We start from the raw sequence: 113,383 nt of genomic DNA, 5'->3' as shown, positions 1-113,383 counted from the left end.
GGCCGACCCCGAGCACGCGCTGCGGCTGCTGGCGAAATCGCTGGACGCCGCTTCGGTCCACCTGTCCGTCCTGCACCGGGGAGAACGCTGATGCCCCTGATCCACGAACCGGTCGGCGCCGGCCTCACCCGCGTCTGGGAGGTCGGCGACGTGCGGTTCCACGCGCGCACGCCGTACCAGGAAGTGCTCATCGGCGAGACCGCGCAGGGGATTTCGCTGTTCTGCGACGGCGAACGGCAGAGCACCGAGGCGAGCCAGCTCGTGTACCACGAGGCGCTGATGGTGCCGGCGCTCCTGCTGGCCGAGCGGGTGCGGCGGGTGCTGATCATCGGGTCGAGCGAGGGGGTCGCCTCCGAGCTGGCGGTGTCCGCGGGTGCCACGCGCGTCGACCACGTCGACATCGACGAGCAGGCCGTGCGGGCCTGCGCCGAGCACCTGCCCTACGGATACACGACCGCCGACCTCGCCCGCGGTGACGGGCCGGTCCGGGTGTCCTATGCGGACGGCTGGGAGTTCCTGGCCGCGGCCGAGGCCCGCGGCGATTCCTACGACGTCGTCGTGATCGACCTGCCGGACGAGAACACCGACCCCGACGCGCAGCACAACCGCTTGTACGGCACGGACTTCCTCGGCCGGTGCGCCCGGCTGCTCGCTCCCGGCGGGGTGGTCACCTGCCAGGCGGGCTGCCCGACGCTGTGGCGCAACGAGACGCTGCTCGCGTCGTGGCGGCGGTTCCGCGAAGTGTTTCCGACGGTGCTGTACTTCGGTTCCGACGAGCACGAGTGGGCGTTCCTGACCGGCCGCGCGGACGTGGTCGGTGACCCGGGCGCGCTGGTGGCGCGGCGGTTCGCGGAGCGGGGGAGCGGCGCGGCCACGCTGGACGCCGAAGCGCTGCTCGCCGGGACGACCCCGCCGTATTCGCTCCGGCACGCCAGTGGTCCGGACCAGCCGTGACCGTTGTTTGTCCGACATAAGCAAGTAATGAAGCCGGAAAATGCGGGAAATGGATTTCCCGCACTCCGAGTTGCCGTGTTACTCCGTTCAGTGGCCGTCGAAAAGGTTGCGATCGCGCTACGATCCGTTCCGCGCGCGATCATCGAGATCAAAAGGCACCGTGGCCCATTTGGAGGAGCGTCATGCTCGGTATGTTGGTCGTAGCCGGAATGGTTCTGTCCGCCCTCGCCGCACCCGTCGATTCCCCGGCGACGTCGGCTCCGACCGAAAAGATCACGCTCGACGTCAAGACCATCAACGGGTCGGGCTGCCCGGCGGGCACGGCCACGGCGACCGCCGACGTCGCATCCGACAACTCGTCGTTCACGGTGCACTACACGAACTTCACCGCCAAGGCCGGCGGTGGCGCGTCCGCGCTCGACGCCAGGAAGAACTGCCAGATCAACGTGCTCGTCCATGTACCGCAAGGGTTCACGTACGCGATCGCCGAGGCGGAGTACCGCGGTTTCGCCCACATCGAGAGCGGGGCGAGCGCGCTCGAGCAGGCCAACTACTACTTCACCGGCACCTCGCCGACTGCCCGGGTCCGCCACACCTACCCGGGCCCGTTCCACGGCGTGTGGCGGGCGACGGACACCACCGACGTGGCGGCGCTCGTGTTCGCCCCGTGCGGTGAGGACCGCAACCTGAACATCAATGCGGAACTGCGTGCGGACGCGGGCGGTTCCGCGGGAACGAGTTACATCGAAATGGATTCCGAACACGCGAGCGTGGACACGATTTACCACTTCGCGTGGAAGACCTGCTGAATTGTCGCGAAATGGCCCGCCCACCGGAAATTCCTCCGGTGGGCGGGCCCCTCGCGCTAGACGTGGGTGACCAGGAGTGTCACTCCCGCTTCGCCGCCGCAGTCGACGAACACCGGTCCGACGCCGTTGCCGATGTGCTGCGACACCGTCGCCTTGGCGACGAAGTGGTCCGGTCCGGCGTCGAGGATGCGGATGTTCTCCAGCGCGGGGTGCTCCGGGAAGCCGCCGAGGACGGACTTCAACCCGGTGCCCCCGCCGCAGTCGCCGGTGATGGTCACTTCCTGGCCGCGGTGCGTCGTCGGGTTCGGGGTCACCTCGACGGTGGCCCGCGCGCCCTGGGGCGGCTGTGTGGTCATGGTCCCCTCCGTGGTCCCCTGGTCCGCCGACGCGCCGCCGGCGATCCCGATGCTCACCGCCGTGACGAGTCCGGCCGCGGCGGCCAGTCCGGTCACGGTGCGGGTGGTCTTGCTGCGCATGGTGTGCTCCTCCCTTGATCCGGGGTCGGCCGGATCTGCTTCGTCAGTCGCCCCGGGGCGGGCACGGGGTTCTCGACGCAGAGGAGTGAGACGTGGATCACATCAGAAGGAGGTGTCTACAAAGGACGGACGCTAGTCGAGCGCGCCCGAAGCCGGCAGTTCGGCCGGCTCGCCCTTCGCGGACGGCGCCAGGGTGCATCGTCGCTCGAACCGCTCCATCAGCACGGTAGCGATCAGGAGGGCCACTGGGGTGCTCACCGCGATCCACATGGAAGAAGACCTACCCAGGCGAGCCGGGGCTGAATCGCCGCGCCGGCCGCGGCGGCGGCCTGTCGCGGCCACGGGAACGCCGGAAGTCCGCCTGGCCTGGGCGGGTCCGCTCAGGTAACCGGTTGGTCTCGATCCGGCGCGGACAGCCGGGCGATCACCTGCAGCAGGCCGGCCCGGAACGCGTCGTCCGCGCCGAGCTCCCCGAGCACCGCGGGCTCGGCCCGCACCGCCTGTTCGTGGACCGCCCGGCCCTGGGGGGTCAGCCGGGTGACGTGCCGCCGGGCGTCCGCGGGATCCGGCGTCCGCGTGACGAACCCGGCCTTGCCCAGCCGGTCGAGGGTGCGGCTGATCGTCTGGTCCGTCACCTGGCAGCGCTGGGCCAGCGTCCGCTGGGGGAGCGGCCCGTCGCGCAACGTGTGCAGCGCGATCAGCCCCGCGTGGGTGAGCCCCATGCCCTCGAGCACCGCCGTCCAGCGGTGTTCGACCAGGCGGGCCGCCACGGCGAGCAGCCGGCCCGTCGGCCACGTGCTCAGGTCGGGTTCGGGGGTTGTGCTCACCGTCACTCCGGGTCCGTCGTGCAGAATGTTCAGCTTGCTGAACAATTGGGCGTGTTCGCCCTCGAAAGGACCTTAGCGACCATGAACGACAAGCCGCGCCGTCTCCGCTGGCTGATCCCTGCCCTCCTGGTGGTCGCCTGGCTCGGGCTGGGCGGGTTCGGCGGCCCGTTCGCTGGGAAGCTCAGCGAGGTCGCGAAGAACGACAACGCCGCCTTCCTGCCGCGCTCGGCCGAGGCCACCGAGGTCTCCGACGAGCAGAAGGCCTTCACCCCGCGCCAGGTGCTGCCCGCGACAGTCGTCGCCGAGCGCACCACCGGCCTGACCGCGGACGATCGGCGGTTCCTCGACGCCAAGGCCGCCGAGCTGGGCACGGTGCCCGGCGTCGTGGGCCCGCTCGGGAAGCCCGACAAGGCGCCGCGGGACGACCAGGCCGTGCAGCTGGCCGTGCCGATCCTCGCCGACGGCAACCCCGCCGACGTCGTCAAGGAGGTCCGCGCGAAGCTCACGGGCGCGCCTCCGGGGCTCACCGTGCTGGTCACCGGGCCCGCCGGGCAGATCGCGGACCTGGTGACGGCCTTCGGCGGCATCGACGGCATCCTGCTGCTGGTCGCCGGCGGTGTCGTCGCGCTGATCCTCGTCGCCGTCTACCGCAGCCCGCTGCTGCCGCTGCTCGTGCTGCTGTCGGCGGTGTTCGCGCTCGGGCTCGCCAGCCTCGTCGTCTACCTGCTGGCGAAGAACGACGTCCTCGCCCTCAACGGCCAGAGCCAGGGCATCCTCTCGATCCTCGTGTTCGGCGCGGCGACGGACTACGCCCTGTTGACCGTCGCGCGGTTCCGGGAACAGCTGCGCGACACACCGAACCGGTTCGACGCGCTGAAGCTCGCGTGGCGCGCGACGCTCGAACCGATCGCCGCGTCGGCCGGCACCGTGATCCTCGGCGTGCTGTGCCTGCTGTTCAGCGACCTGAACTCGAACAAGGGCCTCGGCCCGGTCGCGGCGATCGGCATCGGCGCCGCGCTGCTGGCCTCCACCACGTTCCTGCCCGCCGTGCTCGCCCTGTGCGGCCGCGGCGCGTTCTGGCCGTTCAAGCCCGCACTGGGTTCGCCGCACCCCGAGACGTCCGGCGTCTGGGGCCGCGTGGCCGGCCTGGTCGGCCGCCGCCCGCGGGCGGTCTGGGTGGTGACGGCGCTCGTCCTCGGCGTCGGTGTGGCGTTCCTGCCGCAGCTCAAGGCGTCCGGCACCGCGCAGTCCGACGTCTTCCTCACCCAGGTCGAATCCGGGACGGGGCAGGACATCCTGGGCAGGCACTTCCCAGGCGGCCTCGGCGCGCCCGCCATCACGATCGCCGACGCCGGCGCGGTGCCCGCGGTCCTGGCGGCGGCCAAGCTGGACGGTGTCGCGCAGTCCGTGGCGCTGCCCAAGCAGGTGAACGGCCGGGTCCAGATCCTGTCGGTGCTGAACGACCCGGCCGACTCCGAGGCGGCGGTGGCGACGGTCGGGCGGCTGCGCGAGGCCGTGCACGCGGTCCCCGGCGCGAACGCGAAGGTCGGCGGCCCGACGGCGATCCAGCTCGACACGCAGCAGACCTCCGAGCACGACCGGGCGCTGATCATCCCGATCGTGCTGCTGGTCATCTTCCTGGTGCTGGCGCTGCTGCTGCGGTCGTTGCTCGCGCCGTTGCTGCTGATCGCGACGGTGGTGCTTTCGTTCGCCGCGACGATGGGCGTGTCGGCCGTGGTCTTCAACCACGTTCTGGACTTCCCGGGCGCGGACCCGGTGGTGCCGCTGTTCGGGTTCGTCTTCCTGGTGGCGCTGGGCATCGACTACAACATCTTCCTGATGACCCGGGTCCGCGAAGAGGCGCTGACCCGCGGGACGCGCGACGGCACGCTGCGCGGGCTGTCGCTGACCGGCGGGGTGATCACCTCGGCGGGAGTCGTGCTCGCGGCGACGTTCTCCGCGCTCGCGGTGATCCCGATCCTGTTCCTCGCCCAGATCGCGTTCATCGTCGCGTTCGGCGTCCTGCTGGACACGTTCCTCGTGCGGTCGCTGCTGGTGCCCGCGCTGACGGTCGACGTCGGGCGCCGGGTCTGGTGGCCGTCGAAGCTGGCGAAGGCTGCGAAATCACCCGCTTGAAGTCCGGGCACTGGACGGGCGGCACGTGGTCGCAGCCGGCCGCACGGCGGGGAGGTGACGGTCTCCAGCGCCCACGACCCGGGGGAGCTGGACGGCCTACGAGTCGCGGCGGGCGCGTGAGTCCGCGGCTTCGCCGGTGAGGTAGGCCGTCGTCCCGGTCAGGGCCAGCAGCCGGTCGAGCGCGCGCGGCCGGTTGTCCAAGTGCAGGCGGGCACCCGCGCCGGTGACCGCGCGGTGGACCAGCAGCAGGGTCGACAGCCCGGAAGAGTCGCAGAAGGCGACCTCGGCGCAGTCGAGCCGCACGTCCCGCACCCCGGGGTGGTCGGCCAGCCGGTCGGTGACCAGCTGCAGCAGCGTCCCGGCCGTCGCGAACTCCAGCGTGCCGTCGATCGTGACGCGGGCCGTTTCGCCGTCCGGGGCGGTCCACGCGCAGGTCAGACTCATGCGGACAACCCCGATCCGGCGGCCGGGGCCGCCACGTGCGTGCGTGCCGCGCGGAGCAGGCCGGTGGCCCGCGGGAAGTCGCGCAGCTCCGCCTCGAGCAGCTCGAGGGCGGGAACGAGCGAGGCGGCCGGGACGCCGCGCGCGGTGAGGATGCCGGCGGTCCAGCTCAGGAAGCCGGTGAACAGCTCCTCGTCGCCGACGTACAGCGACGCCCCCAGGAAATCGACGATGTGCGCGATGTCCTCGGCCGTGTGCTGCCGCTGCAGCTCGGTGTAGCCGCGCACGGCCGGGACGCGCTCCTCCAGCCCGGCCAGCACCGCCTTGACCAGCCTGCTCGAACTGCGCGTGACCAGCGTGTACTCCTGGTCGGCCAGGTGCGGCAGGTCGTCGATCGGCTGGTGCCCGATGTGCGGGCGGGGGAGCGGGTCGGTCAGCCGGTCGGCCGCCGAACGCGCGTCCGGCGCCCAGGCCTCGGCGCCGAGGAGCCGGGCGTACCGGCCGTCGGGCCCGAACGCCGCGCCGCCGGCGATGACCGGGGTCGCGGCGGCCTGGCATGCGGTGATCGTGGCGTGCGCGGTCGGCAGCCGGGTCGCGATCGACCCGGACAGCGCGACCGCGTCCGGCCCGGTGCGGTGCAGGTGGGCGACCAGGTGCGGGGCGGGCACCTGCGCGCCGAGGTAGTCGACGCGGAAGCCGCGCAGCCGCAGCACTTCGGCGAGCAGCCGGGCCGGCATCGCGTGCCACTCGCCGTCGACGCAGGCGACGGTCACGCGGCCCAGGTGCGGTTCCGGCCGCTTCAGCACGTACCCGAAGGTCGCGATGACGCGGTCGTTGATCGCGGTCGCGGCGTGCTCCTGCGCGACGGTGAGGCGGTTGGCCGCCCACTCCTGCCCGACCCGGCGCTGGACCGCGCCGATCACGTCGAGCAGCAGGCTCTCCGGGTCGGCGCCGTCGGCGAGCGCCTGGACCACGACGTCGCCGGCGGCGTACTCGTCGCCGGTCGTGACGGCGGCCCAGAGCCGCTCGGCGCGCTCGGCCACCCCGGGCGTGCGGATCGGGGTGCTCACGCCGTGTACCTCCCGCGACCGTGGCCGCCGACCGCGGTCAGGTGCTGGCCGCGCGGCGCGGTGATCGCCAGCACCGCCATGTCGTCGTGGGTGCCGCGGCCGATCCACTGCGACGCGAGCATCTGGATCCGCTCGACGACGGCGTCGGCGGGCATGTTCGCGCATTCGGTGAGGGACTGCCGGAGCCGGTCCTCGCCGAACATCGCGTCGCCGAGCGGGCCGCCGCGCGCTTCGACGATCCCGTCGGTGTAGAGCAGGCACGTCTCACCGGGGTCGAGCGTGACGTCCGTGCCGGACGACTCGATCTCGGGCAGCACGCCGATCAGGCTCCCGTGGGTCTCGGCCTCCTCCACGCGGCCGTCGGCCCGGACGATCAGGGGCGGCGGGTGGCCCGCGCTCGTGACGCGCAGCCGGACGCCGGCCCCTTCGCGGCGGGCGGAGGCCAGCACGAGGGTGACGAACCGGGCGTCGCGCCGGTCGGCCAGAGTGCGGTTCAGCAGGGTGAGCAGCGCCCCGTGGTCGCCCGCCATCGGCAGCAGCGCGCGCAGCGTGGTGCGGATCTTCCCGGTCAGGACCGCGGCGTCGAGGCCCTTGCCGCAGACGTCGCCGAGCACGGCCAGCGACTCGCCACCGGTGTCGATCGCCGAGTGCACGTCGTAGAAGTCGCCGCCGATGCGCTCGCCGTCGCGCGCCGGGCGGTAGCGGCCGGCGAACTCGACGCCACCGAGCTGTTCGAGCGTCGGCGGAAGCAGCTCGCGCATCAGCGTGTCGGTGATCGACGCCTGCAGCGCGAACACGCGCGCCGCCGACATCGCCGCACCCGCTCGTGCCGCGAACAGCCGGGCGAAGAGCTCTTCGGAGTCGGTGAACGACGCCCGGTCGCCACGGCGCAGCAGCACCAGCGCACCGGCCGGGACGCCGTGGCCGGGCAGCGGCGTGACGACGACCGAGCCGACCGGGCCGAAGTCCGCCGGCAGCACCCAGCCGGGTGCGGCGTCGGGGTCGAGCCAGCGCGAGGGCACCGGCGGGAAGCCCTGCAGCGCCTCGCCGAGGCCGGGCAGCTCGTCGGGGTCGATCTCCAGCCGGGACCGGGTCGGTTCGCCGTCGCGCACGCAGGTGACGGCGGGGTAGCTCCCGCCGGCGGCGGGCGCCAGGACCAGGGCGGCGTCGGCGAGGTGCTGCGCGGCGAGCCGGGCCGCGACCTCCATGCAGCGGTCGAGGTTGAGCGAGCCGAGCAGCGCGGCGGAGGCGTCGCTGAGGAACGCGGTGCGCTCCTGCTCGCGGACCAGGGCGTCCCGGGCCACGCGGGCGTCGGTCTCGTCGACCAGCCACCACGTGACGGCCTCGCCGTGCGGGATCGGGTGGGCCGCGAAGGACCGCTCGCCGACGTCACCGCGGACGATCTCGTCGCCGCCGCCGTCGTGCGCGGCGACCAGCCAGTCCGGTGCGGTCCCGGCGAGCCGGCACCCGGGCTCGGCACCCGGGAAGAGCGCGCGGGCGGCTTCGTTGAGGGCGAGGACGACCCCGGCGGTGTCGGCGCTGAGGGCCGCCATCGGGGCGGCTGCCCAGCCTCGGTCGCCGGTGTCCGGGGCGGTCGGCGTGCTGCGCGCCGGGTCAGCCACGGGCACCCGCGGGGTCGTCGGTGGCCAGCTCGGCCCACAGGGTCTTGCCGCTGGGCCGGCGCAGCTGGCCCCAGGCCGCGGCGCAGCGCTCCACCAGCAGCAGCCCCCGGCCGCCCTGGTCGGACGGCGTCCGGCGGCGCGCGGACTCGCCGCCGCCGTCGTCGACCTCGATCCGCAGCTTCGCGGCGCCGGGCAGCAGGCGCACGTGGTACGGGGCGCGGCCGTGGCGCAGCGCGTTCGACGTGAGCTCGTCGACCACCATGACCGCGGTGCTGACCACGTTCGCCGGGAACTCCCGCAGGACGGTGCGGACCCAGTGCCGGACTTTCGCCAGCTCGGTGAGCTCGGCGGTGATGCCGAGCTCGTGCCGGATCGTTCTCAGGTTCACGTCCGCCTCCCTGTCCGTGCCGGGCTCCGGGGAGAAGCCCTCCCCTTCTTCATGCCCGGATCCGGGCCCGCCGACACGGGTATCGGAGGTGGTCATGCTTCTTCGCCCCAGGAAGCGCGGACCGCGTCGACGCTCGAGTGAACCGGCATTACGTCGCCGAGGCGGAGCAGCTCGATCGGCCGGACCACGGCGGGGGCGGTCGTCACGACGGCCAGCCGGCCGCCCGCTTCGCGCAACCGGGTGCCCAGCCGCAGCAGGACCTGCAGGCAGCTGGAGTCGCAGTACTCGACCCCGGACATGTCCAGCACGACGTCCGCGGCGCCGGGCTCGGCCGGCAGCGCTTCGGCGAGCTTCACCGAAACCGCGAAGTCGAACTCGCCGCGGAGGGTGAAGATCCGCAGGTCGCCGCCCTCGGCGACGTCGAGCGACCAGCCCTCGCCGGAGTACCGCTGCCGCGGCCGCGTTGCGTCGGTCGTCATGCGGGCTCCAGGATGGGGAAGGGGGACGCGGGCTGGCGGCTCAACCTGCTCCCGTCGCAATCTACCAGCGCCGCCGATCCCGGGCAGCCCGGTGTCGCCTCACCGTCCTTTAAGGACTTCCTCGCGCCGGGCCGGTTCGGGGGCCGGGCCGGGCTCCGGAGCGGCGGGCACGATGGCGACGTTGACCGTGCGGGTGAGCCGTTCGTAGGGCGCCCGGTGCTCGCTGTCGAGCAGTACCGCCAGCGGCGTCCACACGCCCACGACGAACACCGACGCGGCCAGCGCGACCGGCAGGAGCAGCCGCTCGGGGTGGTTGCCGAGGTCCCAGTGGTCCAGGTCCAGCACCAGCCAGCCCAGCCACAGCGGCGAAAGCAGGACGCCGTTGCGCACCAGCAGCGCGATCGGCCCGGCCCGGCGGCGCCCGCGCCGCACCACGCGCAGCAGCATCGCCCGCTTCCCGGGCGTCGAGCCGGTCACCGCGGGCAGCACCACGAACCACACGAGGGCGAGGATCACCACCGGCGTGTCGCGGTGGTTCAGGTCCTCGCCGAACAGCGTCAGCAGGCCGAACAGGAAGCCGAGCAGCGCGGCGAACCCGAGCAGGTCGGTGGCCAGCGCGAAGAGCCGCCGGGTGAAGGTGACCTTCGCGGCATAGCGGCGCCGGTCGTGCTCGGGCCGCGGCGACGGCAGCAGCTTGCCGAGCGGACCGGCCACGAGCCAGCCGGCGACGACACCGGCGGTGTTGAGGATCAGGTCGTCGACGCTGAAGAGCCGGTACGGGCACGGGTAGACGAACCACAGCCCGGTCAGCTGCGTCAGCTCGAAGAACAGCGAGACGCCGAAGCCGATCAGCGTCGCGGGCACCAGCCGCATCCGCTGCGCGTAGCGGACGTAGAACCCGAGCGGCGCCAGCATCACGACGTTGAGCGCGGTGGTCCAGACCGCCGGGTTGTGCAGCAGCGCACCGGGGCTCCAGTGCCCGCGAGCGCGCTGGGACACGACCTCGACGAAGTAGAAAGGCCGCAACTGCGGAGAACTCGCGTAGGTGTGGCCCGCGCAGTACGCCGGGTCGGCGGGCAGCGGCAGCACCGTCTGCGTCGCGATCGCCAGCAGGTAGAAGAGGAAGGCGTAGAAGACGAACGTCGGCCACCCGCCCGCGCGGCCGCGCCGGCGGTAGCTGACGAACGCGGCGGGCAGCATGACGGCCAGCACGAGGAACGGGAAGAGGACGAGGGCCGTCCGGACGGGGACGAGGTAGGTGGCGACCACGGAGCCGGTGGTACCCAGCCGGGCGGGGAGCGAAGCGTGCTTCCCCCGGACGGCTGGCCGGGCTCACCGGCCGGGCCCGCCGCCGCACCGGAACCGGTGCGGCGGCGACGGCCGGACGGGGCTCACTGCGGGGGCGCGTCCTGCTGCCCGCCGCCCTGGTTGTGCAGGTAGTCCTTCACCTTCTCCGAGCCCTGGTCGATCTTGTCGGCGTGCTCGCCGAACCGCTGCTTGGCGGCGTCGGCGGCCTTGTCCACACCCTGGTCGGCCTGGTCCGGGTGCTTGCCGAGCGCTTCCTTGGCCTTGTCGAACAGGTTCATCGGTGCCTCCGTTCGGAATCCGATCTTCGGACACCCCGAGGAGAACACCGGCGCAGGCGGCCCGCAACCGAACGGCCGTACCCACTCACCTGTCCTGGGTATTACCGGCTCTTTCCCGGGTGAAAGCCGCCCGCCCGGGTTTGGCGCCGGCGAGTTCGGGTAGCGGCGGGGGCGCCCGCTTGAACCGCGCGGGACCGCGGCCCGTATACCGGGTGAGGATCGCCGGTCCCGCCGCACGGGCCGGGCGGTCACCGCCGCGAACCACGTGAGGCCCGCATGTTCGGAAAACCCGTACCCGCCGCACCGCCGCTGCCCGACTTCGGGCTACCCCGGATCGGGCGGCGGCACGCGGTCGCCGGCGTGGTCGTGACCGCGCTCGCCGCGCTGCTGGTGCTGTTCGCTCTGCTCTCCCCGGACGACCTGACGTCCTTCTCCGCCGAAGCGCTGGTGCGGGTGCCGGTCGAGGGGATCGTGATCGCCGCGTTCGTGCTGGTCCTGCCGCCGCGGCCGCGGCGCGTCGTCGCGGTGCTCACCGGGCTGGCGCTCGGGCTGCTCGTCGTGCTGAAGGCGCTGGACACGGGCTTCTACGCGACGCTGGAGAAGCCGTTCGACCCGGTCTACGACTGGAGCTTCTTCAGCGCCGGGGTCGAGTTCCTGGCCGGTCAGATCGGCGAGGCGGGGGCGATCGCCGCGCTGGCCGGCGCCGGCGTGCTCGCGATCGCCGTCGTGGTGTTCATGGTGCTGGCGACGCTGCGGCTGAGCCGGATCGCCGCCGGGCGCCGGACCGGCGCGTCGCGTGGGGTGGCCGTGCTCGGGGTCGTCTGGATCCTCTGCTCGCTGTTCGGCGTCGAGGTCGCGCCGGGGCAGCCGGTCGCCGCGCAGAGCGCCGTCGCCCTGGCCTACGGCGACCTGCGCCAGGTCGGTGCCGACCTGCGCGAGCAGCGGCCGTTCGGCGAGGTCGCCGCCGAGGACGCGTTCCGCGCCACCCCCGGTGACCAGCTCCTCGCCGGGTTGCGCGGCAAGAACGTCGTGCTCACCTTCGTCGAGAGCTACGGCCGGATCGCGCTCGACGACCCCGCCATCGGCACGAAGATCGGCGCGACGCTCGACGCGGGCACGGCCGAACTGCGCGCGGCGGGCATCGGCGCCAGGAGCGCGTTCCTGTCGTCCTCGACGTTCGGCGGCGGGAGCTGGCTGGCCCACTCGACGGTGCAGTCGGGCATGTGGATCGACAACCAGCAGCGCTACAACCAGCTGCTCGACAGCGACCGGCTGACCCTCGGCGGCGCGTTCCAGCGCGCCGGCTGGAAGACCGTGTGGGACGTCCCGGCGCACACGAAGGACTGGCCGGAGGGCCAGAAGTTCTACCACCCGGACGCCTACTACGACGCCCACCACGTCGGCTACCGCGGGCCCGGCTACGCCTACGCCACCATGCCCGACCAGTTCACGCTCGCGACGCTGCAGCGCACCGAGCTGGCGAACACGGCGCACCGGCCGGTGATGGCCGAGGTCGACCTGGTCTCCAGCCACGCGCCGTGGTCGCCGCGGCCCTGGCTGGTGGACTGGAACCAGGTCGGCGACGGCTCGGTCTTCGCGCCGCAGCCGGCGGCCGGCGAGGCGCCGGAGTCGGTCTGGAAGGACCCGGCGAAGATCCGCGACGCCTACCGCGACGCCACCGACTACTCGCTCAAGACGCTGATCTCGTTCATGCGGCACTACGGCGACGAGAACACGGTCCTGGTGTTCCTCGGCGACCACCAGCCGCCGGTCGTCACCCCGCAGGGCGCGGTGCACGACGTCCCGATCACGATCGTCGCCAAGGACCCCAAGGTGCTGGACCGGATCTCCGGCTGGGGCTGGACCGACGGCCTGCACCCGGCGGCGCGGGCGCCGGTCTGGAAGATGGACTCCTTCCGCGACCGCTTCCTGACCGCGTTCGTCCGCTGATCGTCCACTGAGGACACTCCGGCCGGCGGCTTCCGGAGAGGCGCCCGGTGCGCCTATCCTGGAGCCGCCGGGCGGGGGAGCCCGGCCGATCCACGGTCACGGGAGGGAAAGTGGATCAGCAGGGGGAGTCTCGTTTCGCCTACCGCGGTGCGCCGGCCGGGGTCGTGCCCTACTACCTGGCGGTCGAGGCCACCGCCGTCGCACTGCTGGTCCTGGCCGTGCCCGCGACGAAACCGGCCTCGCGGGAGTGGTTCTTCTTCGCGGTCCTGCTCGCTTCCGCGGTCGCGCAGACCGAGCTGTCGGCGAAGGCCGAGCGGATGCGCCGGTTCCTCGCGCGGAACCCGCACGTCAGCGTCTCGTCGGTGTGGTACTTCGCCGCGGCGCTCGTGATGCCGGCCGTCCTGGCCGCCGTCCTCGCGGTGCTCGTCTACGGGCACCTCTGGCTGCGCACGGCGGGCGGGGTGCCCGGCAGCAGGTTGTACCGGGCGACCTGCTCGGCCGCGACCCACGTGGTCACCGTCTTCGCGGCCGCCTCCGTCGCCGCGGTGGCCGGGCCGGTCGCGGCCGGCGTCGCGTTCGTGCTGGTCAACACGCTGCTCGTGATGATCGGGTTCAAGCTCCACGAGCCGGCCCGCCCGTTCCTGTCCTTCGCGGGATCGCTGTCGGAGAACCTCCTGGACGCGGCGACGCTGTGCCTCGGCGCGGTGGCGGCGGCGCTGCTGCCGACCCGGCCGTGGCTGGTCCCGTCGCTGGTGCTGCCGGTCGTGCTGCTGCACCGCGGCGAGCTCGGGCGGCGGCTGGAGCTGCGTGCCCGCGACCCCAAGACCGGGCTGCTGACGATCGCGGAGTGGCGGACGCGGGCCGAAGCCGAGCTGAGCCGGGCGGCGCGCGCCGGCGGCGACTGCGGGATCCTGATGCTCGACCTCGACCACTTCAAGCGCGTCAACGACACGTACGGGCACCTGGCGGGCGACGAAGTCCTGCGGGCGGTCGCCGGCGCCGTGCGGGACGAGGTGCGGGTCTACGACGCGGTCGGCCGGTTCGGCGGGGAGGAGTTCGTCGTGCTGCTGCCGGGCATCGGGCGGGTCCACTCCGTCGCGGTCGCCGAACGGATCCGCGACGCGGTGGCGGCGCTGGCCGTGGTGGCCGCGGACGGGACGCGGATCGCCGGGCTTTCGGTGTCGATCGGGGTGGCGGTCCACCCGGACGCGGGCCGCGGCGTGGACGAGGTGCTCGGCGCCGCGGACAAGGCGGTCTACGCGGCGAAGAACGCCGGCCGCGATCGGGTTTGCGTCAGCCGTTGAGGAATCGCGGCCTCGTCCGCCATCCGTCCAGGGGCGCGGGCTAGCCCGGATGGAGCAGCGCGGTGACTTTCCGCTGCGCGCGTTTTCACTGGCCCGATGAATTGCCGGTAATTCTTCCGCGCTTCTACGCTGCCTAACGTCGGGTCTCTCCGCGCTGAGGAGTGTTCATGCGAAGGAAATTGGCGGTTCTCGGGGTCGCTTTGTTTTCGCTGTTCGGGTTGTCGGTCGTGCCCGCGGCCGCGGCCGGCGGCGACTTCGCGCCACCCGGCTGTTTCGGTGAGCGCTACGGAACCCTCTTCGGGCAGGGCGTTTCGGTCAGCTGCTTCCCCGGTGAGGGCTACGGGTACCGCGTGATCGCGCACTGCGCCAACGGCAGCGCGTTCTGGTTCGTGGCCGGGGAATTCGTGCCGTACGGATTCGGCCCGGCGGTCGCGGAATGCTCGGGCGCGCTGCTGGTCCCGGCGCGGGTGGTGACCTACCAGGTCGACGAAATCTGATTTCCGCGACCACCGTCCGGCCACCCATTCCGGGGTGGCCGGACGGTGTCGTGTCGGCGTTTCAGGAGGAGCGGCGGTCGTCCGTCGCGTCGCGGTCCCGGTCTATTCCGGTTTCGCGCCCGCGACCGCAGCGGGAACGCGTGGCCGGAACCCGCCCGCGTGCCCGGTCCGGATCTGCGCCGCCTCGGCGTCGACGGGAAAGCCCGAGGCACGATCATGCACGTCTGCTGCCCCGCAGACTCTGGTTCCCGCCGCCGCTCGCCGCCGCGTGCTGTACTTGGTCCAGACCTTCGTCGGCGCGGACGGGTGACACCGGCCCGCGCTTCCTTCGCGCGCGGAAAACCGCTGCGGCGCAATGCATCCACGGCTTGAGTCTGCAATGGACAGACGTTCGCCTCCGCTAATTCCGGACAGAAGACCGGACATTTCTGGACCGTCACCGCGACCGGCCGCACACTCGGCGCACGGTGTGTTTCTTTCCCCCTGCCCGAAGGAGACCTCATGCGTCGAAGAATCGCCCTCGCCCTGGGCGGCGCCGCCGTCCTGACCGCGTCCCTCGCTTCGTCGTCCTTCAGCCCGGCCGTCGCGTCGCCCGGGTTGATCGCCGCCATGCAGCGGGACTTCGGCCTGACCGCCGCCCAGGCCGAAGCCCGGCTCGGCCAGGAAATGACCGCCGCGCGGGTGATGCCGGCCGCCCAGCGGGCCGCCGGTGCCGCCTTCGGCGGTGCGTGGTTCGATCCCGCGCTCGGCAAGCTCGTCGTCGGCGTGACCGACCCGGCCGCGGCACAAGCCGTCCGCCGGGCCGGTGCCGAAGCCGCGCCGGCGAAGGTCAGCGCGGCCGAGCTCGACGCGACGAAGGCCGCGATCGACGCCTCCGCCAAGGCGAACCCCGCCCCGGCGGCCGTCAGCGGCTGGCGCACCGACCCGCGCGCCGGCAGCGTCGTCGTCACCCTCCGGCCGGGCGCGCACGGCGCCGACGTGGATTCCTTCCTCGCGAAAGCCCGCGAGGCCGGCCCGGTGACCGTCGCGACCGCACCGGCCGCCCAGCCGTTCTCGGCCGGGACCGTCGGCGGCGACCCGTACTACATCAACGGCAACACCCGCTGCTCGATCGGCTTCTCGGTGCAGGGCGGCTTCGTCAGCGCCGGGCACTGCGGCGGCGTCGGCAGCTCGGTGGTCGGCTGGGACGGCTCGGCCATGGGCAGCTTCGCCGGCTCGTCCTTCCCCGGCAACGACTACTCGTTCATCCGCATCGGCAACGGCTGGTGGACCGCCCCGGTGGTGCTCGGCTGGGGCACGGTGAGCGACGCGCTCGTCCGCGGCTCCTGGGTCGCGCCGGTCGGCACGTCGGTGTGCCGCTCGGGCTCGACGACGCACTGGCACTGCGGTGTCGTCGAAGGCCTCAACGAGACGGTCAACTACTCGCAGGGCGCGGTCTACCAGATGACCCGCACCACCGTCTGCGCCGAGCCGGGCGACTCGGGCGGCTCGTTCATCACGGGCGACCAGGCCCAGGGCGTGACCTCCGGCGGCTGGGGCAACTGCAGCTCCGGCGGTGAGACGTGGTTCCAGCCGGTGAACGAGATCCTGCAGACCTACGGCCTGTCGCTGGTCACGGCGTAGCCGGAAACTCTGCCGGCGGCGGTGCGATGAATCCGGCGGCCGCCGCCGGTAGGTACCGGTGAGGCCGCGCCACCAGGGCGCGGCGGAGACCACCGGGAGCAGTCATGAGCGTGATCGTCGCCGAGTTCCTCACCCTGGACGGCGTCGTCGAGGACCCCGACGGCTCGGGCGGCACGGCCACCGGCGGCTGGGCCTTCCGGCACGGCCCGGAGGCCGTGGCGGGGGACAAGTTCCGCCTCGGCACCCTCCTCGACACCGGTACCCTGCTGCTCGGCCGGAAGACGTGGGAGCTCTTCTCGAAGCTCTGGCCCAGCCGCACGGACGAGTTCTCGGTCCGGCTCAACAACGCCGCGAAGCTGGTCGCCTCGACCACCCTCACCGACTTGTCCGCCTGGCAGAACTCCACGCTCCTGCAAGGAGATCTCGTCACCGAGGTCGCGCGGCACGGGGGCGACGTGATCGTCATCGGCTCGGTCGGCGTCGCGCAGACCCTCGCCCGGCACGGCCTGGTCGACGAGTACCGCGTGCTCGTCTTCCCGAGCGTCGTCGGTGCGGGCCGGCGGCTGTTCGAATCCCCCGCGGACCTCGACCTGGTGTCCACCGACCGGGTCGGGGCCGCGGTCCTCAGCACCTACCGGCCGCGCTAGGTCCGCAGGAGGCTCGCGAGCCAGCCGCCGAGGACCTGCTGGACCTCGGCGCGGGTGCGCGCGGGGTCGTCCGCCGCGGCGATCATCCTCGCCGCCTCCATCACCGCGCTGAGCACCAGCTGGGCCAGGGCCCGGACGGGCGTTTCCACGATCAGCCCGTCCGCCCTGGCCTGCTCCAGCACGGTGACGATCAGGCCGAGGCCGTACTCCGCCTCGATCTCGCGCCACACGTCCCAGCCGAGCACGGCGGGCGCGTCGGTGAGCGAAATGCGGCGGACCTCTTCGCGCAGGCACGCGTCGAGGAAGACACCGAGGCCCTGCAGCATGCCGGTCAGCGGGTCCGCGCCGCCGTCGAACGCGGCCCGGACCTCTTCGGTCAGTTCGCGTTCCAGTTCTTCGACGACGGCGCGGAACAGGCCCTGCTTGTCGGCGTAGTGGTGGTACAGCGCGCCGCGGGTGACGCCCGCGGCGCGGGTGATCTCGTCCGCCGGGACGGCCTGGTAGCCGCGGGCGGCGAACAGTTCGCGCGCGGCCGCGACCAGGGCGGCCTTCGTGCCGGCGGAACGGTCCTGCTGGGTACGTCGCACCCGCCTAATCTGCCATGACGCCCGCGAACTCGACGATGTGCCCGGCGAGCGCGGCGGGCTGGTCCTCGGACACGAACGTGTAGGCGTCCGCGATTTCGACGAGCTTCGCGTCCGGCAGCAGGGCCGCGAGCCGGTGGGCCAGGCGGATGGGGAACAGCTTGTCTTCGGTGGCCCACGCGAGCAGCATCGGCCGGTCGAACGTCCGCAAAGCTTCGGCGGCGGCGAGGGTGTGGCGCGGGTGCACGTCCCGCAGCAGCTTGCGCAGGTCCCGGCGCACCCCGGCCGACTTCCGCAGCTTCCCGAGGTAGGCCTGCGCGACGGCGTCCGGCAGCGGCCGCTTGGTCACCCAGCCGAAGAGGACCGGCAGCGGGTGGAGCGCCTTGATCCGCAGCAGCTGCCCGAGCACCGCCATCGAGCCGGGGATCCGGGCGAGCGGCGGGAGCGCTTTGAAGAGGGGCGGGAAGAAGTACTCGAAGCAGTCGGACGGCGTGAGCACGACCCGTCCGACCCGGTCCGGGCGCCGGCTGAGCATGATCTGCGTCAGCGCGCCGCCGGTGTCGTTCGCGACGAGCGTGACGTCCCGCAGATCGAGCGCGTCGAGGAAGTCCGCGATGAGGTCGGCGGCACCGATGGGGGAGAGGTCGGCGTCGGCGCGCATCGGCAGGTCGTGCGAGCCGAGCGGCAGATCCGGGGCCAGACAGCGGAACCCGGCCGCGGCGACGTCGGGGACGACCTTCCGCCACAGTTCGGCGTTCGTCAGCACGCCGTGGACGAAGACCACCGGGGCGCCTTCGCCCCGCTCGAAGTACCGCACCTCGCCGGCCGGCAGCCGGACCCGGCGCTCCTGACCCAGGGATTCGCTGCGTGTCGTCATGCGAGCCAGAGTACATACATGGTGTATGTATGTAAACGAGCGCGCGAAGGACGCAGGTGGAGGTGCTGGAAAAGGGGGCGGCCGGAAGCGGGCGGCCGCGGCCGGGGTGGTGGTAGCGGTGATGCCCCCGGACTTGGCTTCGGGGAAAGGTCGGTTCCGGGGGCATCACCGCCCGCGGGACAGCTGACACGGTGTCCTGCGGTGGACTCACCCTACGAACCGCCGGCCGGCCTGACCAGGGCCTCGATGCGGTGTCGAAGGTTTGTCGCCCGGTCGGTCACCGGGCCTACCGAGAGTTGAGCGGTGCGTCCGGTGCGGGTTCGTCCGGTGGCCGGTCGCCGTGGCGGTGGACGATCTTCCACTCGCCTTCCTCTCGGCGGTACACGTGCGTCACGCGCAGGGTGTAGGTCGTCGGTTTCCCGTTGAGCGACACGGTGTTGTGCTCGTAGCCGATCGTGTAGGCGAGGTCTCCGCTCGCCCCGGCCGCGACGACTTCGAAGCGGTACTCGCGGGAGTCGGAGAACTGTGCGGCGACGCGGCGGAAGGCGTCGCTCACGTCGGCCCAGCCGGTGCGGATCGGCAGCCAGGCGCCGAAAAGGCTCACCGGGTCGGCCTTCGACCACAGGGCCGTGCGGGGCCCGGCGTCGCCGTTGTGGATGGCCTGTTCGGCGGCGGTCTGCCGGGGCAGCACCTCGGCCAGGAACTCTTCGGTGGGTGATGGCATGATGACTCCAATACAGTCAGGCTGTTTTCAATACAGTGAGGATGTATCGGATGGGCGAGCAGGTCAAGCGCCGGTACGACTCGAGCCGGCGCCAGGAGCAGGCGCGGGAGAACCGGCGGCGCATCCTGGCCGCCGCGCACACCCTGTTCGTCACGAAGGGTTACGGCCGCACGACCATCGCCGACGTCGCCGCCGAGGCGGGCGTCGCGCCGGAAACCGTTTACTCGGCCTTCAAGAACAAGCCGGCGCTGCTGCACCGGACGTGGGACGTGACCGTCGGCGGGGACGACGAAGACGTGCCGATGCTCGAACGCCCGGAGCTGCGCGCCCTGTTCGCCGAGCCCGACCTGCGCACCCGGCTCACCGCGTTCGCGGTCGTGAACACCGCGACCATGCGCCGGACCGCGCGGCTGCACCTCGCCGTGCGCGGTGCGGCGGCGAGCGACTCCGCGGCGGCGGCGATGCTCGCCGAGATCGACCGGCAGCGGCTGGAGAGCATGGGCGGGCACGCGCGCGAAGCCGCGGCCACCGGGCAGCTGGCCGTCACCGAGCAGGAGTGCCGGGACGTGCTGTTTTCCACGACGGACGGGACGTTGTGGCACCAGCTCGTCGAGCGGCTCGGGTGGTCCGACGAGCGGTACGCGGCCTGGCTCGGCCGGCTCTGGGTGGCGTCCTTCGTGCTACCCTTCGGTTGAAACTTCAACCGAGTTGTGTGCGCGGGGGCCGTCGATGTCGATCTTTCGCCTGAACCACGCGGTGCTGTACGTCCGGAACCTCGCCGAAAGCGTGGCGTTCTACCGGGACGTGCTGGGCTTCGACTACGTCGAGGACGGCGACATCCACCGCGGCGCGGCCTTCCTGCGGGCACCCGGCTCGACCAACGACCACGACCTCGGCCTGTTCGAGCTCGGTGCACACGCCGCGGACTCGGGCGCGGGGCAGACGTCGGTGGGGCTGTACCACCTGGCGTGGGAGGTCGACACGCTCGGAGACCTCGAGCGGCTCGCCGGCCGCCTCCGGGAGGCGGGCGCGCTGGTCGGCTCGTCCGACCACGGCACCACGAAGTCGTTGTACGCCAAGGATCCCAGCGGGCTCGAGTTCGAGGTCGTCTGGATCATCCCGCGCGACCTGCTGACCGAAGCGGACCGCGCGAAGAGCGGGCCGCTCGACCTCGCGCGGGAACTGGCGAAGTACGGTCCCGACGCGCGCAGCGGCGTCGGGATCTCGCGCTCCTAGGCGGTGACCCGGGCCCGGGCCGGCTCCGCCGTGTTCCGGTGCAGGACCGGCAGGTTGCCCAGGGCGAAGCGGCCCGGGCCGACGAACGCCACGACCAGCAGGCCCCAGCAGAACAGGGCCGCGGCCTCGCCGCCGTTCTGGATCGGGAGCAGGCCGGTCGGCAGGTGCACCGTGAAGTACGCGAAGGCCATCGAGCCGGAGCCGAGCACCGCGGCGGCGCGGGAGCCGAGGCCGAGGCAGATCAGGGCGCCGCAGACGAGCTGGATGAGGGCGGCCCACCAGCCCGGCCACGCCCCGACGGCCGCGGGTGCCTTCGCGCCGAGCACGCCGAAGAGCGTTTTCACGCCGTGGCAGGCGAACAGGAAGCCGATCACGATCCGGTAGAGCCCGATGACGTGGTCGCGGGCCGGGTCCAAGCGGTGCATGGGCGCCTCCGGGGGCGGCATCGAGCCGGCCGGTGGTGCGGTCCGGCCGGTGCGGATTCGGTGGAATCACATATACCGCCCGTGAGAAGGTCACACACCCCCCGAAAGTTGCTTAACCGGTTTTCCGAATGAAATGCGGAACCGGGGTTGACTCAGTGGTCTGGACCTCTTAATTTGCCTTGTGGAGTAACCGGAAACCGCCATACGGGTGATCTTCGGTTAGTGGTCCAGACCAGTTGGTCGAGTGGTCCGCGTTTCGCGTTTGTTTCCGATTCTTTTCGATTAGCCGCTCGTGCCGAAGGTGATCGTCCCGGTGCCCTCGTAGTCCCCTTTGGCCCCTGGAGGCCCGAGCCCTGCTGAATCGCACCCAGCGTCGCGGCTGCTCTGCAATCGCCTCGATCGCGTCGTAGGTGGCGAACCACGTGCCGAACGGTGTCGTGGGCGTTGTGACCGAAACCGCACGAACATGTTCGTCTCGAACGTGCTCGTAACGAACATGTTCGCTACAGTGGAGCCATGCCCCCGGAAAGCACCTACAACCGCCGTGAGCGTCCGGCGAAACCGGCGTTGACCCGTGAAGGGATCGTGGCGACGGCCGTCGCGGTGATGCGCGCCGAAGGCGTCGAGCGCGTCACCATGCGCCGGCTCGCCCAGGAGCTCGACACCGGCGCCGCCTCGCTCTACGTGTACGTCAAGGACACCGAAGAACTGCACGCCGCGGTGCTCGACGAACTGCTCGCCGAGGTCCGCCTCGACGGCTCGGGGGACTGGCGCGAGCGCCTCTGGGCGGTGCTCGACTCCTACCGTTCGGTGCTGTTCGCGCACCCGAGCCTCGCCCGCGTCGCGCTGGTGACCCGGCTGAGCGGGCCGCACTACCTGGCGCTCGTCGAAGCCGTGCTCGCCCTGCTCGACGAAGGGGGCATGGCCCCGGGGCAGGCCGCCTGGGCGGTCGACGTGCTGCTGCTGACCGCCACGGCGACCGCCGTCGAGCACGGCAGCCGGCGGGAGAAGCCGGGTGCCGCGCGCGAGCACGAGGTCATGGTCGAGTCCGTGGCCACCGCCTCGCCCGGCACCCACCCCCACATCGCCGCGCTGGCCGCCGACCTGGTGTCCGGACCCGGCCCCGCCCGCGCGCGGTGGGCGTTCGACGCGCTGCTCAACGGCGCGCTCGCCACCCCGCGCCCCGAACCCGGGGAGACCCGATGACCCGGATCGCCATCGTCGGCGGTGGCCTCGGCGGCCTCACGCTGGCCCGTGTCCTGCACACCCGCGGGATCGCGTCGACCGTGTACGAGCTCGACGCGTCCCCGGCCGCCCGCGACCAGGGCGGCACCCTCGACCTGCACGAAGAATCCGGGCAGCGCGCGCTCGCCGAAGCCGGCCTGACGCGGCAGTTCCGGGCCATCGCGCGGGAAGAGGGCGAGGCGCTGCGCATCCTGGACCGCCACGGCGTCGTCCGCTTCGAAGAGGCGGCCGACGCCTCCGGCGGCACGAGGCCCGAGGTCGATCGCGGCGCGCTCAAGCGGATCCTCGTCGAGTCGCTGCCCGGCGACGTCGTCCGGTGGGGCACCAAGGTCACCGCGGTGGCGGCCGGCCGGCTGAGGCTGGCCACGGGCGAAGTCGTCGAAGCCGATCTGATCGCCGGCGCGGATGGGGCCTGGTCGAAGGTCCGGCCGCTGCTGTCGGCCGCGGTGCCGGTCTACTCGGGACTGTCGTTCGTCGAAACCCATCTGTCCGATGTGGACACCCGGAACCCGGCCGCGGCCGCGCTCGTCGGCCCGGGCTCGATGTTCGCGCTGGCCGACGGGCTGGGCCTGATCGCCCAGCGCAACGGCGGCGGCCGGATCCGCGTGTACGCCGCGGTCAAGAACGACGACCCGGCCGCGGTCGCGGACCTGGCCGATCGCCGACGTCTTCTCGACGTCTTCGCGGCCTTCGCTCCCGAACTCCGGGCCCTCGTCGAAGACAGCGACGACCCGCTGATCCCGCGCCCGATCCACGCGCTGCCGGTCGGCCACCGGTGGGAGCGCGTGCCGGGGGTGACCCTGCTCGGCGACGCCGCGCACGTGATGTCACCGTTCGCGGGCGAGGGTGCGAACCTCGCCATGCTCGACGCCGCCGAGCTGGCCCTCGCGCTCGCCGCGCATGACGACGTCGAAAGCGCTCTCTCGGCGTACGAGAACGCGCTGTTCCCGCGGGCGGAAGCAGCCGCCAGCGACTCCGCCGGCAACCTCGAAGCCTGCTTCCGGCCGGACGCGCCCGCCGCGATGGTCGACCAGATGCTCGGCCACTCCGGAAAGGACATGCCATGACCCGGACCCTGCGTCCCCACCCCGGACTGGACATCCCCCTCGTCGACACCGGCCGCGGCGGCCGCACGGTGCTGGTCCTGCACGGCGGTGGCGGCCCGCGAGGCGTCGAACCGATCGTCGAGCACTTCGCGCCCCGCGCCCGGGTGCTGGCGCCGACGCACCCGGGCTGGGCGGGCACGCCGCGTCCGGACTGGTTCTCCGGCATCGACGACCTCGCCGTCACCTACCTCGACCTGCTGGACGACGAAGACGCCCGCGACGTCCTGGTGATCGCCAGCTCGTTCGGCGGCTGGGTCGCGTCCGAAATGGCCGTTCGCGACCGCGGACGGCGGATCGGCGAGCTGGTCGTGCTCGACGGCATCGGCCCGGACGTCGAAGGCCACGCGATCAGCCTGCCGCAGCCGCCGCCCGGCGCGCCCGGGCCGGACCCCGCCGACCTGGCGGCGCTGCGGGCCTACGCCGGGCCGCGGATCGCCGACCCGAAGCTGCTGCGCCGGCTCGCCCGGGTGCGGATCCCGGCGCTGCTGATCTGGGGCGAGGACGACGTCGTGGTGCCGCCGGAGTTCGGCGAGGCCTACGCGGCCGCGTTCGCCGACGCGCGGTTCGCGGTCGTGGCGGGCGCGGGGCACGTCCCGCACGTTCAGGCCCCGGCCGAAACGTTCGGCTTGATCGACGAGTTCCTCGGCCGAGCTTGATCGTCGACCCCGTAGAGTGGCTCCATGGTGGACGAAGAAGCCGTCTCGGAGCACATCCGCCAGATCGCCGCCACCCTCGCGGACCGGGCGGTCGAGCTGGCCGGGGAGCTGGTCCAGCTGTACGCGACCGACCTGCCGCAGCTGGTCAACGACGACGAGCGCATGGTGAGCCTGCTGTCGGCGAGCGTCTACCAGAACATCGAGACGGCCCTGCAGATCTTCCAGCACGGGATCGACCCCGCCAACGTCGAGCCGCCGGCCGCGGCCGTGGAGTACGCGCGCCGGCTGGCCCAGCGCGGCACCCCGGTGTTCGACCTGATCCTCGCGTACGACCTCGGCCAGGCCGCGATGCTCGACTTCGGCTTCCAGGAGTGCATCCGGCACGTGGACGACGCGGCTCTGCTCGGGGCGATGATGCGGCGGCTGCTCAAGGTCGCCTACGAGTTCATCACCCGGGTGGTGCGCCAGCTGGTGAGCGTCTACCAGGACGAACGCGACAAGTGGCTGCTCAACCGGAGCGCCGCGCGGGCGGCCAAGGTGCTGGACCTGCTGAGCGAGAACGGCGGCCCGGCCGACGTCGACGCGGCGGAGGCGGTCATCGGCTACCGGCTGCGCGGCACGCACGTCGGGATGGTCGTCTGGCACGCCTCCGAAGCCCACGACGTGCTGTCGCACCTGGAGTCGGTCACCGGGGCGGTGCTCGAGCGGGCCGGCGGGCAGGGGCGGCCGCTGTTCGTGCCCCGCGACGAAGCCGGCGCCTGGGCGTGGCTGCCGGTCGCGTCGATCGACCGCGAGCACCTCGACGCGGTGCTCGCGGAGGCCGACCCGGGCGTGCGCGTGACGGTCGGCGATCCCGGCACCGGCGTCGCCGGCTTCCGCGACACCCACCAGCAGGCCCGCCGGGTGCACGCGCTGGCGCTGGCCGCCGGCGAGCACTGCGACCGCGTGCTGACCTTCCGGGAGGTCGGCACGGTGGCGCTGATGACGACCGACCTCAACGCGGCCCGGCTGTGGGTCGCGAGCACGCTCGGGCCGCTGAGCGCCGACGACGAGAACTGCGGGCGGCTGCGCGACACCCTGCGCGTGTTCCTCGCGGCGGGCGGGAGCTACACGACGGCGGCGAGTGAGCTGACCATGCACAAGAACTCGGTGCAGTACCGCGTCCGCAAGGCGCAGGAACTGCTGCCGCGCGAGCTCGCCGACAGCCGCCTGGACGTCGAGCTCGCGCTGAACCTGAGCCACCGCCTGGGCGCGGCCGTGCTGTCACCGGCCTGACTTTGGTATGCCGGACCACCGGTCACGAAGATCGTTGGTGCGCGGGCACGAAGCCGGGATGAGCCGTTCGGCCTACCTTTCCGGCTATGGGTGAAAACGGTGGGATGCTCGCGCTGGTGCGGCTACGCCGAGGCGTCGTCGGCGAGAGCAGACGCGTCTGTCACCTGATCCCCGTTCCGGCCGCGGGCGCGGTGCCCGACCGGTTGACCGCGTTGTGCGGCGAAGCGATCTTCCCCGGCGACGCCGAGGTGCTCGCCGGCCTGCGCGGGATGCCGTGCCACCGCTGCCTGATGCAGAGTGCGCCCGCGGGGCCGGGCCTGCTGGCCAACGCCGGCTGAGCCGCCGGGTCCGCGTGGCAAGCTGACGCGGTGATCGACGACGAGTCCCGGCCGGTGGTGGTCCTGCTGGCCCACCCCCGGCCCGGGAGCTTCAACCACGCCCTCGCCGAACGGGTCCGCGAAACGCTGATCGGCGCCGGCCGGCTGGTGCGCTTCCACGACCTGTACGCCGAGGGGTTCGACCCGGTGCTCACGGCCGGAGAGGCCTACACCAGCGGAACCCGCGCGGAGGAGTTCCTCGCCGCAGAGCCTGACCCGTTGGTGCGCCGCCACCGCGAAGAACTGCGGGACGCGGGCGGGCTCGTCGCGATCCACCCGAACTGGTGGGGCAAGCCGCCGGCCATCCTCGGCGGCTGGCTCGACCGGATCCTCGTCCCCGGGGTGGCGTATCGCCTCGACGACGCCGGCGGCGCGCCGGAGTCGCTGCTCTCGCTGCGCGGGCTGCTCGTGGTGAACACCTCCGACACCACCGAGGAGCGCGAGCGGACGCTCTTCGGCGACCCCCTCGACGCGATCTGGCGGCGTTGCCTCGCGCCCTACCTCGGCGAGCCGGCCGTGCGGCGGCTCGTCCTGCGCGTGGTCGCCGACGCGGACGAGCGGCGGCGCGCCGGGTGGCTCGACGACGTCGAAGCCGAGGTCCGGCGGCTGTTCGGTGGTCACTGACCGCTTCCGGTCACTTCCGGTGAAGACCTTGAGGCGGTTTCGCGCGGCGTGCGATTCTCGGGCCGACCCGGCACCGGACTTCCGAGGGGGAACCGTGACCATGCTCGAGCGGATGGCCGAAGAACGCCGTCGCCATCAGGGAAACGCGCCCGAAGCGCCGGCCGGGCAGCAGTGGGGCACCTGCGTCAGCGTCCGGGAATCCGGCGACCGGCGCCGCAGGATCGCGCGGGTGCTGCTCGCGAGCGGCCTGGTCGTCACCGCCTACCTCCCGCTGGACGTCGTCGCACCCGCGATCGACGCGCCGGTGCTGGTGCAGACCAAGGCGATCGGGGACTCGAAGCCGCCGACCGTCGCCATCGTCGCGTACTGATCGTCGTGCGCACCGTCTCCCTGGTCACCCTGGGCTGCGCGCGCAACGAAGCCGACTCCGAGGAGCTCGCCGCCCGGCGACACGGTCCTCGCCGCGTCGGGCCAGGGCGCGAAAGTCGTCGCGGTCGGCTGCCTGGCCGAGCGCTACGGCCGCGAACTCGCCGACGCGCTCCCGGAGGCCGACGCCGTCCTGTCGTTCGACGACTACCCGGAGATCGGCGACCGCATCGAGGACGTGCTCCACGCCCGGAGCCGGCCCGCGCACACCCCGCGCGACCGGCGGACGCTGCTGCCGATCACCCCGGTCCGGCGACCCGCGGCCGCCGTGGCCCACGTGCCAGGGCACGGTCCGGCGAGCGGCCCGCGGGTGCTGCGGCACCGGCTCGGCGGCGGGCCGGTGGCGCCGCTGAAACTGGCGTCGGGCTGCGACCGGCGGTGCACGTTCTGCGCGATCCCGGCCTTCCGCGGCGCGTTCGTCTCGCGGCCGCCCGCCGAGGTCCTCGCCGAAGCCGAGTGGCTGGCCGGCCACGGCGTCCGGGAGCTCGTGCTGGTCAGCGAGAACTCGACGTCGTACGGCAAGGACCTCGGCGACCTGCAGGCGCTGGAGAAGCTGCTGCCGAAGCTCGCCGGCATCGCCGACCGCGTCCGCGTCAGCTACCTGCAGCCCGCCGAGCTGCGCCCGACGTTGCTCGAAGCGATCGCCGGGACACCGGGGGTCGCGCCGTACTTCGACCTGTCGTTCCAGCACGCGAGCGGGCCGGTGCTGCGCCGGATGCGCCGGTTCGGCGACCGCGAGCGGTTCCTGGGACTGCTCGAGCGGATCCGGGCCGTGGCGCCGGACGCGGGGGTGCGCTCGAACTTCATCGCCGGATTCCCCGGGGAGACCGAAGCGGACTTCGCCGAGCTGAAGCGGTTCCTGGAGCAGGCCCGGCTGGACGCGGCCGGGGTGTTCGCCTACTCGGACGAGGACGGCACCGAGGCCGCGAGCCTGCCGGACAAGGTGCCGGCCGAGGTGCTCGCCGAGCGCGTCGAGCAGCTGTCGGGGCTGGCCGACGAGGTGGTTTCCGGCCGCGCGGCGGAGCGGACCGGCAGCGTCGTCGAGGTGCTCGTCGGAACCGGCCGGCACGGCTGGGCCGCGCACCAGGGCCCCGAGGTCGACGGGCACGTGACGTTCACCGGGCCGGCCCCGGAACCGGGCTCGTTCGTCCGGGCGGAGGTCGTCGCCACCCACGGCGTCGACCTGCGGGCCCGCGTCCTCACCGAAGAGCGCTGAACGCGAGTTTCGCCGCCGCGGCGATCAACCGGTCGTCGTGGTCGGCGTGCTCGGTCTTCTTGTCCGACATCACCACCAGCACGATCGGCGCGCGCCCGGGCGGCCAGACGACCGCGATGTCGTTGCGCGTCGCGTATTCGCCGGTGCCCGTCTTGTCGGCGACCGTCCAGCCCGCGGGCGTGCCGGCCCGGATCACCGCCGCCCCGGTCAGGTTGGCCTTCATCATGTCCGTCAGGAGCTGCCGCTTCTCCGGCGGCAGCGCGTCCCCGAGCGTGAACGCGCGCAGGGTCGTGGCCATCGCGCGGGGCGTGCTGGTGTCCCGGACGTCGCCGGGTGCGAGGTCGTTGAGGCCGGGTTCGATCCGGTCGACGTGCGTGGTCGTGTCGCCGATGGCGCGCAAGGCCGCGGCGAGTCCCTGCGGACCGCCCAGCTCGTGGAACAGCAGGTTCGCCGCGGTGTTGTCGCTGTAGCGCAGAGCCGCGTCGATCGCGTCGCGCAGCGGAATGCCGGTCTCGACGTGGTTCTCGGTGACCGGCGAGTTCTCCTGGAGGTCGGCCCGGGTGTACTTCAGCACCTTCGCCAGCCCGTCGAGGCTCGTGCGCTGGAGCACGGCGGCGGACGAGAACGCCTTGTGCGTCGAGGCGTAGCCGAAGCGTTCGTCGGCGCGGTGGACGAGTTCGCGGCCGGAGCCGGTGTCCACCGCGTAGACGCCGAGGCGCGCGTCGAACTCCCGCTCGAGCGGCGCGAAGTCCGCCTGCGGGGCGGCGGCGGTCGGTGGCGGTGGCGGCGTCGCCGCCGGAGCCGGTGCGGGCGCTTCGGCGGCGCAGGCGGTGAGCGAGACGAGGACCAGCGCGGCGAGCGCGGTCCGTCGGAGGTGCGGCAACGGCACGGGAAACCCTTTCCGATCTTGGAGGACCTCCGCAGTTTCACCGGCTCCGCCCATGCTGTCCAAGACGGAAACGCGCGGTTCGATGCCGGATTCGCATAGAGTGCGGTCGTGGACCTGGTCGGCGGCTGCAGGGCGTTCGTGAGCGTGAGCGAGGCGGGGAGTTTCACCGCGGGCGCGGCGGTCGCGCGCATCCCGCAGCCGGTCGCGAGCCGCCGGATCGCCGCGCTCGAACGGCACTTCGGCGAGCGGCTCTTCGACCGCTCGACCCGCCGGGCGCGGCTGACGCCGTTCGGCCGGGACGTCCTGCCGTCGGCGAGACGGCTGGTGCAGCTGGCCGACAGCCTCGAACACGACGCCCGGCGAGCGCGGCTGCGGCCGGTGCGCGTGGCCGTCCCGGACACCTGCGGGGTGCGCGAGCTGGCGGAGCTCGCCGCCGAGGCCCGGGCAATGGAGGTCCACCTCGAGTTCCGCGTCGCGCCACCGGGGGAGCGGGCCGAGCTCGTCCGCACCCAGGAGGTCCGGGCGGCGCTCGTCGCCGTCCCGGCCGACGAGGGCGAGTGGTCCGTGCCGCTGGGCTTGGCCGGTGTGGCCGCCCCCGAGGCGCGGGTCGTGCACCTGGAGACGCTGCGGGCCGGTCGGTCCGGTGGCCCGCGCCGGCACGTCCGGATCCAGCCGGAGGACGACGTCCCGCACGTGCGCGACCCGCTGCTGCGGGCGCGCGACGCCGTGGGGCTGCGGCCCGCCCAGGTCGAGGTGGCCGGCTCGCTGACCGCGGCGGCCGCGGCGGTGTTCGGCTCGGCGGACCTCCTGCTGTGCTCGCGGGCGCAGGCCGCGGAGCTGGGACTGCACTGGCGGCCGGTCGGCGAGGTCGCGCCGGCGCGCGGGTTCGCCGTGGCGGCCGCGTCGGGCGAGGACGCCGACCGGCTGCGCGGTGACCTGGCCACCGCCGTCGGACGGTGCCTGGGAGCCGGAGCGTGACCGCGGAAGCGCTGGTCCGGCGGCTGCGGGCGGAGCTGGACGACGGCGGGCTGCGGGGGTCGTTCCTGGTCCGCGACCTGCGGTCCGGGCACGAGCTGGGCATCGACCCGGACCGGGTGTACCCGATCGCGTCCCTGGTCAAGGTCCCGCTGGCGGCGGCGACCCTGGAGCGCGTCCGCCGGGGCGAGCTGGACGGCGCGACGCAGCTGGAGGTCGCGCCCGGCGGCGTCACCACGCCCGGGCCGATCGGGCTGACCCGGTTCCGCCACCCGGCCCGGATCGCCGTCGACGACCTGCTGTACCTGAGCACGGCGCTGAGCGACGGCGTGGCGGCCGACGTCCTGTTCGGCCTGACCCCGCCGGCGGAGATCACGCGGATCCTGGCCGGGTGGGGGCTGTCCGGGATCGCCGTGCGCCACCTGATGGCGGACCTCGTCGACACCCCGGCCGAGCGGTTCGACGCGGGCGAAGCGGACCTGGCGCACACGCTGGCGATCGGGGCGGGCACGGCGGGCCGGGGCCACCGGCTGGCCCAGCTGGACGTGACGCGCGCGAACGCGGCGACGGCGCGGGCGGTGCTCGACCTGCTGCAGGCGCTGTGGACGCCGTCGCGGATCGACCCGGGGGTGGCGGCGGGCGTACGGGAGCTGATGGCGCACAACGTGATCCGCCACCGGCTGACGCCGGACTTCGCCTCGGACGCGGCGCGCTGGTCGTCGAAGACGGGGACGCTGCTGAACCTGCGCCACGAGGCGGGGGTGGTCGAGCACGCGGACGGGCGGGTGTTCGGCGTGGTGGCGCTGACGGAGTCGCGGGTGCCCGCGGTCCTCCAGCCGGAGGCCGACGTCCTGATGGCCCGGGTCGCCCGGGAGCTGCGCGACCACCTGCGCGGGGCGTGAAAATCGGGTTGGGGCGCGGGGAGCGGCGGACTTAGGCTCCGCCGGTGTCCTTCACCAGACCCGAGCCGCCGTACTACGCGGTGATCATCAGCAGCAAGCTCGACGCCGCCCACCTCGACGGCTACGCGGAAATGGACGCCCGGATGGGCGAGCTCGGCCGGGTGCAGCCGGGGTACCTGGGGCGCGAGTCCCGGACCGGCGCCGACGGCCGCGAGCTGACGGTCCTGTACTACCGCGACGCCGAGTCGATTTCCCGGTGGCAGCGCCATCCGGAGCACCTGGAGGCGCAGCGGCGCGGCCGGGAGCAGTGGTACGCGGACTACCACATCGAGGTGGCCAAAGTGGAGCGCGCGTACGGCTTCGAGCGGCCGGAGTAGCGGCCGCCCGAAGCGGTACTTCCGGTCAGGCGACGGCAGTGCCCTCAAGTTCGGCCGGGGATCGCCGGCCGCGTCCCGCCAGGCATGGCGGGCGCGACCCCGGCGGCGCGGGTGCGGGCACTGGGCCAGGCGGCCGCCGAGCAACCGGCAGCCGGACGCACCTCACGCCCACCCGCCCAACTAGCGGCTCCTCGGCCGACCTCACACCGAAGCAGCCACCCCGAAGTCCACTTCCGCGGTTTTCACCGTCCCCGCGGTCCGCCCCGGAGCCGTCTGGAACCCCCAGTACAGATTGGTGTGCGCGATCACGTCGCCCGGCGCGGGAGCCCCATAAGCCGACAGGTCCTCCGTGGTGTGCGCGTCCGCGACCAAGGTGGCGTCGTACCCCCGGGTGAACGCCCCGTGCAGCGTCGACCGGATGCAGGCGTCCGTCTGCGCCCCCGCCACCACCAACCGCCCGATGCCCCGCGAAGCCAGCACCGACTCCAGGTCCGTGTCCTCGAACGAGTCGCCGTACTCCTTGTGCACCAACGGTTCCGTCTCGCGCCGCACCAGCTCCGGCACGTACTCCCACACCTCGCTGCCACGCGGCAGTTCGTCGCTCGTGTGCTGCACCCACACCACCGGAACCCCGTCCGCGCGGGCCTTCTCCACCAGCGCGACGAGGTTGGCGAGGACCGCCGCGCGGTCGTGGGCCTCCTTCATCACGCCGTTCTGGACGTCGACCACGAGCAGGGCGGTGTTCGGGCGATCCGGCAAAGTTGTCATGCGGGCCACCTTAACCACGGGCACCGACAGTTTCCGCGAACTAGCATGACCCGCCATGGACTACGGGATGCTGCTGCTCGGGATCGTCCTGCTCGTCGTGGTCGTCGGGTTGGGCTCCTCGGCCACCGAACGCAGGCTCAGCCGCCGGCTCGACCGGATGGAACGGAAGCTGGACGCCATCGTCGCCCAGCTCGGCGTGACCGTCGAAGAGCCCGGGCTCGCCGAGGTCACCGCGCTGCTGCGGGAGGGCAAGAAGATCCAGGCCATCAAGGTCTACCGCGAGAACACCGGCGCGGACCTCAAGGAAGCCCGCGACGCCGTGGAGCGGCTCGCCTAAGGTGCTCCGCCGATGTGCTTGGCCGACACCGCCTCCCACACGGCGTCGAAGTTCTCGTACCGGTCGCCTTCGGCCAGGCCGCCGAGCGAGCCGAGCACGGAGTCGCCACCACCGGCCGCGGCCGCGCGGCGCAGGAGCTCGTCGCGGCCACACGGGTATTCGGTCTCGGCCAGGTGCTTCTCGAGGCTGGAACGGTCCGGTGCAGGCATGATCCCCGCGTACCCGCCCCGGACGGCCCGAAACTCAGCCCACGACGATCGTGTGGTCCCCGCGCGCCACGAGTTCCCCGACCACCGGGTGCCCCGGCAGCTCCCCGGCCACCAGCAGCCCGCCGGACGTCTGCGCGTCGGCCAGCAGCAGTGCCTCGTCCTCCGGTATCCGGGACAGGTCCACGTGCGGGCGCACCCAATCGAGGTTCCGGCGCGTGCCGCCGCTGACGTACCCGTCGCGCAGGGCCTCGCGCGCCCCGTCGAGGTACGGCACGGCCGCCGGGTCGAGCCGGGCCGTCACCCCGCTCGCCCGCGCCAGCTTGTGCAGGTGGCCGAGCAGCCCGAAGCCGGTGACGTCGGTGGCGCAGACCGCCCCGGCGGCGAGCGCGGCGCGGGCCGCGGCGTCGTTCAACGTCGTCATGACGTCGATCGCCTGCGCGAACCGTTCGCCGGTCGCTTTGTGCCGCGAGTTCAGCACGCCGACACCGAGCGGCTTGGTCAGCGTCAGCGGCACGCCCGCGCGGCCGGCGTCGTTGCGCAGCAGCCGCGAAGGATCCGCGACGCCGGTGACGGCCAGCCCGTATTTCGGCTCCGGGTCGTCGATGCTGTGCCCGCCGGCCAGGTGGCAGCCGGCCTTGCCGCAGACGTCGAGCCCGCCGCGCAGCACCTCGGCCGCGAGCTCGAACGGCAGCGTCTCCCGCGGCCAGCCGAGCAGGTTCACCGCCACCACGGGCGTGCCGCCCATGGCGTAGACGTCGGAAAGCGCGTTGGCCGCGGCGATCCGCCCCCAGTCGTAGGCGTCGTCGACGACCGGGGTGAAGAAGTCGGTGGTCGCGATCAGCGCGGTCGACCCGGAGATCCGGACCGCGGCCGCGTCGTCGCCGGTGTCGAGGCCGACGAGCAGCTCGCCGGCGGGGTCGGCGGGCGAACTCCCGGTCAGGCCGCGGACGGCCTCCTCGAGCTCGCCGGGCGGGATCTTGCACGCACAGCCGCCGCCGTGCGCGTACTGCGTCAGCCGGTGTTCCACCGCTTCATCGTGCCCGCCGGGCGTGGAGTTGGCAGGATGGTCGCCATGGTGCAGGGAGGCGTATCCGGCCTGGTGACCGGCACGGTCTTCAAAACCGTTGAGCGGCAGGTCCTGCCGCTGGCGGGTTCGATTCCCGTCCGCCTCCGCCATGCCTGACCCGCGCCGCGCGATCCCGCGGACCGACGCCGTCCTCGCCGAACCCCGGGTCGCGAAGGCGGCCGGGACGCTCGGGCGCGACCTGGTCAAGTCGGTGGTCACCGAGGTCCAGACGGCCGCCCGAAGCGGTGCGGTCGCCCCGGGCGACGTCGTCGACGTCGTCCTCGCGCGGCTCCCGGCGAACGCGGCGTCGCTGCGGCCGGTGGTCAACGCGACCGGCGTCGTCGTGCACACGAACCTCGGCCGTGCCCCGCTGTCCCCGGCCGCGCTGGACGCGCTCGCGGCGGCCGGCGGCGCCACCGACGTCGAGTTCGACCTGGCGACCGGCGAGCGGGCCCGGCGCGGGCGCGGTGCCCTCGCGGCGCTCGCCGCGGCCGTCCCGGACGCCGGCGCGGTGCACGTCGTCAACAACAACGCGGCCGCCCTGCTGCTCTGCGCGCTCGCCCTGGCCCCGGGCCGCGAGATCGTCGTCAGCCGGGGCGAGCTGGTCGAGATCGGGGACGGTTTCCGCATCCCCGACCTGCTGGCCTCGACGGGTGCCCGGCTGCGCGAGGTCGGCACCACCAACCGGACCACCGCGGGCGACTACGCCGAAGCGATCGGCCCGGACACCGGGTTCGTCCTCAAGGTGCACCCCTCGAACTACCGCGTCACCGGCTTCACGGCGGAGGCGGCGCTGCCGGAGCTGGCCGGGCTCGGTGCCCCCGTCGTCGCCGACATCGGGTCCGGGCTGCTGACCCCGCATCCGCTGCTGCCGGACGAACCGGACGCGGCGAGTGCGCTGCGCGCGGGTGCCACGGTCGTCACGGCCAGCGGCGACAAGCTCCTCGGCGGCCCGCAGGCCGGCCTCCTGCTGGGGGACGCCGACGTCGTCGAACGGCTCCGGCGGCACCCCGCCGCGCGGGCCCTGCGCGTCGACAAGCTCACCTTGGCCGCCCTCGAAGCCACGCTGCGCGGGCCGGAAACTCCGGTGCGGGAAGCGCTCGAGGTGTCCGTCGACCGCCTCCGGCACCGGGCGGAACTCCTGGTCCGGGCGTGGGAAGGCGTCGACGCCCGGGTGGTTTCGTCGGTCGCGGCCGTCGGCGGCGGGGGAGCGCCGGGGGTCGAACTGCCCAGCGTCGCGGTGAGCCTGCCCGCCCGGTACGCCGTCGCCCTGCGCACCGGCGAGCCCGCGGTCGTCGGCCGCGTCGAACGGGACCGGTGCCTGCTCGACCTGCGGACCGTGCGGCCGGAAGAGGACGCGAAGCTGCGGGAAGCCGTCCGCCGATGCGGGTGATCGTCACCGCCGGGCACGTCGACCACGGCAAGTCGACGCTGGTGCGGCGGCTGACCGGGATGGAGCCGGACCGGTGGGCCGAAGAACGCCGCCGCGGGCTCACCATCGACCTCGGCTTCGCCTGGACGCGGATCGGTGCCGAGGACGTCGCGTTCGTCGACGTGCCGGGGCACGAACGGTTCGTGCCGAACATGCTCGCGGGCGCCGGGCCGGCGCCGGCGGTGCTGTTCGTCGTCGCGGCCGACGAGGGGTGGATGCCGCAGTCGGCCGAGCACCTCGCCGCCCTCGACGCCTTCGGCGTCCGCCGCGGCCTGCTCGTCGTCACCAAGGCCGACCGGGCCGACCCGGCGGCGGCGACCGCGGCGGCACTGGACGAGATCGCCGCGACGTCGTTGGGCACGGTCCCCAGCGTCGCGGTCAGCGGGACGACCGGCGCCGGGTTCGACGAGCTGCGCGCGGCGATCGGGACTCTGGCCGGCGGGCTGCCGACACCCGATCCGGCAGCCGACGTCCGGCTGTGGATCGACCGCGCGTTCACCGTTCCGGGAGCGGGCACGGTCGTCACGGGCACCCTCGGGGCGGGCACGATCGCCGTGGGCGACGAGCTGCTGCTCGGGGCCGGGCGGGTCAAGGTCCGCGGCCTGCAGGCCCTCGGGAAATCCCACGACCGGGTGGCGGCGGTGGCTCGTGTGGCGGTGAACCTGCGCGGCACCGCGAAGACGGACGTCGGACGCGGCGACGTCCTGCTCACGCCGGGCCGGTGGCTCGCGACGGCCGAGTTCGACGTGCGGCTGCGCGGCGCGGACGTCCACCGGAACCTGGTGCTGCACTTCGGCACGGCGGCGGTGCCGGTGCGGGTCCGTCCACTGGGGACGGACACCGCGCGGCTCACGGCGGCGGCCGCGCTGCCGTTGCGCGTGGGCGACCGCGGGCTGCTGCGCGACCCCGGCGAGCACCGGATCGCCGCCGGGTTCGACGTGCTCGACGTCCGGCCGCCGTCCCTGGCCCGCCGGGGCGCGGCCCGCGCGCGCGGTCAGGAGCTCGAGGATCCGGACCTGGCCGGGAGCTACCTGCGCCGGACCGGTTTCGTGCCGGCGGGGGAGTTCGCGGCGATGGGCTTGGCGGAGACGGGCGAGAGGATGGGGGACTGGTGCGCCGACCCGGCGCGCGTCGCCGGGCTGCGCGCCGAGGCCGTCGCGATCGTCCGGAGCTGGGACGCGCTGGCCGCGGGGATGCCGGTCGAGGCGTTGCGGCAGCGGCTCGGTCTCCCCGCGCCGGGCTTGCTCGGCCCGCTGCTGGCGGGCACGGGGTTCGAGGTCGCGGGCGGACTCGTCCGGCGGCCGGGCGCGGGGCTCGCCCCGGCCGTCGAGAAGGCCGTGGAAGCGGTGGCGAAACGGCTCGCCGAACACCCGTTCCGCGCGCCGGAGGCGGACGAGCTGCGCGCGCTGGGCCTGGGCCGCCGCGAGCTGGCGGCGGCGGTCCGCCTCGGCAGGCTGACGGCGGTCGCCGAGGGCGTGGTGCTCGGCCCGGACGCCGAGGAGCGGGCGGCGGTGGAGCTGCGCGGGCTGGCTCAGCCGTTCACGGTGTCGGAGGCGCGGCGGGCGTTGGACAGCACGCGTCGGGTGATGGTGCCGCTGCTGGAGCGCCTCGATGCGGCGGGTGTCACGGAACCACTGGGCGACGGAACCCGGACGGTGCGCGGTTAGCACTGCGCCTCGCGGGTATCGCTATTACCGTGGCAGCCATGGGTGTGCGTCGGTGGATCGAAGGCTGGCCGGTGTACCGGCAGCTGACCGGTCCCGACCCGACCGCCCGCGCCGCGGCGGCCAAATCGGACGGTTCGGAAAAATGGCACGCCCGCACCGAAGACGCCGACAAGGTGGTCAAGTCCGTCTGCCCGTTCTGCGCCGTCGGCTGCGGCCAGAACGTCTACGTGAAGGACGGCCGCGTCACGCAGATCGAGGGTGATCCCGACTCGCCCATCTCGCGCGGCAGGCTCTGCCCGAAGGGTTCGGCCAGCAAGCAGCTCGTGACCAGCCCGAGCCGCGTCACCGAGGTCCTCTACCGCCGCCCGTACGGTACCGACTGGGAGCGCCTGCCCCTCGACACGGCGATGGACATGATCGCCGACCGGGTCCTGAAGACCCGCGACGAGACGTGGCAGGACTCCGACGACCACGGTCTCAAGCTCAACCGCACGCTCGGCTTCGCCAGCCTGGGCGGCGCGACGCTGGACAACGAAGAGAACTACCTGATGAAGAAGCTCTACACCGCGCTCGGCGCGATCCAGATCGAAAACCAGGCGCGTATTTGACACTCCGCCACGGTTCCCGGTCTGGGGACCTCCTTCGGTCGTGGGGGCGCCACGACGTTCCAGCAGGACCTCGCCAACGCCGACTGCATCGTCATCCAGGGCTCGAACATGGCCGAGTGTCACCCGGTCGGGTTCCAGTGGGTGATGGAGGCGAAGGCCCGCGGCGCGAAGATCATCCACGTCGATCCGCGGTTCACGCGCACCAGCGCGGTCTCCCACGTCCACGCGGCGGTGCGCGCCGGGACGGACATCGCCTTCCTCGGCGGCCTGATCAACCACGTCCTGAGCACCGGGAAGGACTTCCGCGAGTACGTGCTGGCCTACACGAACGCGGCCGCCATCCTGCGTGAGGACTTCGAAGACACCGAAGACCTCGACGGCGTCTTCTCGGGCTACGACCCGGAGCGCCGCCAGTACGACATGGAGACGTGGGCGTACGAAGGCGCGCCGACCGTGCCCGCGGCCGGTTCGACCGACCCCGAGCAGCCCGGCGAGCCCGGTTCGGAGCACCACCACGGCGGCGAAGGGCACCAGAAGACCGCCCGGGCCGACACCTACGGCAGCGGCGGCGCGGCCGTGGGGGCCAAGCCGAAGACCGACGAGACGCTGCAGCACCCGCGGTGCGTCTACCAGGTGCTCAAGCGCCACTTCGCCCGCTACACGCCGGAAATGGTCGCCGACGTCTGCGGCCTGCCCGTCGAGCAGTTCCGGGAGATCGCCGAGGCGGTCACCGCGAACTCCGGCCGCGACCGGACGACGGCGTGGGTGTACTCGGTCGGCTGGACGCACCACACGGTCGGCGCGCAGTACATCCGCACGGCGTCGATCCTGCAGACCCTGCTCGGCAACATCGGCCGCCCCGGCGGCGGCATCCTCGCGCTGCGGGGCCACGCCAGCATCCAGGGCTCCACCGACATCCCGACGCTGTTCAACCTGCTGCCGGGCTACATCCCGATGCCGCACGCGCACCAGCACCAGAGCCTCGACGACTTCGTCGCGGCGGACGCGGGCAAGACCGGGTTCTGGGGCAACATGCGCTCCTACGCCGTCAGCCTGCTCAAGTCCTATTGGGGCGATTCGGCCCAGCCGCACAACGACTTCCGCTTCGACTACCTGCCGCGCCTGACCGGCGACCACGGCACGTACGCGACCGTGCAGAAGCAGATCGAGGGGGAGTGCAAGGGCTACTTCCTGGTGGGCGAGAACCCGGCGGTCGGCTCGGCCAACGGCAAGTTCCAGCGGCTCGGCCTGGCCAACCTCGACTGGCTCGTCGTCCGCGACCTGCAGCTGATCGAAAGCGCGACGTTCTGGAAGGACGGCCCCGAGATCGAGACCGGCGAGCTGAGGTCCGACGAGATCGGCACCGAGGTCTTCTTCCTGCCCGCCGCCGCGCACACCGAGAAGGACGGCAGCTTCACCAACACCCAGCGCCTGCTGCAGTGGCACCACAAGGCCGTCGAACCGCCCGGCGACGCCCGCAGCGACCTGTGGTTCTACTACCACCTGGGCCGGCTCATCAGGGAACGCGTCGGCGCCGACCCGCGCGACGCGCCGATCCGCGACCTCACCTGGAGCTACCCGGTCGAGGGCCCGACCGACGACCCGAGCGCGGAGTCCGTGCTCGCCGAGATCAACGGCCACGGCCCGGACGGCCCGCTTTCGGCGTACACCGAACTGAAGGACGACGGCTCGACCGCGTGCGGCTGCTGGATCTACTGCGGCGTCCGCGCCGGCGGGAAGAACCAGGCCGCCAACCGGCAGCCGGGCAGCGAGCAGGACTGGGTCGCGAAGGGCTGGGCGTGGGCGTGGCCGGCGAACCGGCGGATCCTCTACAACCGCGCGTCGGCGGACCCGGACGGCAAACCCTGGAGCGAACGGAAGAAGCTGCTCAGCTGGGACGCCGAGCAGGGCAAGTGGGTCGGTCCGGACGTCCCGGACTTCGAACCCACCAAGGCACCGGACCACGTGCCGCCCGAGGGGGCGAAGGCGCAGGACGCGCTGGGCGGGCGCGACCCGTTCATCATGCAGACCGACGGGAAGGCCTGGCTCTACGTCCCGGCCGGCCTGGCCGACGGCCCGCTGCCCGCGCACTACGAGCCGTTCGAAAGCCCGGTGGACAACGCGCTCTACGGGCAGCAGGAGTCGCCGACGCGGCAGACCCTGGAAAGCCCGGCCAACCCCTACAACCCCGCGCGGAGCGAGGTCTACCCGTACGTGTTCACCACTTACCGGCTCACCGAGCACCACACCGCGGGCGGGATGAGCCGGACGTTGCCCTACCTTTCGGAGCTTCAGCCGGAGTTCTTCTGCGAAGTCTCGCCGGCGCTCGCGGCGGAACGCGGTCTGGAAAACGGCGGCTGGGCGACGATCGTCTCGGCGCGGACGGCGATCGAGGCCCGCGTGCTCGTGACCGACCGCGTGAAGCCGCTGAAGGTCCGCGGCCGGACCATCCACCAGGTCGGCCTGCCCTACCACTGGGGCCCGAACGGCCTCTCGCGCGGCGACGCGGCGAACGACCTGCTGTCGATCGTGCTGGACCCGAACGTGCACATCCAGGAGTCGAAGGCGGCGACCTGTGACATCCGGCCGGGCCGCCGCCCGCGCGGCGCCGCGCTGCCGGCCATGGTCGAGGAGTACCGGAGGCGAGCCGATGGCTGAGTACGGCACCCAGCCCCGGATGGGGTTCTTCACCGACACGTCGGTGTGCATCGGCTGCAAGGCCTGCGAAGTGGCGTGCAAGGAGTGGAACGGCGTACCCGACCGCGGCGAGCTGGACCTGCTCGGCTCGTCCTACGACAACACCGGCGCGCTGGGCTCGAACACGTGGCGGCACGTCGCGTTCGTCGAGCAGCCGAAAGAGTCCACAGTGGACCTCGGGATGCCGGACGTCGGTGCGCCGGCTCAGGACGAGCCGGGCGTGCGCTGGCTGATGTCGAGCGACGTCTGCAAGCACTGCACGCACGCGGCCTGCCTCGACGTCTGCCCGACCGGCTCGTTGTTCCGCACCGAGTTCGGCACCGTCGTCGTGCAGCAGGACATCTGCAACGGCTGCGGCTACTGCGTGCCGGCGTGCCCGTACGGCGTCATCGAAAAGCGCGAGTCGGACGGCCGCGCGTTCAAGTGCACCCTCTGCTACGACCGGCTCGGCGCGGGGATGGAACCGGCGTGCGCCAAGGCGTGCCCGACCGACTCGATCCAGTTCGGCGAGCTGGACGAACTCCGCGAACGGGCCGACGAGCGGGTGCGCGACCTGCACGGCTCCGGAGTGCCGGAGGCCCGGCTCTACGGCCGTGATCCCGAAGACGGCGTCGGCGGCGACGGCGCGTTCTTCCTGCTGCTGGACGAACCGGAGGTCTACGGGCTGCCACCGGATCCGGTCGTCACGACCCGGGACCTGCCGGCGATGTGGAAGCGGGCCGCCGTCACGGCGGCCGGGGTGGCCGCGGCCGTGGCGATGTCGTTCCTGGGACGGCGCCGGTGAGCCCGCGCCGCGAACGGGCGATGGTCGAGCCCGCGGAGTTCAAGTCCTACTACGGCCGGCCGATCCTCAAGGAACCGGCGTGGAAGCAGCCGGACGTGCCGCTGTACCTGTTCCTGGGCGGCGCGGCGGGCGCGTCGGCGACGATGGCGGCGCTGGCCGACGTCACCGGGCGGCCGGGCCTCGCCCGCGTGGGCCGGCTCGTGGCGTCCGGCGGGTCGGTCGCGAGCGTCGTGGCGCTGATCCACGACCTGGGCAGGCCGACGCGGTTCCTGCACATGCTGCGGGTGCTGAAGCCGACGTCGCCGCTTTCGGTCGGGTCGTGGATCCTGTCGCCGTTCTCCGGGCTGGCCGCGGTGGCGGCGGCGTCCGAGGTGACCGGGAAGCTGCCGCTGGTCGGCAGGCTGGCGGGAGCGGGCGCGGGCGTGCTCGGCCCGGCTATGTGCACGTACACGGCGGTGCTGCTGGCGGACACGGCGACACCGTCGTGGCACGAGGCCCACGGGATGCTCCCGGTGCTGTTCGCGGGCAGCGCGCTGACGAGCGGCGCGGGCGCGGCCCTGCTGGCGGCTCCCGCGGCCGAGGTCGGCCCGGCCGTCCGCGCGGGACTCGCCGGGGCGGTGGCGGAACTGGTGGCCGAGCACCACCTCGAAACCGGCCTGGGCCTGGTTTCGGAGCCGTACCGGACGGGGCGCGCGGGCAAGCTGCTGAAGGCGGCCAAGGCGTTGACCGCGGCCGGCGCGGGACTTTCGCTGCTGGCGAGCCGCCACCGCGGCGCGGGCGTGCTGGCGGGCGCGGCTTACCTGGCTTCGGGGCTGTGCACGCGGTTCGGTGTCTACGCGGCGGGGGTCGCGTCCACAAAGGATCCGAAGTACGTGGTGGTGCCGCAGCGGGAACGGCTCGAGCGGCGGTCCAGGGGAAGCTGAAACGGCAACTGCCGCACCCCGGAAAACCGGGGTGCGGCAGCGGCAGGACTACGGGTCAGTCCTTGTCCTTGACGCCCTTGACGGCGTCCTTGATCTTCTCGCCGGCCTGCTTGAGCGAACCCTTGGCCTGGTCGGCCTTGCCCTCGGCCTGCCACTGCTCGTTGCCCGTGGCGTCGCCGACGGCTTCCTTCGCCCGGCCCTTGAGCTCTTCGCCCTTGTTCTCGAACTTGTCGTTCATCGGGGTGCACCTTCCGTCGCGGCGACATTTCCGGATCGGCCAGTCGCCAAAAGGGCCTTGGCACAGGGATACCCAGTGCACGGCCGCATACACATCAGAGCCACACGAGCGCCGTGAGGACCGTCACGCCGGCCAGCAGCCACGCGACGTAGTCCCCGACGTGGCCGGAATGCCCCCGGTGCAGCGCGTCGAGGGCCGCCCGGACCGGCCGCGGCCAGGACGGGAGCCGGTGGGGCCAGAGGGCCGCCGCGGCGGTGCCGAGCGCCAGCAGGACCGTGAGGCCGCCGAACAGCAGGCCGGACGACGTCCATCCGGCTGTCACCGGCGGGAGCGGCCCGGGCGAGCCGACGGCGGGCAGGACGTCGTGCAGGTAGCCGCCGCGGTCCGCCTCCTGCCGCCCGGCGGTGACGGCGATTTCACCCAGCCAGGGGACCGCGAGCGCGCCGGCCAGCACCGCGACGATCGCGGCGGTCATCGTCGCGGGCGTGCGCTCGATGCGGTGGCCGGTCTCGGGTTCCTCGTCGGTGCCCGGGGTGCGGTCGCCGTCGTCGCGGCGCGGGGGCCTGCCGCGTCCGAAGTAGACACCCAGGCCGGCTCGCAGCACCGCGCCCGCCGTCACCGCCGTGACGCCGACGATCAGCACCACCAGCCAGCCGTAGCCGGTCTTCTCGAGCGCGTGCTCGGCGACGTCCTTGCCGAACGCGACGCCGAACGGCGGCAGCCCGGCCAGGACCAGGCCCGCCAGCAGGAACAGCCCGCCCTCGAGCCGGGAATGCCCGCACTTGCCGAACAGCTCGTCCTCGTCGACGCTGCCGTAGCGGTCCTTGAGCACCCCGACGAGCAGGAACAGCGCCGCCTTGGCGCCCGCGTGCCCGGCCACCGCGAGCAGGAACCCCGTGCTCGCCGTGCCGTCCGCGGCGGCCAGTCCACAAAGGAACAACCCGGTGTGCGCGATCGTCGAGTAGGCCAGCAGCCGTTTCAGGTGCCGCTGGGTGAAGCAGAGGACGGCGCCGAGCACCGCACTGGCGATCCCGAGCACCAGCAGCACCCGGGCGAACGCGCCGTCGTCGAGCACCCCGCCGAACACCGTCCGCCGGACCCGCAGCACACCGTAGACGCCCAGCTCGACCATGACGCCGGAGAAGAGCACACACACCGGCGTCGGGGCGACCGCGTGCGCGTCGGCGAGCCAGAAGTGGAACGGCACCGCGGCCGCCTTGACCAGCAAGCCGGTGCAGACGAGCACGAACGCGGCCAGCACCAGCGCGTCCGCGGGCTTGCCGTCCAGGGCGACGCCGAGCTGCGCGAGCCCGAGCTGCCCGCCGCGCGCGTAGAGCAGGCCGATGCCCATCAGCGTGAAGTACGCGCCCAGCGAGTTCACCACGCCGAAGTTCAGCGCGCCCTGGACGGAGTCGGCTTCCTCGACGCGGTACCCGGTCAGCGCGTAGGCCACGCCGCTCATCAGCTCGAAGAACACGAACAGGGTGAACAGGTCCCCGGTGAGCAGGAAGCCGAGCATGCCGGTGAGGAACAGCAGCAGCATCGCGTGGTAGCGGGCTTCGACCGCCTCGAAGTAGCGCCAGCTGTAGACCAGCGCGCACGTCGTCAGGAACGACGCCAGCAGCGCCAGCGTCGTGTTGAGCCCGTCGGCGGCCAGGACGATGCCGAGCGAGCGGGCGCCGTCCGGCCGGTGCCCGCCCAGCCAGACCACCACCCGGCCGTGCTGCACGGCGGCGAGCAGCACGGCCGTCAGCACCGTGGCGGCCAGCGCGGCCGCGGTCGCGAACCCGTCGGCCACCACCCGCGGCAGCATTCCGCCCAGGCCGAGCAGCAGGCACGCGGCCAGCAGCGGAAGCGCGACGATGAGGGACGGGAGCGCGGACATCGCGTCAGCCGCGCAGGGCGCGCAGCTCGTCGGGGTCGACCGTCCCGTGGCGCTTCGAGATCTGGATGGTGAGGCCGAGCAGCAGCGCGGTGATCGTGGCCGAGACGACGATGTCGGTCAGCGTCATCGCCTGCACCATCGGGTCGACCACGGGCTGCCGCTGGTCCGGCGCGACGATCGGGGCGCCTGCCCGGTCCTGGTAGCCGATCCCGAGCAGCAGCACGTACGTCCCGGCCTGCGCCACCGAGAGCGAGACGACGGTGTGCACGAGGTGCCTGCTGCGCACGATGCCGATCGCGCCGATCAGCAGCAGCCACCCGGCCACGCCGTAGCAGGCCATCCCGGCCATCACGCGGCCTCCTCGCGGATCAGGCCCTGGCCGAGGAACTGGGCCAGCAGCACGACGAGCCCGGCGGCGACCTCGATCCCGACCAGGACGCTCAGCACCGGCACCGTGCCCGCCGACAGCAGCGAACCGAACTCGCCCTTCGGCAGGACGTTGGCCAGGAACGCGCCGCCGGCGACCAGGCCGGCGAGCCCGGTGACGACGTACAGGCCGGTCGCGGCCGCCTCGGCGTACTCGCACCAGTCGAGCGGGCGCAGCCGCGCGAGCGCCGGGTAGCTGCCGGAGATGTAGAGCAGGTGCCAGCCGGTGGCCAGCACCACCCCGCCCTGGAAGCCGCCGCCGGGGGTGAGGTGGCCGTGCGCCACGACGTCGAGGCCGAGCAGCAGGGTCACCGGCAGCAGCAGGTAGCCGGCGACCTTGACCACCGGCATGACGTACCCGCGCTGCGGTTCGATCCGCCGACGTTCCTCTTGGGACGGCTGCAGCAGCGACAGCGTGCCGACGACCGCGGCGGCGACGATGGTCTCCTCGCCCAGGGTGTCCAGCGCGCGCAGGTCGAAGTTGACCGACGACACGAGGTTCGGCGTCGCCCGCGCGATCGCGGCGGGCAGCGCGAGGTCGCGGTAGACGTGCAGGTCGCCGCCGAACCCCGGCATCCGCAGGAACGCCGTCACGAGCAGGACGGCGACGCCGAGCGCGCCGGCCGCGCACAGCCACGTCCGGGCCCGCAGCGTCATCGCCCGCCCACCTTCCGGATGGTGAGCAGCACGAGCAGCGGCACCACGGCCGACCCGACGGCCAGTTCCGACAGCGCGACGTCCGGGGCCTGGAGCACCACGAACAGCAGCGTCAGGCACAGGCTGAACAGCGACAGCGTGATCGCCTGCCGCCGCGGGTCCGGGGTGGCCACCACCGCGAACCCCGCGACGGCGACGAACGCGAGGGCGACGAGCGGCACGACCGTCGTCACGACGGCAGGTCCTCCTCGATCGCGCCCCGCCGCCGCGCCTCGACGCGCCCGGCGGCGGACTGCAGCACCGGGCCGGTCACCGCGAGCAGCAGGACGGTCAGCAGGATGGCGCCCGACCCGAGGTTCCACCCCGAGTCCAGCGCGAGTCCGACGCCGACGAGCGGTGCGCCCAGCGTCGTGACGGGGGCGAGCAGGTGCAGCCGGTTGAGCAGCGTCCGGGCCCGCAGCATGACGAGCGCCGCCACCACGACCACGGCGACCCCGGCGAAGACGAGAACCTGCGCGACGACGGTCATTCCGTCGTCCCCAGCAGCCGGATGAACAGCAGCGTGCCCGCGAAGGCGAGGACCGTCAGCACCAGCGGCAGGATCACCGCGCTGGACGGACCGTAGGCCTGCACGAGCAGCAGCAGCGTGAGCACGGTGACCGGGCCGGCGAGCTGGAGGCCGGCCAGCCGCCCGATGGCGTCGCCGCGCGCGGCCAGCCACAGCGCCGGGCCGAGGCCGCCCGCCATGAGCAGGACGGCGGCGACCAGCCAGCCGGTCACCGGCGCACCTCGTCCAGCACGCGCGAATCCCCTTCGAGCAACTGGTGGACGACCAGTTCGCGGCCGGCTGAGGAGTTTTCGGGAGTGGCGACGACCATCGTCCCGGGGGTGCAGCCGACGAGGGCGGCCGCACAGGCCGCCCTGGCGTCGTGGACCGCGTCGGGTTCCTCCGGCAGGGCGACGGTGCCGAACCGGCCCGCGCGCGGCTGCCTGGCCACCTTGACCACGGCACGGCCGGACTCGCGGACCGCCGTTCCGGGAAGCGCGAGCAGCCACCGCAGCCAGCCCGCCCGGAGCCGCCACGCCCCGCCGACGGCCCGGCGCGCGGCGCGGGCGGCGAATGCGCAAGGCACCGCCGCCACGGCCGCGGCCCCGATCTCCGGCCACGACGGCGTCGACAGCGTGAGGACCCACAGGCCGGTCAGGCCGAGCCACCACGGCAGCACCTCAGTCACGTCGGCCGGGTACCCCGCCGGCGGGCCCGCCAACCGGGGTCAGTGGGCGGGCAGGTGGCCGCCCCTCCGCTCGATCCGCTGGATGGCCGGCTCCGCGAGGATGCCGTGGACCAGCACCGACACGGCCACGGCGAGCGCCCCGACCCGCCACAGCGCGTCCTGCCGAGCCACCGGCAGCCGGTCGAGCGCGTAGGCGAGGTAGAACAGCGTGCCGATGCCGCGGACGCCGAAGAACGCGATGGCCAGCGTCCCCGGCCGGCCCGCCGAAGAGCCGAGCAGGGAAACCCACCCGACCAGGGGCCGCACCACCAGCACCGCGACCACCGCGAGGACGACTTCCAGCGGACGGAGGCCGCGCAGCAGCCCGTCACCGATGGCGAGGCCGAGCCCCAGCAGGGCGAGCGGGACGAAGAGCCGTTCCAGCTGGTGGCCGAACGCGTGCAGGACGCCGTGGTAGTCGTGCTCCCGCTCCTGCTTGCGGACCACCACCGCGGCGGTGAACACGGCGACGAACCCGTTGCCGTGGGCCAGTTCCGAAAGCGCGTAGGGGAGAAAGGCGAGCGCCAGCAGCACCAGGCCGTCGCCGTATTCGGCGAGCCGCAGCCGGTCCGACGACGTGTGGAAGATCGCCCAGCCGAGGCCGCGCCCGGCGACCAGGCCGACCACCACGCCGGTCACGACCGGCAGCAGCAGGTCGACGAGCACCCAGGAGGGGGCGAGGTCCGGCCTGCTGCCCGCCATCGCCAGCCCGAGCAGGACGAACGGCATGGCCAGCCCGTCGTTGAGCCCCGCCTCGGTGGTCAGGGTGAAGCGGATTTCGTTGTCCCTGGCCAGTTCCGGCTCGACGTCCGGGTGCGGCACGCCGATGTCGCCCGCCAGCACCGGATCGGTCGGCGCCAGCGCCGCGGCCAGCAGCAGGGCGACCCCGGGGGTGAGGGCGAGCCACCAGTGCCCGAGCGCGGCGATCGCCAGGATCGACAGCGGCATGGTCAGCGCGAGCAGCCGCCACGTCGAGCCCCACCGCTTCAGCCCGAAGGGCCGGTCCACGGACAGGCCCGCCCCGGCCAGCGCGACGAGAATCCCCAGCTGGGTGAAGGATTCGACGCCGTGCAGGTGCGCGGCGGGATCGCTCCAGCCGTTGCCGTAGGGCGCGGGCAGGGGGAGCAGGCCCAGGACGATCCCGGCCATCAGCATCACCAGCGGCACCGAGAACGGCCGGTCGGCGACGAGCTTCGGCACGATCGCCGCGGCGAGGGCGAGCAGCCCGGCCACCCCGAACAGCACGGTCAACGAGGACAACGTTCCCTCCAGCCCGCTCGTGCCGTGGTGCCGCCCGGGCGGGAGGTCCGTGCGCGCGGGACCCGGCCGAGCGTGAGCCGGGTTCCGCCGATGCCCCGCCCGGCGCGGATGCGGGTAGCGTGGCCGGGAGGTGACGTCGGGCCCGGGGTTCCCGGTGCGCGGGCGGCGAAACCGGTGAGGAGGCGGCGTGACGGCGGCGAACGGGGCCGGACGGCCCTGCCGGTTCTGCGGCTCGGTGCGTGGCCCGCGCGTCCCCGGCAAAGCCGGGCCGATCTGCGTGGAGTGCGTCCGGGCCGGGTTGCGGGTCGTGCGCGACGGGGCGGACCGCGAGACGCCGAGTGGAGACGTGCTGGCGGCGGTGACCTCGCCACTGGCCGCGGTGTGCGAGTTCTGCGGCCGCCGGGAGCGCCGGACGTTCCTCGGCCTGCGGCGCCCGCTGCTGCGGGTCGACTGCGCCGCGCGGGACGCGGTGATCTGCGCCGACTGCCTGGACCACGCGGGTGACGTGCTGAACCTCGCCCTGCGTCACTGACCGTGTTTCCGCCCGGCGCGTCCGGGTAACCGCGCACCATGACGTCCACCCAGACGACCCGACCGGTGACCGCCTCGGTCACCGAGACCCTGCGCGTCGCGGCCGAAGTGGCGCTGCCCACGCTCGCGGGCGGGGTGATCAAACGCCGTCCGGCGGCGATGGGGCTGGCCGGCAAGCTGCAGGTCGACCGCCCGGCCGTCAAACTCCTCTCCCGGTTGCGGGACCGGTATGACGGACGCCCGCTGAAGCTGCGCGTCCCCGGCCGGTCGGTGGAGCTGGCCCTGTCCGGCGAGGACGTCGGCACGCTGCTGGCCGGCGCGCCGTCGCCGTTCAGCCCGTCCACAGTGGAGAAACGCGCCGCGCTGGGTCACTTCCAGCCGCACGGCGTGCTGATCTCCGACGCCGAAGATCGCCGTCCGCGGCGCCGGTTCACGGAGGCCGTGCTCGAACCCGGGCGCCCGCTGCACGAGCTGGCGGCACCCTTCGCCCGCGCGATCGCGGACGAAACCGCCGTCTTGCTCGGCGAAAGCGAACTGGACTGGGACACGTTCGCCGTGGCGTGGTGGCGGCTGGTGCGCACGATCGTGCTCGGCCCGGGCGCCCGCGACGACGAGACGCTCACCGGCCTGCTGGAGCGGCTGCGGCTGGACGCGAACTGGGCGTACCTGCACCCACGGCGCAAGCAGCTGCGCGAGCGCTTCCACGCCCGGTTGGCCGAGCACCTCGGCCGCGCCGAGCCGGGCAGCCTGGCGGCGGCGATCGCGTCGGCCGGCGACGACGGCACGGCGACGGACCAGGTGGCGCACTGGCTGTTCGCCTTCGACGCGGCGGGCATGGTGACGTTCCGGACCCTGGCCGTGCTGGCCACCCACCCGGCGGCGCTCGACCGGGCGCGCGCGGAGCTGCCGGAGGCGGACCCGGCGGAGCCGCACCAGCTGAGCTACCTGCGCGCGTGCGTGCTGGAGACGATCCGGCTGTGGCCGACGACGCCGATGCTCCTGCGCGAAACGACGGAGGAGACGAGCTGGGGCCCGGCGGGCACGACGGTCCTGATCTTCACGCCGTTCTTCCACCGTGACCAGGAGCTGCCGTACGCGGACCGCTTCGAGCCGGACATCTGGCTGGACGGCCGCGCGGAGGCGAACCCGGCCCTGGTGCCGTTCAGCGCGGGCCCGGCGATCTGCCCCGGCCGCGACCTGGTCCAGTTCTGCACGAGCACGCTGCTGGCGAACCTGCTGCGCGACCACGACTTCGAGCAGGTTTCCGGTCCCGTGCTCGCCCCGGACCGCCCACTCCCGGCGACTCTGGACAACTTTCACGTGAAGTTCGCGGTGCGGCCGGCCTGAGCCGGTACTGAAACGTCTGGCCCGGAACCTGGAAAGCCAGTTACCGAAACGGCCATTTTAAGATCAACGCAGCCATCGCACCTCGGATCATTGAACCCTCTAATGAGGGCCGCTGATGGCCCTCTGTTTCGGTGTCGCTAATATCCCTCGCTTCACCCGCGAAGGAGGGCGCGACATGATCGATTCAAGGACCATTGTTCCGAGGTTTCAACGTATACGTACGATCGTTTTCGCCTTGCTGCTTCCTCTGGTTGTGCTGATCATTCCCGGATGCGCATCCGATCCGACGTGTTCCGGCGGCCTGCACCCTTACAACGGAAAATGCCTGAGCAACATGGCCATCCAGTACGTCGGCTGCACCGAGGGGAGGGGGATAAGTCCGACCACCGAGATCGGTGGCGACGTGGGTGGCACCTTCAAGTCCGTAGCCGATGCTTCGTTGAAGATCGCCTACAAGAAGACGGAGCAGGAAAATACCCCTGTTGCCCTGCAGATCGTCAAGGACTGCATGGAGGTCGCTCGGAGTACGTCACCGCCGGATGATCCGGACCAAGCCACGGCGGCGGACTACCAGAAGCAGTTCGACCAGCAGCTACAGCAATGGCAGAACGGAGTCGTCGATCAGACGCCCTCCATCAAGCTCTCTCGTGACAGCGCGAAGCGGGGGCAAGCGATCACCGTGTCCGGCGCAAAGTTCTGGCCTGGGGAAACAGTCGATATCAGCGTCCACGCCACCCTGGCGGGGCAAGCCAAGGCAGGCAAAGATGGTAGCTTCTCGGTCTCGATCACAGTGCCGCGGAACGCGCCGCCGCCTGATTTCGACACCACGATCATGGCCGCGGGCGAGAGCTCGGCCAAGTCGGCCCGAGCTCCCTTCCGCACGGTCGCGTAACCACGCCCTTTCATGAGGTTGCCTTGCTCGCGTTTTCGCGAGCAAGGCAACCTCTGCGGGTCACACCGAAGCGGTGAACACGTACGAACCCGCGGGCACGAAGTACGAACCCGCCGAGGACGGGACCGCTTCCGGCGGCGCGACCACCGAACCCGGCTGGGACGTCGGCACCTTGACCGTCGCCGACGATCCCGCCGGGACCGTCACCCGCAGCGTCACCTTTCCGCCCGAGATCGACCAGTCGCTGACTGCCGACCCGTACGGCGTCTCGTACGCCGACTTCGCCGACGTCAGCCCGCCGCCCGGCTGAGGCGCCACCAGCAGCGACCCGTATCCCGGGGACGCCGGTGAGAGCCCGCCGATCGAGCGGTACAGGAAGTCGCCCACCGAGCCGAGGCCGTAGTGGTTGAACGAGTTCATGCCCGGGTCGTTGAACGAGCCGTCCGGCTTGATCCCGTCCCAGCGCTCCCAGATCGTCGTCGCGCCGTGGCCGATCATGTAGCCCCAGCCGGGGAAGCCCGGCTGCAGCAGTACCTGGTACGCGACGTCCGCGTGCCCGTGCGAGGCCAGCACCGGCAGCAGGTTCTCCACGCCGAGGAACCCGACGCTCAGGTGCCCGCCGGCCGCCGCGACCCGGGCGGCCAGCTTGTCCGCGGCGGGCTGGACCCGGTCCGCCGGCAACAGCCCGAACGCCAGCGCCAGGACGTACCCGGTCTGCGTGTTCGACCCCACCGTGCCGTCGGCCTGCGAGAAGCGGGACGTGAACGCGGCCCCGATCTGGTCGGCCAGCGTCCCGTACTTCGCCGCTTCGGCGGTGTGCCCGGTGGCCGCGGCCATCCGCGACACCAGCCGGGACGACCACGCGAAGAACGCCGTCGAAATGAGGTCCTGCGCGGTGTTGTCGTCGACGTTGAGCCAGTCCCCGTACGTCTGGTGGTCGCGGATCAGGTCGGCCCCGGACGTCGAGCGCAGGTACTCCACCCACTTCACCATCGCCGCGAAGTGCTCGTCGATCACGCCGGTGTCGCCGTAGCGCTGCCACAGCGTGTAGGGCACGATGACGCCCGCGTCGCCCCAGCCCGCCGTGCCCGAGCCGCTCAGCACGCCCGGCGCGACGTCGGTGAACGACCCGTCGTCGTGCTGCGCGTCGACCAGGTCGTCGCTGAACTTGCCGAGGAAGTTCGCGACGTCGAGGTTGAACGTCGAGGTGCCGGCGAAGATGCCGATGTCGCCGGTCCAGCCCAGCCGCTCGTCGCGCTGCGGGCAGTCGCTCGGCACGGACAGCATGTTCGAGCGCTCACCCCACAGGATGTTGTGCTGCAGCTGGTTCACCAGCGCGTTCGACGAGGTGAACGTGCCGGTCCGCGCGCCCGAGGTCCACATCGCCCGGCCGGTCAGCGTCGCCGGCGTCGGTGCCGAGGGCAGGCCGGTCAGCTCGACGTACCGGTAGCCGTGCACGGTGAAGCGCGGTTCGTACGTCTCGGCGCCGCCGGTGCCCGCCAGGGTGAACCGGTCGGTCGCCTGTGCCGCGCGCAAGTTCGCCGTGTAGATCGTGCCGTCCGGGTTGAGCACCTCGGCGTGGCGCACGGTGACCGTGGTGCCGGCCGGGCCGGTCACGGACAGCCGGTTCCAGCCGCTGAAGTTCTGGCCCAGGTCGGCCACCCAGACCCCCGGCTTCGGCTGGGTCCACGCGACCGGCTTGAACTCCTGCTGCACGGTGACACCGTTGTCCACTTGCGACACCAGGTTCGGCTTGGCGCCGGTCTTGACGCGGGGTGCCGCCCAGCCGCGGTCGTCGAAGCCGGGGCGGTCCCAGCCGGTGGCGAGCCGGGCGTCGTAGGTTTCGCCCTGGTAGAGGTCGTCGGCGCGGATCGGGCCGTCGCCCGCCTTCCACGTGCCGTCCGTCGCGACCGTCGTCGAAGTACCGTCGGTGAACGTCAGCTTCAGCTGCGCCGAGTACCACGGCTCGGTGCCGTACTTCTGGCTGCCGGCGATGCCGATGCTGCCGGAGTACCAGCCGTTGCCGACCAGGGCGCCGAGGACGTTCTCGCCGGTGCGGATCTGCCGGGTGACGTCGGATACGCGGTACTGCAGGCGTTTCGTGTAGTCGGTCCAGCCGGGCTCCAGGACCTCCCCGCCGACCTTGGCGCCGTTGAGGTGCGTCTCCTGGAGACCGAGGGCGGTGGTCAGCAGCCGCGCGCTCGCGACCGGCTTCGAGACTGTGAAGCTCTTGCGCAGCAGGGGAGCGGGGGCGCTGACCGCGACGTTCGCGCCCCACGGGCCGGTGCCGTACGCGGTCAGTGCGCGGGCCGCCGGCCACGAGCTGTCGTCGAACCCGCGCTGCTGCCAGCCGGCCGGGCCGGTCTGGCTCGCCTTCCAGGACCCGTCGGTCACCACGGTCGGTCCACCCGGGACGGTCAGCTTCGCGATCGTCCCGGCCGGGCTCTGGGTCGTGTTCTCGGTGCTGATCGCGATGGTGTTCGAGCCGGCGGTGAGCAGGCCGCCGACGTCGAGTACGGCGGCGGTCTTCCAGGAGTCGGTGACGCGTGGGGAATCGCTGACCTGCGTGCCGTTGACCCACACCGTCGCGGTGTCGTCGCCGGTGACCACCAGCGTCGCCTTCGCGGGCGCCGCGGTCAGGTCCACGGTCTTCCGGAAGTGGCGGGTGGCCGGCGGCACCCCGCCCATCGGGTCGCCTTCGGGGTACCAGATCCAGTTCGCGCCGGCGAGGTCCGGGCCCGCGGTCGCGCGGCCGAGGAAGGCGCCGGTCCATTCGGCCGACGGGTCGCGCAACGCCGTTTCGAAGCGCTGCACCGGGCTCCAGCCGCTCAGCCGGCCCTGGCCGTCCCAGACGCGGACCTTCCAGGTGTACGCGGTCAGCGACCCGAGCGCGGGCCCGCCGTAGGCGACGTCGGCCTGCTGCGCCGAGGTGACGCGGCCGCTGTCCCAGACGTCCGTGCCGCCCGCGGACACCAGGATCTCGTAGGCGGACTGCCGTTGCTGCGCCGCCGTCGACGCGAGCTTCCAGCCGAACCGCGGCTGGTCCACGCCGATCGGGTTCACGCGCTGCCCGACCGTCGCGCTCGCCACCGAAAGCGGCGTCGGCGCCGAAGGGCCCGGCGTGCCGACGCGGGTTCCCCACGGGCCGGTGCCGTAGGCGCCGAGGTCCTTGGCCGCGGCCCAGGTCCCGTCGGCGAAGCCCGGTTGCTCCCAGCCGTCCGGCACGGTCGTCGCGCTCTTCCAGCCGGTGCCCGTAGTGAGGTCGGTGGTGCCCGACGCGGCCGTCACGCGCAACCGGCCGAGCAGCCCGGCGGCGCCGCCGGAGTTGCGGACGGCGACGGCGAGCGTGTTGGCGCCCGGGGTCAGCGCGGGTGCGAGGTCGACCGACAGCGCCGACCGCCACGAGTCCGTGGTCCGCGCGGAGGAGGCGAGGGGCTTGCCGTTGAGCCAGACGTCGGCGGTGTCGTCGCCGGTGACGACGAACCGGGCGTCGCCGGCCACGCCGGCCGGGGCGGTGAACGTGGTGCGGAAGTACCGGGTCGCGGCCGGCGCGGAACTCGCGGGGTCGCCTTCCGGATACCAGATCCAGTGCGCACCGGTCAGCTCGACCGGGGGCGCGGCACCGGCCGGCGGGACCGACGCGGCCGACAGGGCCAGGACGGCGGCGAGCGTCGTGGTGGTCGCGCGCCAAAGCTTCGAGGGCAGCATGCGGGCTCCCTTACGGCGGGGATGGGCGGCGAGACTTAAAACGTTTCAAAACAGCGTGATACGTGACTGTAATCACGAACTCACACGTTGGCAATACTCCACCGGGACGTACGGCCGGTGAATCGCTTCGTCGGATGCGGCGATTCCTAAATCGTTTTACGTTGGCCCGGCGTCCGTTTCGCGGCAAATCGGAGCGTTGACGAACCGGGGTGGCGAGCCGCATAGTGCTCGCTGGTAACGCTCACATCATCAGGTCCCCCTCTGGAGGCTTTTGTGTCTCAACGTCGAGACAGCAAAAATGTTAGCGCTAACAATCACTGGCGGATCGTGCGCCTGCTGGCGGGTGTCGTCGCCCTCGTCGCCGCGAGCCTGACGACGGCGTCGACGGCTTCGGCCGCGGCTTCGCTGCCGTGCGACATCTACGGGGCCGCCGGTACGCCGTGCGTCGCCGCGCACAGCACCACCCGCGCCCTCTACGGCACCTACAACGGCGCGCTGTACCAGGTCCAGCGCGCCTCGGACGGCGCGAAGACGAACATCGGCCTGCTGGCGGCCGGCGGCTACGCCAACGCCGCGGCCCAGGACTCCTTCTGCGCCGGGACGACCTGCCTCATCACCGAGATCTACGACCAGTCCCCGCGGCACAACGACCTGACGATCGAAGGCCCCGGCGGCGCGGGCGGCCAGGACACCGGCGTCCCCGCCGACGCCCTGCCGGTGACGGCGGGCGGCCACCAGGTCTACGGCGCCTCCTTCTCCGGCCGGATGGGCTACCGCGACAACACCACCTCCGGCGTCGCGAAGAACGGCCAGCCCGAGGGCATGTACATGATCACCTCCGGCACGCACGTCAACGGCGCCTGCTGCTTCGACTACGGCAACGCCGAGACGAACAACCAGGACACCGGCAACGGCCACATGGACGCCCTCAACTTCGGCACCGAGTGCTGGTTCCAGCCCTGCTACGGCGCGGGTCCGTGGGTGCAGGCCGACCTGGAGAACGGGCTGTTCCAGTCCAGCGCCGGCGGCAGCCAGAACACCGCGAACACCGGCACCACGGCGCCGTTCGTCACCGCGCTGCTGAAGAACAACGGCCAGAACTTCTTCGCGCTCAAGGACGGCAACGCCCAGTCCGGCGGACTGCGGACGACGTACTCGGGCCCCGAGCCGACCCGGGCCGGGTACTCGCCGATGCACCAGGAAGGCGCGATCGTCCTCGGCACCGGCGGCGACAACAGCAACGGCTCGATCGGCTCGTTCTTCGAAGGCGTGATGACCGCCGGGCTGCCCACCGACGCGGCGGACAACGCGGTCCAGGCGAACGTCGTCTCCGTCGGCTACGGCGGCCCGACCGGATCCACCGGGACGCTGAACCCGGCCTCGGAGATCTCGCTGCGCGCGACCACCGCGTGCTGCACCGGTGACTACATCCGGCACCGGAACGACAACGCGGTGATCTCGCCGGTCAGCTCCACTTTGGACAAGAACGACGCCACCTGGATCGTCCGGAAGGGACTCGCCGACGCCTCCTGCGTGTCGTTCGAGTCCCGCAACTACCCCGGTGACTTCCTGCGGCACTTCGACTTCCAGGTCTACCGGCAGCCGATGGACGGCAGCACGGCCTTCCGTGCCGACGCCACGTTCTGCCCGGTCGCCGGGAAGAACGGGCAAGGAACGTCGTTCCGCTCGTACAACTACTCCGGCAAGTACCTGCGGCACTACGACCACACCCTCTACATCGCCGACACCAGCGGCGCCCACGCCTGGGACGCCGCCGGGTCGTACAACGACGACGTCAGCTGGGTGATCGCGCAGCCCTGGGCGCCCTGACCCGGCGCACGACGACGATGGCGGCCGCGCCCAGCAGGATCAGGGCGATCGGGAGCGCCGTCGGCAGCCACGGCCAGGCCCGGCCTTCGAAACCGACGCCGTCGGTGGGCAGCTCCAGGACCTTCGCGGTCCACCGCGCGGTCGCGACGTCCGTGCGGCGGGAGAGCGCGCTCACCGCGGTGTCGTAGGCGAAGCCGGGCCGGTCGTGGACGTACTCGGGTTCGGGACCCCCGGTGACGCCGCGCGTCGCGCCCGGCACGATCAGCCGGTCGAGGTCGGCGCCGGCGAGCGTCGCCCGGGGCAGGAACGTCAGGCCGTGCCGCGACCGGACCGGCGCGCCGTCCGCGCTCACGGCGAGGGTGCGAGAGGACAGCGACTGGCCTTCGGTGTCGAACACCGACGCCAGCTCGATCTCACCGGCACCGTTGGCGAGCAGGACGCCGATCTCGTCCGGGTCCCAGCGGAAGGCCGCGTTGACGATCGCCGCGGCGTCCGGTGTCGACTCCGGTGCGTGCACTCCGACGGTGGTGCCGTAGCGGGTCCAGCCGATCGCCTTCGCGGCGTCGGCGGCCACCTCGCGGCCGGCGAGCCGTTCGACCCAGTGCAGCGTCCCGTCGATGCCGGAAAGGATCCCGGCGGTGGTGACGACGTCGCCGTCGTCGACGAACCGCTGCCCGCGCACCCAGTGCACGGCCGGGTAGTCGCTCGAGAAAGCCCCGAGCTTGAGCCAGTGCGCGGTCGCGGGCCTGCCGTCGAGCAGGCCCGCCGAGGCGAGGACGCCGCCGCCGTTGCAGACGCTCAGCAGTTTCGCGCCGTGCGCGGCCTGCGCGCGCAGCCACCGCGTCACGGGTTCGGTGCTCGGCTCGCCGACGTCCGGCAGGGCCGGGACGACGACGAGGTCCGGTGCCGTCGGCCCGAGCCGGGTGGCGAGGTCGGCGAAGCTGAGGTCGGGCACGAGGTCGAGGCCGCCGGTCAGCGGCTTCGGCTCCCGCGTCGGCGCGGCGGTGTAGACGTTGAACCGGCCGGTGGCCGCGAGGATCTCGTACGGCGCGAGGGTGTCGGAGACGACGGCCCCGCGGTCGCCGACGACGACCACCGCGGTCGGCTTGGCCGGGTCGTGCGCCGGCGGTGCCGCGGCGGGCACGGGCCGGTCCGGGCCGGGGGCGTAGAGGGCGTGGAAAGCCGACAGCGCGGAGATCGTCGCGCCCACGGCGGGGACGGCGAGCACGGCGACGACCAGGGCGGCCCACTTCAGGACGGTCCGCACGTCAGTGCCAGTACTCGGCGCGGCGCCACACCATGGCGGCCAGCATCAGCGGGAGCATGACGACGTGCCCGGCGACCAGCAGGGTGCCGCTGGAGATCGCGCCGAGCCAGTACGGCACGAGCAGCACCACGAAGGGCAGGTACATCGCGGCGGCCATCTCGGCGATGCGGGGCCGGGAGTGCCGGCGCAGCAGCATGGCCGCGGTCATCGCGATCGTCATGTCCGTGGCCATGACGAGCGCGTCGACGTCCGCGCGTTCCAGCCAGGACGGCGGCCACAGCGGGTGCAGCGCGACCATGCCGATGAGCATGGCGGCGACCATTTCGACGTAGTGGCCGGTGAACCGGGCGAGCTTGCGGCCGGTGGTCCGGGCCGGTGCGGTGGTGGTCATGGGTTCCCTCCAGGTTTGTCCTGGACGAGAATCCCGGGTGCCGGCCCGGGCGGGACGTGCCGGAAGTCATGACCCGGGTCATGTGACCGCGGCTCAGAGCAGGCCGAGGTCCCGGGCTCGCAGCGCGGCTTGGGTGCGGTCGCGGGCACCGAGCTTGCCCAGCACGTTCGTCACGTGGTTCTTCACCGTGCCCTCGGCGAGGAACAGCTTCGCGGCGATCTCCCGGTTGCTGCGGCCGTCGGCGAGCAGGCGCAGCACGTCGAGTTCCCGCTCCGACAAGGGCACCACCAGCGGCTGGGGGCGTGGCTCGGGCAGCTGCGCGAACCGCGCGACGACCTTCGCCGCCACGGACGGCTGCAGCACCGACTCGCCCCGCGCGGCCGCCAGGACCGCCTCGATCAGCCGCGCCGAGGAGACGTCCTTGAGCAGGTACCCGACCGCGCCCGCACGCAGCGCCGCGAAGACGTCTTCGTCGTCGTCGAAGGTGGTCAGCGCGATGACCTGGACGCCGGGGTGGTCGCCGCGCAGCCGCCGGGTCGCGCCGACGCCGTCGAGGACCGGCATGCGCAGATCCATCAGGACGACGTCGGGCACGAGGGCGGCGACCTGGCGCAGTGCCTCCTCGCCGTCGCCCGCTTCGCCGACGACGTCGATGCCGTCGTGGGTCGCCAGGAGCGTGGCGAGGGCTTCGCGGAAGAGGGCCTGGTCGTCGACGAGCAGGACGCGCACCGGCGTCATCCCGGGACCTCCATGCTCAGCGCGCTGCCCTCGCCCGCCGTCGAGGTGAAGGCGAGTTTCCCACCCAGCTGCTCGGCGCGTTCCCGAAGCCCCACCAGCCCGAAGCCGGCGGGCTCGGCGCCGTCGGTGCCGACGCCGTCGTCGCGGACCGAGACGCGCACGGACGCGTCGGCGTAGTCCAGCACGAGGTCGACGTGGCCGGCCGCCGCGTGCTTGCGGACGTTCGTCAGACCTTCCTGCGCGGCCCGGAACAGCGCTTCGCGGTGCTCGTCCGGAAGCGGTCGCTCGGCACCGGAGACCGTCAGCTCCGCGGGGACGCCCGCTTCCGAGACCAGCGTGCGCAAGGCGTCCGGCAGCGGCGCCGGCCGCGGCTCGCGCAGCGCCTTCACCGAGCGCCGCACCTCGGCCAGCGCGTTTTCCGCCTGCTCCTGCGCCTTCGCCAGGACCTCGTCGGCCTTGCCCGGATCGGTCGGCAGCACCGCCCGCGCGGCCTTGACCTGCATCTGGACCACGGTGAGCGAGTGCCCGAGCCCGTCGTGGATGTCGCGCGCGACGCGGTTGCGCTCCTGCGCCGTCGCCAGCCGCTCGGCCTGCGTCGCGTAGCCGCGCAGCTTCTCGTGCGCCTCGGCGAGCTCGCCGCGCGAGCGCTGCTCGCGCACCAGCAGCTCGGTGATGACGGCGGCGAACAGGACCGAAACCAGGGTGCCGAGGCCTTCCCGGAGGCCTTCGCCCAGCGACATCCCGAGGTGCACGAGCGGGACCACGGCGATGACCAGCGCGACCACCGGCAGCGGCAGCCGCAGTAGCACACACTGGCTGACCAGCACGACGAGGAACAGCGTCGTCCCGACCCCGGCGTTGATCGTGAAGGTCACGAAGGCCAGCGGCAGCTGGACACCGACGTACGCGGCCGCCCACGTCGTACGGCCGCGGGCGCGCACCCACCCGAAGCCCGCGGTGGCGAACACGGCGAACACCGCGCCGAGCACGAGCGAGAGCACGGGCTCCCCGGACCCGAGGACCCCGAGCACGATCGAGAGGAAGGCGCCGCAGGTCAGCACCCCGAGGGCCCGGTTCATGGAGCCACTCTGGGGTGTGGGTGCGCCGCGGTCAACCACCCCGCACCGCGGAAAGCGCTCTCTGCTCAGGCGGCCACTCGCCGCCACACCCCGTACGCTGGAAGTGACGGCGAAGCCGAGACGGGAGTCCGACATCGATGTCAGTCCTCTGGGGCGTGTCCTTCGACGCCACTCCGCTCTCCGGGGTCGTGGTCGAGTTCCTCAAGACGGCGCGCCGGTTCGCCGGGCACCGCGTCCACCTCGACCTCGGCTACGACATCCGGCCCGACAAGGGGACGTTCTTCCGGCCCTACCGCGACGAAGCCGGGCTGCTGCCGGAGTGGGTCACCCTCGACCGCGTCGACGACGTCGCCGGGATCCGCGGCTACGACCGGGAGTTCGTCGAACGGACCCTGCGCGAATCCGTCCAGCTCGGTGCAGGAACGCTGCGTCCGGAGATCGACCGGATCGCGGGCGAACTGGCCGACCGCGTCGTGGCCACCTGGGAACGCCTCGGCGTCACGATGGTGATGGTCGAAAACGGGACCCTGCCGGAGAACGTCGCCTACACCGAAGCCCTCTACCGCGCGATCGGCCGGTACGGCACCCGGCACCGGCTCGGCCGGTTCGTGTTCTGGCGGGACCACGACCTGATGTGGCAGAGCGAACCGGGCATCGCCAAGTACGGCCGGTTCCCGTACCCCGGCGTCCCGGCACCGCGGAATTCGCCGCACATCCACTACTTCGCGCTGCACGACGAGGCATTGGCGAAAACCCTGGACTGGGTGCCGGGGCTGCGGAACATCGACGTCCTGCCCAACGCCTTCACCCTCGACCCGGCCCGGGTCGACGAGCGCACCGCGGGCTTCCGGCGGGAGCACGGCATCCCCGAGGACGTGCCGCTGCTGGCCCGGATCACGCGGATCATCCCGCAGAAGCGCATCGACCGGGACCTGCACCTGCTGGTCCTGCTGCCGGACGCGTGGTTGTTCGTCGCCGGCGACGTCGCGGAGGCGCCCGCCGAGCACGCGCGGCTGGTGCGGCTGGCCGCGGAGCTCGGCGTCCGCGACCGGGTCGTGTTCGGCGGCTGGCTGACGCCGTACGACACGAGCGTCCCCGGCCGGTACTCGGTGCGGGACCTCCTCGCGCACGCGACCGTCGTGTCGTTCCTGACCTCCTACGACTACGAGAGCTACGGCAACCCGGTCAGCGAGGCGATCGCCTCGGGGACGCCGTACATCACCAGCGGGTACGAGCTGTACGACGTCGTCTACGGCCGCAAGGGGTTCCGGGCACCGGTGCTGGACATCCGGGCCCGCGACCTGCCGGACGCGGCGTTCGCCCGCGAAGTGGCCGAGCTGATCACCGACGAAGGGAAACGGGCGGACGTGGTGCGGGCGAACTCCGAACTCGGGCAGGCCTACTTCGGCACGGAGGTCGTCGACGACCTCGTCGACCGGCTGTACCCGCCGCCGATGGCCGCCGGCACCCGGCTTTCGGTCGTGCTGCCGGTGTACAACGAGGCCGCGAACCTGCCGGAAGTCCTGCGGACGCTGCACGACCAGCGCGACGGCGACGGCCCGCTCGAAAAGAGCCGGTACGAGGTCGTGCTGGTGGACAACAACTCGACCGACAACACCGTGGCCGTCGCGCGCGCCTTCGCGGCCGCGCACCCGGATCTGGCGCTGCACGTGATCGCCGAACCCGAGCAGGGCGTGTCGTGCGCGCGCCGGGCGGGCATGGACTTCGCCGCGGCGCGCAGCCGCAACCGGCCCGACACCGATCCGGCCGAGCGGTTCTACCTCGTCTCGGCCGACGCGGACTGCCGCGTCGACCCGCACTGGCTGAGCGAGCTGTTCGCCGCGATGGAGTCGAGCAAGGCGGCCATCGGCGTCTGCGACTACTACTACGACGAGGCGCACTTCACCGGCCGGCCACGGCTGTGGGAGGCGATCCAGCGGACGCTGCGCTGCCGCGCGGTCACGTTCTCGCTGTTCGGCGGCTTCCCCGACGGCAAGGGCTTCGCCGTCGAACGCGACGCCTACGAGCGGGCCGGCGGCATCGAGATCTTCTACCAGCTGCAGGACGGCGAGTTCGTCAGCCACCTCTCCGACGACTGGGACTTCGGCATCAAGGTCGCCAGCGGCGGCGACGCGATCACGTACGCGCCGCGCTCGCGCGTCGAGATCAACCCGCGGCGCGTCGACCACGCCATCGACGAAGTGATCGCGGGCCGCGCCTACGGCTCGGACGGCATCATCGTCATGCGCGACATCCGGCCGTCCGCACCGGCGGCGCCGGCCGATCTCACGGAAGCCGAGGCCCAGCAGGCGTGGGAGTTCTCCATCAAGGACTTCACGCCGAAGAACACCATCCTGCCGGTGCTGCTGACCCCGGCGCTGCTGGAGGACGACGCCGTCATCGCGTTCTTCGGCGCCGACCTCGCCGCCCGGCTCGCGCGGCGGATCGCCGAGATCCGCGACGAGATGCGCGTCGTCGACTTCACGCCCATCCACGCGTACAAGACGCCGTCGTACCGCCTGTACTTCGAGTTCGCCGACGAGCTGTTCGCCTGCCTGCGCCGGCACGTCGGCGCGGACATCGGGGTTCCGCCGCCGTTGCCGCCGTGCCTGGCGGAGATCCCGCCGGACCGGTTCGCCGAGTTCGTCCGCTACTACTGCGAAGACCGCGAATCGGGAGAAGCCCACAACTACTTCGGCAACGGAGGGGTGTTCTGATGACCCTCGCCTACGAAGAGGCGATCGGCTCGCTGCACGCGCTCGACCCGGCGTGGCCGCGGCCCGCGGTGCTCGACGTCCTCGAGGCGCCGGAGAACCGGCACCTGCTCGACTTCGTGCAGGAGGACCCGTTCGGGGCGCACGTCTTCCCGGGCAACGTCCCCGGCTCGCCGTCGGACTTCCTGCGCGACCTCGATCGCCAGCTGGCGACCGCCGGCCCGATCCACCTCTGGTCCTACATCCCCACGTGCGCCTACCGGTGCCGCTTCTGCCAGTACCCGGTGGTGCTGGTCAAGGGCAAACCCGAAGTGGCGTACGAGAAAGCGAAGCACTGGGTCGACCTGAACATCGCCGAGGCGAAGCTGTGGCTCGACGCCGTGCCGAACCTGCGCGGGGCGGAGGTGGGGGAGTTCAACGTCTTCGGCGGGACCCCGTCGCTGCTGCCGGAGCCGGAGATCCGGCGGCTGCTGGAGTTCTACCGTGCGGAGTTCGGGTTCACCGGCGGCACGACGATCCGGTTCGAGGGCGACCCGAGCACGTTCACCCCGGCCAAGCTCGAACTGCTGCGGGAACTGGGCTGCACCAAGCTGTCCAGCGGCGTCCAGTCCTTCGACGACCACGTCCTGGAGCTGTGCGGCCGCGAGCACAGCGCCGCGATGTGCGTCGACTTCGTCCGCAACGCCCGCTCGCTGGGCTTCGAGTGGGTCAGCATCGACCTGATGTACGGCCTGCTCGACCAGACCCTCGACAGCGTCCGCCGCGACCTCGACGTCGTGCTGGAGAACGAGGTCACGGCCGTGGTCTGCACGAAGCTGCACCTGGCGTCCTACAGCGACACGCGCACCGGCGTCACCGGGGAGAAACCGGCCGCGTGGCAGCTGCCGTCCTACCGGGACAAGCTGGTGCGCGACGGCCACCGCTGGCCGCCGCTCGGGGAGCAGTACCAGATGCGCGAGCTGCTCACCGGCGGCCTGCGCGCGGCCGGCTACACCGAGCACCCGACGATGTACTTCGCGCGCGCCGGCCTGGGGCCGGAGAAGTGGAAGGCCATCATGGTCGACCAGGACAAGCAGGAGCCCGAGGTGGCGATCGGGCTGGGCGGGTCGTCGAGCTGCCGCGCGTCCGAGGCGATCACCGACGTCAACTCGAAGCGGTACACCGAAACCGTGACGGCCGGCCGGATCCCGCTGGGTTCGGCGACCCGGTTCACGCCCGAAGCGCAGGAGGCGCGGGCGGTGAAGATGGCGCTGACGACGTTGCGGCCGCTGCGGGATTCCGTGCACTCGGCGCGCTTCCCGGGGCGGTCGCTGTTCGCGGAACCGTGGCTGGGCAAGTTCCGTTCGCTGGCCGCGCGCGGGCTCGTCGAGCTGCGCCCGCACGACGGCGTCGTCGCACTCACCCCGGTGGGGGAGGTGCTGGTCGAAGCGATCATCACCACCGAGCTATAGATCACTACATCGAGTGACACATCGCTCGCGGGGAGCGACACGGGCGGGCACCATGGTCTTCGGACGTGCCAGTACCGAGATCGGAGCCCCGATGAGCCGAGCCGTTGCCGGACACGACGAACAGCGGTGGCGGCCCCGGCTCGCCGCAGCGGGCGCCTTGGCCGCGCTCGCTTCGGTGGTCGTGGCCGTCCCCGCGGAAGCCTCGCCGGACTACTCGCTCGCGGCCACGAACTTCGCGGGCACGCAGATCGCGGCGCACGAGGGCGTGGTGCCGGGTTCCGCCCGGGCCGAACCGGCCGACCGGACGCTCGGGCACGACGTCAGCGGGCACCAAGGCGCGGTCGACTGGGCCGCCGCGTCGGCCGGCGGCGCGAAGTTCACCTACGTCAAGGCGACCGAGGGCACCGGGTTCGTCAACCCCCAGTACGCCCAGCAGTACGACGGGGCGCACGACGCGGGCCTGATCCGCGGTGCGTACCACTTCGCCCGCCCCGACATCTCGGGCGGCGCCGAGCAGGCGGAGTACTTCATCGCCCACGGTGGCGGCTGGCGCGCCGACGGCAAGACGCTGCCGGGCGCGCTGGACATCGAGTACAACCCCTACGGCGACGTCTGCTACGGCAAGAACCAGGCGGACATGACGGCGTGGATCACCGACTTCACCCGGACCTACCTGGCGAAGGTCAAGCGCAGCGCGCTGATCTACACGAGCACGGCGTGGTGGAAGACGTGCACGGGCAACGCGTCCGGGTTCGGGAACACGAACCCGCTGTGGCTCGCGCGCTACGGCCCGGAGGTCGGCGAGCTCCCGGCGGGCTGGGACAAGCAGAGCATCTGGCAGTTCGCCCGCGGCGGCGGGCTGCCGGGGGACCAGAACTACTACAACGGCCCGTTCGGCCGGGTCGTGGCCCTGGCCGGCGGGGCGGCCTGACCGCTGACAAGATCGGACAAGCTGCTTGCCGGTCTCGTGACCCGCTCCCTACGATCGACCGGGAGTGGTGACGCCGGTGTCGCCACGAAGTCCTTTGTGGACCGGAGGCGCCGTGCGCAGGATCGCCCTTCTGATCGCCCTTTCCCTGACCGCGGCCGTGGTCGTTTCCGCGCCGGGAGCCGCCGGTGCGGGACACGCCTGGTTCACGGCGTGGGCGCAGTCGCAGGACGGGCACGCCGACGCACCCGTCTCCGACCGGTCGCTGCGGATGATCACCCACCTCAGCCAGGGCGGCGACGCCGTCCGCGTCCGGCTGCAGAACACCTTCGGCACCGGGCCGCTGACCGTCGGCCACGCCACCGCCGGGCTGAGCGCGGGCGGCGCCGACGTCACGGGTTCCCGAGACCTGACCTTCGCGGGCCGGCCCGCCGTCACGATCCCGGCGGGCGGCGAGGTCTGGAGCGACGAGACCCGGCTCGTGACGCGTCCGGACACCAACCTCGCGGTCAGCATGTTCGTCTCGGGCACGGCCACGCCCGGACGCCACGGCGCGGCGCTGCGGGACAACTACCTCACCGCGCCGGGATCGGGGGACCACACCGCCGACACCTCCGGCGCGGCGTTCACCGCCACGGTCGGCTCCACGTACGTGGTCAGCGCCGTCGACGTGCACAACTCCACGCTCAAGGGCACGGTGGTCCCGTTCGGCAGCTCGGTCGTCGACGGGATCGGCAGCACCAACTGCGGTCCCGGCTGCACGCAGCTCGGCGCGGACCGGCGGTGGACCGACGACCTCGCGCGGCGCCTGGTCCCGGCGTCGCTGGCGGTGGCGAACGCGGGCGTCTCGGGCACGACGAGCGCCCCGACGTGCCCGGGGATGCCGCCGTCGGTGGCGGGCCTGGACGCGGGAAGCCGCCTCGATCGCGACGTGCTGGCACTGCACGGCGTCAAGTCGGTGATCTACTACTACGGAACGAACGACCTGGCGTACGGCTGCGACGCGGCAACGATCCTGGACAGCTACCGCGCGGTGTTCCAGCGGCTGCGGGCGGCGGGGATCGCGGTGTACGTCACGCCGAGCACGCCCCGGCCGGGTTACGACGACGCGGCCAACCTGGCGCGCCACGAGATCGGGTTGTTCGTGTCCCGCTGGGCGTCCTGCGGCGGCACGTGTTCCGGCGTGGTGGACTTCGACCAGGTGCTGAAGGACCCGCTGAAGCCGAACAGCATCCTCCCGGCGTACGACAACGGCGACGGGATCCACGCGAACGCGGCGGGCCAGCAGGCGTTGGCGGACTTCATCTCGGTGGCGATGTTCGCCCGATAGGGGCAGGTTCCGCACACGATGAGGTGACCCGGCGAGTCGGAACTCGGGGGTCGTGCCCGTGGGTCCGCAGAGTACGTCGCGTGAAGCACAACTCGATGGACGATGCGGGGTGCTGCCTGCTGTCCGTGGCCTGGAACATCGCCCCGCCGACCGCAGGACGGCCCGACTCCCGGCGCGGCGCGATCCGGCGCTCGGTCGAGTCCGTGTGCCGCACCGCCGGGCTCGGCGCTCGCGAATGGGCCGCGCGGAACGGGGCCGGCGCCGAGGCCGAGTACCGGCCTTTTCTGCAGCTCGCCGACGTCGCCTACGAGATCGCCACCCTGCTGCTGCTCGTGGAGGACTTCCTCGTCCCGGACCTGGAACGCGAGCACCGGCGCTGGGCCGAGATCGAAGAGCTGACCGGTCGCTTCGCCGAGCTCGCCGAGTGGACGTCGAACTTCCTGAGCTTGTCAGGCTCCGCCTTACGGCTGTAAGGTTCAGCCTGACAAAGGAGGCCGTCATGGCGACTGGGGTGATCGCGCGCTGTTCCTTCTGCGCGAAGCCGAACACGGAGGTCGACACGCTCGTCGGCGGTCCGGGCGTCTTCATCTGCGACGGGTGCGTGCAGCTCTGCGTCTCGGTGATCGCGGGCAAGCCGGCGGACGCGCCGCTCATCGCGCCGTGGGAGCACGACCTGCCGCTCGAGCAGGTCCTCTCGAACCTGCGCCCGGTCGCGGCGGCGACCGCGCAGGTGCAGGAGAACCTGGCGGCGTGGGTGGGCAAGGCGCGCTCGCTCGGCGGCACGTGGGCGCAGGTCGGCGAGGCGCTGGGGATGACCCGGCAATCGGCGTGGGAGCGGTTCTCCGGCGAGGGGTGACGCCGATGTCCACTGTGGACACCGAAGGGCCCGGAGGTTCGGCCGGACGGCGCAGCCGCGCTGCGGCGAACCGGTGATGTGCGGGAATGGGACGAAGATCCACGGTGTGCCGCTGGTGCGCTCCGTCGTCGCTGCGCTACTTTCCGCCAGCGTTGGCGTAGCGACTCCGGAGGTGACGAAGCTTGATCGGGACCACAGGTCCGGACCATTTCTGCACAGCGTGCCGACCCGGCGAGGGCGGAAGCGGGTCGCCCCGGCCGTGATCCGCGTGCTCCTGATCCTGTCCCGCGCCGACCGGACCCGCCGCATCGGGCGGCAGCTCGCCGGGGAGGCGGACATCGAGGTGCGGCACCGGGCGCCGGAGACCTGGAGCGACGTCGTGACCGCGCTCGAGGAGTTCGCGCCGTCGGTGGTCGTGCTCGACCGGGCCGTGCTCGGCGCCGAGGCGGTCACCGTCGCCGGGGACCTCGCGCGCGGCTGCCACCCGCCCGCCGTGGTGCTGCTGGCCGATGCCTACCACCCCGGGGACGTGGTGTCCGCCGCGAGGGCCGGGGTGCGCGGCTACGTCGTCGACAGCGCGGGCAGCCACCCCTGGGCCGCGGTGGTCCGCGCGGTCGCGGCCGGGGGCGGGTGGCTCGCGCCCGCCGCGGCCGGGGACCTGCTCGGCGAATTCCGCGCCCGGGTGCCGCACCGGTTGCGGGAACCCCCGCGAATTCCGTTGACCGAACGGGAATTGAGCGTGCTGCGGCTCGTCGCGCAGGGGTGTTCGAACCTCGAGGTGGCGGCCGAGCTGGGGCTCAGCCAGTCGACGATCAAGACCCACGTCTCCCGGATGCTGGCCCGGCTCGACCTGCGCAGCCGCACCCAGCTGGCCGCCTTCGCGCGAGACCTCGGCATCGTGTGAAATCGTCGATATTCGTTCTTTCGACCGATGCGGCCGCCGCGGCGGCGGCCATACCATGATTGCCGGTCGGCGCGGTCCCGCATTCGCGGCCCCGGCCGTGGTGCCCGGGATCTCGGGGAAGGCGCGAAGACGCGGCTTCCGGTCCGGAAGAATTCGCTGAATAGTGGACGGAGGTCGGTGTTGTCCAGGGAAGACGGCTCCGCGTCGGGATTACCGCTCGCGCGTTACGAGCTCTTCCGTTCTCGTGACCCGAATCAGGTGCGCGACGAAGTGAGCCGGGTGTGGGCCCCGCACACCCTTCGGGTGCTCGGCGGCGATTCGCGGCTCGACGCGCGAATGCACTACGCGCGATTGCGTGATTTGTCGGTGAGCGCGCTCCGGTACGGCGGAACCGTGCGGTTCGCGTCCGCGCCCGCCGAATCGTTCTTCACGGTGCTGGTCCCGCTGGCCGGCGAAGCCGAGGCGCGCTGCGGGAACGACCGGGTGGTGGTCACCACCGCGACCGCGGCCGTGCTCTCCCCGGCCGATCCGGTGGCGCTGCGCTGGCCGGGCGACTGCGCGCAGCTGGTCGTCCGGCTGGAGCGGACCGGGCTCGAGGCCCGGCTCAGCGACCTGCTCGGCGCACCCCTGCGGCGGCCGCTGCGGTTCGCCCCGGCGATGGCCGTCGACTCGGGCAACGGCCGGAGCTGGCTGCGCGGCCTGCGCATGCTGGTGACCGAGCTCGAGCGCCCCGGCTCGCTGATCGAACGGCGCGCGGTCGCCGAGACCTTCGAACGCACGCTGGTCACCGCGTTGCTGATGGGGCAGCCCAGCAACTACACCCGGATGCTCGACGGCGAGGTCCCCGCCGCGCCGACGCGCGCGGTGAGCATCGCGCTGGAGTGGATCGACAACCACCCGAAGTGGCAGCACACGACCGCGAGCCTGGCGCGGGAGGCCGACGTCACCGAGCGGTCGCTGCAGCTGGGGTTCCGCAAGCACCTCAAGATGGGACCGATGGAGTACCTGCGGGAGACCCGCCTGCGCGGGGTGCGCGACCAGCTGCGGGCGGCCCAGTCCGACGCCGTCACGGTGACCGAGGTGGCCGCGGAATGGGGCTTCCTGCACGCGGGCCACTTCGCCGCCCGGTACCAGCAGCGGTTCGGGGAACGGCCGTCGGAAACGCTGCGGCGGTGAATCGCACCCGGAAATCCGGGTAGCCGAACGGGTGTCGTCCGTGCGAGCGGGCGGCACCCGTTTTTCGTGCCCGCACCCGTTCCGCCGTCGGGAAGAATTGTTCGGTTTTCGGATGTCGGCAGGCGTGCCGCCCGCGGAATCATGGACCTCGGGCGGGAATCGCGGGATTCCCCGCCGGCCGGAAAAGAGTACGTCCGAAGGAGGAAAAGTGCCGCCGATGATCCGGGTGGAGAACCTGGTCAAACGGTTCGGGCGGACCACAGCGCTCGACCGGGTCGGGTTCGCCGTCGAGGCGGGCACGGTGGTCGGCGTGCTCGGGCCGAACGGCGCCGGGAAGACGACCATGGTCCGGATTCTGGCCACGTTGCTGCGGCCGGACGAGGGCCTGGTCCGGGTCGGGGGCCTCGACGTGACGCGCGAACCGGCGCGGGTTCGCGCGCTGCTCGGGCTCACCGGCCAGTACGCGTCCGTAGACGGGGACCTGACGGGCACGGAAAACCTGGTGCTGCTCGGCCGCCTGCTGGGACTGTCCCGCCCCGCGGCGCGGGACCGGGCGGCGGAGCTGCTCGAGCGCTTCGAGCTCGGGGCGGCCGCCGCCCGGCCCGCGTCGACGTACTCCGGCGGCATGCGCCGCCGGCTCGACCTGGCGGCCAGCCTGACCGGGCGGCCGCGGGTGCTCTGCCTCGACGAGCCGACCACCGGGCTCGACCCGCACGTGCGGCGGGAGCTGTGGCAGGTGGTGCGGGAGCTCGTGGCCGAAGGCGTCACCGTGCTGCTCACCACGCAGTACCTGGAGGAGGCCGACCGGCTCGCCGGCCGTGTCACGGTGTTCGACGCCGGGCGGGTCGTGGCCGACGGCACCCCCGACGAGCTCAAGCGCCGGGTCGGCGGCCGCACGGTGCAGGTCCGGCCGCTGCTGGCCGAGGACGTGGACGCGACCGCCCGCGTCCTCGGCAAGCTGACCGGTGCCGCCCCGGCCCGCGACCTCGGCACCGGCCTGCTCACCGCGCCCGCCGCCGACCCGCTGGTGCTGTCCGCGCTGGTCCGCGAGCTCGACCGGGCCGGGCTGGCGGTGACCGAGCTCGGGCTGCGGCTGCCGAGCCTGGACGAGGTCTTCCTGGCGCTGACCGGGAAACCGGCCCGGCCGGAGGTTCCGGCGGCGCGGGAAGGGAGCGCGGGATGAGCGCACGGATGCCGTTCGCCGGAGGAACGCCGAGTGCGGTCGGCCCGGAGCTTTCCTCCGGCACGCGAGGGGAGTGCGGGATGGGCGCAACGCCGAGCACGGCCGGCCCGGCCCTTCCCCCGGCGCGTGAAGGGAACGCCCGGTGAGCGGCCGGGTGGCTCCCGCCGAAGCGCTGCGGCACGGGCTGATCCTGGCCGGGCGAGGGGTGCTCAAGATCCGCCGCAACCCCGAGCACCTGGTCGACGTGACCGTGCAGCCGCTGCTGTTCCTGGTGATGTTCGGCTACCTGTTCGGCGGCGCGATCGCCGGCAGCCCGGGTGCGTACCTGCGGGACCTGGTACCGGGACTGATGGTGCCGAGCGTGCTGATGGCCACGCTGTCGGCCGGCGTCGGGCTCAACAGCGACGCGGGCAGCGGCGTGTTCGACCGGTTCCGCAGCATGCCCATCGCCCGCTCGGCCCCGCTCACCGGGGTGGTGCTCGCCGGCGCCGTCCGCTACCTCGTGGCGATCGCCGTGCTCCTCGGCGCGGGCGCCGCCTTCGGCTACCGCGTGCGGACCGGCCCGCTCGAAGTCCTCGCCGCGGCGGCGATCCTGGTGACCGCCGGGCTGTGCTTCTGCTGGGTCACCGTGTTCCTCGGCATGGTGCTGCGCGACCGCGACGCGGTGCAGGGCTCGGCCGTCGCGTTGTTCATGCCGCTGGTCTTCGCGAGCAACGTCTTCGTGCCCGCCGCGACCATGCCGGGCTGGCTGCGCGCCTGGTCCGGCGTCAACCCCGTGAGCCTGCTCGCGGACGTCGTGCGGGGCCTGCTCAACGGCGGTCCCGTCGCGGGCCCGCTCGCCGGTGCGCTGGCCTGGTCGGCCGGTGTGCTGGGTGTCTTCTTCCCCCTGGCGATCCGCGCCTACCACCGGCGCGTCGGATGACGGAGAGGTGAAACCGGCCATGGGCTCTGCCGAGCCGACCGTGGAAGTGACCTTGAAGGGAGCACCCGACGGAATGCCCGAAACCGTGCTCGTCCGCTGCGCCGAGCTGGCCTCGGCGCGGCTGAAGATCCCGTACATGGCGGGATACGAGCACTTCGAACCCCAAGACAGTCCCCGCGGAGTACCCGAAGACGGCGCCGTCTTCGTCTGGTGCGACCGGACGAAATTCGCGGAATAGAAGGGCGCCCATGAACACCGCCATCCTCGGGACCGGCTCCTACCTGCCGGACACCGTCCTCACCAGCGCCGAACTCGGCCGCCGCCTCGGCCTCGGCGAACAGTGGATCTTCGACAAGACCTGCATCTCCGAGCGCCGGGTCGCGGCGCCGGACGAGGCGACCTCGGACCTGGCGACCAAGGCCGCCGAACACGCCTTGCGCGCGGCGAACCTCGCTGCCACCGACATCGACCTGCTGATCGTGGCCACCTCGACCCCCGACCAGCCGATCCCGGCCACCGCCTGCGCGGTCCAGGCCAACATCGGGGCGATGCGCGCGGCGGCCTTCGACGTCGACTCGGTGTGCAGCGGCTTCGTCTACGCGCTCGTCACCGCGCACGCGCTGCTGGAAGCGGATCCCCTGCCCCGCAACGCGCTGGTCATCGGCGCGGACACCTACTCGCGCATCCTGAACTACGAAGACCGGCGCACCTGCGTGCTGTTCGGCGACGGGGCCGGCGCCGTCGTGCTCGGCAAGCGGGGCGGCGGCCGCGGCCTGCTGTCGAGCGCGCTGGGCTCCGACGGGACGACGGCCGACTTCGTCACCGTGCCCGGCGGCGGGAGCCGCCGCCCGGCCAGCGCGGCCACCCTCGCCGCGGGCGAGCACTACTTCGCCATGCGCGGCAGGCAGGTCAGGGAACTCGCCTCGCGGGTGCTGCCCGACCTCGTCGTCGACGTCGCGAAGTCGGCGGAGCTCGAGGTGTCGGAGATCGACCTCATCGTGCCGCACCAGGCCAACGGCCGGATGCTGCAGGACCTCGCCAAGACCCTCGACCTGCGGCCCGAGCAGATGCACCTGACCGTCGAGCGGTACGGCAACACCGGTGCCGCCTCGGTGCCGATCACCCTCGACGACGCCGTTCGCTCCGGGCGGCTGTTCGACGACGACGTCGTCCTGCTCGTGGCGTTCGGCGGCGGCATGAGCTGGGGCGGGGCGACGCTGCGCTGGACCCGCCCGCGCAAGCCGGCGGAGCTCCGGTGATCCGGCCGCCCGTGCGGGTGCCGCGGTCCGGCCCGCCGCGCCACGAAGTCGAGTTCCGCGGCGACGTCCGCATCCCCTCGAGCGAACCGGGCCTGACCCTGGGCGCCGACCTCTACCTTCCCAAGGTGAACTACCGCGTGCCGGTGCTGGTGACCCTCCACACGGGACGGAAGGACGGTCTCGGCGGCATCGCGGCGAGCCGGTACCTGCGGTACTTCGCCGAACGCGGCTACGCCGTGTTGTACGTGGACTGCTTCGGGATCGGGACGTCCGAGGGGTCGCCGCGGCCGCTGCTGAGCCCGGGCGAGGTCGCCGACGGCGTCTCGGTGGTGCAGTGGGCCGCCGCGCAGCCGTGGTGCACCGGCCGGGTGGGCATGTGGGGCCTGTCCCACGGCGGCATGACGACGCTGGCCGTCGCCGCGGAGCGCCCGCCCGCGCTCAAGGCGATCTTCCCGGTGATGGGCTGGACCGACGTCGAACGCGACCTGGTGCACCCGGCGGGCCTGCGCGGCGGGATCGGGATGTTCGGGCACCTGAGCCTGTACCACATCTTCTGCGCGCTGCTGCCCCCGCTGCGCGACGGCGACCGCGAGAACTACGAGAGCGTCTGGAAGGAGCGGCTGGAGAAGTTCGAGCCGTGGTTCGCCGACGCGTGGGAACACCCGCCCGGGCACGAAGTCTGGGCGGAGCGGCGGATCGACGCGCGGCGGATCACCGTGCCGTCGTTGTGCGTCGCCGGGTGGCGCGACCTGTTCTGCGACGGGATGATCGCCGCCTACCAGCAGATCCGGGCGCCCAAGCACCTCATCGCCGGCCCGTGGCTGCACACGTTCCCGGACGTCGCCCCGGTCGGGCCGTTCCCGTCGGCCGTGCTCGCCTGCGCGTGGTGGGACCGGTGGCTGCACGGCCGGGCACCGCGGGCCGGCGCCCGTGAGCGCACCGCGACGTTCTTCGTCCAGGGCGCGGGTTCCCGCTGGGTGCGGGCCGTGCAGTGGCCGCCGGACAAGAAGGCCGACCACGTCTTCGTCGCCTCCCGCTCGGGGCACCTGTACCGGTCCGCGCCGGGCGGGCGGCCGTCGGCGCTCGCCACGGTCACCGGCCGCGGCGACCCCACCGTGGGCGCGCTGAGCGGACTGACCAAGCACCCGACCGACCGGTTCGGCTACCCGCTGGACCAGCACGACGACGACGCCCGGACGCTCGCGTTCACCAGCGCTCCCTTGCCGGAGCCGCTGCTGATCGCCGGCCGGCCGTCGGTGCGGCTGCTGCTCGGGCCCGGCACCACCGCGACCCGGTGCGTGCTCAAGGTGACCGACGTCGACGAGCAGGACCGCTCGCTGCTCATCGCGGCGGGCACGGTGAACCTGGCCCGGCGCGCGGACGTCGTCCAGGTCGAGCTCGACCCGACCTGCTACCAGGTCGCCGTGGGCCACCGGGTGCGGCTGGTGCTCGCCGAGGCGGACATCCCGCGCCTGTGGCCCGCCGCCGAACCGGGACTGCTGGGGGTCCGCGTGATCCGCGGTCCCGGCGACTACGTCGGCCTGGCCGCCGAGGAGTACGACGGCCAGCAGGCCACGACGCTGAGCCTGCCCGCCGCCGACCCCGACGCGCTCACCGACGTGGTGGTCCCGGCGCCGGACCGCCGGAACCCGGCCGGCCACGGCCGCGACCGCTGGGAGATCGCCCGCGACCACCTCCGCTCGTCGGTCCGGCTGACCGTGGAGAAGCAGGACCGCATCCGGATCCCCGGCGACGACCGGGACTTCCTCGCCATGACCACGCAGGTGGACCTCGGCGTGCCCGAGCACCACCCGGCGGCCGCGCGCATGACCGCGACGGGGGAGAAGACCGCCGAAACCCCGGACGGCGACCGGGTCGTCGTGCGGGCCGGCATCGACATGGGAGCCGCGGACGCCGCCGTCACGGCCGAGGTGCTCGTCAACGGCACGCAGTTCTTCACGCGGGAGTGGAAATGGACCTGACCGGGCTCGAACGTCCGCTGAACTACCTGGAACTGGCCCACCTGGACCGGGTGGTGATCATGGCCGCCGAGTACGAAGGCGACCTGGACGCCGCCGTCCTGGCGCGCGCGTTCCGGCACCTGTGCGCGGTGCACCCCGTGCTGCGGGCCCGGGTCCGCGGGACGTCGCCGGAAGCCGTGCTCGCGGTCTCCCCGGAGCACGAACCGGAGCTGATCGTCCTGGACGACGGGCCGGACGCGCTCGAGCGGATCACCGGACTGCCGTGGGACGCCACGGCGGGGGTCGCCGACCTCGTGCTCGTCCAGGGGGACGGGCACGGGTTCGTCGCCCTGCGCACGGACCACTCGATCACCGACGCGAACGCGTGGCTCGGCACCTTCCGGGAGCTGCTGCGGGTGTTCACCGCGTTCGCGTCGGGGGAGGAGCCGGTGAGCGAGCCGGGCACGGCCCTGCCCGCACCGCCCGCCGCGCTGTTCCACGAGCGGCTCGGCCTGATCCCGTACGACCGGCGGCTGTTCCACTCCGCGGTGCCGCCCGAGCCGACGGCCGGGACCGCGGGCCTGCTCAGCGGGTACCTCCGGCTGAGCGTCGAGGAGACGCAGTGGCTCAAGCGGGCGGCGCGCCGGTACGAGACGACGGTGCACGGCCTGGTCGCCGGCGCGATCCTGCTCGCGCAGCGCGTGCTGGCGGGCGGGCGGGAGGCCGTGCCGATGTACTGCGTGTCGCCGGTGGACTTCCGGCGCCGGGTCGATCCGCCGGTGGGTGAGCTGGAGACGACCAATTTCATGATGTCCTACGTGGCCGAGACGCCCGTGTCCCCGCGGCTGAGCCCGGTGCTGATCGGCCGCGAGGTCAAGGCGCGGATGGACGAGGTCCTCGCCGGCCCGGAAGGCGTGCGGGAGGCGGCGCCGATGGCGGACGCACTGGGCCGCAACCTTTCCTACGCGCTGATCAGCAACCTCGGGGTGGTGGCGCAATTCCCCGCGCCGCCCGGGCTGGAGTTCACCGACATCCACATCCTCAACACCGTCGGCGACACGTTCTTCCCCGGCTACTACGTCTCGACCTACCGGGACCGCCTGACGGTGCTGCACATCTTCACCGACCGGTTCTTCACCCGCGGCGACGTCGACCGGATCGTCCGGGAGCTGCACGAGCAGCTGCTCATCGTCGGCGCTTCGGCCTAGGAGGACTCGTGAAGGCTTTGCTGCTCACCCACGGCAGCCGCGGCGATGTGCAGCCGTTCGCCGCGCTGGCCGCGGCGCTCACCGGGGCCGGGCACGAGGTGGTGCTGGCCGCGCCCGCGTCGTCGGCCGCGGTGGCCGAACCCTTCTGCGCCGGGGTGCTGCCGCTCGACGACGGGACCAACAAGCTCGTCGACGACCGGGCGGCGTGGGAGGCCGTCGAGCGCAACTTCCGCGGCCTGCGCGGGAAATGGCTCGGCCTGCGGCTGCTGCGCCGCAACCGCCTCGCCATGCGGCGGGTGTTCGGCGACCTCGCGGCACTGGGGCGGACGCTGGCCGAGGCCGGCGACGTCGACGTCGTCGTGCACCAGGTCAACGTCCCCGGCCACGCGATCGCCGAGCTGCTCGGCGTGCCGGCGGTGCCGGTGTGCCTGCAGCCGTTCTGGGTGCCGACGCCGTCGCTGCCCGACCCGCTGTTCCCCTATCCGCTGCCGGCCGCGCTCAACCGGCTGTCCTACGCGTCGACCAGGACGTTCGTGCGGGCCCTGACCGGGAGTCCCGCGCGGTTCCGCCGGGAGGGGCTCGGCCTGCCGCGCCGCCGCTTCGCCCACGACCCGCTCCGGCGGCCCGACGGCGGCCCGGCTCCGGTGCTGCAGGCGTTCAGCAGGCACGTGCTGCCGCCGGGGGTGCGGTACCCGGGAAGCGTGCACACACCGGGGTTCTTCTTCCTGCCACCGGCCCGGTGGGCCCCGCCGCCCGACCTCGCGGGCTTCCTCGCGGCCGGCGAGCCGCCGGTCTACCTCGGGTTCGGCAGCATGGTCGGCAGCGACCCGGCCCGGACCGGGCAGATCGTCGCGGCGGCGCTGCGGGCGACCGGGGTCCGGGCGGTCGTCGCGCTGGGCCGGGGCGGGATCCGCCCGGACGGCCTGGGCCGCGACGCGTTCTGCCTGACGCAGGCCCCGCACGACCGGCTCTTCCCCCGCATGGCGGCCGTGGTGCACCACGGCGGGGCGGGCACGACGGGCGCGGCGCTGGCCGCGGGACGGCCGCAGGTGGTCTGCCCGTTCATGTTCGACCAGCCGTTCTTCGGCAGGCGCCTGTTCGCCATGGGCGTGGCCCCGCCGCCGCAGCCGCTGCGGGAACTGACCGCGCGCGGCTTGGCACGGGCGATCGGCGACGCCCTCGAAGGGACCGTGCCGGACCGGGCGAAGGAACTGGGCGAGCTGATCCGCGCGGAGGACGGCACCGGCCACGCGGTCAAGGTCCTGGAGGAGGTCGTCGAGGGCTTCAGCCCAGCCAGGCCGGGTCCTGCTCGGTGACCCGGCCGTCGCGCAGGACCACGACCCGGTGGCACACGAACCGCACGACGTCGATGTCGTGCGAGATGAACACGTAGCTCAGCCCCAGCTGCTGCTGCAGGTCGAGCAGCAGGTTCAGGATCTGGGCCTGCACCGACAGGTCGAGCGCGCTGGTCGGCTCGTCGCAGACGACCAGCTCCGGCTCCAGCACCAGCGCCCGGGCGATGGCGATCCGCTGCAGCTGCCCGCCGGAGAACGAGCCGGGGTAGCGGTTCGCCGCGCCCGGTGCCATCCCGACTCGCTCCAGGACGCCGGCGACGCGCTCCTCGGCCGCCCGGCGCGGCAGGCGGCGGACCACCCGCAACGGCTCGGCGAGCGTGCTGCCGACCGTGCGGGACGGGTTCAGCGAACCGTGCGGGTCCTGGAAGACGATCTGCAGGTGCCTGCTCAGCTCACGCCGTCGCCGGGCGCCGGTGTGCGTGATGTCTTCGCCGCGGAACCGGATCCGGCCGGCCTCGGGCCGGACCAGGCCGACGATCGCGTGCCCGATCGTCGACTTCCCCGAGCCCGACTCGCCGAGCAACCCCAGCGTTTCCCCTTGCCGCACGACGAAGCCGACGCCGTCGACCACCGGGTGGTGCGGCCGGTAGCCGACCCGCAGGTCCTGGACCTCAAGCAGAGGCACGTTCCCCTCCCGGCGAGAGCTTGGCGTGGTGCAGGCACCGGGTGCGGTGCCCGGCGGCGGGTTCGAAGACCGGGACCGGCGCGGCCGCGCATTCGGCCGTGGCGAGGGTGCACCGCGGGGCGAAGTGACAGCCCCGCGGCCACTGCGCCGGGTCCGGCACCGAACCCGGGATGGCGGCCAGCCGCGAGCCCGGCCGCGCCCGGCGGGGCAGCGCGCCGAGCAGGCCCTCGGTGTAGGGGTGGCGGGGCCGCACCACCAGGTCGCCGACCGGGCCGGACTCGACGATGTGCCCGGCGTACATGACGTACGCCCGCCGGCAGAACGCCGAAACCACCGACCAGTCGTGGGTGATCAGCAGGATCGCCATCCCGCGGTCGGCCTGCAGCCGCCCGAGCAGGCCCAGCACCTCGTCCTGCACGCTCGCGTCGAGGGCTGTCGTCGGCTCGTCGGCGATGAGCAGGCTCGGTTCGCCGGCCAGCGCCATCGCGATCGCGACGCGCTGGGCCATGCCGCCGGACAGCTCGTGCGGGTACCGGCGGGCGACCGCCGCCGGCAGGTTCACGTCGTGCAGCAGACCCAGCGTGCGCTCGTGCACCGAAGCCCGCGTTCCGCCGTGCCGCAGCCGGACCAGCTCGCCGAGCTGGCTCGCCACCGTGAACACCGGGTCGAGCGCCGCCACCGGGTCCTGCGAGATCAGCGCGATCCGCGAGCCGCGCAGCCGGCGTACCGCGCGCGGCCCGGCCAGCGCCAGGTCGGCGCCGTCGAACAGGAGGCTCCCGGCGGTGACCGCGCCGCCCGCCGGGAGCAGGTCGAGGACCGCGCGGCCGGTGATCGACTTGCCGCAGCCGGATTCGCCGACCAGCGCGACGGTCTCCCCGTGGCCGACGTCGAGGTCGAGGTCCTCCACCACGACCCGGTCACCGGACAGCGTGATTTCCACGTCCCGCAGGGAAAGCAGCGCCGTGGACGGCTCGGCGCGCGGGGTCAGCACCGGCGCGGCCGCCCGGTGCGCGCGGTGCAGCCGGTCGCGCAGCGGTCCGGCGTGGTCGGCGGTCGCGTCCCGGACGACGTCGCCGAGCAGGCCGAAAGCCAGGATCGCCAGCCCGAGCACGACCCCCGGCGGCACGAGCAGCCACGGCTGCCGGTCGATCACCGAAGCCGCCTGTGCGATCATGTCGCCCCACGTCGGGTCCGGCGGCTGGGCGCCGAACCCGAGGTAGCTCAGCCCGGCGTCGATGAGCAGCGCGCCACCGGCCAGCAGCGAGATCTGGACGATGACCGGGCCGGCGATGCGCGGCAGGACGTGCGCGGCCACGATCCGGTGGTGGGGCAGCCCGCACACGCGCGCGGCGGCGACGTAGAGCTCCTTGCGCACCGCCAGGGTCGCGCCGCGGACGACCCGGGCGAGGCCGGGGGAGACGAGCACGCCGAGCGCGATCATCACGACCGTCTGGTGCTCGCCCACGACGGCCAGCACCACCAGCAGCGTCATCAGGACCGGGATCGCGAGCAGCACGTCGACGACCCAGGTGAACGCCCGGTCGAACCAGCCGTCGAGGTACCCGGCCACGACCCCGCTGGTGACCCCCACCCCGATCACGGTGAGGACCACGATCGCGGCGTGCAGCAGGCTGATCTGCCCGCCGTACATCAGCCGCGTCAGCACGTCCCGGCCGAGCGCGTCGGTGCCGAGCGGGTGCGCGGCGCCGGGACCGGCCAGCACCTGGTCCAGGTCGGTCGCGACCGGGCTGTAGGGCGCGAGGACGGGCGCCAGCAGCGAACCGGCCACCAGCAGCGCGAGGTACCCCAGGGGCAGCAGCGCGAGCGGGCGGCGGAACGCGGCGAGCCACCGCCGTCCGGGCCGGACGCGCCGGGCGACGAACTCCTCGATGCCCGCGGTCACCGGACCCGCGCCTTCGGGTTCAGCCAGCCGTAGGCCAGGTCCACCACCAGGTTGACCGCGACGACGATCACCGTGAACACCACCACCACGCCTTGGATCATCCGGATGTCGTGCAGGGAGGTGGCCTGGACCGCGAGGCCGCCCAGGCCGGGCATGGCGAAGACCGACTCGACGAACACCGTGCCGCTCAGCAGCCCGATGAACGTCAGTCCCACCAGGGTCACCACGGGGATCGCCGCGTTGCGCAGCGCGTGGCGCAGCACCACCGACGCCTCGGGCACGCCGTGGGCCCGCAACGCCGTCACGTAGTCGCGGGAGAGCGCTTCCAGCATCGCGTCCCGCGTCTGCTTGGCGAACACGGCGATGCCCGGCAGCGCCAGCGTCGCGACCGGCAGCACCAGGCTGCGCGCCCACCCGGCGGGCGACGCGCCCAGCGCGACGTACCCGGTGGCGGGCAGCAGCTGCACGGTGACCGCGAACAGCGTCACCATCGTGAGCGCGAACCAGAAGCTGGGCAGGGCGTACCCGATCAGCGAGAGCACGTCGACGACCCGGCCGATCCGGCCGCCGTGGACGGCGCTGATCACGCCGAGCGCGACGCCGACGAACGCGGTCACCGCCGTGGCGCAGCCGATCAGCGAAAGCGTGACCGGCAGCCGGTTGGTGATTTCGTCCGCCACCGACAGCCCGCTGATCGGCGACGTGCCGAGGTCGCCGTGCAACGCGTCCCGCAGCCACTGCCCGTACTGCGTCAGCACGGGCTGGTCGAGACCCAGCTGGTGGCGCAGCTGCTCGTGGGCCTGGACGCTGAAGTTCTGGCCGAGGATGGCGCGGGCGAGGTCGCCGGGCGCGGCGGACTGCAGCAGGAAAGCCGCCAGCGAGACGACGAACACGAGCGCCACCGACACGACCAGGCGGTGCGCGATCAACCGGAGCACGTCCCCTCCTTCCCGTCGCGCCGCTGGCCGGCGATGAACTGCCGGTACCACCGGTAGGACGCCTTGGGCGTGCGGGCGAGCGTCGTGAAGTCGACGTGCACCAGCCCGAAGCGCGGGCGGTAGCCGTGGTCCCACTCGAGGTTGTCGAGCAGCGACCAGACGTGGTAGCCGCGGATGTCCGAGCCGGCGTCGAGGGCGGCGCGCAGCTGGCGCAGGCAGGTCCGCAGGTAGGCGATGCGCCGCAGGTCCTGCACCGAGCCGGTGACGTCCGGCTCGTCGAGGCCGGGGTAGCCGTTCTCGGTGATCTGGATCGGCGGCAGGTCCGGGTAGGTCGCGCGCAGCCAGGCCAGCAGCGCGCCGAACCGCTCGGGCGCCACCGGCCAGCCCAGCAGGTTCGTGCTCGCACCGGGGAACGGCACCCGCGTGTAGCCGAACACCCCGGCCGCCGACGCGGCGATCCGCGCCGGCGCGTACCAGTTGACCCCGAGGAAATCCAGTGGGGCGGCGATCGACCGGCGGTCGGCCGGGTCGGCTTCGATCACCGGCCTGCCCTCGAGGTGCGGGTAGTCGCCGCGCAGCAGGGGATCGAGGAACAGCCGGTCCTCGTAGACCTCCGCCCGCGCGGCCGCGGTGACGTCCTCCGGCCGGTGGGTGGCGGGCGTCGTCCCGGCGAGGTTCAGGCTGATCCCGATCTCCGCGCCGGGCACGTGCGCCCGCAGCCGCGGGACGGCCAGTCCGTGCCCGAGCAGCAGGTGGTGGGCCACGCGCAGCCCGTGCCGGCGCACCGGCGGCTGCGGTGGCCCGGTCATCTCCGCGTGCATCACCGAAAGCGGCTCGTTGAGCGTGAGCCAGTGCCGGACGCGGTCGCCGAACCGGACGGCGAGTCCTTCGGCGTAGTCGGCGAACCGGGCCGCGGTGTCGCTGGCGGCCCAGCCGCCGGCGTCTTCGATCGGCTGCGGGTGGTCCCAGTGGTAGACGGTGAGCATCGGCTCGATCCGCCGGGTCAGCAGCCCGTCGACGAGCCGGTCGTAGAAGGCGAGCCCGCGGCCGTTCCACCGCCCCTGCCCGGCGGGCTGGACCCGCGGCCAGGACACGGAGAACCGGTAGCTGCCGACGCCGAGCCCGGCCATCAGGTCGAGGTCCTCGGCCAGCCGGTGGTAGTGGTCGCACGCGACGTCACCGGTGGCCCCCTCGGCCAGCCCGCCGGGCCGGTGGGCTCGGGTGTCCCAGTTGGACGGTCCCTTCCCGTCGGCGTTCCACGCGCCCTCGATCTGGAAGGCGGCGGTCGCGACGCCCCACCGGAACCCCGGGGGGAACAGCGGATCCGGTTCGGTCATCCCCGGCCGGCCGGGTGCCAGGAGGCGACGCTGGGGAACGGTTTGCCGGGCACCGGGTCCACGCCGACGGTGTCGCGGTAGAACAGCAGGCCCGGGCTCAGGCACACCGGCAGGAACCAGCCCAGCTCGACGACGCGGCGGACGATCTGCCGGTCCAGGGCGGGGCGGGCGGCGTCGTCGGCGGCCGCGGCCTGCCGGTCGAGCCGTTCGAGCTCGGGATCGCTGCTGCGGAACGGGTTCATCCCGATGGCGTCCTTCAGCCAGAGCCCACGGCCCATGAAGTAGGCGGGCAGCACGCCCCAGCCCATGCTGGAGGCGGGGAACTGGGTGAGCGCGTTGTTGGCGGCGGCGGGCTCCTTGGCGGTGATCCGCAGGGTGACGCCGATCTGCTGCAGGTCCGACGCGATCGCCTGGGCCATGTCGCCGGGGAAGGCCGGGGTCGACGGGATCACCACCGGCAGCGTGAACCCGCCGCCGTGGCCGGCGTCGGCCAGCAGCTGCCGGGCCTTGCCGGGATCGTGGGTGTAGAAGGGTTGTTCGCTGTAGCCGTCTTCCCCCGGTGCCGAGGGCTGGTCGACCGGGATGCCGTACTCGCCGAGCAGCGCCGAGGTGATCTTCACGCGGTCGACCGCGTAGTTGAGCGCCTGCCGCACCCGCACGTCGGCCAGCGGCGGGCTCAGCGTCCCCGCCCGGTCGTTGAGCTGAAGGCCCATGACGATCGCGGGGCTAGACGCCACTTCGAAGCCGGCGGCCTTCGCACCGCCGGCGATGGTGTAGCTGCCGGCGACGACGTCGACCTGGCCGGTCTTGAGCGCGGCGAGGGCGGTGTTTTCGTTGGGCAGCACCTTGACCGTGATCTTGTCGTAGAACCGGCCCGCGGAGTTCCAGTACTTCGGGTCGGGGCCGTAGGTGTAGTGGTCGTTGGCGACGGTCTCGCCGGGCAGCAGGACGTACGGACCGGCCCCGGCGGTACCGGTCGCCAGCCCCGCCGGCGCCGCCGCACCGGCGGGACTGATCACGTCGCCGGCCAGGTAGTCCTGGGTGAACAGCGTGGGCAGCAGCGGGTGCGGCTGGTTCAGCGTCAGCCGCAGCACCAGCGGTTCCTGCACGGTCATCGTCGCGATCGGGGCGAGGAAAGCGGCGGCCTGGCCGGCGGACCTGCGGAAGTGCTCGATGCTCGCCTTGAGCCCTTCGGCGGTCAGCGGCGTGCCGTCGCTGAAGACCACGCCGCTGCGCAAGGTGATCTCGAAGGCGGTGTTGCCGGTGCCCAGGTACCGCCACGCCGTCGCGAGCCGGGGCTGGTAGGTGCCGTCGGCGGCGCGGTAGATCAGCGGGTCGTAGGCCGGCTGCAGGAAGAACTGCGACTCCCCGCCCGCCTTCGCCGGGTCGAGGCTGGTCGGCGGCCAGTACTGGCCGATGCGCAGGGTGCGGTCGGTGGTGGACGAGCCGGACGGCCCGGCGCACGCGCCGGCGGCCAGGCCGGCGGCGAGCAGGAGACCGCCGACGGTGAATTCGCGGCGGGTGAGGACGGCAGGGGAGGACATGGGGGACCTTTCGGTGGGGCCGGGGCGGGTCAGCCGCGCCAGTGCCGGTCGAGCAGGGAAACGCCGTCGTGGACGACGTTCCCGTGGGCGTCGAGGGTGGTCGCGGTCGCGGTGACCGTGACGTCGACGGTGACGTGGGCGCCGGTCGCGGTGTCGACGGTGCCGGTGATGTGGCCGGTGACGGTGGCGGCTTCCGGGTCGAGCCGGTGCGCGGTGGCCACGAGTTCCTGGTCCACCCGCAGCGTGTGGCGTCCGCCGGGCACGTCCTCCGGGCGGATCCGGTGCCGGCCGCCCAGGCGCAGGGAAACCGTGTCGTGCAAGAGGTCCTCGGTGACCTCCCAGGACGCGGCCGGCTCGCCGGATTCGCCGTCGAGCTGCTCGTCGAGATCCGTGAGAGCGGGCTCGGCCGGCTCCGGCATCGCGCACGCGACCCCGCCCGCGGGTTCGGCGAGCGGGAGCGTGAGCGTCCGCGCCACCGGCCAGCCGCCGGGCGGCTCCTGCGGCCACACGCGGGGGAAGTCGCCGGGGGCGACGACGACGCGGAGCCGGTGTCCCGTCGCGACTTCGTAGGTGGTCGGCGTGAGCGGCACGGTGAGCTCGCCGTCGCCCGCGCAGGCGATCCCGGCGCAGATCAGCACCGACCGCCCGGCGGGGTCGACGTCGGTGAGCTTGACCGACACCCGCGGCCACGGCCGGGTGAGCGTCACCGACGGCCGGCCGCTCACCAGCCGCGGCAGCGGCAGCGGCGGCGAGGTGTAGCAGAGGCTGCGGCTGTCGTCGCCGTGCTGGTCCAGCGGCAGCCCGAACTGCCCGGCGGGGGTGGCCCAGAGCCCCGATTGCAGGCCCGTGGCCGGATCCGGGGCGGACGGCGCGGACCGCTGCCAGCCGGCGAGGTGCTCGGTGCGGACGCTGCCTTCCGGCGGCCAGGACGGGAAACCGAGCCAGCGCGGCCGGGCGCCCTGCACGTACACGCGGACCGGCGGGGTGTCGTCGTCGCCTCTGCCGAGCAGCCAGCGGTCCCACCAGGACCGGGCGATCTCGAGGAAGTCGATCGGCGTGACCGGGCACTCCTGCGGCATGACGTGCATCCACGGCCCGGCGATCAACGCCTTGGTGCCGCGCAGTTCTTCGTACGCGCGGACCGCGCCGTCGACGAAGAGGTCCCGCCAGCCGGCCACGCACAGCGCGGGCACTTCCACGGCGGGCACGTCGATCCGCCGCCGCGGCCACACCGGGGAGCCGGGGCCGTTGCGGAACAGGTCGAGGACGTAGGGCGCGAAGGTCAGGCGCCGGTGCCAGCGCGCCTGCTCGTCCGGGTCGGCGAAGTCGTCCACGGGCGGCAGCAGCTGGTTGAACAGCGTGCTCACCGACCAGGACGCCAAGGGCGAGAACGCACCGCGCGTCCCGCCCGGGTGGACGAATTCACGGCCGGGGTCGACCGGGCCTTCGAGCGCGATGACGGCCTTGAGCGCTCCGGGCCGCCGGGCGGCGGTGCGCAGGGTCGTGACGGCGCCGTAGGAACCGCCCCACATGCCGACCGCGCCGCTGCACCAGGACTGCTCCGCGCCCCAGCGGATGGCGTCGAGCGCGTCGTCGGCCTCACCGGGATCGAACGGCGGCCGCGGGACCCCGTCGGACGAACCGGTCCCGAGCAGGTCGACGAGCAGGGACGCGTAGCCGCGCTCGGCGAACCACCGTTCGGTGGGCGACCCGTTGAGCGCGGCGATGTCGCGCCGGTAGGGCAGGACGGTGACCAGGAGCGGGAACGGGCCCGGTCCTTCGGGGAGGAAGAGGTTGGCCGAAAGCGTGACGCCCGGCTCGGGTGTGGGGATCCGGACGTCGCGCCGGAGCACGACTTCGTGGCGCCGGTCAGTGTCCGTGCGTGCAGGCATCGCCGCCTCCGCTGTCGCCGGTGGGTACTAGATCGAATACTTCAGTACCGGGTTTCGTACGTTAGACACAGACGCCGCGACGGCGCAAGCCCTCGCCGGGATGGGGTGCGGCCTACTTCCCGCCCTGGTTGGTCAGCGCGGCCAGCACCAGCGCGCCCAGTTCGGTGTACGCGTCGGCCATCGACAACCCCGACCGGTCCAGCAGTTCGCCGTGCTGGATGCCGTCGATCAGCAGGCTGACCGCGGCGCTGACGAAGTCCGCGTTGACCGCGCGGAACGCGCCGGAGGCGACACCGTCCTGAATGGACTCCCGGACCCGGTGCGCGGCGGCGAGCGAGTGCCGGGCGTACAGCTCGGCGGTCGCCTCGAAGGTGAGCAGGTCCGCGTAGCACTCCGGCGACATCCGCCGCAGCTCGGAACCCAGGCCGGCGAGGTATTCGGCGATCCGCTGCGGGGGATCGGTGATCGGCCCGACCTTCTCCTCGACGCGGGCGGCCGCCTCCTGGAAGAAGTGCCGGACGGCGACGACGACGAGCTGTTCCTTGCTGCCGGCCACCGCGTACAGCGTCGACTTCGAACACTGCAGCCTGCTGGCCAGGTCGTCCACGGTGAGCCGGGCGAAGCCCTCGTCCAGGAAAAGCCGTTCCAGGCGCAGGATCAGTTCCTCGCGCTTGGCGTCGGACATGCGTCGGCTTCGCGCCGTGCGCGCTCCCGGTGGCGTCATCCAAGGTGGCTTCGCGGTCATGGTTCCGTAGCCTCGCACACGCCCGGGGTCGAGGCGGCGCGCGGTACTACCGTACCGCATCCGGTACCCTCACGGGAGAAGACCGAACCGGCGGGCGGTGACCACGGCCTCCATCCGGCTGCGCGCCACGAGCTTGCGCATGCTGCTGCGCAGGTAGCTCTTCACGGTTTCCGCGGTGATCCCGAGATCTTCCGCGATCTGGAGGTTGGTCCAGCCGAGGGCGACGCAGGCGAGCACGTCGAGCTCCCGCGCCGACAGCGCCGGGGCGGTCCCGGTCCGCGCCGGCCGCCCGGCGACCGCGGCCAGCGTTTCGCACACCCCGCGGACGCGGGCGCGCAGCAGCGGGTCCTCGACGCCCTGGGTGAGGATCCGGAGTTCGGCGTAGGCCTCGCGGACCAGTTCCCAGTGCGGCCGGTGGCAGTCGGTCGCGTCGTAGCGGTCGAGCCAGGCGAGCCGCCGGGTCACCTCGTCGCGGACGGCCAGGCTCTGCTCCAGCTCCCGCGCCGACTCCACGACGGACTGGACCACGCGGTCGCCCAGCGGCAGCGAGCTGCGCAGCGCGCCGTAGAGCACCCCGCGCACGGTGCGCGTCACGACCACCGGCACCGCGACCATCGCGCGCAGCCCCTCGGCCACGATGATGTGGTCGTAGTGGTGGCTGATGCCGGGGGAGCGCACGTAGTCGTCGACGACGACCGGCCGCCGTTGCGCCACCGCTTTCCCGCCGAGCCCGCGTCCGTACTCGAGGCTGACGCCGCGCAGCGCGCCGGTGTTCGGGCCGGCGATCTGGCTCAGCTTCACCTGCCGCCCGGCGCCGACTTCGCCGCCGAAGGTGAGCGGCAGGCCGGTCGCGTCCCGCATCCGGGCGAGTGCGCGGTAGATCTCCGGGCGGTCGTCGGCCGCGGCGTTCGGGTTCACGCCTGCCTCCTCGAAAACGTCGCCGCCGCGGTCCGCTCCCCTCAGGCGGGGGTAGCTGGGACTCCGGCGCGATGGGACATTTTTGCCACGGTACGGCACCTTGGCGGTATCGCGTAGGTCCGGGAGGTCCCCATGACGAGCAGCCACCGCCATGTCGAGGACCTGGTCGCGCGGTTCGACCGGCCCCGCGCCCGCGCCGCGGAACTGCTGTGCGACCGGCACCCCGCCGGCGCCGTGGCGTTCACCGTCGTGGAGCCGGACCTTTCCTGGCGCGACTGGACTTTCGGCGAGCTGCGGGAGCGTTCGGCCCGGCTGGCCACGGCGCTGACCGAGCTCGGGGCCGGCCCGGGCGACCGCGTCGCGACCCTGCTCGGCAAGTCGGGCGACCTGGTCGTGACGCTGCTCGCGATCTGGCGGATCGGTGCCGTCCACGTGCCGCTGTTCACCGCGCTCGCCCCGCCCGCGATCGCCACCCGGATCGCCGGCAGCGGCGCGCGGATCGTGGTCACCGAACCCGGGCAGCGCGCGAAGCTCGGCCCGGACGACGACATCCCGGCGGCGTGGCGGCTGACCGTCATCACCACCGGCGCCGCCGGGGACCACCACCCCGGGGACCACTGCTTCGAGCGGCTGCTGGAGGCGCCGCCGCAGGCGTCCCCGGCGGGGATGGGCGGGGACGCGACGCTCGTCGAGCTCTACACCTCGGGCACGACCGGGCCGCCCAAGGGCGTGCCCGTGCCGCTGCGGGCGGTCGCGTCGATGCTCTCCTACCAGGAGTTCGGGCTCGACCACCAGCCGTCCGACGTGTTCTGGAACGCCGCCGACCCCGGCTGGGCCTACGGCCTCTACCACGCGATCCTCGGCCCGCTCGGCCTCGGCCGCCGGGCCCTGTTGCTCCACAGTGGATTCTCCGCCGCGCTCACCTGGGCGGTGCTCGGCGCCTTCCGCGTCACCAACTTCACCGCCGGGCCGACGGTGTACCGCGCACTGCGCGCCGCGGCGGACCCGGCCCCACCGGACCTGGCCCTGCGGCACTGTTCGTCGGCAGGGGAGCCGCTGCCGCCCGAGGTCAGCGACTGGGCCGAAGACGTCCTGGGCGTCCCGGTGTTCGACCACTACGGGCAGACGGAGCTGGGCATGGCGGTCGCCAACGCCTGGCACCCCGCCGTGCGGTCCGCACGCCGACCCGGATCGATGGGCCGCGCCCTGCCGGGCTGGCGGCTGGACGTGCTGCGGCCGGACGCCGCCGTGCCCGCCGCCGACGGCGAACGCGGCCGGCTCGCCGTCGACCTGGCCGCCAGTCCGCTCATGTGGTTCAGCGGGTACCGCGGCGCGCCCGGGCGCACGGCGGAGCGGTTCACCGAGGACCGGCGCTGGTACCTCACCGGGGACACGGCCGCGCGGGACGCCGAAGGGAACTTCCGCTTCACCGCGCGCGACGACGACATCATCCTGATGGCGGGCTACCGGATCGGACCGTCCGAAGTGGAATCGGTGCTGCTGGCGCACCCGGCCGTCGCCGAAGCCGCCGTCGTCGGCGCCCCCGACGACCTGCGCGGCGAGGTCGTCACCGCCCACGTCGTCGTGCGCCCCGGCCGGGCCGCCGGCCCGGAACTGGCCGAAGAACTCCAAACCTGGGTGAAGACGCGGTTCGCCGCGCACGCCTACCCGCGGACCGTCCACTTCGTACCGGAACTGCCGAAGACCCCGAGCGGCAAGCTCCAGCGGTCGGCTCTGCGCTACGCGCAACGGCGCTCCCGATAGCCGTCCCGCTCCGCCGTCCCGGGTGATCCCCGGGCGGCCCACCCCACCCGTGCGCGGTTCCCCGCGCGCGGCTCGTTCCCGGCCGTGTGCCGGGCCCCCCTCTCCCGCGCCGGTCCACCGCCCGGCGCGGGGGCAGGAGAGCGGTCGGCTCTCCTGCGCACACCTGGCGTCCCCGGGCCGGTCGCACCGGCGCGCCCGCGCACGCCCGGGGACGCCAGGACCTCGCATCCCACATCCCTGGAGGCAACGATGCCCAGGCCCGTCGAAGACCGGCAGATCCCGTCCCGCGCGACCGAACCCCCGCCTTCGCGGGTGTCCCGGCGGAAGTTCGTCCTCGGCGCGACCGCGGGGTTGTCCGCGCTCGCCGTCGCCGCCGCCCTGCCCCGGACCGCGAGCGCCACCGCGGTGCCGCGGGCCGTGGCCGACAGCGGGGCGCAGGTGATCGCCGAACAACGGCTGAGCCCCACCATGCTCGACCTGACCGTGCAGTCCCCGGCGCTGGCGGCCACGGCGATGGTGCGGCTGCTGCACCCGGCGGGCTGGACAGCCGGCTCGACCCGCACCTGGCCGGTCCTGTACCTGCTGCACGGCGCGGGCGACGACTACACGTCCTGGACGCGCTCGACCGACGTCGCCACGTTCACCCGCGGCGCCGAGATGCTGGTGGTGATGCCTTCGGGTGGCCGGGACGGGTTCTATTCGGACTGGTTCAACCGGGGGGCCGGCGGCGCGCCCGGCTGGGAAACGTTCCACCTGACCGAACTGCGGCAGATCCTCGAGCGGGGCTACGGCGCCGGGACCGTCCGGTCGATCGCGGGCCTGTCGATGGGCGGGCTGGGCGCGCTGGCCTACGCGGGACGGCACCCGGGCATGTTCGCCGCGGCGGCGTCCTACAGCGGCGTGGTGCACACGACCTACCAGGGCGCCCGCGGGCCGAGCCTGATCCAGGGCGTCCTCGTGAAGGACGGCTACGACCCCACGGCGCTCTGGGGCGATCCGAACCTGAACGCGAACGTCTGGGCCGCGCACAACCCGTACGACCTGGTCCCGAAGCTCACCGGCATCCCGCTGTACCTGGCCTGCGGCAACGGGACCCCGGGCGTGCTGGACCCGCCGGGCACGCCCCCGGACCTGTTCATCGAACCGCTGTGCCACGAGATGAACACCGCGCTCGCGAGCCGCCTGAGCGCGGCCGGCGCGACGGTGACGACGGACTTCTACGGCCCGGGCACGCACAACTGGCCGTGGTGGCAGCGTTCCCTGCACCTGTCGTTCCCGATGCTGACGCAGCCGTTGCGCCTCGGCGGCTGACGCGCGGGGGATTCCCCGGGTATCACCCGCCCGGAGGTGGGCCCCGCGCCGCGGTGGCCGTACTTTCCCTTGCGGGCGGCGGACATCAGCGCCGCCGGAGCGGGGAAAGGTGCCGGCGCAGCAGCGCGCACGCGGGGTCGGCACCTGAACGGACCGGGGTGACCGGCGCCCCTCGGCGGTCACCCCGGGTCCCGCTCGGTCAGCCCGGTTCCGGGGGTTCGAGGCGCAGCCGCGCCGACGTGCCGGGCTCCACCAGCCCGGGCAGGCGCTGCCGCCACATCGCGCGGATCCGGCCGAGCAGGTCGTGCTCGCCGGCCGTCGCCCGCGCGAGCAGGTGGGTGCCGGCGAACTCCGCGACCGTGCTTTCGGTCGCCGCCGGCACGTCCACGTCGCCGCGGAGCTCGCCCGCCCGCCGCGCGCGGCGCAGGAGGTCGCGCACCACCGCGAGCCAGCCGAGGAACTGCGCGGGCGCCAGCACGTCCGCGAGTTCGGCGTGCAGCGGCAGCCGGACGCTCGCCCGGTACTTCGGGTCGTGCTGCAGCCGCCGGGCGACCTCGAAGGTCAGTCCGACGAGGACCTGGACCGGGCTGGGCTGCCGCGCGGACAGCCGCGCCGCCAGTTCCCACCACAGCGGGCAGTACCGCTCGACGACGGCCGCGGCCAGCGCGGCCTTGGACGGGAAGTGGCAGTAGAGCGCCCCTTTCGTCACCTCGGCTTCCGCGCAGACGGTCTCCAGCGTGGTGCCCGCGAAACCGACCCGGTCGAAGATCGCGGCGGCGGCGTCGACCAGCTCCTCGCGCGTGCGCCGGCCGCGGGCGGTGCCGGTCACGTCGCCGGGTCCGCCGGGTGCGCGAGCAGCCAGCACGAGTCGACGAGGTCCGCCCCGGCCGTCAGGGACACGGCGAACTCGAAGGACGACTCGGCGCCGTCGGCCCTGGCCTGGCAGCGGATGCGGCCCAGCACGACGACCGTGTCCTCCTCGCAGACCCAGCGGCCCACGCTGAGCCCGGCGACGGTCAGCGCGCTGTCGAAGGCGGAAAGGAACGATTCGACCTGCCGCCGGGTGCAGGTTTCGGAGGTGCCGCCCGGTTTGGCGGGGGTCGGCCCGTGCCATTCGACGCGCGGGGCGAGCAATTGCGCGACACCGGAGAAGTCGCCGGCGCCGAACCGCAGGAGTGCCTGCTGCGTGAGGACGATGGCGGCGGGGTCCGGACGGCGGCAACGGCTCTGCACGGCGGGGTTCACACGTTCTCCCGGGGTTCGCGGCGGGGCCGGGCGGTGGCCGGCGGGCGGCCCGGCCGGAGGCGACGATACCGGAAAACGCGGGGTTCGCCGGGTACCCACGGTGATTCATCACCAAGAACGACGGCATTCGCAGGCGATCTTTCCGCCATTTGCGTGCACTCGTCGTCCGGGTGTTACGCCATTACCCCCGGGTGAGGGGAGGGCAACGCGAAATTCGCGGTGAACGAGGTTCGGAAATCGGTTGCGGAACCTTGTTCTGCGGTATTGGCGACGATTTACCGTGGTGTCGAGGAATACATCGGCTTTTCGGCTCGGTCGATCGTATGAACGGAAGATCGGGGACGGTAATGGCGGTTGTTCCGGTTCCCGCATCCGGAGGTACCGGGATGCGAAATGCCGAACTACTTTCACTGTCGGGCGACCGGATGTCGCTGTGCGGCAACGCGAATCCGCACGTAGAACCCGCTCCCGGTGGCACGGGAATGGGACGCTGAAAGGTGAATCGGGTTCCGGTCCGCGTAGTCGTGACTGGTTCTCCGAAGGGAGAGGGGCGATTGGTGAATAATTCATGGGCAGTGGTCGAATCCGGCATTCCGGACGGTCGGCGCGTTGCCGGGATCGTGGTGCGGAAATACGGCGGTTCGTCGCTGGCGACGCCGGAGCTGGTGCGCGGGGTGGCCACGCAGGTCGCGGACCTGGCCGCGGCCGGACGGCGGGTCGTCGTGGTCGTTTCGGCGATGGGCGACGCCACCGATCGGCTGGTGGCGCTGGCGGGGCAGTTCGCCGACCGGCCGGACCCCCGCGAGCTCGACCAGCTGCTGGCGACGGGTGAGCAGGTTTCGGCCGCCGTCCTGGCACTGGCGCTGACCCGCCGCGGGGTTGCCGCCGTCTCGCTCACCGGCGACCAGGCGGGCATCGAGGTGACCGGCGGTCCCGGTGCGGCCACGATCGCGCACATCGACCCGGACCGGATCCTCGACGCGCTGGGCGGCGGCCGCGTCGTCGTGGTCGCGGGGTTCCAGGGCCGCGACGCCGTCGGCGAGCTCCGCACGCTGGGGCGGGGCGGCTCGGACACGACCGCCGTCGCGCTGGCGGCCGCGCTGGGGGCGGCCGAGTGCGAGATCTGCACCGACGTCGAGGGCGTGCGGACCGCGGACCCGCGGATCGTGCCGGACACGCGCCCGGTGCCGTCGATCTCCTACGAAGCCATGTCCGAGCTGGCCAGGGGCGGTGCCCGCGTCCTGCACCCGAGGTCGGTCGAGCTGGCCGGGCAGCACGGGGTGACGGTGCACGTGCGGCACTCCTCGCGCACCGGCGCGAGCACCCGCGTGCGCGCCGCGGAACCGGCGCTGGAGCGCGGCGCGGAGGTGGTCGGTATCGCGCACGACCGGGACGTGCGGCTGCTGCGGATCGAAGCGCCGGGGCTGTCCCCGGACCGCGGGGCGCGGCTGCTGGCCGGCCTGGCCGGGCACGGGCTGCACCCGGACACGCTGAGCTGGCCGGGGGCCGGCGAACTGCGGTTCACGCTGCGGGGCACGGCGCCCTTCGCCGGGCCGGCCCGCGCGCTTGTGGAGGACCTCGGCGCCCGCTGGACGCTCGACGACGACCTGGGCGCGGTGTCGGTGGTCGGCACCGGGCTGCTCGACCGGCCCGACATGCCCGCGGAGGTCCTGCGCACCGCGGGTGAACTCGGCACGACGATGCCGGCGATGGCGATCTCCGCCGTCCGGCTCACCGCGGTGCTGCCGCTCGACCGGCTCGGCCACGCGGTCCGCGCGCTGCACCGGGCGTTCCGCCTGGACCGGCCGGCGGAGGCGAGGCCGTGACCCCGCGCGAAACGCCGGCGGCCGTGCGGTCGGCCGGCGGCCGCGTCCTGACCGGCGCCGGCCGGCCCCGCCCGCGCGGGGAGACCCGGCTCGACCGCCTCTTCGAAGAGGCCTGCGACCGCGAGGGCGACCGGCTCGCCGTGGACGCCGGCGAGGTCCGGCTGACGTTCGGCGACCTGGACACCCGCGCCAACCGCCTCGCCCGCCACCTGGTTGCGCGGGGCGTGCGGCCCGGCGACCGGATCGGGCTGCTGCTCCCCGAACCGGCCGACAGCTACGTCGCGATGCTCGCCGTGCTCAAGGCCGGCGCGGCCTACGTGCCGCTCGACTCGGCCTTCCCCGACGACCGGCTGGCCTTCATCGTCGGCGACGCCGGGGCCGGCCTGGTGCTGACCGCCTCGCCGCTGCGGCACCGGTTCGCGGAAGGCACCGATCTGCTTTGCCTCGACGAAGAAGCGCACCGGATCGCGGCGCGGCCCGGTGCCCGCCTGGCCCGCACTCCGGCCGGAGACCTCTGCTACATCGTCTACACCTCCGGCTCCACCGGACGGCCGAAGGGCGTCCCGATCCGCCACGCCGCCATCGGCAACTTCGTCCGCGTCGCGGCCGAGGCGTACGGTCTCGCGCCCGGCGACCGCGTGTACCAGGGCATGACGATCGCCTTCGACTTCTCGGTGGAGGAGATCTGGGTGCCGCTGCTGTCCGGCGCGACGCTGGTGCCCCGGCCCGCGGGCGGCGCTCCGGCCGGGGCCGAGCTCCAGGAGTTCCTGCGGGACAACGGCGTGACCGCGTTGTGCTGCGTACCCACGCTGCTGGCGACCCTCGAGGACGACCTGCCGGACCTGCGGTTCCTGCTCGTGTCCGGCGAGGCGTGCCCGGAGGACCTGGTCGGCCGCTGGTCGCGGCCCGGCCGCCGCTTCCTCAACGTCTACGGCCCGACCGAAACCACGGTCACCGCGACCTGGACGGTGCTGCACCCGGACCGGCCGGTCACCATCGGCGTCCCGCTGCCGACGTACTCGGTGGTCATCCTCGACCCCGCTCGGGCGCGGGCGCTGCCGGCGGGCGAGCTGGGCGAGATCGGCATCGCCGGAATCGGGCTGGCCGAGGGCTACCTCAACCGGCCGGACCTGACCGAGCGGGCGTTCGTGCCGGACTTCCTGGGCATCGCGGGCAACCCGTCCGGGCGGATCTACCGCACCGGCGACCTCGGCCGGATCACCGATGGCGGCGAGATCGAGTACCACGGCCGCACCGACACCCAGGTCAAGGTGCGCGGCTACCGCGTCGAACTCACCGAGATCGAGTCGATCCTGCTGGGGGCGCCGGGCGTGGCGCAGGCCGTCGTCGGCACCTACGCCCCGGAGCCGGGGACGACCGAGCTGGTGGCCTACTACAGCACGCGGCGGGACGCGGACGCCGTCGACGTCGAGGACCTGCGGCGCCTGCTGCGCGAACGCCTGCCCGCCTACATGGTGCCGGCGTACTTCGAGCGGCTCGAGCGGATCCCGATGACCCCGAGCCACAAGGCCGACCGCGCGCACCTGCCGGCCCCGACCGGGCCGCGGGCGCTCGCCGCGGAAACGGCCTACACCCCGCCGGAAACGGAGGCCGAGCGGATCCTCGCCGGCGCGCTCGCCGAGGTGTGCCGGCTCGACCGGGTGTCGGTCACCGCGCACTTCTTCGACGACCTCGCCGCCGATTCGCTGCTGCTGGCGAAGTTCTGCGCGCGCGTGCGGGAGTCGGGGGAGCTCGCCCCGCCGCCGGTCAAGCAGCTCTACCTGCACCCGACGGTGCGCGAGCTGGCCCGCTCGGCGCGGACCACCGGACCCCGGCCCGCCCCGGCCGTGACCCCGCACCGGGCGAGCGCGCCGGCCCACGCCCTCTGCGGGGCTTACCAGCTGCTCGTCTTCCTCGCCTACATCGCCGGTTCGGCGGTGCTGCTGGACCTGACCTACGACTGGGTTTCCGCGGCGGCCGGCGTGTTCGACGGCTACTGGCGGTCGGCCGCCGCGGCGGGGACCGGGTTCGCGGCGCTCTGCGCGGTGCCGGTCGCGGTGAAGTGGCTGCTGGTGGGCCGCTGGAAACCGGGGGAGATCCCCCTGTGGAGCCCGGCTTACCTGCGGTTCTGGACGGTCAAGACGGTGACCCGGTTCTGCCCGCTGGCGCTGTTCGCCGGTTCACCGCTGTACGCGCTGTACCTGCGGCTGCTCGGCGCGAAGATCGGCGCGGGCGCGGTGATCCTGGTGCGGCGGCCGCCGGTGTGCACCGATCTGCTGACGGTCGGCGCCGGTGCGGTGGTCCGCAAGGACGCCTCGATCGCCTGCTACCGCGCCGAGGCGGGCCGGATCCGGACCGGCCGGATCACCGTGGGGGACCGCGCGTTCGTCGGGGAGACGGCCGTGCTCGACATCGACACGGCGCTCGGCGACGACGCCCAGCTCGGGCACTCGTCCTCGCTGGCCGCGGGGCAGGCCGTGCCGGCCGGGGAGTCCTGGCACGGCTCGCCCGGCCGGCCTTCCACAGTGGACTACCGGGCATTGCCCGCCGGGCTGGCGGGCCGGGCGCGGCGGACGGCGTTCGCGGTCGCGCAGCTGGCCTCCTTACTGCTGGTGACGACGCCGGTGACGCTCGCGGCGGGCACGGCCGTGGCGCACTTCGTCCAGCCCGCCCAGGCGGACCTCACCGGCTGGGCGTTCTACCGGGGCGAGCTGCTCGCCTCGACGGTGCTCTACGCCGGCGCCCTGATCGGCGGTCTCGTGGTGGTGCTGACCGTGCCCCGGCTGCTGGCCCGGTTCCTGGTGCCGGACCGCGTCTTCCCGCTCTACGGGTTCCGGCACGCCGTCCAGCGGGCGATCGCGCGGCTGACGAACCTGCGCACGTTCACCTACCTGTTCGGCGACAGCAGCTACATCGTCCACTACCTGCGCGCGCTCGGGTACGACCTGTCCGTGGTCCGGCAGACCGGGTCCAACTTCGGCGTCGAGGTCAAGCACGAGACGCCGTTCCTGTGCACGGTCGGCACCGGAACCATGGTCTCGGACGGGCTCTCCCTGCTCAACGCGGACTACTCCGGCTCGTCGTTCCGCCTCCGCCGCACCACCGTCGCGCCGGAGACGTTCCTGGGCAACGACATCGCCTACCCGCCGGAGGCCCGGGTCGGGCGGAACTGCCTGCTGGCGACCAAGGTCCTCGTCCCGCTCGACGGCCCGGTCCGCGAAGACACCGGCCTGCTCGGCTCGCCGGCGTTCGAGATCCCGCGTTCGGTCCGCCGGGACCGCGGCTTCGACCACCTGTGGACCGGCGCGGCGCGCCGCCGCGGCCTCGCGGCCAAGCTGCGCCACAACACGGCGACGATGGGCTGGTACCTGGCGGTGCAGTGGCTCAACCTCACCGGGGTGATCGGCATCGGGGTCGTCGCGGGCGCCCTGCACCCGCGGTTCGGGGCCTTCGCCACGGCCGGGGGCATCGTGGGCGCGCTGCTGTTCTCCGTCCTGTTCCTGGTGCTGGCCGAACGCGCGGCGCAGGGCTTCCGGCGGCTGCGGCCGCGGTTCTGCTCGATCTACGACCCGGTGTTCTGGCGCCACGAACGGTTCTGGAAGCTCAGCCCCGGCCGGCACCTCGCGCTGTTCGACGGCACGCCGTTCAAGAGCCTGCTGTGGCGGCTGCTGGGCGTCCGGATCGGCCGCCGGGTCTTCGACGACGGCTGCGCGATCCCGGAGAAGTCGCTGGTCACCATCGGCGACGACTGCGTGCTCAACGCGGGCAGCGTGCTCCAGTGCCATTCGCTCGAGGACGGCACGTTCAAGTCCGATCACACCGTCGTCGGCGCGGGCAGCACGCTCGGCGCCGGCGCGTTCGTCCACTACGGAGTCACCCTCGGCGCGGGGACCGTCGTCGAAGCGGACGCGTTCCTGATGAAGGGCTCCGCGACCCCGCCGCGGTCGCGCTGGCGGGGCAACCCGGCCACGGAAGGGGCCGCCGAAACCGTCCAGGGGAGGGTGTCATGACCGACGTCCGCATCGCCGCGGGGCCCGAGCCGCACGTCACCGGCGACCTGCCCGGCCCGCGGTCGGCCGAGTACCTCGCGCACCAGGAGCGCTGGGAGTCCAACGCCCGCGTCTACCCGCGCAACCTGCCGGTGGCGCTGGCCGAAGGGGCGGGCTGCCACGTCCGGGACGTCGACGGGAACGTCTTCATCGACTTCCTGTCCGGCGCCGGGGTGCTGGCACTGGGCCACAACCACCCCGAGGTCCTCGCCGCGGCGAACGCGCAGCTGCGGCTGCTCGCGCACGGCCTCGACTTCCCGACGCCGGCGAAACGCGCGTTCGTCGACGCGCAGCTGGCGATGCTCCCGCCCGGCCTGCGGTCACGGATGAAGATCCACTTCTGCGGCCCGGCCGGGGCGAACGCGGTGGACGCGGCGCTCAAGCTGTGCAAGACCGCGACCGGACGCGGCGACGTCGTGTCCTTCCAGGGCGGGTTCCACGGCGCGAGCCACGCGGCGATGGCGCTGACCGGCCTGGTCCGGCAGAAGCAGCCCATCGCCAACGGCGTGCCGGGCGTGCACTTCTTCCCGTACTCGTCCTGCTCGCGCTGCCCGCTCGGGCTGAGGCCGGACGACTGCGAGATCAACTGCGCCCTGCTGCTGGAACGGGCGCTGCGCGATCCGCTCGGCGGGGTGCCGCGGCCCGCCGCGGTCGTGCTCGAACTGGTGCAGGGCGAGGGCGGGGTGGTGCCGGCCCGCCGCGAGTTCGTCCAGCGCGTCCGGGCGCTGACCCGGGACCTGGACATCCCGCTGGTCGTCGACGAGGTGCAGACCGGGTGCGGGCGCACCGGCACCTGGTTCGCCTTCGAGCAGTACGACATCGAGCCCGACGTCGTCGTCGCGTCGAAGGCACTGAGCGGAATGGGCCTGCCGGTCGCGGTCATCCTCTACGACCGCCGGCTGGACGGGTGGGCGCCCGGCGCGCACACGGGCACGTTCCGGGGCAACCAGGCCGCGTTCGCCGCCGGCGCGGAGACCGTGCGGATCATGCTGCGCGACGACGTCCTCGGCAACGTCCGGCGGCGCGGCGAGCAGCTCGGGCGGGCGTTGTCGGTGCTGCGGGGCCGGCCGTGGGTGCGCGAGGTGCGCGGGATCGGCCTGATGTGGGGCATCGAGCTGGCATCGCCGCACGACGGCCGCCCGGCGGCGGAGTACGCCCGCGCGGTGCAGGCGCACGCGCTGCGCAACGGCCTGATCGTCGAGCTGGGCGGCCGCGACGACGGCGTCGTCCGGCTGCTGCCGCCGCTCACCGTCACCGCGGACGTCGTGGCGGTGGCGAGCACGATCCTGCTCGAGGCGATCGAGCACTGCCGTCCCGCGTGACGCCGAATCGGACGCCGGGGTTCGGTGCGCGGATAGCCCGCGCCGCAGAGGATCGCCGACGATCGGACCCGTCCCGCCCCCAACCCTGGGAGAACCTCATGAAAGCACGGTCCGCATTGGCCGCCGTCGCGGTGCTCGGTGTCCTGCTGCCGGTGGCACCGGCCGCGGCCGCCGCCCCGGCGCCACCGGTACGGGCCGACGTGTCGGCGGAGGACCGCGAGTACCTCAACCGGACGCACCAGAACAACCTGTTCGAAATCTTCACCGGCGACCTCACCGGCCGCGGGAAGTGCCTCGCCGTGCGGGAACTGGGGCCCCGGTTCGCCGCGCACCACACGGATCTGGATGCCGAGCTGGTCGGCGTCGCGGCTCGGGAGGGCGTCACGCTGTACTCCGTGCCGGAACCCGGCCAGCTCGCGCGGATCGCCGATCTGGCGGTGCGGTCCGGCGCGGACTTCGACGCCGCCTGGCTGCGCGAGCAGATCGCCGCGCACCTGGAGGCGATCGCGCTGGCCGACGTGGAGACCCGGCACGGGTGGTCGGCGGAGGTCAAGGCGCTGGCCGCCCGGTCGGCGCCGGTGCTGCACCACCACTTCGAGGAGGTCGTTTCGGCCCTGAACGCCTGCACCCCCGGCTGAGGGGAACCCCTGCCCGGACGCCACCTCGGCACCACCGCCGAGGTGGCCTTCGGCGTGCCCGCCACCCGGCGCGGGTACGCGCCGTATCACCCGGTTGACGGTCTGCGCCCGGCGGCGGAAGCGGGAAGATCGCACCTGGCCGGAGCACCGGACAACACACAAGGGGAACCATGCACTGCGTCACGACGCTCGTGGTGGACGACCAGCCCGTGCTCAGGTACGCGGTCCGGCAGCTGCTGCGGGACTACGCCGGGGTCCGGGCGGTCGCCGAAGCCGGTACCGAGCGGGAAGCGCTGCGGCAATGCGAAGCGAACCACCCCGACATGGTCATCACCGAGCTGTCGCTGGCCGGGGAACCGGCCGGGGCGGGCATCTGCCAGTTCGCCAAGGAACACCTCGACCGCGCGGCCGTGCTGGTGTTCGCCGGCGATTCCTCGCCCGCGGCCGTCGCCACGGCCCTCAACGCCGGCGCCGACAGCTTCGTGCACAAGTCCGCCAGCGGGACGCGGCTGATGGCCGCGGTGCGGTCCACCCTCGCCGGCGGACGGGTCTGGGTACCGGCGGGGGAGTCCGCGCCGCTGCTCACCGGGTCCGTGCCGGGTGCCGGCGTGATGACCAAGCGGGAGGAGGACATCCTGGCGCTGATGCTGTGCCGCTGGTCGAACGACGAGATCGCCGGCGAGCTGCACCTGGCCCGGCAGACGGTGAAGAACTACGCGAGCCGGATCCTGCAGAAGCTCGGGTTCCCGAACCGGCGGGAACTGGTGCACGCGCTCGGGTTCCGGGCGGGCCCGGTGCCGTGCGCCGCGGTACCGCCGGTACCGCAGGCGGGCGAGGTTCGGTACCGGCCGGATCCTGTCAGCCGGAGATCTTTTTCCTAGGGTGACCGGAGTGACGACATCGGCGTCGGCGAGGCAGCCGTTCCCCGGAAGGCCGGTTCCGTGACCGTGCTCGGTGCACTGGTCCTGGTGCTCGCGGTGGGCGGCCTGCCCGCCGGTCCCGCTCCCCAGGTCAAGATCCAGGAGGTGCTGGCGGGCCCGGCGGGCTACCTGGTCCTGCGCAACGTCGGCTCCACGGCGGTCGATCTGGGCGGCTGGTCGGTGCGGTCGTGCACGGGCGGCCCGGCGCCGGTCGAGCTGGCGCTGCTGCCCGCCGGCGCGGAAATCCCCGCCGGCGGCCACTTCCTGATCGCCGCCGCGGGCTTCGGCGGGACTGAAGCGGCGGAGCTGGTCGTACCAGAGGTACCCGGCGACGGCGAAATGCTGCTGGACCACCGCCGCGTGCGCGCCGACGCCGTCGGCTGGACGGCGTCCTCGCCGTGCCGGGAGCGCGACGCCGCGGTGGCGTGCCCCGGGCTCGCGGAATCGCGCGACGCGGCGAGCCGGGATACCGACGACAACCGCGTCGACTTCAGCTGCGTCCGGTCACGGAACTGATTTCTCTCCCATTCTCGTGGAAAGGGGTGTTCGTGGTGCCCGCACGAAGCAGGCACGAATCGATCCGGTTTTCGGTGTGCGAGCTGATCGCCGAACGGCGGGCCGCCAAGGGGTGGTCCCAGGACGACCTGGCGACGAGGCTGCACGCGATGTCCGGCAACGACAGCGTCACACGGGAGGAGGTTTCCCGTTGGGAGCGGGGGAAACGCATCCCCGGGCCGTACTGGCGGAGCTGGCTCAGCCGGGTGCTGGACACGCCGTGCGCCGAGCTGGAACTGGCCGCGACGGCGACCCGCCGCCGGCGCCGGACCGGCGCGTAACTGGCCCCTTCCGGTTCCGTCGATCTTCGTTGGATACTGGTTTCGCCGCCGACGGAAAACAGTTCCGAATGAGGCGGGCAACGGTATTCGCAATTCCTACCCCGAAAGGATTCGATCATGCGTCGTCTTCTGGCCGGTTCGGCGATCCTGACCGCATTGGCGGGCCTGGCGGCCGGCGGTGTGGCCGCCGCGACCGAAGAGCAGCCCGCCGTATCGTCGTCGGTGGTGATCAACGAAGTCTCGACGCGGGGCCCGAACGGCGCGACCGACGAGTTCATCGAGATCCGCAACGTGTCCAACCGCGCACAGGACCTGACCGGCTACACGATCCGCGTCTACGGCCCGTCGAACGCGGTGCTCGACACGATCGCGCTGCCGGCGGGCATGGTGCTGCAGCCGAAGGGCAACCCCGGGCAGTTCGTGGTGCTGACGGGCCAGAACTTCTCCGGCACGATCTCCGACCAGACCAACGTGGTGCCGTTCTTCCTGGCCGGCTCCGAAGGCATCCCCACGAACGGCGGCGTCGCGGTGTTCAGCCAGACGGGCACGAAGGTCGACGGCGTGGCGTTCAACGCGGCGGCCTCGACCCCACGCGAGGGCCAGGCGGCCCTGCCCGAGACGGCGACGACGGAACAGCTGGCGGCGGCCAGCGCCCGCGACATCCTGAGCACGGACACGGACAACAACCGGCTCGACTTCTCCCTGCACCAGCGCACACCGGGCATGGAGAACTGACCGGCGCGACCGACCGGGCCTGAACCCCTGGCAGCGGCCGGTCGCACCGCCCGGGCCCGAACCCCTGGCAGCGGCCGGGCCGCGGAGTGCGTCCGGCACCCGCGACCCGGCCGCACTCACCCGCCCGGGTCCTCCTCGCGACCCGGGCACTCGCAGGGCGGGCGGCCGCTCCCCCCGGCCGCCTGCCCGAGGGCCCGAGTCCGCGGGCACTCACCAGAACCCCGGCGTGGGCCGCGAGAGCCGAGCCGCTCCCGACCCACGTCGCACCGGGAAGGCCCGGGCCGCCCTCACGGCCCGGGCCTTCGCCTTTTTGGCGGGATGTCGCCGATGGCGACACCCCGCCACCCCAACCCGTGTCCTTCCGGGAAAACCTCCCTCATCCTCGGGAAACCCCTCTCGCGGCGGCCGTGCGCAACGGCCGCCGCCTGGCATCCGAGGAGAGTGAGGTCCCGATGTCCCCGCGTTCCCCTCACCGGCGCGAGTCCCTGACCGTCGTCGCCGCGGTCGTCCTGTCCCTGCTGTCCGCACCGGAAACCGCCGCGGCCGCCGCCCCGGCCGGGCCGGCGCCCGCCGTCCACCGGGTCACGCTGCTCACCGGCGACGTGGTCACCTACGAACAAGACGCCGCCGGCCACCGCACCGCCCAGGTCGAACCGGCGCTGCGCCCGGATCGCCCGCGGCCGGCGTTCCACATCACCACGACCTCCGAAGGCCTGCTCGTCTACCCCTCGGACGCGTTGCCGCTGATCGGTACCGGCGCCCTGAACAAGAACCTGTTCAACCTGACCCAGCTCGTCGAAGACGGCCGCGACGACACCGCCTCCGCGTCGATCCCGGTCATCGCCCGTTACGGCAAAACCGCCGCCGCGCAAGCGAAGGCGCTCCCGCACACCAGCCACCGCATCCCGCTCGCCACCGCCAACGGCGTCGGCCTGCACGTCGAGAAGGCCGGCGCGGCGGACTTCTGGCACTCGCTGGTCACCCGCGACGCGACCGGCAAACCCGCGCTGGCCGCCGGGATGTCCGACGTCCGCCTGGACCGCAAGGTCCGGGTGGCCCTCGATCGCAGCACGGCGCAGGTGGGCGCGCCGGCCGCGTGGCAACGGGGCCTGACCGGGGCCGGGACGACGGTCGCCGTCGTCGACACCGGCATCGACGCCCAGCACCCCGACCTGGTGGGCAAGACGACCGCCGCCGCCGACTTCAGCGGCGAGGGCGACGTCGCCGACCACCACGGTCACGGCACGCACGTCGCGTCGATCATCAGCGGCACCGGCGCGGCTTCCGGCGGCCGCTACAAGGGCGTCGCGCCGGACGCGAAACTGGTCGTGGCCAAGGTTTTCGACGCCTCGGGCGAAGGTGACACCGCGCAGGTGATGGCCGGCATCGACTGGGCCGTGGCGCAGGGTGCGAAGATCGTCAACCTGAGCCTGGGCGCGGGCGTCAGCGACGGGTTCGACCCGCTGAGCCGGCAGCTCGACACGCTCTCGGCGAAGAACGGCACGCTGTTCGTCGTCGCCGCGGGCAACGCGGGCCCGGGGGACCGCACGGTCACCACACCCGGCTCGGCGGCGTCGGCCCTCACCGTGGGGGCCCTCGACCGCGACAACACCCTGGCGTGGTTCAGCAGCCGCGGCCCGCGCCTGCGTGACGCGGTGGTGAAGCCGGAGATCTCCGCACCGGGAGTGGGCATCGCCGCCGCCCGCGCGTCCGGCACGTCCCTGGGCGACCCGGTCGACGACTTCTACACGCGCGTCTCGGGGACGTCGATGGCCACCCCGCACGTCGCGGGCGCCGCGGCGATCCTGCTCCAGCAGCACCCGGGGCTGTCCGGGGAGGCGCTGAAGAACACGCTGGTCAGCACGGCCAAGGACGTCGGGTTGCGCTGGTACGAGCAGGGCGCGGGACTGCTCGACGTCGCCCGCGCGGTGTCGCAGGAGGCGAGCGGGACGGCGGTGGCGAGCTTCGGCCGCACCGAGCGCACGACCGCGTCCCGGGTCGTCCGGACGCTGACGTACGCCAACACCGGGGACCGGCCGCTGGACCTCAGCCTGAAGCTCCAGGTGCGCCCGTGGGACGACAAAGCCGCGCCGCTGCCCGGGATGCGGCTGTCGGGCACGACGCTGTCCGTCCCGCCGAAGGCCACGAAATCGGTGGAGCTCAGCGAAGACCCGAACGAGGGCACGGCCGGGGTCTACGGCGGCTCGGTGCTGGCCACGACGGCGGACGGGAGCGCGGTGCGCACCGCCGTGAGCGCGTACAACGCGGCGGCGCTGGCCCCGGTCACGCTGCGGGTGCTGGACTCCACGGGCGCGCCCGCGGAACTGGCGTCGGCGCAGCTGATCGACGACAGCGGTGGCGGCGCGAACCGCAACGACCCGTTCCTCGACCAGGTCAGCCAGCAGGTCGACCTGGTGAACGGGGTGGGCGGGGTCGCCGTGCCCGCCGGCCGGTACTCCGCGCTCGGCTGGGTCATCGAGCGGGACGCGACGACGCGCCGCTGGTCGGCGGTCAGCGCGTCGGCGGTGGCCGTCTCCGGCCCGGCGGAGATCACGCTGAACGCGGCGACCGCCGTCCCGGCCGGGTTCGTGACGCCCGAACCGGCCGATCTGCGCGACCGGACGGTGATGCTGCGCCGGGTGATTCCCCCGTCCGCGGGCACGAACGGGTACATCGGCGAAGCCGGGCTGTCGACGGGCGGGGCCGCGTGGGACGTGCGCGTCGCTCCGGCACCGGCGACGACGACCGGGACGATCTCGCTGCAGGACAGCGCGGTCCTGTCCACCGCGGCGGTCGAGCTGCGCGCGGGGCCGACCGTGCTGAACCCGGCGTACGACGTCCCGTCGCTGACGGCGAAACTGCCGGGGGAGCGGACCCTGCCCCTCGTCTTCGCCGAGGCGGCCGACCTGCCCGCCACCGACGTCCGCGGAAAGGCGGTCCTCGTGCGCATTCCCGCCGGTTCGCCCGATGACGTCTTCGCGGGAGCGTCGAACGCGGCGCGGCTCGTCGCGGCCGGGGGCGGCGCCGCCGTGCTGCCGTACGCGGGCGCGGCGCCGATCCCCGGGCTGACGAGCTCGGTGGTGCCGACGCTGTCCCTCGGATCGGAGCAGGGCGAGGCGTTGCGCTCGGCGGCGTCGGTGCACCTGGTGGTGCGCGCGGCGCCCGACGCGATGTACAACCTGAGCTATTTCGAGCGCAACGGCGTCCCGAAGGACCTCGTGCGACGGGTCGACCGGGCGGCGCTGGTCGCGACGAAGACGACCTACCACGCCGACCGGCCGAACCTGAGCGGGCAGAAGAACTGGTACGCGTTCCCGACCGGTTCGTGGAAGACGCAGCTGGTCCAGGGCACGAAGATCCCGGTGCCGGGCTCGTGGACGGAGTACACCGGCCCGGGTGACGACCGGCTGGTCTGGAAGCGCGTGGTGACGTTGTCGGGCACCGACAGCGCGGGCAGGCGGGCGTCACAGGCGATGAACGCGCAGGGCGGCTACCGTCCGGGTGAGCGGTCGAGGCCGGACGAGCACTGGTTCCGCGCGGCGCTGCACAGCGCGGCGGTCGAGCTCCCGCCCGACCATCCGGCCCGCTACCCGGCGACGGCGAGCGGCTGGACGGTCCTGTGCTCGTTCTGCCGCGGCGGCCAGGACCCGGACGCGTTCGTGCCGGCGTTGCAGTGGACCGACGGTGGGCACTACACGAGCCCGTACGAGAACGCCCGGTACTTCACGGGCACGACGACGCGCCTGTTCCGCGACGGCGCCGAAGTTCCGAGGTCCAATGCGGACGATCCGCTGGCGCTGTTCCCGGTGTTCCGCCTGGCCCCGGAGCGGGCGGCCTACCGCTTGGACGTCACCGACGTGATGCCGGCCCAGGCCCAGGTCGGCACCCCCAGCGGCGTGTTGTTCCAGCACGCGCCGCGGACGGACACGTCGTGGACGTTCACCTCGGAGCGCTCGGCCGCGGCGCCACCCGCCGGGTTCACGTGCTACCAAGCGGGCCCGGCGTGTTCGTTCCAGCCGCTGATCCAGCTGGACTACCGGTTCCCGCTCGACGCGGCGAACCGGGCGCCGGCGGGCCCGTCGTTCACGTTCGACGTCGCGGCGTCGTCGCACTCGGGCGCGCGCGGCGGCGGACCGGTGACGCAGCTGCGGGTTTCGTCCTCAGTGGACGAAGGCCGCACGTGGACGCCGGCGGTGGCGAAGCCTTCGGGAAGTCCGGTGTGGACGGTGACGGTGAACCAGCAGGCGGGCGACTTCGTCTGGCTGCGCACGGAAGCCCGCGACGGCTCGGGCAACACGGTCACGCAGACGGTCCAGCGAGCCTACGCGATCACTCGCTGACCTCGGGCGGCGGCAGGGCAACCCACCCCCGCGCGGCGGCCTGCAGGCCGGCTTGGAACCGGGTGCCGGCGCCGAGCTGGGTCATGAGGTTCTGCAGGCGGCGTTGGAAGGTCCGGTAGCTCATGCCGAGCTGCTTGGCGATGCTCCGGTCGGGAAGGCCGGTGGTGAGCAGGGCGAGCAGCCGGGCGTCGTCGAAGGAGAGGACGCCCGGTTGTTCGGTGGCGGGCAGGCGTAGGGGGAGGCCTTCCCGCCACAGGAGGCCGAAGAGGGCGCCGAGGGCGTCGAGCAGGGCGCAGCGCCGGATGACGAGGGCGGTCCGGATCTCCGGCAGGTCGGCGCGCAGCGGAACGAGCCCGAAGTCCCGGTCGACGAGGATCATCTTGACCGGAGCGGCCGGAACGACCCGGGCTTCCTCACCGAGCAGAAGCCCGGCTTCGAGATCGGAGGGCAGATCGTGCACTTCGAGCGCGCTGCGGTCGTAGACGCCGCGAAACCGCACGCCCCGCTGGAGAAGCTCCCGTTCGGCGGGGTGCAGCACGGTAGGAGGCTGGGCGTAGGGGGGCTTGTCGACGAAGGTGACTTCTTGTTTGGCTTGCCGGAGGAGCTTGTCGGCCCGTTCGGCGATCCGTTCGGTGCCGTGGACGACTTCGACGAGGTCGACGGAGTGCTGAGCGGGAGCTTCCCGGAACCGTTCCTCGAGCCGTTCGGCGACGATTTTGGCGGCGGCGAGTTCTTGGTGCTTCCGGCTGAGAATGGCCCCGATGGCGACTTCCGGTCGCACGGGGGCATAGGCCTTGGGGGAGCCGGGCAGGCGGGCGAGGAGCCCTTTGCGGGTGAGGACGCGCAGGATGGGCCGAAGTTGGTCATCGGTGAGGGCGGTGGCATCGCGAAGTTGGGCGAGGGTCATGGACCCGGAGCCGGCGAAGACCTGGTAGACGTCGAGGTCGGCTTCGTTGAGTCCGATGATGTCGAGCATGGTCCTCCCGGTGTCCCCTGGTCGCGGCTGACGGTAGCGCTGATCGGGGGCTTGAGAGGGGTACGGAAGGTACTCGGGAGGTGGGGTCCGGTTCTGCCCCGGAGACGACGAAAGCCACGTCTACCTGCGTAAACATGGCTTGTCCGTCGGGCTGACAGGATTTGAACCTGCGACCCCTTGACCCCCAGTCAAGTGCGCTACCAAACTGCGCCACAGCCCGGACCCGCACTCGCTGAGTGCGTGAGAAGTACTCTAGCGTGTCCTCCGAAGCCTCCTGCACGCGGGGCCCCCATCCGCCTGACCTGCGGAAACTCGGGTCAGGCGGATGGCGACAAGATCATGCCGGGTTCGACGCGTGGGTCAGGGTCTGCCATGCCACGAACAGGTTGTTCGAGCCCGCCGGGCGCTGGCGCTCCGTCAGCGTCTGCGTGTTCGTCATCGCGATGCCCAGGCGGGTGTGCAGCGCGTTGAAGCCCACCTCCGTCACCGGGCCCAGGCCGAGCTTCAGCGAGCCGCCGCACAGCCATGACGGCGCCGCCGTGCCCAGCTGGTACTTCGACTGGAAGCCCAGCGCCTGACGGAGGCGCTCGCCCACGTCCGTTCCGTACACGTCCTGGCCCTGGATGCGCAGCGTCTCCGCCACGTCCGCTATCGCCGCTATGCCGTAGCCCGTGTGGGTGAAGTCGCGGCACGTCTCCTGGGTCAAGCCGTCCACGAACGTCGACTGGCCCTGCCAGTAACCGATGATCTGTTCGCGGGAAGAGAGGCCGCTGCCCGGGACCGTCTTCGGCAACGCGCCGTCGGAGGACAGGTACACGTACGCCGCGACCCGGTTGCGGTACCTCGTCACCGCCTTGTCGAAGTTCGTCTTGTCCTCCAGGAAGACCGAAATCCCTACCGCGGCCTCCATCATGGACAGTTCCCAGTTGCCGTTGCTGTTGCTGCCGTTGATGATTTTGTTCAGGTACACATTGCGCAGCATCGTGCCGAAGCGGCCCGAGTTCGGCCAGCTCGAATACGTGTACTTGATGATCTCCGCCGCGCGGGGCCACGACGAACCCGCCCAGCCCGTCTGCAGCGGCGCGTTGCTGTTGGTGTGGCTCGTGATCGTCGCCGACCACGCGTCCATCAACGCGATCGCCTTCTGCGCGTACCGCGCGTCACCGGAGATATACCAGATCAACGCGTCCGTGTACGCCGCGATCGCGTCTTCCCGCTCGTCGGTACACCCGTAGTTCGGGTTCGAATACGACCCGCATTCGACGACCGCCCGCGGTTTCGGCGTGCGGGAAAGCGACGCGTAGGAACTCGAAACCGCCTGGTCGTACGCCGCTTTCCACGGCTGGGCGCCGGCGTTCACCTGAGTCTTGACGAAGTCGAGTTGCGGGCGGCTGACCAGCACGCCCGGGTGTGTGAACGTCGCCGGGGCCGCGGGGGCCGGCGTGGCGACCAGGCCCAGGGCGAGCGGTACCAGGGCGGCGAGCGTGACGACTTTTCTCAAGCGGGACATGGCTCTCCTCGAGACGACGGTGTCCGGGGCATCGCGCTGCAAGCAGTCTCATGGTCCAGACCATCGCGCGTCAACCCGTGAAGAGCCCTTTCTTTTGCTCCTGAAGGAAGATTCAGCCCGCTGAACAAAATCGTTCAGCGGGCTGAATCGACGTACCGTTAACCGAGACCGGCGCTGACCGCGTTCATCAACGTCCCGGTGTCACCCGACATTTCCCAAGCCATCACGCCCAGCAGGCCGCGCTGCTTGAGCCACGTGGTCTTCAACCCGATCGACCATGCGTCGTCGAACGTCCACCACTGGCCGCCGTTGCCGGTGTAGCACGACGTCGCCACCGCCGCCGTGTCGTGGTAGACCGTGCACGCCGGCACGCTCGCCACCAGGTTCGAATACCCGCGCGTGCCCGCCTCCTCGGCGAACTGCCCCGGCGCCGCGCCGGTCGCCGACTGCCATTCGCCGTGCTTCCCGCCGTCCGCGACGCCTTGCCAGCCGCGGCCGTAGAACGCCAATCCGAGCGTCAGCCGACGGGGGTCGACACCCGCATTCGTATACGCGTTGATTGCGCTTTCCGCACTGAAGTGGAAGTTGTACGGGTCGTCCGCGTCGGCGTAGAGGTTGCCCTGGTGGCCGGTGCGGTTCGGCTCCCACGAGTTGTCGCTGCCCGAGCCGTGGAAGTCGTAACCCTGCACGTTTGCGACGTCGAGGTAGGTGAACACCCGGGACAGGTCCCAGCCGGACGCGACCTTCGCCGGGTCCGCCGGGGTGAACGCGTGCAGCTGGTACCGCTTGCCCGTCGTCGCGCCGTACGCGTCGAGCTGCGCGCGGAACTCGGCCAGCAAAGCGGTCAAGTTGTTCTTGTCGTTCGGGCTCCAGTGGTTGCCCGGGTGGCCGTCGGCGCTGGCCGGCCACTCCCAGTCGAGGTCGATGCCGTCGAAGATGCCCGCCGCGGTGCCCGGGCCGCCGGCGCCGCCGTAGGACGCGATGTTGCCCTTGATCCACGTGTCGAGGCACGAGGAGACGAACTTCTTGCGCGACGCGTCCGTGGCCGCGACGTCGGAGAAGTATTTCGAATACGTCCAGCCGCCCAGCGACACCAGCACCTTCAGGTTCGGGTGCTTGGCCTTGAGCTTCTTCAGCTGGTTGAAGTTGCCGCGCAACGACTCCCAGCCCGTGTCGGCCACGCCGTCCACCGACTGCGCCGCCGAGAACGGCCGCGAGTAGTCGGCTTCGGCGTCGCCCGCGCCGTCGCCCTGGTTGGGGTCCTGCGGGTTCGCCGTGGTGCCCTTCGTGACGCCGGAGAGGCAGGTCAGGTTCACCGGGTCGATGTTCTCGAACGCATACAGCAGGTGCGTCAGCTTCGCCGCCGCGCCTGAGGTCTCGAGGTTCTTCACGAAGTACTGGCGCCCGTAGATGCCCCACTGGACGAAATAGCCGACTTTCGCGTAGCCGGAAACGATGTCGCCCGTGCGAGCCGTCACCGCGGCACTGGGCGCCGACACGTTGTCGTAGCCGTCGCGGGCGCGCACGGTGAAAGTGTACGAAGTGGACGGTGCCAGCCCGGTCACGACGGCGGCGGTCGTCGTCACCGTCGTGGCCAAATCGGACCCGCGGTAGACGTCGTAGCTCACAACGCCGGTGTTGTCGGTCGAGGCCGTCCACGCCAGGGACACGCTGCCGGAGTCGGCGGCCGTGGAGCGCAATCCGCTCGGCGCGGTCGGCGGCTGCGTGTCGTCGGCCGGGTTGTTCGTCGTGACGGCGAGCGCGGCACTGGCGGGCGAGGTGTTCCCCTTGGCGTCCTTGGCCTTCACCGTGAACGAGTAGGCCGTGCCCGGCGTGAGCCCGGAAATGGTGGCGCTCGTCCCGGTCACCGACGTGGCCAGGGAAGTGCCCTGGTAGACGTCGTAGCCGGTCACCGGCAGCGATCCGGCCGCCGAGGCGTTCCACGCCAGCGCGACGGTCTTGGTCGTCTTCGCGACCAGCCGCAGGTTTGCCGGCGCGCCCGGGGGAGTGTCGGGTGAACCGTCGCAGTTGGCGTTGTCGACCCGGCACTGCGTCGGTGTGGCGGCAGCGCTGAGCCGGAACGTCGGGCTGTAGGGGTAGGTGTTCCGGCCCGGCGCCAGCGTCGCGATGTAGTACGCGGGCGTAAGCGTGACCTGAGTGCCGTTCTGGGTCACCGTGCCGTTTTCGCCGGTCGAGGCGGTGACGCCGGCGGGCAGCGTGAAGGTGATCGCCCAGTTGCTCACCGACGCGGTGCCGGTGTTCGCGACGGTGTAGGTGCCGGTCGTCCCGCTCATCGCCAGGGTGGCGGTCAGCGAACCGGCTGCGGCGGCGGGTGGCGCGAGCGCCGCGGTGCCGCCGACCGCTATCAGTACGGCGGCGAGTGCGGAGCGTAGTCGTGCGGAGGTGCGTCTCATGGCGGTTCTCCAAGCGGCACGAGGCGGGGGACGTGGTCTAGACCACATCCAAGGTAACCCGGTGCGGGGAGAACCGCGCACGCCCGAACGGCGGCAACCGGTGTCCGAACGGACTGTTAACGACCCGAGAACGTCGCCTTGCCGGGACCGTCCGCGAGGAACGACTTGACGGCGCCGCGGAGGTCCTCGGTTTCGAACAGCCCGGCGGCGATCGTCGTGATGTGCGCGTTCGCCTCCGGGACCCCGCCGGCCGAGAAGTGGTCGAGGACGCGCTTGGTCGCCGCGTGCGCCCGGGTCGGCCCGGAAGCCAGCTGACGCGCGAACTCCCGCGCGGCGTCGTCGAACCCCTCGTCCGGCAGGACGCGGTTGACGACGTTCCAGCGCTCCAGCGTCGCGGCGTCATAGGTGTCGCCGGTCATCACGAACTCCTTGGCGCGCCCGACACCGGCGCGGGCGGCGAGCCGCTGGGTGCCGCCCATGGTCGGCGTCAGCCCCACGACCTTCTCGACGAGCCCGAACTTCGCGCGCGACGCGGCCAGGATGAGGTCGCAGGCCACCGCGACCTCGAACGCCCAGGTCAGGCACAGGCCGTGCGCGGCGAACACGGTGGGGAACGGCAGCGCCGCGATCCGGTCCGGGATCGCCAGCATCTCGTCGAACAGCACTTTCGCCTCGGCCGGCGAGCCCTGCGCGTCGAACAGCGAGACGTCCACCCCGCCGCTGACGATCTTGCCCTCGGCGCGGACCAGCAGAGCGCGGGCCGGCGTCTCCTCCAGCTCGTCCAGCGCCGAGGCGAGGGAGTCCTGCAGCGAAGCCGTGTAGAGGTTCAACGGCGGGGCGTCGACGGTCAGGACGGCGAGCCCGCCGTCACGATCGAGGCGGACCTGGTCGGTCATGTTCACCCTGCTTCTTCGGCGGCGACGATGTCGTCCCAATACTGCTGGGCCTCGGGGCGCCAGTCGACGTGTTTGTGATGGAACAGTTCCGCCGCCTTCGTCCCGCTCCACTTGGCCGGCAGGAGCTCGGCGGGCAGCTGCGGGTCGAGGAACGGGAACCGCCGCCACTCGTGCACCAGCTCGGTCTGCGCGCGCAGCACCGCGCGCCCGCCGGTGGGGTGCAGCCCGGTGAAGCGGTCGATGAAGTCCTCGTAGCGGTCCTTCAGCTCGCTCAGGTCCCAGGACCGGGCGACCATCGTCTCCTGTTCGCCGACCTCGCCGTAGGTGGCGGTGAAGGACATCGCCTGGGCGTCGAGGCCGAGCTCGTTGACGATCTGCTGGGCTTCGCGTTGCCGGCTCAGGTCCGGGCTGACCCACACGCCCGCGACCGGCGAGCCGAAGCCCGCCCACGTCAGCCGCGTCCGCAACCGGTGGCGCAGGTCGCGCTTGGCCTCCGGCACGGAGACGATCAGCATCAGCCACTGGCCGTTCCACGGGCGCTCTTCGCGGCCGAACGCGTAGATCCGCTCGGCGCCTTCGGTCAGCAGGCGCCGCCCCGGCGGCGTCAGCGACCAGCGCACGCGGCGCCCGACGCGCTCGGAGACCACCCAGCCCTCGGCGGCGGAGCGGGCCAGCGCCTGCCGCGCCGACTTCTCCTCGATGTCGAGAATGCCGAGCACCTCGACCAGCATCGACGTCCAGACCGGCTTGTCGCGCGGCAGCGTGTACTCGCCGAGCACGGTCATCAGCAGCGACCGGGCGCTCGCGTGGCTGACCTCGCGGCGCCGGCTCACCGTGGGCCGGGGCGCGGACGGGCGGCCTTCCCTCGGTTTCGGCCTGCGGCCGAGGGTGACCGGGGGAGCGGATTCGCCCATGCTGTTTCACCGACCTCACTGCTTGGCTGTTCCGACAACCGAACAGGTTACCCACACTGAGTGATCAAAGCGCCACCGGACACACACAGTCGGTGGCTCTGACCATGATCTGACAGTTCAGCACGGGCCCGTAGACTTGGCCACCTCATGAGCGCAACTCTCGTCGCGAAGGACCTGGCCGCGGGCCACGGTGACCGCATCCTCTTCTCCGGCCTCGACCTCGTGGTCGCCCCCGGCGACGTCGTCGGGCTGGTCGGCGTCAACGGCGCGGGCAAGTCGACGCTGCTGCGGACGCTGGCCGGGCTCGCGAAGCCCGACGACGGCGAGATCCGGCTGAACCCGCCGACCGCGACCGTCGGGCACCTGCCCCAGGAGCCGGAGCGGCGCGAAGGCGAGTCGGTGCGGGCCTTCCTGGCCCGGCGGACCGGCGTCTCGGCGGCGCAGGCGGACCTCGACTCGGCGACCGAAGCCCTCACCGCGGGCTCGGAGGGCGCCGACGACCGGTACGCCGTGGCGCTGGACCGGTGGCTCGACCTCGGCGGCGCCGACCTCGACGAGCGGGCCGCGGAAGTGGCGGCCGACCTGGGGCTCGCCGTCGACCTGGACCAGCCGATGACGTCGCTCTCGGGCGGCCAGGCCGCGCGCGCCGGGCTCGCGTCGCTGCTGCTGAGCCGCTACGACGTCTTCCTGCTCGACGAGCCGACCAACGATCTCGACCTGGACGGCCTGGCCCGGCTGGAGCGGTTCGTGACCGGGCTGCGGGCGGCGACCGTCCTGGTCAGCCACGACCGCGAGTTCCTCGCCCGCACGGTCGACCGGGTCGTCGAGCTGGACCTGGCGCAGCAGCAGGTGAACGTCTACGGCGGCGGGTACGAGTCCTACCTCGAGGAGCGCGAGGTCGCGCGCCGGCACGCGCGCGAGGAGTACGAGGAGTACGCCGACACGAAGGCGTCCCTGGAGGCGCGCGGGCGGATGCAGCGGGCGTGGATGGAGAAGGGCGTCAAGAACGCCCGCCGGAAGCAGCCCGACAACGACAAGGCGGCCCGCAAGTTCCGCACCGAGGCGACGGAGAAGCAAGCCTCGAAGGCGCGGCAGACCGACCGGATGATCGAGCGCCTGGAGGTCGTCGAGGAGCCGCGCAAGGAGTGGGAGCTGCGGATGGAGATCGCGGCGGCGCCGCGGGCGGGCGCGGTGGTCGCGACGCTGCGGGGTGCGGTCGTGCGCCGGGGCGGGTTCACGCTCGGCCCGGTGGACCTGCAGGTCGACTGGGCGGACAAGGTCGCGATCACCGGGGCCAACGGAGCCGGGAAGTCGACGTTGCTGGCCGCGCTCCTCGGCCGGCTGCCGCTGGACGAGGGGTCCGCCGCGCTGGGCCCGGGCGTCGTGGTCGGCGAGGTCGACCAGGCTCGGCGGCTGTTCCTCGGCGACGTCCCGCTCGCTTCGGCTTTCGCCCGTGAAGTGCCGGAGTTCGCGGACGCGGACGTCCGGACGCTGCTGGCGAAGTTCGGGCTGAAGGCCGCGCACGTGCTGCGCTCCGCCGCGACGCTCTCGCCGGGGGAACGGACCCGGGCGGCGTTGGCGCTGTTGCAGGCGCGCGGGGTCAACTTGCTGGTGCTGGACGAGCCGACCAACCACCTCGATCTGCCGGCCATCGAGCAGCTCGAGTCGGCGCTGGACAAGTACCCGGGGACGCTGCTGCTGGTGACCCACGATCGGCGGATGCTCGACGCCGTGCACGTGGGGCGTCGCCTCGAGGTCGACGGCGGCAAAGTCCGCGAGTTGTGAGCCGGTGAGCGGTGCT

At 72.8% G+C, this 113,383-nt stretch carries 105 protein-coding genes, 2 tRNA genes and 1 pseudogene (1 of these 108 running past the window's edge); 60 read left to right on the top strand and 48 right to left on the bottom strand.

The genetic code is table 11. From position 1 onward, the window contains the following. The 3 genes from speD to ACWEVP_RS29050 form a co-directional block, all read left to right on the top strand. On the top strand, positions 1-91 hold the end of the coding sequence (gene speD, locus ACWEVP_RS29060) for an adenosylmethionine decarboxylase (RefSeq protein WP_400909351.1). Its footprint begins 269 nt before the window's first position; 91 of the gene's 360 nt are visible here — the last part of the coding sequence; its start codon lies off the left edge, out of view; the stop codon is at positions 89-91. Next, on the top strand, positions 91-954 hold the full coding sequence (locus ACWEVP_RS29055; RefSeq protein WP_452065743.1) for a spermidine synthase: 864 nt from the start codon (positions 91-93) through the stop codon (positions 952-954). The genes speD and ACWEVP_RS29055 overlap by 1 nt, the downstream gene beginning before the upstream one ends. Positions 955-1,136: 182 nt before the next feature. Next, positions 1,137-1,763 (top strand): DUF4360 domain-containing protein, encoded by a 627-nt coding sequence (locus ACWEVP_RS29050; RefSeq protein ID WP_452065742.1) that lies wholly within the window; start codon positions 1,137-1,139, stop codon positions 1,761-1,763. Between the two features lie 56 nt (positions 1,764-1,819). Here ACWEVP_RS29050 and ACWEVP_RS29045 read toward each other — a convergent pair whose 3' ends face one another. The 3 genes from ACWEVP_RS29045 to ACWEVP_RS29035 all read right to left on the bottom strand — a co-directional run bounded on the left by ACWEVP_RS29045 (position 1,820) and on the right by ACWEVP_RS29035 (position 3,072). Continuing rightward, positions 1,820-2,239: a hypothetical protein gene (locus tag ACWEVP_RS29045; protein ID WP_452065741.1), complete on the bottom strand. Its 420-nt coding sequence runs from the start codon at positions 2,237-2,239 to the stop codon at positions 1,820-1,822. A gap of 132 nt (positions 2,240-2,371) precedes the next feature. Beyond that, complete coding sequence (locus tag ACWEVP_RS29040) at positions 2,372-2,497, bottom strand: hypothetical protein (RefSeq protein WP_452065740.1); 126 nt, start codon at positions 2,495-2,497, stop codon at positions 2,372-2,374. Between the two features lie 122 nt (positions 2,498-2,619). After that, the gene (locus tag ACWEVP_RS29035) at positions 2,620-3,072 is read right to left on the bottom strand and encodes a MarR family winged helix-turn-helix transcriptional regulator (protein ID WP_452065739.1); all 453 of its coding nucleotides are present in this window, start codon (positions 3,070-3,072) and stop codon (positions 2,620-2,622) included. A 75-nt stretch (positions 3,073-3,147) separates the two neighbouring features. Between ACWEVP_RS29035 and ACWEVP_RS29030 the strand changes: the two genes are divergently transcribed. Continuing rightward, entirely contained in the window at positions 3,148-5,202 is a 2,055-nt protein-coding gene (locus tag ACWEVP_RS29030; protein ID WP_452065738.1) for an MMPL family transporter, read from the top strand. A 96-nt stretch (positions 5,203-5,298) separates the two neighbouring features. On the opposite strand, the gene ACWEVP_RS29025 is transcribed toward ACWEVP_RS29030, so the two are convergent. The 7 genes from ACWEVP_RS29025 to ACWEVP_RS28995 all read right to left on the bottom strand — a co-directional run bounded on the left by ACWEVP_RS29025 (position 5,299) and on the right by ACWEVP_RS28995 (position 10,788). Next, a complete protein-coding gene (locus tag ACWEVP_RS29025; RefSeq protein ID WP_452065737.1) occupies positions 5,299-5,646 on the bottom strand; it encodes an STAS domain-containing protein in 348 nt (115 codons plus the stop codon). Beyond that, positions 5,643-6,713 carry a cobalamin B12-binding domain-containing protein gene (locus ACWEVP_RS29020; RefSeq protein ID WP_452065736.1) on the bottom strand — a complete coding sequence of 357 codons (1,071 nt, stop codon included), beginning with the start codon at positions 6,711-6,713 and terminating at the stop codon, positions 5,643-5,645. The genes ACWEVP_RS29025 and ACWEVP_RS29020 overlap by 4 nt, the downstream gene beginning before the upstream one ends. Then, positions 6,710-8,341 carry a PP2C family protein-serine/threonine phosphatase gene (locus ACWEVP_RS29015; RefSeq protein WP_452065735.1) on the bottom strand — a complete coding sequence of 544 codons (1,632 nt, stop codon included), beginning with the start codon at positions 8,339-8,341 and terminating at the stop codon, positions 6,710-6,712. Before ACWEVP_RS29015 ends, ACWEVP_RS29020 begins: the two co-directional genes overlap by 4 nt. Beyond that, on the bottom strand, positions 8,328-8,723 hold the full coding sequence (locus ACWEVP_RS29010; protein WP_452065734.1) for an ATP-binding protein: 396 nt from the start codon (positions 8,721-8,723) through the stop codon (positions 8,328-8,330). The genes ACWEVP_RS29015 and ACWEVP_RS29010 overlap by 14 nt, the downstream gene beginning before the upstream one ends. Before the next feature lie 92 nt (positions 8,724-8,815). Continuing rightward, a complete protein-coding gene (locus tag ACWEVP_RS29005; protein WP_452065733.1) occupies positions 8,816-9,202 on the bottom strand; it encodes an STAS domain-containing protein in 387 nt (128 codons plus the stop codon). A 99-nt stretch (positions 9,203-9,301) separates the two neighbouring features. After that, on the bottom strand, positions 9,302-10,471 hold the full coding sequence (locus ACWEVP_RS29000) for a VanZ family protein (RefSeq protein ID WP_452065732.1): 1,170 nt from the start codon (positions 10,469-10,471) through the stop codon (positions 9,302-9,304). Between the two features lie 122 nt (positions 10,472-10,593). Beyond that, positions 10,594-10,788, bottom strand: coding sequence for an antitoxin (locus ACWEVP_RS28995; RefSeq protein WP_364466844.1), 195 nt, complete (start codon positions 10,786-10,788; stop codon positions 10,594-10,596). A 276-nt stretch (positions 10,789-11,064) separates the two neighbouring features. On the opposite strand from ACWEVP_RS28995, the gene ACWEVP_RS28990 reads away from it, so the two are divergent. The 5 genes from ACWEVP_RS28990 to ACWEVP_RS28970 all read left to right on the top strand — a co-directional run bounded on the left by ACWEVP_RS28990 (position 11,065) and on the right by ACWEVP_RS28970 (position 16,809). Further along, positions 11,065-12,738, top strand: coding sequence for a sulfatase-like hydrolase/transferase (locus ACWEVP_RS28990; protein WP_452065731.1), 1,674 nt, complete (start codon positions 11,065-11,067; stop codon positions 12,736-12,738). A gap of 110 nt (positions 12,739-12,848) precedes the next feature. Continuing rightward, positions 12,849-14,042: a diguanylate cyclase gene (locus ACWEVP_RS28985; RefSeq protein WP_452065730.1), complete on the top strand. Its 1,194-nt coding sequence runs from the start codon at positions 12,849-12,851 to the stop codon at positions 14,040-14,042. Between the two features lie 167 nt (positions 14,043-14,209). Next, on the top strand, positions 14,210-14,539 hold the full coding sequence (locus ACWEVP_RS28980) for a hypothetical protein (RefSeq protein ID WP_452065729.1): 330 nt from the start codon (positions 14,210-14,212) through the stop codon (positions 14,537-14,539). 501 nt (positions 14,540-15,040) lie between these two features. Next, positions 15,041-16,162: a S1 family peptidase gene (locus tag ACWEVP_RS28975; RefSeq protein WP_452065728.1), complete on the top strand. Its 1,122-nt coding sequence runs from the start codon at positions 15,041-15,043 to the stop codon at positions 16,160-16,162. 104 nt (positions 16,163-16,266) lie between these two features. Then, entirely contained in the window at positions 16,267-16,809 is a 543-nt protein-coding gene (locus ACWEVP_RS28970) for a dihydrofolate reductase family protein (protein WP_452065727.1), read from the top strand. Here the strand turns inward: ACWEVP_RS28970 and ACWEVP_RS28965 are convergent. From ACWEVP_RS28965 to ACWEVP_RS28955, 3 genes are all read right to left on the bottom strand, one after another. Further along, positions 16,806-17,396: a TetR/AcrR family transcriptional regulator gene (locus ACWEVP_RS28965; RefSeq protein ID WP_452065726.1), complete on the bottom strand. Its 591-nt coding sequence runs from the start codon at positions 17,394-17,396 to the stop codon at positions 16,806-16,808. The two genes, ACWEVP_RS28970 and ACWEVP_RS28965, sit on opposite strands and share 4 nt — an antisense overlap. A 4-nt stretch (positions 17,397-17,400) precedes the next feature. Next, positions 17,401-18,270: an alpha/beta fold hydrolase gene (locus tag ACWEVP_RS28960; RefSeq protein WP_452065725.1), complete on the bottom strand. Its 870-nt coding sequence runs from the start codon at positions 18,268-18,270 to the stop codon at positions 17,401-17,403. Between the two features lie 286 nt (positions 18,271-18,556). Next, the gene (locus ACWEVP_RS28955) at positions 18,557-18,994 is read right to left on the bottom strand and encodes a YybH family protein (protein ID WP_452065724.1); all 438 of its coding nucleotides are present in this window, start codon (positions 18,992-18,994) and stop codon (positions 18,557-18,559) included. A 50-nt stretch (positions 18,995-19,044) separates the two neighbouring features. Here ACWEVP_RS28955 and ACWEVP_RS28950 point away from each other — a divergent pair, with 50 nt between their 5' ends. Both ACWEVP_RS28950 and ACWEVP_RS28945 read left to right on the top strand, forming a co-directional pair. After that, a complete protein-coding gene (locus ACWEVP_RS28950) occupies positions 19,045-19,689 on the top strand; it encodes a TetR/AcrR family transcriptional regulator (RefSeq protein ID WP_452065723.1) in 645 nt (214 codons plus the stop codon). A 34-nt stretch (positions 19,690-19,723) separates the two neighbouring features. Then, on the top strand, positions 19,724-20,230 hold the full coding sequence (locus tag ACWEVP_RS28945; RefSeq protein WP_452065722.1) for a VOC family protein: 507 nt from the start codon (positions 19,724-19,726) through the stop codon (positions 20,228-20,230). On the opposite strand, the gene ACWEVP_RS28940 is transcribed toward ACWEVP_RS28945, so the two are convergent. Further along, complete coding sequence (locus ACWEVP_RS28940) at positions 20,227-20,655, bottom strand: DoxX family protein (protein WP_452065721.1); 429 nt, start codon at positions 20,653-20,655, stop codon at positions 20,227-20,229. The genes ACWEVP_RS28945 and ACWEVP_RS28940 overlap by 4 nt on opposite strands. Before the next feature lie 516 nt (positions 20,656-21,171). Here ACWEVP_RS28940 and ACWEVP_RS28935 point away from each other — a divergent pair. The 8 genes and pseudogenes from ACWEVP_RS28935 to ACWEVP_RS28900 all read left to right on the top strand — a co-directional run bounded on the left by ACWEVP_RS28935 (position 21,172) and on the right by ACWEVP_RS28900 (position 27,580). Then, positions 21,172-21,861 carry a TetR/AcrR family transcriptional regulator gene (locus ACWEVP_RS28935; protein ID WP_452065720.1) on the top strand — a complete coding sequence of 230 codons (690 nt, stop codon included), beginning with the start codon at positions 21,172-21,174 and terminating at the stop codon, positions 21,859-21,861. Further along, a complete protein-coding gene (locus tag ACWEVP_RS28930; RefSeq protein WP_452065719.1) occupies positions 21,858-22,967 on the top strand; it encodes an FAD-dependent oxidoreductase in 1,110 nt (369 codons plus the stop codon). Before ACWEVP_RS28935 ends, ACWEVP_RS28930 begins: the two co-directional genes overlap by 4 nt. Continuing rightward, a complete protein-coding gene (locus ACWEVP_RS28925; protein ID WP_452065718.1) occupies positions 22,964-23,662 on the top strand; it encodes an alpha/beta fold hydrolase in 699 nt (232 codons plus the stop codon). The genes ACWEVP_RS28930 and ACWEVP_RS28925 overlap by 4 nt, the downstream gene beginning before the upstream one ends. Before the next feature lie 24 nt (positions 23,663-23,686). Beyond that, positions 23,687-24,937, top strand: coding sequence for a PucR family transcriptional regulator (locus ACWEVP_RS28920; protein ID WP_452065717.1), 1,251 nt, complete (start codon positions 23,687-23,689; stop codon positions 24,935-24,937). A gap of 86 nt (positions 24,938-25,023) precedes the next feature. After that, on the top strand, positions 25,024-25,275 hold the full coding sequence (locus ACWEVP_RS28915; RefSeq protein ID WP_452065716.1) for a hypothetical protein: 252 nt from the start codon (positions 25,024-25,026) through the stop codon (positions 25,273-25,275). 30 nt (positions 25,276-25,305) lie between these two features. Next, on the top strand, positions 25,306-25,938 hold the full coding sequence (locus tag ACWEVP_RS28910; RefSeq protein WP_452065715.1) for an NAD(P)H-dependent oxidoreductase: 633 nt from the start codon (positions 25,306-25,308) through the stop codon (positions 25,936-25,938). A gap of 94 nt (positions 25,939-26,032) precedes the next feature. Next, positions 26,033-26,308: a hypothetical protein gene (locus ACWEVP_RS28905; protein ID WP_452065714.1), complete on the top strand. Its 276-nt coding sequence runs from the start codon at positions 26,033-26,035 to the stop codon at positions 26,306-26,308. Continuing rightward, positions 26,305-27,580: pseudogene (locus ACWEVP_RS28900) on the top strand (MiaB/RimO family radical SAM methylthiotransferase). The gene ACWEVP_RS28905 and the pseudogene ACWEVP_RS28900 overlap by 4 nt, the downstream one beginning before the upstream one ends. Here ACWEVP_RS28900 and bla read toward each other — a convergent pair. Then, complete coding sequence (bla, locus tag ACWEVP_RS28895) at positions 27,564-28,523, bottom strand: class A beta-lactamase (protein WP_452065713.1); 960 nt, start codon at positions 28,521-28,523, stop codon at positions 27,564-27,566. The pseudogene ACWEVP_RS28900 and the gene bla sit on opposite strands and share 17 nt — an antisense overlap. A 54-nt stretch (positions 28,524-28,577) precedes the next feature. Here bla and ACWEVP_RS28890 point away from each other — a divergent pair, with 54 nt between their 5' ends. From ACWEVP_RS28890 to ACWEVP_RS28880, 3 genes are read left to right on the top strand one after another with little or no spacing between them, the layout of a single operon-like run. After that, positions 28,578-29,447, top strand: a complete 870-nt coding sequence (locus tag ACWEVP_RS28890) for a LysR family transcriptional regulator (protein WP_452065712.1) — start codon at positions 28,578-28,580, stop codon at positions 29,445-29,447. Continuing rightward, positions 29,444-30,346 (top strand): serine hydrolase, encoded by a 903-nt coding sequence (locus ACWEVP_RS28885; RefSeq protein ID WP_452065711.1) that lies wholly within the window; start codon positions 29,444-29,446, stop codon positions 30,344-30,346. Before ACWEVP_RS28890 ends, ACWEVP_RS28885 begins: the two co-directional genes overlap by 4 nt. 44 nt (positions 30,347-30,390) lie before the next feature. Beyond that, entirely contained in the window at positions 30,391-30,723 is a 333-nt protein-coding gene (locus ACWEVP_RS28880; RefSeq protein WP_452065710.1) for an antibiotic biosynthesis monooxygenase family protein, read from the top strand. A gap of 201 nt (positions 30,724-30,924) precedes the next feature. Here the strand turns inward: ACWEVP_RS28880 and ACWEVP_RS28875 are convergent, their stop codons facing one another. Then, entirely contained in the window at positions 30,925-31,491 is a 567-nt protein-coding gene (locus ACWEVP_RS28875; protein ID WP_452065709.1) for a cysteine hydrolase family protein, read from the bottom strand. A 55-nt stretch (positions 31,492-31,546) separates the two neighbouring features. On the opposite strand from ACWEVP_RS28875, the gene ACWEVP_RS28870 reads away from it, so the two are divergent. Continuing rightward, on the top strand, positions 31,547-31,828 hold the full coding sequence (locus ACWEVP_RS28870) for a hypothetical protein (RefSeq protein ID WP_452065708.1): 282 nt from the start codon (positions 31,547-31,549) through the stop codon (positions 31,826-31,828). Here ACWEVP_RS28870 and ACWEVP_RS28865 read toward each other — a convergent pair. Both ACWEVP_RS28865 and selD read right to left on the bottom strand, forming a co-directional pair. Further along, on the bottom strand, positions 31,825-32,037 hold the full coding sequence (locus ACWEVP_RS28865) for a DUF2795 domain-containing protein (protein ID WP_452065707.1): 213 nt from the start codon (positions 32,035-32,037) through the stop codon (positions 31,825-31,827). The two genes, ACWEVP_RS28870 and ACWEVP_RS28865, sit on opposite strands and share 4 nt — an antisense overlap. A 34-nt stretch (positions 32,038-32,071) precedes the next feature. Then, a complete protein-coding gene (selD, locus tag ACWEVP_RS28860; protein WP_452065706.1) occupies positions 32,072-33,064 on the bottom strand; it encodes a selenide, water dikinase SelD in 993 nt (330 codons plus the stop codon). A gap of 54 nt (positions 33,065-33,118) precedes the next feature. Between selD and ACWEVP_RS28855 the strand changes: the two genes are divergently transcribed. The 6 genes from ACWEVP_RS28855 (at position 33,119) to nrfD (ending at position 41,214) form a co-directional block, all read left to right on the top strand. Further along, positions 33,119-33,213 (top strand) — tRNA-Sec (locus ACWEVP_RS28855). Continuing rightward, positions 33,213-34,496: an L-seryl-tRNA(Sec) selenium transferase gene (selA, locus tag ACWEVP_RS28850; RefSeq protein ID WP_452065705.1), complete on the top strand. Its 1,284-nt coding sequence runs from the start codon at positions 33,213-33,215 to the stop codon at positions 34,494-34,496. The genes ACWEVP_RS28855 and selA overlap by 1 nt, the downstream gene beginning before the upstream one ends. Further along, complete coding sequence (locus tag ACWEVP_RS28845; RefSeq protein ID WP_452065704.1) at positions 34,487-36,202, top strand: SelB domain-containing protein; 1,716 nt, start codon at positions 34,487-34,489, stop codon at positions 36,200-36,202. Before selA ends, ACWEVP_RS28845 begins: the two co-directional genes overlap by 10 nt. Before the next feature lie 38 nt (positions 36,203-36,240). Continuing rightward, positions 36,241-39,468, top strand: coding sequence for a formate dehydrogenase (fdh, locus tag ACWEVP_RS28840; protein WP_452065703.1), 3,228 nt, complete (start codon positions 36,241-36,243; stop codon positions 39,466-39,468). After that, the gene (locus ACWEVP_RS28835) at positions 39,461-40,291 is read left to right on the top strand and encodes a 4Fe-4S dicluster domain-containing protein (protein WP_452065702.1); all 831 of its coding nucleotides are present in this window, start codon (positions 39,461-39,463) and stop codon (positions 40,289-40,291) included. Before fdh ends, ACWEVP_RS28835 begins: the two co-directional genes overlap by 8 nt. Continuing rightward, a complete protein-coding gene (gene nrfD, locus ACWEVP_RS28830; RefSeq protein ID WP_452065701.1) occupies positions 40,288-41,214 on the top strand; it encodes an NrfD/PsrC family molybdoenzyme membrane anchor subunit in 927 nt (308 codons plus the stop codon). Before ACWEVP_RS28835 ends, nrfD begins: the two co-directional genes overlap by 4 nt. A gap of 55 nt (positions 41,215-41,269) precedes the next feature. Here the strand turns inward: nrfD and ACWEVP_RS28825 are convergent, their stop codons facing one another. The 9 genes from ACWEVP_RS28825 to ACWEVP_RS28785 form a co-directional block, all read right to left on the bottom strand. Then, on the bottom strand, positions 41,270-41,452 hold the full coding sequence (locus tag ACWEVP_RS28825; RefSeq protein WP_086675473.1) for a CsbD family protein: 183 nt from the start codon (positions 41,450-41,452) through the stop codon (positions 41,270-41,272). Positions 41,453-41,546: 94 nt separating this feature from the next. Then, positions 41,547-43,337, bottom strand: a complete 1,791-nt coding sequence (locus tag ACWEVP_RS28820) for a complex I subunit 5 family protein (protein WP_452065700.1) — start codon at positions 43,335-43,337, stop codon at positions 41,547-41,549. A gap of 4 nt (positions 43,338-43,341) precedes the next feature. Beyond that, positions 43,342-43,686 carry a sodium:proton antiporter gene (locus ACWEVP_RS28815; RefSeq protein WP_452065699.1) on the bottom strand — a complete coding sequence of 115 codons (345 nt, stop codon included), beginning with the start codon at positions 43,684-43,686 and terminating at the stop codon, positions 43,342-43,344. After that, positions 43,686-44,420 (bottom strand): MnhB domain-containing protein, encoded by a 735-nt coding sequence (locus tag ACWEVP_RS28810; protein WP_452065698.1) that lies wholly within the window; start codon positions 44,418-44,420, stop codon positions 43,686-43,688. The genes ACWEVP_RS28815 and ACWEVP_RS28810 overlap by 1 nt, the downstream gene beginning before the upstream one ends. Next, positions 44,417-44,653, bottom strand: coding sequence for a Na(+)/H(+) antiporter subunit B (locus ACWEVP_RS28805; RefSeq protein ID WP_452065697.1), 237 nt, complete (start codon positions 44,651-44,653; stop codon positions 44,417-44,419). The genes ACWEVP_RS28810 and ACWEVP_RS28805 overlap by 4 nt, the downstream gene beginning before the upstream one ends. Then, the gene (locus ACWEVP_RS28800; protein WP_452065696.1) at positions 44,650-44,949 is read right to left on the bottom strand and encodes a monovalent cation/H(+) antiporter subunit G; all 300 of its coding nucleotides are present in this window, start codon (positions 44,947-44,949) and stop codon (positions 44,650-44,652) included. Before ACWEVP_RS28800 ends, ACWEVP_RS28805 begins: the two co-directional genes overlap by 4 nt. Then, on the bottom strand, positions 44,946-45,200 hold the full coding sequence (locus tag ACWEVP_RS28795; RefSeq protein ID WP_086675478.1) for a hypothetical protein: 255 nt from the start codon (positions 45,198-45,200) through the stop codon (positions 44,946-44,948). The genes ACWEVP_RS28800 and ACWEVP_RS28795 overlap by 4 nt, the downstream gene beginning before the upstream one ends. Further along, entirely contained in the window at positions 45,197-45,655 is a 459-nt protein-coding gene (locus ACWEVP_RS28790; RefSeq protein ID WP_452065695.1) for a Na+/H+ antiporter subunit E, read from the bottom strand. Before ACWEVP_RS28790 ends, ACWEVP_RS28795 begins: the two co-directional genes overlap by 4 nt. A gap of 39 nt (positions 45,656-45,694) precedes the next feature. Next, positions 45,695-46,954, bottom strand: a complete 1,260-nt coding sequence (locus ACWEVP_RS28785) for a cation:proton antiporter domain-containing protein (RefSeq protein WP_452065694.1) — start codon at positions 46,952-46,954, stop codon at positions 45,695-45,697. A 187-nt stretch (positions 46,955-47,141) separates the two neighbouring features. Here ACWEVP_RS28785 and ACWEVP_RS28780 point away from each other — a divergent pair, with 187 nt between their 5' ends. From ACWEVP_RS28780 to ACWEVP_RS28770, 3 genes are all read left to right on the top strand, one after another. Beyond that, positions 47,142-47,486 (top strand): hypothetical protein, encoded by a 345-nt coding sequence (locus ACWEVP_RS28780; protein ID WP_400872985.1) that lies wholly within the window; start codon positions 47,142-47,144, stop codon positions 47,484-47,486. A gap of 38 nt (positions 47,487-47,524) precedes the next feature. Then, positions 47,525-48,832 (top strand): cytochrome P450, encoded by a 1,308-nt coding sequence (locus ACWEVP_RS28775; RefSeq protein WP_452065693.1) that lies wholly within the window; start codon positions 47,525-47,527, stop codon positions 48,830-48,832. 175 nt (positions 48,833-49,007) lie between these two features. Next, the gene (locus tag ACWEVP_RS28770; RefSeq protein ID WP_452065692.1) at positions 49,008-49,724 is read left to right on the top strand and encodes a hypothetical protein; all 717 of its coding nucleotides are present in this window, start codon (positions 49,008-49,010) and stop codon (positions 49,722-49,724) included. Between the two features lie 60 nt (positions 49,725-49,784). Here ACWEVP_RS28770 and ACWEVP_RS28765 read toward each other — a convergent pair whose 3' ends face one another. After that, the gene (locus tag ACWEVP_RS28765; RefSeq protein WP_452065691.1) at positions 49,785-53,432 is read right to left on the bottom strand and encodes a family 78 glycoside hydrolase catalytic domain; all 3,648 of its coding nucleotides are present in this window, start codon (positions 53,430-53,432) and stop codon (positions 49,785-49,787) included. A 327-nt stretch (positions 53,433-53,759) separates the two neighbouring features. Here ACWEVP_RS28765 and ACWEVP_RS28760 point away from each other — a divergent pair, with 327 nt between their 5' ends. Next, complete coding sequence (locus tag ACWEVP_RS28760; protein ID WP_452065690.1) at positions 53,760-55,262, top strand: alpha-L-arabinofuranosidase B; 1,503 nt, start codon at positions 53,760-53,762, stop codon at positions 55,260-55,262. Here the strand turns inward: ACWEVP_RS28760 and ACWEVP_RS28755 are convergent. The 4 genes from ACWEVP_RS28755 to ACWEVP_RS28740 form a co-directional block, all read right to left on the bottom strand. Then, positions 55,228-56,529, bottom strand: coding sequence for a GlxA family transcriptional regulator (locus ACWEVP_RS28755; protein ID WP_452065689.1), 1,302 nt, complete (start codon positions 56,527-56,529; stop codon positions 55,228-55,230). The genes ACWEVP_RS28760 and ACWEVP_RS28755 overlap by 35 nt on opposite strands. 1 nt (position 56,530) lies before the next feature. After that, positions 56,531-56,920, bottom strand: coding sequence for a hypothetical protein (locus ACWEVP_RS28750; RefSeq protein WP_452065688.1), 390 nt, complete (start codon positions 56,918-56,920; stop codon positions 56,531-56,533). Between the two features lie 93 nt (positions 56,921-57,013). After that, positions 57,014-57,658, bottom strand: a complete 645-nt coding sequence (locus tag ACWEVP_RS28745; protein WP_452065687.1) for a response regulator — start codon at positions 57,656-57,658, stop codon at positions 57,014-57,016. Continuing rightward, positions 57,655-58,737 carry a sensor histidine kinase gene (locus ACWEVP_RS28740; RefSeq protein ID WP_452065686.1) on the bottom strand — a complete coding sequence of 361 codons (1,083 nt, stop codon included), beginning with the start codon at positions 58,735-58,737 and terminating at the stop codon, positions 57,655-57,657. The genes ACWEVP_RS28745 and ACWEVP_RS28740 overlap by 4 nt, the downstream gene beginning before the upstream one ends. Before the next feature lie 137 nt (positions 58,738-58,874). Here ACWEVP_RS28740 and ACWEVP_RS28735 point away from each other — a divergent pair, with 137 nt between their 5' ends. From ACWEVP_RS28735 to ACWEVP_RS28665, 15 genes are all read left to right on the top strand, one after another. Beyond that, positions 58,875-61,454 (top strand): glycosyltransferase, encoded by a 2,580-nt coding sequence (locus tag ACWEVP_RS28735; protein WP_452065685.1) that lies wholly within the window; start codon positions 58,875-58,877, stop codon positions 61,452-61,454. Continuing rightward, positions 61,454-62,902, top strand: coding sequence for a radical SAM protein (locus ACWEVP_RS28730; RefSeq protein WP_452065684.1), 1,449 nt, complete (start codon positions 61,454-61,456; stop codon positions 62,900-62,902). The genes ACWEVP_RS28735 and ACWEVP_RS28730 overlap by 1 nt, the downstream gene beginning before the upstream one ends. Before the next feature lie 91 nt (positions 62,903-62,993). Then, a complete protein-coding gene (locus ACWEVP_RS28725; protein ID WP_452065683.1) occupies positions 62,994-63,833 on the top strand; it encodes a lysozyme in 840 nt (279 codons plus the stop codon). A gap of 112 nt (positions 63,834-63,945) precedes the next feature. Beyond that, positions 63,946-65,160 (top strand): GDSL-type esterase/lipase family protein, encoded by a 1,215-nt coding sequence (locus ACWEVP_RS28720; protein ID WP_452065682.1) that lies wholly within the window; start codon positions 63,946-63,948, stop codon positions 65,158-65,160. A gap of 80 nt (positions 65,161-65,240) precedes the next feature. Further along, a complete protein-coding gene (locus ACWEVP_RS28715) occupies positions 65,241-65,633 on the top strand; it encodes a hypothetical protein (protein ID WP_452065681.1) in 393 nt (130 codons plus the stop codon). Positions 65,634-65,659: 26 nt separating this feature from the next. Further along, on the top strand, positions 65,660-66,016 hold the full coding sequence (locus tag ACWEVP_RS28710) for a ClpX C4-type zinc finger protein (RefSeq protein WP_452065680.1): 357 nt from the start codon (positions 65,660-65,662) through the stop codon (positions 66,014-66,016). Between the two features lie 220 nt (positions 66,017-66,236). Next, entirely contained in the window at positions 66,237-66,920 is a 684-nt protein-coding gene (locus ACWEVP_RS28705) for a LuxR C-terminal-related transcriptional regulator (RefSeq protein ID WP_452065679.1), read from the top strand. Between the two features lie 258 nt (positions 66,921-67,178). After that, the gene (locus tag ACWEVP_RS28700) at positions 67,179-68,096 is read left to right on the top strand and encodes an AraC family transcriptional regulator (protein ID WP_452065678.1); all 918 of its coding nucleotides are present in this window, start codon (positions 67,179-67,181) and stop codon (positions 68,094-68,096) included. Between the two features lie 217 nt (positions 68,097-68,313). Next, positions 68,314-69,279 (top strand): ATP-binding cassette domain-containing protein, encoded by a 966-nt coding sequence (locus tag ACWEVP_RS28695; RefSeq protein ID WP_452065871.1) that lies wholly within the window; start codon positions 68,314-68,316, stop codon positions 69,277-69,279. Positions 69,280-69,421: 142 nt separating this feature from the next. After that, the gene (locus ACWEVP_RS28690; protein ID WP_452065677.1) at positions 69,422-70,201 is read left to right on the top strand and encodes an ABC transporter permease; all 780 of its coding nucleotides are present in this window, start codon (positions 69,422-69,424) and stop codon (positions 70,199-70,201) included. A 19-nt stretch (positions 70,202-70,220) separates the two neighbouring features. Further along, positions 70,221-70,439, top strand: coding sequence for a DUF5988 family protein (locus ACWEVP_RS28685; protein WP_452065676.1), 219 nt, complete (start codon positions 70,221-70,223; stop codon positions 70,437-70,439). Between the two features lie 10 nt (positions 70,440-70,449). After that, complete coding sequence (locus ACWEVP_RS28680) at positions 70,450-71,460, top strand: 3-oxoacyl-ACP synthase III family protein (RefSeq protein WP_452065675.1); 1,011 nt, start codon at positions 70,450-70,452, stop codon at positions 71,458-71,460. Next, positions 71,457-73,442 carry a CocE/NonD family hydrolase gene (locus tag ACWEVP_RS28675; RefSeq protein WP_452065674.1) on the top strand — a complete coding sequence of 662 codons (1,986 nt, stop codon included), beginning with the start codon at positions 71,457-71,459 and terminating at the stop codon, positions 73,440-73,442. The genes ACWEVP_RS28680 and ACWEVP_RS28675 overlap by 4 nt, the downstream gene beginning before the upstream one ends. Then, positions 73,433-74,629 (top strand): phthiocerol/phthiodiolone dimycocerosyl transferase family protein, encoded by a 1,197-nt coding sequence (locus tag ACWEVP_RS28670; protein WP_452065673.1) that lies wholly within the window; start codon positions 73,433-73,435, stop codon positions 74,627-74,629. Before ACWEVP_RS28675 ends, ACWEVP_RS28670 begins: the two co-directional genes overlap by 10 nt. Positions 74,630-74,637: 8 nt before the next feature. Then, positions 74,638-75,945 carry a glycosyltransferase gene (locus ACWEVP_RS28665; RefSeq protein ID WP_452065672.1) on the top strand — a complete coding sequence of 436 codons (1,308 nt, stop codon included), beginning with the start codon at positions 74,638-74,640 and terminating at the stop codon, positions 75,943-75,945. On the opposite strand, the gene ACWEVP_RS28660 is transcribed toward ACWEVP_RS28665, so the two are convergent. The 8 genes from ACWEVP_RS28660 to ACWEVP_RS28625 all read right to left on the bottom strand — a co-directional run bounded on the left by ACWEVP_RS28660 (position 75,914) and on the right by ACWEVP_RS28625 (position 85,886). Further along, positions 75,914-76,609 carry an ABC transporter ATP-binding protein gene (locus tag ACWEVP_RS28660; RefSeq protein WP_452065671.1) on the bottom strand — a complete coding sequence of 232 codons (696 nt, stop codon included), beginning with the start codon at positions 76,607-76,609 and terminating at the stop codon, positions 75,914-75,916. The genes ACWEVP_RS28665 and ACWEVP_RS28660 overlap by 32 nt on opposite strands. Then, on the bottom strand, positions 76,596-78,512 hold the full coding sequence (locus tag ACWEVP_RS28655; RefSeq protein WP_452065670.1) for a dipeptide/oligopeptide/nickel ABC transporter permease/ATP-binding protein: 1,917 nt from the start codon (positions 78,510-78,512) through the stop codon (positions 76,596-76,598). The genes ACWEVP_RS28660 and ACWEVP_RS28655 overlap by 14 nt, the downstream gene beginning before the upstream one ends. After that, on the bottom strand, positions 78,509-79,450 hold the full coding sequence (locus ACWEVP_RS28650; protein WP_452065669.1) for an ABC transporter permease: 942 nt from the start codon (positions 79,448-79,450) through the stop codon (positions 78,509-78,511). Before ACWEVP_RS28650 ends, ACWEVP_RS28655 begins: the two co-directional genes overlap by 4 nt. Beyond that, entirely contained in the window at positions 79,438-80,787 is a 1,350-nt protein-coding gene (locus ACWEVP_RS28645) for a GH1 family beta-glucosidase (protein WP_452065668.1), read from the bottom strand. The genes ACWEVP_RS28650 and ACWEVP_RS28645 overlap by 13 nt, the downstream gene beginning before the upstream one ends. Then, positions 80,784-82,331, bottom strand: coding sequence for an ABC transporter substrate-binding protein (locus tag ACWEVP_RS28640; RefSeq protein ID WP_452065667.1), 1,548 nt, complete (start codon positions 82,329-82,331; stop codon positions 80,784-80,786). Before ACWEVP_RS28640 ends, ACWEVP_RS28645 begins: the two co-directional genes overlap by 4 nt. Positions 82,332-82,360: 29 nt before the next feature. Continuing rightward, positions 82,361-84,223 (bottom strand): CocE/NonD family hydrolase, encoded by a 1,863-nt coding sequence (locus tag ACWEVP_RS28635; RefSeq protein ID WP_452065666.1) that lies wholly within the window; start codon positions 84,221-84,223, stop codon positions 82,361-82,363. Positions 84,224-84,335: 112 nt separating this feature from the next. Further along, positions 84,336-84,908, bottom strand: coding sequence for a TetR/AcrR family transcriptional regulator (locus ACWEVP_RS28630; RefSeq protein ID WP_452065665.1), 573 nt, complete (start codon positions 84,906-84,908; stop codon positions 84,336-84,338). Positions 84,909-85,037: 129 nt separating this feature from the next. After that, a complete protein-coding gene (locus tag ACWEVP_RS28625) occupies positions 85,038-85,886 on the bottom strand; it encodes a response regulator transcription factor (protein WP_452065664.1) in 849 nt (282 codons plus the stop codon). A gap of 132 nt (positions 85,887-86,018) precedes the next feature. On the opposite strand from ACWEVP_RS28625, the gene ACWEVP_RS28620 reads away from it, so the two are divergent. Next, positions 86,019-87,650, top strand: a complete 1,632-nt coding sequence (locus tag ACWEVP_RS28620) for an AMP-binding protein (protein ID WP_452065663.1) — start codon at positions 86,019-86,021, stop codon at positions 87,648-87,650. A 249-nt stretch (positions 87,651-87,899) separates the two neighbouring features. Next, the gene (locus ACWEVP_RS28615; protein ID WP_452065662.1) at positions 87,900-88,961 is read left to right on the top strand and encodes an alpha/beta hydrolase; all 1,062 of its coding nucleotides are present in this window, start codon (positions 87,900-87,902) and stop codon (positions 88,959-88,961) included. 199 nt (positions 88,962-89,160) lie between these two features. On the opposite strand, the gene ACWEVP_RS28610 is transcribed toward ACWEVP_RS28615, so the two are convergent. Then, a complete protein-coding gene (locus ACWEVP_RS28610) occupies positions 89,161-89,790 on the bottom strand; it encodes a ScbR family autoregulator-binding transcription factor (protein WP_452065661.1) in 630 nt (209 codons plus the stop codon). Next, a complete protein-coding gene (locus tag ACWEVP_RS28605; protein ID WP_452065660.1) occupies positions 89,787-90,206 on the bottom strand; it encodes a nuclear transport factor 2 family protein in 420 nt (139 codons plus the stop codon). Before ACWEVP_RS28605 ends, ACWEVP_RS28610 begins: the two co-directional genes overlap by 4 nt. A gap of 623 nt (positions 90,207-90,829) precedes the next feature. Between ACWEVP_RS28605 and ACWEVP_RS28600 the strand changes: the two genes are divergently transcribed. The 9 genes from ACWEVP_RS28600 to ACWEVP_RS28560 all read left to right on the top strand — a co-directional run bounded on the left by ACWEVP_RS28600 (position 90,830) and on the right by ACWEVP_RS28560 (position 104,872). Continuing rightward, positions 90,830-92,032, top strand: coding sequence for an aspartate kinase (locus ACWEVP_RS28600; RefSeq protein ID WP_452065659.1), 1,203 nt, complete (start codon positions 90,830-90,832; stop codon positions 92,030-92,032). Then, entirely contained in the window at positions 92,029-96,042 is a 4,014-nt protein-coding gene (locus ACWEVP_RS28595) for a Pls/PosA family non-ribosomal peptide synthetase (RefSeq protein ID WP_452065658.1), read from the top strand. Before ACWEVP_RS28600 ends, ACWEVP_RS28595 begins: the two co-directional genes overlap by 4 nt. Beyond that, complete coding sequence (locus ACWEVP_RS28590; RefSeq protein WP_452065657.1) at positions 96,039-97,403, top strand: diaminobutyrate--2-oxoglutarate transaminase family protein; 1,365 nt, start codon at positions 96,039-96,041, stop codon at positions 97,401-97,403. The genes ACWEVP_RS28595 and ACWEVP_RS28590 overlap by 4 nt, the downstream gene beginning before the upstream one ends. Before the next feature lie 98 nt (positions 97,404-97,501). Beyond that, a complete protein-coding gene (locus ACWEVP_RS28585; protein ID WP_452065656.1) occupies positions 97,502-98,041 on the top strand; it encodes a DUF4142 domain-containing protein in 540 nt (179 codons plus the stop codon). 170 nt (positions 98,042-98,211) lie between these two features. After that, the gene (locus ACWEVP_RS28580; RefSeq protein WP_452065655.1) at positions 98,212-98,922 is read left to right on the top strand and encodes a response regulator; all 711 of its coding nucleotides are present in this window, start codon (positions 98,212-98,214) and stop codon (positions 98,920-98,922) included. 60 nt (positions 98,923-98,982) lie between these two features. Continuing rightward, positions 98,983-99,477 carry a lamin tail domain-containing protein gene (locus tag ACWEVP_RS28575; protein ID WP_452065654.1) on the top strand — a complete coding sequence of 165 codons (495 nt, stop codon included), beginning with the start codon at positions 98,983-98,985 and terminating at the stop codon, positions 99,475-99,477. A 32-nt stretch (positions 99,478-99,509) separates the two neighbouring features. Beyond that, entirely contained in the window at positions 99,510-99,797 is a 288-nt protein-coding gene (locus ACWEVP_RS28570; protein WP_452065653.1) for a helix-turn-helix domain-containing protein, read from the top strand. A 117-nt stretch (positions 99,798-99,914) separates the two neighbouring features. Continuing rightward, positions 99,915-100,532, top strand: a complete 618-nt coding sequence (locus ACWEVP_RS28565; RefSeq protein ID WP_452065652.1) for a lamin tail domain-containing protein — start codon at positions 99,915-99,917, stop codon at positions 100,530-100,532. A 452-nt stretch (positions 100,533-100,984) separates the two neighbouring features. Continuing rightward, the gene (locus ACWEVP_RS28560) at positions 100,985-104,872 is read left to right on the top strand and encodes a S8 family peptidase (protein ID WP_452065651.1); all 3,888 of its coding nucleotides are present in this window, start codon (positions 100,985-100,987) and stop codon (positions 104,870-104,872) included. Here the strand turns inward: ACWEVP_RS28560 and ACWEVP_RS28555 are convergent. The 6 genes from ACWEVP_RS28555 to ACWEVP_RS28530 form a co-directional block, all read right to left on the bottom strand. After that, positions 104,862-105,848 (bottom strand): helix-turn-helix domain-containing protein, encoded by a 987-nt coding sequence (locus ACWEVP_RS28555; RefSeq protein WP_452065650.1) that lies wholly within the window; start codon positions 105,846-105,848, stop codon positions 104,862-104,864. The genes ACWEVP_RS28560 and ACWEVP_RS28555 overlap by 11 nt on opposite strands. Before the next feature lie 146 nt (positions 105,849-105,994). Then, a tRNA-Pro gene (locus tag ACWEVP_RS28550) sits at positions 105,995-106,068 on the bottom strand. Between the two features lie 117 nt (positions 106,069-106,185). Further along, entirely contained in the window at positions 106,186-107,358 is a 1,173-nt protein-coding gene (locus ACWEVP_RS28545) for an alginate lyase family protein (RefSeq protein WP_452065649.1), read from the bottom strand. 158 nt (positions 107,359-107,516) lie between these two features. Further along, positions 107,517-109,772 (bottom strand): glycosyl hydrolase family 18 protein, encoded by a 2,256-nt coding sequence (locus ACWEVP_RS28540; protein ID WP_452065648.1) that lies wholly within the window; start codon positions 109,770-109,772, stop codon positions 107,517-107,519. Positions 109,773-109,888: 116 nt separating this feature from the next. Then, positions 109,889-110,668, bottom strand: coding sequence for an enoyl-CoA hydratase/isomerase family protein (locus ACWEVP_RS28535; RefSeq protein ID WP_452065647.1), 780 nt, complete (start codon positions 110,666-110,668; stop codon positions 109,889-109,891). Positions 110,669-110,670: 2 nt separating this feature from the next. Then, positions 110,671-111,582: a PaaX family transcriptional regulator gene (locus ACWEVP_RS28530; RefSeq protein WP_452065646.1), complete on the bottom strand. Its 912-nt coding sequence runs from the start codon at positions 111,580-111,582 to the stop codon at positions 110,671-110,673. 147 nt (positions 111,583-111,729) lie between these two features. On the opposite strand from ACWEVP_RS28530, the gene ACWEVP_RS28525 reads away from it, so the two are divergent. Continuing rightward, on the top strand, positions 111,730-113,367 hold the full coding sequence (locus tag ACWEVP_RS28525) for an ABC-F family ATP-binding cassette domain-containing protein (protein ID WP_452065645.1): 1,638 nt from the start codon (positions 111,730-111,732) through the stop codon (positions 113,365-113,367). Positions 113,368-113,383: the final 16 nt, after the last annotated feature.

Source organism: Amycolatopsis sp. NPDC003865 (assembly GCF_053605345.1).
The sequence above is the reverse complement of the archived record's forward strand: the minus strand, read 5'-3'. Positions and strand labels throughout refer to the sequence as shown.

Bases quoted from the DNA above. Each gene is read 5' to 3' on its own strand.
- ACWEVP_RS28800 (WP_452065696.1), bottom strand. From the start codon at position 44,949: ATGACCGTCGTCGCGCAGGTTCTCGTCTTCGCCGGGGTCGCCGTGGTC.
- ACWEVP_RS28640 (WP_452065667.1), bottom strand. From the start codon at position 82,331: ATGTCCTCCCCTGCCGTCCTCACCCGCCGCGAATTCACCGTCGGCGGT.
- ACWEVP_RS28590 (WP_452065657.1), top strand. From the start codon at position 96,039: ATGACCGACGTCCGCATCGCCGCGGGGCCCGAGCCGCACGTCACCGGC.
- ACWEVP_RS28620 (WP_452065663.1), top strand. From the start codon at position 86,019: ATGACGAGCAGCCACCGCCATGTCGAGGACCTGGTCGCGCGGTTCGAC.
- ACWEVP_RS28960 (WP_452065725.1), bottom strand. From the start codon at position 18,270: ATGACGACACGCAGCGAATCCCTGGGTCAGGAGCGCCGGGTCCGGCTG.
- ACWEVP_RS28555 (WP_452065650.1), bottom strand. From the start codon at position 105,848: ATGCTCGACATCATCGGACTCAACGAAGCCGACCTCGACGTCTACCAG.
- ACWEVP_RS28750 (WP_452065688.1), bottom strand. From the start codon at position 56,920: ATGACCACCACCGCACCGGCCCGGACCACCGGCCGCAAGCTCGCCCGG.
- ACWEVP_RS28950 (WP_452065723.1), top strand. From the start codon at position 19,045: ATGGGCGAGCAGGTCAAGCGCCGGTACGACTCGAGCCGGCGCCAGGAG.
- ACWEVP_RS28740 (WP_452065686.1), bottom strand. From the start codon at position 58,737: ATGAACCGGGCCCTCGGGGTGCTGACCTGCGGCGCCTTCCTCTCGATC.
- ACWEVP_RS28530 (WP_452065646.1), bottom strand. From the start codon at position 111,582: ATGGGCGAATCCGCTCCCCCGGTCACCCTCGGCCGCAGGCCGAAACCG.
- ACWEVP_RS28725 (WP_452065683.1), top strand. From the start codon at position 62,994: ATGAGCCGAGCCGTTGCCGGACACGACGAACAGCGGTGGCGGCCCCGG.
- ACWEVP_RS28685 (WP_452065676.1), top strand. From the start codon at position 70,221: ATGGGCTCTGCCGAGCCGACCGTGGAAGTGACCTTGAAGGGAGCACCC.
- ACWEVP_RS28535 (WP_452065647.1), bottom strand. From the start codon at position 110,668: ATGACCGACCAGGTCCGCCTCGATCGTGACGGCGGGCTCGCCGTCCTG.
- ACWEVP_RS28835 (WP_452065702.1), top strand. From the start codon at position 39,461: ATGGCTGAGTACGGCACCCAGCCCCGGATGGGGTTCTTCACCGACACG.
- ACWEVP_RS28730 (WP_452065684.1), top strand. From the start codon at position 61,454: ATGACCCTCGCCTACGAAGAGGCGATCGGCTCGCTGCACGCGCTCGAC.
- ACWEVP_RS28635 (WP_452065666.1), bottom strand. From the start codon at position 84,223: ATGCCTGCACGCACGGACACTGACCGGCGCCACGAAGTCGTGCTCCGG.
- ACWEVP_RS28770 (WP_452065692.1), top strand. From the start codon at position 49,008: ATGATCGATTCAAGGACCATTGTTCCGAGGTTTCAACGTATACGTACG.
- ACWEVP_RS28710 (WP_452065680.1), top strand. From the start codon at position 65,660: ATGGCGACTGGGGTGATCGCGCGCTGTTCCTTCTGCGCGAAGCCGAAC.
- ACWEVP_RS28875 (WP_452065709.1), bottom strand. From the start codon at position 31,491: ATGACAACTTTGCCGGATCGCCCGAACACCGCCCTGCTCGTGGTCGAC.
- ACWEVP_RS28995 (WP_364466844.1), bottom strand. From the start codon at position 10,788: ATGAACCTGTTCGACAAGGCCAAGGAAGCGCTCGGCAAGCACCCGGAC.
- ACWEVP_RS28820 (WP_452065700.1), bottom strand. From the start codon at position 43,337: ATGTCCGCGCTCCCGTCCCTCATCGTCGCGCTTCCGCTGCTGGCCGCG.
- ACWEVP_RS28615 (WP_452065662.1), top strand. From the start codon at position 87,900: ATGCCCAGGCCCGTCGAAGACCGGCAGATCCCGTCCCGCGCGACCGAA.
- ACWEVP_RS29030 (WP_452065738.1), top strand. From the start codon at position 3,148: ATGAACGACAAGCCGCGCCGTCTCCGCTGGCTGATCCCTGCCCTCCTG.
- ACWEVP_RS28935 (WP_452065720.1), top strand. From the start codon at position 21,172: ATGCCCCCGGAAAGCACCTACAACCGCCGTGAGCGTCCGGCGAAACCG.
- ACWEVP_RS28560 (WP_452065651.1), top strand. From the start codon at position 100,985: ATGTCCCCGCGTTCCCCTCACCGGCGCGAGTCCCTGACCGTCGTCGCC.
- ACWEVP_RS29005 (WP_452065733.1), bottom strand. From the start codon at position 9,202: ATGACGACCGACGCAACGCGGCCGCGGCAGCGGTACTCCGGCGAGGGC.
- ACWEVP_RS29050 (WP_452065742.1), top strand. From the start codon at position 1,137: ATGCTCGGTATGTTGGTCGTAGCCGGAATGGTTCTGTCCGCCCTCGCC.
- ACWEVP_RS28670 (WP_452065673.1), top strand. From the start codon at position 73,433: ATGGACCTGACCGGGCTCGAACGTCCGCTGAACTACCTGGAACTGGCC.
- ACWEVP_RS28540 (WP_452065648.1), bottom strand. From the start codon at position 109,772: ATGAGACGCACCTCCGCACGACTACGCTCCGCACTCGCCGCCGTACTG.
- ACWEVP_RS28815 (WP_452065699.1), bottom strand. From the start codon at position 43,686: ATGGCCGGGATGGCCTGCTACGGCGTGGCCGGGTGGCTGCTGCTGATC.
- ACWEVP_RS28565 (WP_452065652.1), top strand. From the start codon at position 99,915: ATGCGTCGTCTTCTGGCCGGTTCGGCGATCCTGACCGCATTGGCGGGC.
- ACWEVP_RS28865 (WP_452065707.1), bottom strand. From the start codon at position 32,037: ATGCCTGCACCGGACCGTTCCAGCCTCGAGAAGCACCTGGCCGAGACC.
- ACWEVP_RS28810 (WP_452065698.1), bottom strand. From the start codon at position 44,420: ATGACGCTGCGGGCCCGGACGTGGCTGTGCGCGGCCGGCGCGCTCGGC.
- ACWEVP_RS28915 (WP_452065716.1), top strand. From the start codon at position 25,024: ATGGGTGAAAACGGTGGGATGCTCGCGCTGGTGCGGCTACGCCGAGGC.
- ACWEVP_RS28585 (WP_452065656.1), top strand. From the start codon at position 97,502: ATGAAAGCACGGTCCGCATTGGCCGCCGTCGCGGTGCTCGGTGTCCTG.
- ACWEVP_RS28970 (WP_452065727.1), top strand. From the start codon at position 16,267: ATGAGCGTGATCGTCGCCGAGTTCCTCACCCTGGACGGCGTCGTCGAG.
- selA (WP_452065705.1), top strand. From the start codon at position 33,213: ATGCCTGACCCGCGCCGCGCGATCCCGCGGACCGACGCCGTCCTCGCC.
- ACWEVP_RS28930 (WP_452065719.1), top strand. From the start codon at position 21,858: ATGACCCGGATCGCCATCGTCGGCGGTGGCCTCGGCGGCCTCACGCTG.
- ACWEVP_RS28980 (WP_452065729.1), top strand. From the start codon at position 14,210: ATGCGAAGGAAATTGGCGGTTCTCGGGGTCGCTTTGTTTTCGCTGTTC.
- ACWEVP_RS28680 (WP_452065675.1), top strand. From the start codon at position 70,450: ATGAACACCGCCATCCTCGGGACCGGCTCCTACCTGCCGGACACCGTC.
- ACWEVP_RS29025 (WP_452065737.1), bottom strand. From the start codon at position 5,646: ATGAGTCTGACCTGCGCGTGGACCGCCCCGGACGGCGAAACGGCCCGC.
- bla (WP_452065713.1), bottom strand. From the start codon at position 28,523: ATGGGCGGAGCCGGTGAAACTGCGGAGGTCCTCCAAGATCGGAAAGGG.
- ACWEVP_RS28990 (WP_452065731.1), top strand. From the start codon at position 11,065: ATGTTCGGAAAACCCGTACCCGCCGCACCGCCGCTGCCCGACTTCGGG.
- ACWEVP_RS28870 (WP_452065708.1), top strand. From the start codon at position 31,547: ATGGACTACGGGATGCTGCTGCTCGGGATCGTCCTGCTCGTCGTGGTC.
- ACWEVP_RS28920 (WP_452065717.1), top strand. From the start codon at position 23,687: ATGGTGGACGAAGAAGCCGTCTCGGAGCACATCCGCCAGATCGCCGCC.
- ACWEVP_RS28745 (WP_452065687.1), bottom strand. From the start codon at position 57,658: ATGACGCCGGTGCGCGTCCTGCTCGTCGACGACCAGGCCCTCTTCCGC.
- ACWEVP_RS28945 (WP_452065722.1), top strand. From the start codon at position 19,724: ATGTCGATCTTTCGCCTGAACCACGCGGTGCTGTACGTCCGGAACCTC.
- ACWEVP_RS28925 (WP_452065718.1), top strand. From the start codon at position 22,964: ATGACCCGGACCCTGCGTCCCCACCCCGGACTGGACATCCCCCTCGTC.
- ACWEVP_RS28735 (WP_452065685.1), top strand. From the start codon at position 58,875: ATGTCAGTCCTCTGGGGCGTGTCCTTCGACGCCACTCCGCTCTCCGGG.
- ACWEVP_RS28775 (WP_452065693.1), top strand. From the start codon at position 47,525: ATGACGTCCACCCAGACGACCCGACCGGTGACCGCCTCGGTCACCGAG.
- ACWEVP_RS28975 (WP_452065728.1), top strand. From the start codon at position 15,041: ATGCGTCGAAGAATCGCCCTCGCCCTGGGCGGCGCCGCCGTCCTGACC.
- ACWEVP_RS28825 (WP_086675473.1), bottom strand. From the start codon at position 41,452: ATGAACGACAAGTTCGAGAACAAGGGCGAAGAGCTCAAGGGCCGGGCG.
- ACWEVP_RS28630 (WP_452065665.1), bottom strand. From the start codon at position 84,908: ATGTCCGACGCCAAGCGCGAGGAACTGATCCTGCGCCTGGAACGGCTT.
- ACWEVP_RS29055 (WP_452065743.1), top strand. From the start codon at position 91: ATGCCCCTGATCCACGAACCGGTCGGCGCCGGCCTCACCCGCGTCTGG.
- ACWEVP_RS28645 (WP_452065668.1), bottom strand. From the start codon at position 80,787: ATGACCGAACCGGATCCGCTGTTCCCCCCGGGGTTCCGGTGGGGCGTC.
- ACWEVP_RS28955 (WP_452065724.1), bottom strand. From the start codon at position 18,994: ATGCCATCACCCACCGAAGAGTTCCTGGCCGAGGTGCTGCCCCGGCAG.
- ACWEVP_RS29045 (WP_452065741.1), bottom strand. From the start codon at position 2,239: ATGCGCAGCAAGACCACCCGCACCGTGACCGGACTGGCCGCCGCGGCC.
- ACWEVP_RS28765 (WP_452065691.1), bottom strand. From the start codon at position 53,432: ATGCTGCCCTCGAAGCTTTGGCGCGCGACCACCACGACGCTCGCCGCC.
- ACWEVP_RS28545 (WP_452065649.1), bottom strand. From the start codon at position 107,358: ATGTCCCGCTTGAGAAAAGTCGTCACGCTCGCCGCCCTGGTACCGCTC.
- ACWEVP_RS28845 (WP_452065704.1), top strand. From the start codon at position 34,487: ATGCGGGTGATCGTCACCGCCGGGCACGTCGACCACGGCAAGTCGACG.
- ACWEVP_RS28580 (WP_452065655.1), top strand. From the start codon at position 98,212: ATGCACTGCGTCACGACGCTCGTGGTGGACGACCAGCCCGTGCTCAGG.
- ACWEVP_RS28695 (WP_452065871.1), top strand. From the start codon at position 68,314: ATGATCCGGGTGGAGAACCTGGTCAAACGGTTCGGGCGGACCACAGCG.
- ACWEVP_RS28525 (WP_452065645.1), top strand. From the start codon at position 111,730: ATGAGCGCAACTCTCGTCGCGAAGGACCTGGCCGCGGGCCACGGTGAC.
- ACWEVP_RS28940 (WP_452065721.1), bottom strand. From the start codon at position 20,655: ATGCACCGCTTGGACCCGGCCCGCGACCACGTCATCGGGCTCTACCGG.